Source organism: Neisseria sp. P0018.S001 (assembly GCF_051957355.1).
Classification (GTDB): Bacteria; Pseudomonadota; Gammaproteobacteria; order Burkholderiales; family Neisseriaceae; genus Neisseria; species Neisseria subflava_A.
This window is the reverse complement of sequence record NZ_JBQCWN010000008.1, coordinates 1-95507: the sequence shown is the minus strand read 5'-3', so window position 1 is coordinate 95507 and position 95507 is coordinate 1. Positions and strand designations below refer to the sequence as shown.

96 protein-coding genes, 3 tRNA genes and 2 pseudogenes are annotated in these 95507 nt (G+C 48.6%); 39 read left to right on the top strand and 62 right to left on the bottom strand.

The features are described 5' to 3' along the window. The coding region (locus tag ACTHTJ_RS07225; protein WP_440362661.1) for an anti-phage dCTP deaminase at positions 1-1237 on the top strand (1237 nt) is incomplete at its 5' end. 40 nt (positions 1238-1277) lie between these two features. On the opposite strand, the gene alaS is transcribed toward ACTHTJ_RS07225, so the two are convergent. After that, complete coding sequence (alaS, locus tag ACTHTJ_RS07220; RefSeq protein WP_440360866.1) at positions 1278-4172, bottom strand: alanine--tRNA ligase; 2895 nt, start codon at positions 4170-4172, stop codon at positions 1278-1280. 250 nt (positions 4173-4422) lie between these two features. On the opposite strand from alaS, the gene ACTHTJ_RS07215 reads away from it, so the two are divergent. After that, a complete protein-coding gene (locus ACTHTJ_RS07215) occupies positions 4423-5550 on the top strand; it encodes a polyamine ABC transporter substrate-binding protein (RefSeq protein WP_440360865.1) in 1128 nt (375 codons plus the stop codon). Between the two features lie 167 nt (positions 5551-5717). On the opposite strand, the gene ubiE is transcribed toward ACTHTJ_RS07215, so the two are convergent. The 7 genes from ubiE to ilvD form a co-directional block, all read right to left on the bottom strand. After that, a complete protein-coding gene (gene ubiE / locus ACTHTJ_RS07210) occupies positions 5718-6455 on the bottom strand; it encodes a bifunctional demethylmenaquinone methyltransferase/2-methoxy-6-polyprenyl-1,4-benzoquinol methylase UbiE (protein WP_004519946.1) in 738 nt (245 codons plus the stop codon). A gap of 29 nt (positions 6456-6484) precedes the next feature. Continuing rightward, positions 6485-6844 (bottom strand): MBL fold metallo-hydrolase, encoded by a 360-nt coding sequence (locus tag ACTHTJ_RS07205; RefSeq protein WP_070585673.1) that lies wholly within the window; start codon positions 6842-6844, stop codon positions 6485-6487. A gap of 22 nt (positions 6845-6866) precedes the next feature. Next, the gene (locus tag ACTHTJ_RS07200) at positions 6867-7298 is read right to left on the bottom strand and encodes a gamma-butyrobetaine hydroxylase-like domain-containing protein (protein ID WP_049344227.1); all 432 of its coding nucleotides are present in this window, start codon (positions 7296-7298) and stop codon (positions 6867-6869) included. A gap of 1 nt (position 7299) precedes the next feature. Further along, a complete protein-coding gene (locus ACTHTJ_RS07195; protein WP_070585675.1) occupies positions 7300-7533 on the bottom strand; it encodes a cytochrome b6 in 234 nt (77 codons plus the stop codon). Between the two features lie 76 nt (positions 7534-7609). Further along, complete coding sequence (locus tag ACTHTJ_RS07190) at positions 7610-8899, bottom strand: CAP domain-containing protein (RefSeq protein WP_070585676.1); 1290 nt, start codon at positions 8897-8899, stop codon at positions 7610-7612. 68 nt (positions 8900-8967) lie between these two features. After that, positions 8968-9099 carry a hypothetical protein gene (locus tag ACTHTJ_RS07185; RefSeq protein ID WP_256388404.1) on the bottom strand — a complete coding sequence of 44 codons (132 nt, stop codon included), beginning with the start codon at positions 9097-9099 and terminating at the stop codon, positions 8968-8970. Positions 9100-9168: 69 nt separating this feature from the next. Beyond that, positions 9169-11028, bottom strand: coding sequence for a dihydroxy-acid dehydratase (gene ilvD, locus ACTHTJ_RS07180; RefSeq protein ID WP_070585677.1), 1860 nt, complete (start codon positions 11026-11028; stop codon positions 9169-9171). A gap of 278 nt (positions 11029-11306) precedes the next feature. Here ilvD and ACTHTJ_RS07175 point away from each other — a divergent pair, with 278 nt between their 5' ends. Next, positions 11307-11870 (top strand): YceI family protein, encoded by a 564-nt coding sequence (locus ACTHTJ_RS07175; RefSeq protein WP_070585678.1) that lies wholly within the window; start codon positions 11307-11309, stop codon positions 11868-11870. Between the two features lie 97 nt (positions 11871-11967). Here ACTHTJ_RS07175 and ACTHTJ_RS07170 read toward each other — a convergent pair whose 3' ends face one another. Further along, the gene (locus ACTHTJ_RS07170) at positions 11968-12915 is read right to left on the bottom strand and encodes a bile acid:sodium symporter family protein (RefSeq protein ID WP_070585679.1); all 948 of its coding nucleotides are present in this window, start codon (positions 12913-12915) and stop codon (positions 11968-11970) included. 150 nt (positions 12916-13065) lie between these two features. Further along, complete coding sequence (locus tag ACTHTJ_RS07165; protein WP_070585680.1) at positions 13066-13947, bottom strand: NAD(P)H-hydrate dehydratase; 882 nt, start codon at positions 13945-13947, stop codon at positions 13066-13068. Positions 13948-14000: 53 nt separating this feature from the next. On the opposite strand from ACTHTJ_RS07165, the gene ACTHTJ_RS07160 reads away from it, so the two are divergent. Beyond that, on the top strand, positions 14001-14657 hold the full coding sequence (locus ACTHTJ_RS07160; protein WP_070645950.1) for a cytochrome b/b6 domain-containing protein: 657 nt from the start codon (positions 14001-14003) through the stop codon (positions 14655-14657). Positions 14658-14747: 90 nt separating this feature from the next. Here the strand turns inward: ACTHTJ_RS07160 and ACTHTJ_RS07155 are convergent, their stop codons facing one another. From ACTHTJ_RS07155 to ACTHTJ_RS07110, 10 genes are all read right to left on the bottom strand, one after another. Further along, complete coding sequence (locus ACTHTJ_RS07155) at positions 14748-15836, bottom strand: methyltransferase (protein ID WP_070585683.1); 1089 nt, start codon at positions 15834-15836, stop codon at positions 14748-14750. Positions 15837-15872: 36 nt separating this feature from the next. Beyond that, positions 15873-17576, bottom strand: coding sequence for an AMP-binding protein (locus tag ACTHTJ_RS07150; RefSeq protein ID WP_070585684.1), 1704 nt, complete (start codon positions 17574-17576; stop codon positions 15873-15875). A gap of 15 nt (positions 17577-17591) precedes the next feature. Further along, complete coding sequence (locus ACTHTJ_RS07145) at positions 17592-18347, bottom strand: hypothetical protein (RefSeq protein ID WP_070585685.1); 756 nt, start codon at positions 18345-18347, stop codon at positions 17592-17594. Positions 18348-18386: 39 nt separating this feature from the next. Continuing rightward, on the bottom strand, positions 18387-18926 hold the full coding sequence (locus tag ACTHTJ_RS07140; protein ID WP_070585686.1) for a hypothetical protein: 540 nt from the start codon (positions 18924-18926) through the stop codon (positions 18387-18389). A gap of 80 nt (positions 18927-19006) precedes the next feature. Then, positions 19007-19900 carry a lysine exporter LysO family protein gene (locus ACTHTJ_RS07135; protein ID WP_210389049.1) on the bottom strand — a complete coding sequence of 298 codons (894 nt, stop codon included), beginning with the start codon at positions 19898-19900 and terminating at the stop codon, positions 19007-19009. 161 nt (positions 19901-20061) lie between these two features. Continuing rightward, positions 20062-20502: a hypothetical protein gene (locus tag ACTHTJ_RS07130; protein ID WP_070585687.1), complete on the bottom strand. Its 441-nt coding sequence runs from the start codon at positions 20500-20502 to the stop codon at positions 20062-20064. Positions 20503-20614: 112 nt separating this feature from the next. After that, positions 20615-20863 (bottom strand): acyl carrier protein, encoded by a 249-nt coding sequence (locus tag ACTHTJ_RS07125; RefSeq protein WP_070585688.1) that lies wholly within the window; start codon positions 20861-20863, stop codon positions 20615-20617. 12 nt (positions 20864-20875) lie between these two features. Then, positions 20876-21136: a phosphopantetheine-binding protein gene (locus tag ACTHTJ_RS07120; protein ID WP_003680822.1), complete on the bottom strand. Its 261-nt coding sequence runs from the start codon at positions 21134-21136 to the stop codon at positions 20876-20878. After that, positions 21133-21891, bottom strand: a complete 759-nt coding sequence (locus ACTHTJ_RS07115; protein WP_003746415.1) for a lysophospholipid acyltransferase family protein — start codon at positions 21889-21891, stop codon at positions 21133-21135. Before ACTHTJ_RS07115 ends, ACTHTJ_RS07120 begins: the two co-directional genes overlap by 4 nt. Further along, positions 21888-22649: a beta-ketoacyl synthase chain length factor gene (locus ACTHTJ_RS07110; RefSeq protein ID WP_070585689.1), complete on the bottom strand. Its 762-nt coding sequence runs from the start codon at positions 22647-22649 to the stop codon at positions 21888-21890. Before ACTHTJ_RS07110 ends, ACTHTJ_RS07115 begins: the two co-directional genes overlap by 4 nt. A gap of 110 nt (positions 22650-22759) precedes the next feature. Between ACTHTJ_RS07110 and ACTHTJ_RS07105 the strand changes: the two genes are divergently transcribed. The 3 genes from ACTHTJ_RS07105 (at position 22760) to ACTHTJ_RS07095 (ending at position 25271) form a co-directional block, all read left to right on the top strand. After that, positions 22760-23248 carry an ApeP family dehydratase gene (locus ACTHTJ_RS07105; RefSeq protein ID WP_083297219.1) on the top strand — a complete coding sequence of 163 codons (489 nt, stop codon included), beginning with the start codon at positions 22760-22762 and terminating at the stop codon, positions 23246-23248. A gap of 65 nt (positions 23249-23313) precedes the next feature. Further along, positions 23314-24042 (top strand): 3-oxoacyl-ACP reductase FabG, encoded by a 729-nt coding sequence (gene fabG, locus ACTHTJ_RS07100; protein WP_070585690.1) that lies wholly within the window; start codon positions 23314-23316, stop codon positions 24040-24042. After that, a complete protein-coding gene (locus tag ACTHTJ_RS07095; RefSeq protein ID WP_070585691.1) occupies positions 24036-25271 on the top strand; it encodes a beta-ketoacyl-ACP synthase in 1236 nt (411 codons plus the stop codon). Before fabG ends, ACTHTJ_RS07095 begins: the two co-directional genes overlap by 7 nt. A 94-nt stretch (positions 25272-25365) precedes the next feature. On the opposite strand, the gene ACTHTJ_RS07090 is transcribed toward ACTHTJ_RS07095, so the two are convergent. From ACTHTJ_RS07090 to rluD, 6 genes are all read right to left on the bottom strand, one after another. Continuing rightward, entirely contained in the window at positions 25366-25890 is a 525-nt protein-coding gene (locus ACTHTJ_RS07090) for an RDD family protein (RefSeq protein ID WP_070585692.1), read from the bottom strand. A 91-nt stretch (positions 25891-25981) separates the two neighbouring features. Then, positions 25982-26401: a hypothetical protein gene (locus ACTHTJ_RS07085; RefSeq protein ID WP_070585693.1), complete on the bottom strand. Its 420-nt coding sequence runs from the start codon at positions 26399-26401 to the stop codon at positions 25982-25984. A gap of 146 nt (positions 26402-26547) precedes the next feature. After that, complete coding sequence (gene holA / locus ACTHTJ_RS07080) at positions 26548-27549, bottom strand: DNA polymerase III subunit delta (RefSeq protein ID WP_070585694.1); 1002 nt, start codon at positions 27547-27549, stop codon at positions 26548-26550. Beyond that, entirely contained in the window at positions 27549-28028 is a 480-nt protein-coding gene (locus ACTHTJ_RS07075) for an LPS-assembly lipoprotein LptE (RefSeq protein WP_003680809.1), read from the bottom strand. The genes holA and ACTHTJ_RS07075 overlap by 1 nt, the downstream gene beginning before the upstream one ends. Positions 28029-28148: 120 nt before the next feature. Beyond that, positions 28149-28919 carry a peptidoglycan editing factor PgeF gene (gene pgeF, locus ACTHTJ_RS07070; RefSeq protein WP_070585695.1) on the bottom strand — a complete coding sequence of 257 codons (771 nt, stop codon included), beginning with the start codon at positions 28917-28919 and terminating at the stop codon, positions 28149-28151. A gap of 81 nt (positions 28920-29000) precedes the next feature. Then, entirely contained in the window at positions 29001-30125 is a 1125-nt protein-coding gene (gene rluD, locus ACTHTJ_RS07065; RefSeq protein ID WP_070585696.1) for a 23S rRNA pseudouridine(1911/1915/1917) synthase RluD, read from the bottom strand. On the opposite strand from rluD, the gene ACTHTJ_RS07060 reads away from it, so the two are divergent. The 5 genes from ACTHTJ_RS07060 (at position 30124) to pflA (ending at position 37283) form a co-directional block, all read left to right on the top strand. After that, positions 30124-30927 (top strand): outer membrane protein assembly factor BamD, encoded by an 804-nt coding sequence (locus ACTHTJ_RS07060; RefSeq protein WP_070585697.1) that lies wholly within the window; start codon positions 30124-30126, stop codon positions 30925-30927. The two genes, rluD and ACTHTJ_RS07060, sit on opposite strands and share 2 nt — an antisense overlap. A gap of 322 nt (positions 30928-31249) precedes the next feature. Then, positions 31250-32407: an ATP phosphoribosyltransferase regulatory subunit gene (locus tag ACTHTJ_RS07055; RefSeq protein ID WP_070585698.1), complete on the top strand. Its 1158-nt coding sequence runs from the start codon at positions 31250-31252 to the stop codon at positions 32405-32407. 43 nt (positions 32408-32450) lie between these two features. Continuing rightward, positions 32451-33749, top strand: a complete 1299-nt coding sequence (locus ACTHTJ_RS07050; RefSeq protein WP_070585699.1) for an adenylosuccinate synthase — start codon at positions 32451-32453, stop codon at positions 33747-33749. 303 nt (positions 33750-34052) lie between these two features. Beyond that, positions 34053-36338, top strand: coding sequence for a formate C-acetyltransferase (gene pflB, locus ACTHTJ_RS07045; protein ID WP_049332561.1), 2286 nt, complete (start codon positions 34053-34055; stop codon positions 36336-36338). Between the two features lie 138 nt (positions 36339-36476). Beyond that, entirely contained in the window at positions 36477-37283 is an 807-nt protein-coding gene (gene pflA / locus ACTHTJ_RS07040) for a pyruvate formate lyase 1-activating protein (protein ID WP_039864035.1), read from the top strand. Between the two features lie 66 nt (positions 37284-37349). Here the strand turns inward: pflA and ACTHTJ_RS07035 are convergent, their stop codons facing one another. After that, positions 37350-39062: a proline--tRNA ligase gene (locus ACTHTJ_RS07035; protein WP_070585734.1), complete on the bottom strand. Its 1713-nt coding sequence runs from the start codon at positions 39060-39062 to the stop codon at positions 37350-37352. Between the two features lie 496 nt (positions 39063-39558). Between ACTHTJ_RS07035 and fghA the strand changes: the two genes are divergently transcribed. Beyond that, positions 39559-40407 carry an S-formylglutathione hydrolase gene (fghA, locus tag ACTHTJ_RS07030; RefSeq protein WP_070585700.1) on the top strand — a complete coding sequence of 283 codons (849 nt, stop codon included), beginning with the start codon at positions 39559-39561 and terminating at the stop codon, positions 40405-40407. A 96-nt stretch (positions 40408-40503) separates the two neighbouring features. On the opposite strand, the gene recA is transcribed toward fghA, so the two are convergent. Together recA and aroA are read right to left on the bottom strand one after the other, a co-directional pair. Further along, complete coding sequence (gene recA, locus ACTHTJ_RS07025) at positions 40504-41550, bottom strand: recombinase RecA (protein WP_070713923.1); 1047 nt, start codon at positions 41548-41550, stop codon at positions 40504-40506. Between the two features lie 147 nt (positions 41551-41697). Further along, positions 41698-42990, bottom strand: coding sequence for a 3-phosphoshikimate 1-carboxyvinyltransferase (gene aroA / locus ACTHTJ_RS07020; RefSeq protein ID WP_440360864.1), 1293 nt, complete (start codon positions 42988-42990; stop codon positions 41698-41700). 300 nt (positions 42991-43290) lie between these two features. Between aroA and cysG the strand changes: the two genes are divergently transcribed. Then, positions 43291-44688 (top strand): siroheme synthase CysG, encoded by a 1398-nt coding sequence (gene cysG, locus ACTHTJ_RS07015; protein ID WP_440360863.1) that lies wholly within the window; start codon positions 43291-43293, stop codon positions 44686-44688. Between the two features lie 52 nt (positions 44689-44740). Here the strand turns inward: cysG and ACTHTJ_RS07010 are convergent, their stop codons facing one another. After that, entirely contained in the window at positions 44741-45346 is a 606-nt protein-coding gene (locus tag ACTHTJ_RS07010; RefSeq protein ID WP_070585703.1) for a CoA pyrophosphatase, read from the bottom strand. Between the two features lie 175 nt (positions 45347-45521). Here ACTHTJ_RS07010 and ACTHTJ_RS07005 point away from each other — a divergent pair, with 175 nt between their 5' ends. The 8 genes from ACTHTJ_RS07005 to ACTHTJ_RS06970 all read left to right on the top strand — a co-directional run bounded on the left by ACTHTJ_RS07005 (position 45522) and on the right by ACTHTJ_RS06970 (position 50933). Beyond that, positions 45522-47384 (top strand): tetratricopeptide repeat protein, encoded by a 1863-nt coding sequence (locus ACTHTJ_RS07005; RefSeq protein WP_070585704.1) that lies wholly within the window; start codon positions 45522-45524, stop codon positions 47382-47384. 55 nt (positions 47385-47439) lie between these two features. Then, complete coding sequence (locus tag ACTHTJ_RS07000; protein ID WP_070585705.1) at positions 47440-48024, top strand: outer membrane lipoprotein LolB; 585 nt, start codon at positions 47440-47442, stop codon at positions 48022-48024. Positions 48025-48032: 8 nt separating this feature from the next. Further along, the gene (gene ispE, locus ACTHTJ_RS06995; RefSeq protein WP_070585735.1) at positions 48033-48881 is read left to right on the top strand and encodes a 4-(cytidine 5'-diphospho)-2-C-methyl-D-erythritol kinase; all 849 of its coding nucleotides are present in this window, start codon (positions 48033-48035) and stop codon (positions 48879-48881) included. A gap of 5 nt (positions 48882-48886) precedes the next feature. Further along, positions 48887-48962: transfer RNA gene (locus tag ACTHTJ_RS06990), tRNA-Gln, on the top strand. Between the two features lie 10 nt (positions 48963-48972). Beyond that, positions 48973-49048, top strand: a tRNA-Gln gene (locus tag ACTHTJ_RS06985). An 11-nt stretch (positions 49049-49059) separates the two neighbouring features. After that, positions 49060-49135, top strand: a tRNA-Gln gene (locus ACTHTJ_RS06980). Between the two features lie 176 nt (positions 49136-49311). Continuing rightward, complete coding sequence (locus ACTHTJ_RS06975; protein ID WP_141745186.1) at positions 49312-50295, top strand: ribose-phosphate pyrophosphokinase; 984 nt, start codon at positions 49312-49314, stop codon at positions 50293-50295. Between the two features lie 65 nt (positions 50296-50360). Continuing rightward, positions 50361-50933 (top strand): 50S ribosomal protein L25/general stress protein Ctc, encoded by a 573-nt coding sequence (locus ACTHTJ_RS06970; protein ID WP_070585707.1) that lies wholly within the window; start codon positions 50361-50363, stop codon positions 50931-50933. Positions 50934-51040: 107 nt separating this feature from the next. Here ACTHTJ_RS06970 and hscB read toward each other — a convergent pair whose 3' ends face one another. After that, on the bottom strand, positions 51041-51541 hold the full coding sequence (gene hscB, locus ACTHTJ_RS06965; protein WP_070585708.1) for a Fe-S protein assembly co-chaperone HscB: 501 nt from the start codon (positions 51539-51541) through the stop codon (positions 51041-51043). A gap of 79 nt (positions 51542-51620) precedes the next feature. Here hscB and ACTHTJ_RS06960 point away from each other — a divergent pair. Further along, positions 51621-51843, top strand: a pseudogene (locus ACTHTJ_RS06960) (alternative ribosome-rescue factor A). Here ACTHTJ_RS06960 and iscA read toward each other — a convergent pair. The 8 genes from iscA to iscR all read right to left on the bottom strand — a co-directional run bounded on the left by iscA (position 51803) and on the right by iscR (position 56319). After that, entirely contained in the window at positions 51803-52123 is a 321-nt protein-coding gene (gene iscA / locus ACTHTJ_RS06955) for an iron-sulfur cluster assembly protein IscA (protein WP_003685774.1), read from the bottom strand. The pseudogene ACTHTJ_RS06960 and the gene iscA overlap by 41 nt on opposite strands. Positions 52124-52192: 69 nt before the next feature. Then, positions 52193-52438, bottom strand: coding sequence for a recombinase RecA (locus ACTHTJ_RS06950; protein ID WP_070585709.1), 246 nt, complete (start codon positions 52436-52438; stop codon positions 52193-52195). 258 nt (positions 52439-52696) lie between these two features. Continuing rightward, on the bottom strand, positions 52697-53083 hold the full coding sequence (iscU, locus tag ACTHTJ_RS06945; RefSeq protein WP_003674559.1) for a Fe-S cluster assembly scaffold IscU: 387 nt from the start codon (positions 53081-53083) through the stop codon (positions 52697-52699). Positions 53084-53151: 68 nt separating this feature from the next. Next, positions 53152-53280 (bottom strand): hypothetical protein, encoded by a 129-nt coding sequence (locus ACTHTJ_RS06940; protein ID WP_256388723.1) that lies wholly within the window; start codon positions 53278-53280, stop codon positions 53152-53154. 190 nt (positions 53281-53470) lie between these two features. Next, positions 53471-54073 (bottom strand): Fic/DOC family protein, encoded by a 603-nt coding sequence (locus ACTHTJ_RS06935; protein ID WP_070585710.1) that lies wholly within the window; start codon positions 54071-54073, stop codon positions 53471-53473. Between the two features lie 4 nt (positions 54074-54077). Continuing rightward, positions 54078-54500: a hypothetical protein gene (locus ACTHTJ_RS06930; RefSeq protein ID WP_225905478.1), complete on the bottom strand. Its 423-nt coding sequence runs from the start codon at positions 54498-54500 to the stop codon at positions 54078-54080. A 106-nt stretch (positions 54501-54606) separates the two neighbouring features. Continuing rightward, positions 54607-55821: an IscS subfamily cysteine desulfurase gene (locus tag ACTHTJ_RS06925; RefSeq protein WP_440360862.1), complete on the bottom strand. Its 1215-nt coding sequence runs from the start codon at positions 55819-55821 to the stop codon at positions 54607-54609. A 51-nt stretch (positions 55822-55872) separates the two neighbouring features. Beyond that, positions 55873-56319: a Fe-S cluster assembly transcriptional regulator IscR gene (gene iscR, locus ACTHTJ_RS06920; RefSeq protein WP_003746476.1), complete on the bottom strand. Its 447-nt coding sequence runs from the start codon at positions 56317-56319 to the stop codon at positions 55873-55875. A 360-nt stretch (positions 56320-56679) separates the two neighbouring features. On the opposite strand from iscR, the gene ACTHTJ_RS06915 reads away from it, so the two are divergent. Continuing rightward, on the top strand, positions 56680-57852 hold the full coding sequence (locus ACTHTJ_RS06915; protein ID WP_070585712.1) for an alpha-hydroxy acid oxidase: 1173 nt from the start codon (positions 56680-56682) through the stop codon (positions 57850-57852). A gap of 61 nt (positions 57853-57913) precedes the next feature. Here ACTHTJ_RS06915 and dsbD read toward each other — a convergent pair whose 3' ends face one another. After that, a complete protein-coding gene (dsbD, locus tag ACTHTJ_RS06910) occupies positions 57914-59719 on the bottom strand; it encodes a protein-disulfide reductase DsbD (RefSeq protein WP_070585713.1) in 1806 nt (601 codons plus the stop codon). Between the two features lie 217 nt (positions 59720-59936). After that, positions 59937-60710: a GTP cyclohydrolase FolE2 gene (gene folE2, locus ACTHTJ_RS06905; RefSeq protein ID WP_049335273.1), complete on the bottom strand. Its 774-nt coding sequence runs from the start codon at positions 60708-60710 to the stop codon at positions 59937-59939. A gap of 178 nt (positions 60711-60888) precedes the next feature. Here folE2 and ACTHTJ_RS06900 point away from each other — a divergent pair, with 178 nt between their 5' ends. The 4 genes from ACTHTJ_RS06900 (at position 60889) to ACTHTJ_RS06885 (ending at position 64517) form a co-directional block, all read left to right on the top strand. Beyond that, the gene (locus tag ACTHTJ_RS06900; RefSeq protein WP_049344451.1) at positions 60889-62046 is read left to right on the top strand and encodes a trans-sulfuration enzyme family protein; all 1158 of its coding nucleotides are present in this window, start codon (positions 60889-60891) and stop codon (positions 62044-62046) included. Positions 62047-62116: 70 nt separating this feature from the next. Next, positions 62117-62560, top strand: a complete 444-nt coding sequence (locus ACTHTJ_RS06895; RefSeq protein WP_070585714.1) for an META domain-containing protein — start codon at positions 62117-62119, stop codon at positions 62558-62560. Positions 62561-62658: 98 nt separating this feature from the next. Continuing rightward, positions 62659-63438 (top strand): ferredoxin--NADP reductase, encoded by a 780-nt coding sequence (locus ACTHTJ_RS06890; RefSeq protein WP_107867289.1) that lies wholly within the window; start codon positions 62659-62661, stop codon positions 63436-63438. A 77-nt stretch (positions 63439-63515) separates the two neighbouring features. Then, complete coding sequence (locus ACTHTJ_RS06885) at positions 63516-64517, top strand: adenosine deaminase (protein ID WP_107867290.1); 1002 nt, start codon at positions 63516-63518, stop codon at positions 64515-64517. Between the two features lie 54 nt (positions 64518-64571). Here the strand turns inward: ACTHTJ_RS06885 and ACTHTJ_RS06880 are convergent, their stop codons facing one another. Together ACTHTJ_RS06880 and bioB are read right to left on the bottom strand one after the other, a co-directional pair. After that, positions 64572-65051, bottom strand: a complete 480-nt coding sequence (locus ACTHTJ_RS06880) for a DUF302 domain-containing protein (RefSeq protein ID WP_003680761.1) — start codon at positions 65049-65051, stop codon at positions 64572-64574. 128 nt (positions 65052-65179) lie between these two features. After that, positions 65180-66232 (bottom strand): biotin synthase BioB, encoded by a 1053-nt coding sequence (bioB, locus tag ACTHTJ_RS06875; RefSeq protein WP_107867291.1) that lies wholly within the window; start codon positions 66230-66232, stop codon positions 65180-65182. A 217-nt stretch (positions 66233-66449) separates the two neighbouring features. Here bioB and miaA point away from each other — a divergent pair, with 217 nt between their 5' ends. Genes miaA through hpnC form a run of 3 tightly spaced genes read left to right on the top strand, consistent with a single transcriptional unit; the run spans position 66450 to position 68987 of the window. Next, complete coding sequence (miaA, locus tag ACTHTJ_RS06870) at positions 66450-67391, top strand: tRNA (adenosine(37)-N6)-dimethylallyltransferase MiaA (protein WP_070461802.1); 942 nt, start codon at positions 66450-66452, stop codon at positions 67389-67391. Positions 67392-67394: 3 nt separating this feature from the next. Continuing rightward, positions 67395-68117 carry a tRNA adenosine(34) deaminase TadA gene (tadA, locus tag ACTHTJ_RS06865; protein ID WP_070461804.1) on the top strand — a complete coding sequence of 241 codons (723 nt, stop codon included), beginning with the start codon at positions 67395-67397 and terminating at the stop codon, positions 68115-68117. A 54-nt stretch (positions 68118-68171) separates the two neighbouring features. Then, a complete protein-coding gene (hpnC, locus tag ACTHTJ_RS06860; protein ID WP_070461806.1) occupies positions 68172-68987 on the top strand; it encodes a squalene synthase HpnC in 816 nt (271 codons plus the stop codon). Positions 68988-69035: 48 nt separating this feature from the next. Here the strand turns inward: hpnC and htpX are convergent, their stop codons facing one another. The 8 genes and pseudogenes from htpX to surE form a co-directional block, all read right to left on the bottom strand. After that, positions 69036-69875, bottom strand: a complete 840-nt coding sequence (gene htpX / locus ACTHTJ_RS06855) for a protease HtpX (protein ID WP_070585716.1) — start codon at positions 69873-69875, stop codon at positions 69036-69038. Between the two features lie 254 nt (positions 69876-70129). Continuing rightward, a complete protein-coding gene (gene hemF, locus ACTHTJ_RS06850; RefSeq protein ID WP_063075822.1) occupies positions 70130-71038 on the bottom strand; it encodes an oxygen-dependent coproporphyrinogen oxidase in 909 nt (302 codons plus the stop codon). 184 nt (positions 71039-71222) lie between these two features. Beyond that, the gene (locus ACTHTJ_RS06845) at positions 71223-71606 is read right to left on the bottom strand and encodes a hypothetical protein (protein ID WP_002219725.1); all 384 of its coding nucleotides are present in this window, start codon (positions 71604-71606) and stop codon (positions 71223-71225) included. A gap of 4 nt (positions 71607-71610) precedes the next feature. After that, positions 71611-71706, bottom strand: a pseudogene (locus ACTHTJ_RS06840) (deaminase domain-containing protein); the annotation flags it as partial. A gap of 29 nt (positions 71707-71735) precedes the next feature. Next, a complete protein-coding gene (locus ACTHTJ_RS06835; protein WP_070585736.1) occupies positions 71736-72269 on the bottom strand; it encodes a C40 family peptidase in 534 nt (177 codons plus the stop codon). 43 nt (positions 72270-72312) lie between these two features. Next, the gene (locus ACTHTJ_RS06830) at positions 72313-73836 is read right to left on the bottom strand and encodes a phospholipase D family protein (protein WP_070585717.1); all 1524 of its coding nucleotides are present in this window, start codon (positions 73834-73836) and stop codon (positions 72313-72315) included. A gap of 78 nt (positions 73837-73914) precedes the next feature. After that, positions 73915-74826 (bottom strand): peptidoglycan DD-metalloendopeptidase family protein, encoded by a 912-nt coding sequence (locus tag ACTHTJ_RS06825; RefSeq protein ID WP_070585718.1) that lies wholly within the window; start codon positions 74824-74826, stop codon positions 73915-73917. 93 nt (positions 74827-74919) lie between these two features. After that, on the bottom strand, positions 74920-75675 hold the full coding sequence (gene surE, locus ACTHTJ_RS06820; protein ID WP_003686460.1) for a 5'/3'-nucleotidase SurE: 756 nt from the start codon (positions 75673-75675) through the stop codon (positions 74920-74922). Between the two features lie 98 nt (positions 75676-75773). Here surE and ACTHTJ_RS06815 point away from each other — a divergent pair, with 98 nt between their 5' ends. Beyond that, positions 75774-76112: a hypothetical protein gene (locus ACTHTJ_RS06815; protein WP_070585719.1), complete on the top strand. Its 339-nt coding sequence runs from the start codon at positions 75774-75776 to the stop codon at positions 76110-76112. Between the two features lie 54 nt (positions 76113-76166). Here the strand turns inward: ACTHTJ_RS06815 and ACTHTJ_RS06810 are convergent, their stop codons facing one another. Together ACTHTJ_RS06810 and ACTHTJ_RS06805 are read right to left on the bottom strand one after the other, a co-directional pair. Beyond that, positions 76167-76535, bottom strand: coding sequence for a rhodanese-like domain-containing protein (locus ACTHTJ_RS06810; RefSeq protein ID WP_070585720.1), 369 nt, complete (start codon positions 76533-76535; stop codon positions 76167-76169). Positions 76536-76647: 112 nt separating this feature from the next. Continuing rightward, positions 76648-76983, bottom strand: coding sequence for a carboxymuconolactone decarboxylase family protein (locus ACTHTJ_RS06805; protein WP_003686488.1), 336 nt, complete (start codon positions 76981-76983; stop codon positions 76648-76650). Positions 76984-77112: 129 nt separating this feature from the next. Here ACTHTJ_RS06805 and ACTHTJ_RS06800 point away from each other — a divergent pair, with 129 nt between their 5' ends. Then, the gene (locus tag ACTHTJ_RS06800) at positions 77113-78069 is read left to right on the top strand and encodes a cupin domain-containing protein (protein ID WP_070585721.1); all 957 of its coding nucleotides are present in this window, start codon (positions 77113-77115) and stop codon (positions 78067-78069) included. A 101-nt stretch (positions 78070-78170) separates the two neighbouring features. On the opposite strand, the gene typA is transcribed toward ACTHTJ_RS06800, so the two are convergent. Continuing rightward, positions 78171-79982 (bottom strand): translational GTPase TypA, encoded by a 1812-nt coding sequence (gene typA, locus ACTHTJ_RS06795; RefSeq protein ID WP_070585722.1) that lies wholly within the window; start codon positions 79980-79982, stop codon positions 78171-78173. 419 nt (positions 79983-80401) lie between these two features. Here typA and bfr (ACTHTJ_RS06790) point away from each other — a divergent pair, with 419 nt between their 5' ends. Continuing rightward, positions 80402-80866, top strand: a complete 465-nt coding sequence (bfr, locus tag ACTHTJ_RS06790) for a bacterioferritin (RefSeq protein WP_070461824.1) — start codon at positions 80402-80404, stop codon at positions 80864-80866. A 29-nt stretch (positions 80867-80895) separates the two neighbouring features. Beyond that, positions 80896-81369 (top strand): bacterioferritin, encoded by a 474-nt coding sequence (gene bfr, locus ACTHTJ_RS06785; RefSeq protein ID WP_003680736.1) that lies wholly within the window; start codon positions 80896-80898, stop codon positions 81367-81369. 120 nt (positions 81370-81489) lie between these two features. Here the strand turns inward: bfr (ACTHTJ_RS06785) and ACTHTJ_RS06780 are convergent, their stop codons facing one another. Beyond that, positions 81490-82605, bottom strand: a complete 1116-nt coding sequence (locus ACTHTJ_RS06780; RefSeq protein WP_070461826.1) for a methyltransferase — start codon at positions 82603-82605, stop codon at positions 81490-81492. 226 nt (positions 82606-82831) lie between these two features. On the opposite strand from ACTHTJ_RS06780, the gene ACTHTJ_RS06775 reads away from it, so the two are divergent. Next, on the top strand, positions 82832-84625 hold the full coding sequence (locus tag ACTHTJ_RS06775) for a 2-isopropylmalate synthase (RefSeq protein WP_070461828.1): 1794 nt from the start codon (positions 82832-82834) through the stop codon (positions 84623-84625). Between the two features lie 82 nt (positions 84626-84707). On the opposite strand, the gene ACTHTJ_RS06770 is transcribed toward ACTHTJ_RS06775, so the two are convergent. The 5 genes from ACTHTJ_RS06770 to ACTHTJ_RS06750 form a co-directional block, all read right to left on the bottom strand. Beyond that, entirely contained in the window at positions 84708-85040 is a 333-nt protein-coding gene (locus tag ACTHTJ_RS06770) for a hypothetical protein (protein ID WP_070585723.1), read from the bottom strand. Between the two features lie 96 nt (positions 85041-85136). Next, on the bottom strand, positions 85137-85622 hold the full coding sequence (gene purE / locus ACTHTJ_RS06765; protein WP_003686478.1) for a 5-(carboxyamino)imidazole ribonucleotide mutase: 486 nt from the start codon (positions 85620-85622) through the stop codon (positions 85137-85139). Positions 85623-85702: 80 nt separating this feature from the next. Next, complete coding sequence (locus tag ACTHTJ_RS06760) at positions 85703-86458, bottom strand: tetratricopeptide repeat protein (protein WP_070585724.1); 756 nt, start codon at positions 86456-86458, stop codon at positions 85703-85705. A gap of 14 nt (positions 86459-86472) precedes the next feature. Continuing rightward, positions 86473-87141 carry a class I SAM-dependent methyltransferase gene (locus ACTHTJ_RS06755; RefSeq protein WP_070585725.1) on the bottom strand — a complete coding sequence of 223 codons (669 nt, stop codon included), beginning with the start codon at positions 87139-87141 and terminating at the stop codon, positions 86473-86475. Between the two features lie 12 nt (positions 87142-87153). After that, the gene (locus ACTHTJ_RS06750; protein ID WP_070585726.1) at positions 87154-87339 is read right to left on the bottom strand and encodes a DUF3460 family protein; all 186 of its coding nucleotides are present in this window, start codon (positions 87337-87339) and stop codon (positions 87154-87156) included. 216 nt (positions 87340-87555) lie between these two features. Here ACTHTJ_RS06750 and ACTHTJ_RS06745 point away from each other — a divergent pair, with 216 nt between their 5' ends. Beyond that, complete coding sequence (locus ACTHTJ_RS06745; protein WP_070585727.1) at positions 87556-88908, top strand: polynucleotide adenylyltransferase PcnB; 1353 nt, start codon at positions 87556-87558, stop codon at positions 88906-88908. Between the two features lie 117 nt (positions 88909-89025). On the opposite strand, the gene rpoD is transcribed toward ACTHTJ_RS06745, so the two are convergent. Further along, the gene (gene rpoD, locus ACTHTJ_RS06740; RefSeq protein WP_070585728.1) at positions 89026-90978 is read right to left on the bottom strand and encodes an RNA polymerase sigma factor RpoD; all 1953 of its coding nucleotides are present in this window, start codon (positions 90976-90978) and stop codon (positions 89026-89028) included. 194 nt (positions 90979-91172) lie between these two features. Further along, positions 91173-92945 carry a DNA primase gene (gene dnaG / locus ACTHTJ_RS06735; RefSeq protein WP_070585729.1) on the bottom strand — a complete coding sequence of 591 codons (1773 nt, stop codon included), beginning with the start codon at positions 92943-92945 and terminating at the stop codon, positions 91173-91175. A gap of 330 nt (positions 92946-93275) precedes the next feature. On the opposite strand from dnaG, the gene ACTHTJ_RS06730 reads away from it, so the two are divergent. Next, positions 93276-94712 (top strand): NAD-dependent succinate-semialdehyde dehydrogenase, encoded by a 1437-nt coding sequence (locus tag ACTHTJ_RS06730; protein WP_070585730.1) that lies wholly within the window; start codon positions 93276-93278, stop codon positions 94710-94712. Positions 94713-95111: 399 nt separating this feature from the next. Further along, positions 95112-95324 carry a hypothetical protein gene (locus ACTHTJ_RS06725; protein ID WP_159068520.1) on the top strand — a complete coding sequence of 71 codons (213 nt, stop codon included), beginning with the start codon at positions 95112-95114 and terminating at the stop codon, positions 95322-95324. The last annotated feature ends 183 nt before the right edge of the window (positions 95325-95507 follow it).

Genomic DNA, 95507 nt, shown 5'->3' with positions numbered 1-95507 from the left:
TTATTTAGCTCTTAAGGTAGTTAATTTAATTGCTCAAAAAAGAAAAGAAAGCTCAGGAATAAAAAGAATAGCTTTTATTATAAACTCACTAAAGCATGATGAAGAAATAAAATTCCTTAGAGAAATATACAATAAAAATTTCTATCAAATATCACTATATGAATCAAAAGAAATTCGTGAAGATGTTTTAATAAATGGAATAGGTATGACATCAGAACAGGCAATAAAACTCATGGAAAGAGATGAAGGGGAAAATAATGATTATGGTCAACACACGCGAGATGCCTTTCATTTAGCTGATTATTTTATAAAATTTGATAATAAAACAAATGAACATATAAAAAATTCATGCAAAAGGTTTTTAAATTTGATATTTGGACATCCTTATATTACTCCAACAGCTAATGAGTTCTCAATGTATATGGCATATATTTCAAGTTTGAGATCTGCTGACTTATCTCGACAAGTTGGTGCTGTAATTAGCAAGGATAGAAATATCATAGCTACAGGCGCAAACGATATTCCTAAATTTGGTGGTGGCCAGTACTGGCCTGAATACAATGAAAAAAATGGTGAAATATATGATATAGAATATGGTAGAGACTATCAAATTGGATTTGATTCCAATCAAATTGAAAAACAGAAAATTATAAACGAAATATCAGAAAAAATAATTCATGAATTTAATTCATTTTTTAATGAGGAAAATAAACAACACAAGGAAAATAAGATAAAACTTAGGGATATCGTATCTAAGAGTTCATTGAAAGATATTACTGAGTATGGAAGAGTAGTTCATGCTGAAATGGATGCAATTTTATCTTGTGGGAGAACAAATAACTCTACTGTAGGAACATCAATTTTTGTTACTACTTTTCCATGTCATAATTGTGCAAAACATATTGTAGCAGCAGGAATCAAGGAAGTATTTTTTATAGAACCTTATCCTAAGAGTAAAGCTCTAGAATTGTGGAAAGATTCAATGACATTAAAAAACCATAAAACGGAACCAAATAAATTAAACTTTACTCCATTTGTTGGAGTTGGACCTCGTAGTTTTCTTGATTTATTCTCTATATCACAAGGTTATGGTAGTGAAATCATTAGAAAAGACAAGGGAAAAGTTATTGAATGGAAGCCTAAAAATGCGGTATTAAGACTACAATCAAACATATATTCTTTATCGGAAATAGAGAAAGATATACAAAAAAAATTAAAAGAATTAGAAGAAAAATAAAAAGGCAGCCTGAAAACCTTTCAGGCTGCCTTCCTTATTATCAAGCCAGCTTCGCGCCGACCCAATCTTTCACACTCTCAATCATCGCGGGCAGTTTCTCCACATCGCTGCCGCCTGCCTGTGCCAAATCCGGTCTGCCGCCGCCTTTGCCGCCGACTTGTTCGGCTGCAAATTTAACCAGATCGCCTGCTTTGACTTTGCCAGTCAAGGCTTTGGATACACCTGCGCACAGGGAAACTTTGCCGTCGTTGACTGCGGCGAGCAATACGATGGCTTGTTCTGATTTGCCGGTCAAGTCGGTCACGATTTCGCGCAGGGCTGCGGCATCGGCTTCGATTTGGGCGGCAACGAGTTTGGCTGCGCCCAGGTCTTTTGCATCGTCCAAGAGTTTGGCGCCTGCGTGGACGGCGAGTTCGGCTTTGGCGCGTGCCAATTCTTTTTCCAATGCTTTGGCGTGTGCCGCGCCTGCTTGGATTTTCGCCAGTACGTCTTTTTCGGTTTGGGCTTTGGTTTCGGCAATAATGTCTTTCACCAAACGCTCTTGTTCTTGCGCCCATTTGAGTGCGTTCAGGCCGGTGATGGCTTCGATACGGCGTACGCCTGCGGCAATACCGCCTTCGCTGATGATTTTGAAGAGGCCGATGTCGCCGGTGCGTGAAACGTGTGTACCGCCGCACAATTCGGTAGAGAAACCGCCCATTTGCAGTACGCGTACTTCGTCGCCGTATTTTTCGCCGAAGAGCATCATGGCGCCGGTTTTTTGGGCATCTTCCATGCTCATAATGGCTGCATTGACGGCAACGTTGGCCAAAATGGCTTCGTTGACGCGGCGTTCTACTTCGGCGATTTCTTCGGCAGTTACCGCTTGAGGATGGGAAATGTCGAAACGGGTGGATTCGGCGGTAACCAAAGAGCCTTTTTGTTCAACGTGTTCGCCCAATACATCGCGCAGGGCTTTGTGCATCAAGTGGGTTGCGCTGTGGTTGCGCATATTGGCATTGCGGATTTCGTCATCCACTTTGGCGGTAACGCTGTCGCCGACTTTCAGACGGCCTGACGTTTGTACGCCGAATTGGCCGAATACGGCCGCTTTGATTTTTTGGGTATCGTGTACTTCAAAGCGGTTTTCGCCTGCGAAGATATAGCCGACGTCGCCGACTTGACCGCCGGATTCTGCATAGAACGGGGTAAAGTCGATTACGATGGCACCTTCGTCGCCTTCGTTCAATTCATTAACTTGCTCGCCGTCTTTGTAGAGGGCGAGGACTTTAGATTCGGTTTGGCGTTCGCTATAACCTTTAAACTCGGTATCCTGGCCTTCGTAAGGCAGTTGAGCGTTGGCTTTGAAGCTTTGTGCGGCGCGTGCGCGTGTGCGTTGGGCTTCCATCTCACGCTCGAAGCCTGCTTCGTCCAGTTCGATGCCCAGTTCGCGCGCCATGTCGGCGGTTAGGTCGTAGGGGAAACCGTAGGTGTCGTAGAGTTTGAAGATGTGTTCGCCGCCGATAACGAGTTTGCTGTTGGCGATGTTGTCCATCAAGTAGGTATTCAAGGCTTCGGCAAACGGTTTTTTCGCGTCGGGAATATGGGCGGTTTCCAAAGCAGCCTGCAAATCGATATACATGCCTTCGTTCAGGCTGCCTGAAACTCGAGGACGGATAACGATTTGCTTTTTGCTCGGAGCAACACGGGAAGCGGCGGTAAATTCCACACCATCTGCGGTTTTCAATGTCAGAGGTTTGCCTACACCGTCTTGCGGCAACAAGCTTTCCAGTTTCAGGAATTTCATGCCGTTGAGCACTTGGTTGAACAAGCCCATGCCTTTTTCCAGCGTTTCGCCGAAGCGGCTTTCTTCCGCGCGCAAGGCTTCCATAATCTGTGTCTGTTTCTCTTTCAACTCAGGATACGCGGCGCCCATTTCTTTCACCAAATCGGGCACGAGTTTGTAGAAAAACGCCTGTTTCTGGCCTAGTTTGTAACCGTGGCGCACGGCGCGGCGGATGATGCGGCGCAATACGTAGCCGCGGCCTTCGTTGGAAGGCAAGACACCGTCTGCAATCAGGAAGGAGCAGGATCGGATGTGGTCGGCGATGACTTTCAGGCTTGGTTCTTCCATGCTGAAAGGTGCGCCGGTTTCGCGGGCAACGGCTTTGAGCAGGTCTTGGAACAAGTCGATTTCGTAGTTGCTGTGAACATGCTGCATGACGGCGGCCATGCGCTCCAAGCCCATGCCGGTATCGACGGAAGGCTTAGGCAGTGGATTCATATTGCCTTGTTCGTCGCGGTTGAACTGCATAAATACGCAGTTCCAAATTTCAATCCAGCGGTCGCCGTCTTCTTCAGGGCTGCCCGGAATGCCGCCCCAGATTTCTTCGCCGTGGTCGTAGAAAATTTCGGAGCAAGGGCCGCAAGGGCCGGTGTCGCCCATTTGCCAGAAGTTGTCGGATGCGTATTTCGCACCTTTGTTGTCGCCGATGCGGACGATGCGTTCGGCAGGCATACCGATTTCGTTCAACCAGATGTTGTAGGCTTCGTCGTCTTCTGCGTAAACGGTCGCCAAGAGTTTGTCTTTAGGGATGTTCAACCATTCGGGGGAAGTCAGAAATTCCCAAGCGAAGTGGATCGCGTCGCGTTTGAAGTAGTCGCCGAAGGAGAAGTTGCCCATCATTTCAAAGAAGGTGTGGTGACGGGCGGTGTAGCCTACGTTTTCCAAGTCGTTGTGTTTGCCGCCTGCACGTACGCATTTTTGCGCGGTAGTGGCGCGGTTGTAGGGGCGTTTGTCAAAGCCGAGGAATACGTCTTTAAATTGGTTCATACCTGCGTTGGTAAACAGCAGGGTTGGGTCGTCGTGTGGCACGAGCGAGGAGGAGCGGACGATGGTGTGGCCTTTAGATTCGAAAAATTTCAGGAATTTTTGGCGTAGTTCGGTGGTTTTCATAATGTCTCGATAAATTTTTTACAAGGGTTTCAGACGGCCCGGACGGCGCGTTGCGATTAAAAACGAATGGGCGTTATCTTACCGCAAAACCATATTTCAAGCTATCGGCAGAAAGGTTTTAAGTTGGTTGCAATCCGTCTTTCAGACGGCCTCAAGCGGGACGATATCTTTTAACAATGAAGCCTATCCGCTCGGGCTTGCCTGCTTTATAATGCCTCTCTATTTTCAACCGGATACGCAAGGAATGATAATGACCAAACATCTGCCCCTCATCGTACTGACTGCGCTGGCACTTGCCGGCTGCGGCGGCTCGGACAAAACTTCTGCCGACAAGGCACAAACCGATAATCAAAAGGTATTGAGCATTTACAACTGGTCGGAATATGTTGATCCCGAGACGGTTGCCGCGTTTGAGAAAAAACACGGTATCACAGTAACTTACGATGTATATGACAGCGATGAAACGCTGGAGAGCAAGGTGTTGACCGGTAAGTCGGGTTACGACATCGTAGGTCCTTCCAATGCGTTTGTCGGTAGGCAGATTAAGGCAGGTGCGTATCAGAAAATCGACAAATCCCTGATTCCCAACTATAAAAACTTGAATCCTCAGTTGATGAAACTGATGGAAGGCGTTGATCCGAACCACGAATATGCCGTTCCGTTTTATTGGGGTACTAACACCTTCGCTATCAATACCGAGCGTGTGAAAAAGGCTTTGGGCACGGATCAGCTGCCGGACAATCAATGGGATTTGGTGTTTAACCCCGAATACACGTCCAAACTCAAGCAATGCGGCATCAGCTATTTGGACAGCGCAGCAGAGATTTATCCTATGGTATTGAACTATATGGGTAAAAATCCAAACAGTAGCGAAACGGCGGATATTAAGGCGGCTACGGAAGTCTTGAAGAAAAACCGTCCATATATCAAGCGTTTTACTTCGTCCGGTTTTATCGATGATTTGGCGCGCGGCGATACTTGCGTAACGATTGGTTTTGGAGGCGATTTGAACATTGCCAAACGCCGTGCCGAAGAAGCGGGTGGCAAGGAAAAAATCCGTGTGATGATGCCGAAAGAAGGCGTGGGGATTTGGGTGGATTCGTTTGTGATTCCGAAAGATGCCAAACATGTGGCCAATGCCCATGCGTATATCAATGATTTCTTAGATCCTGAAGTTGCGGCGAAAAACGGCAATTTTGTTACTTATGCGCCGTCCAGTAAACCGGCTCAAGAGCTGATGGATGAAGAGTTTAGAAACGACAATACGATTTTCCCGACCGATGAGGATTTGAAAAACAGCTTTATCATGGTGCCTATCCAGCCGGCGGCGTTGAAATTTATGGTCCGTCAATGGCAAAGCGTGAAAGCAGGGACATAAGCTGATTTGAACATATTAAGGCCGTCTGAATGGTGTAACCGAAATCCTTGATTTCGTTTTACGGCTGTTCAGACGGCCTTTGGTTTGTATCAGATTGGCTTGGGTAAGGTTTAAAAAACAAAGGGCGTGTTTATCAATCACGCCCTTTGTGTTTGCTTCAGACGGCCTTAGAATTTCACGCCTTTATGCAGGGCAACGATGCCTGCGCTCATGTTGTGGTAATCCACGCTGTCGAAGCCTGCATCCAGCATCATTTGCTTCAAGGTTTCTTGGTCGGGGTGCATACGGATGGACTCAGCGAGGTATTGGTAGCTGTCGGCATCTTTGGCAATCAGTTTGCCCATAATCGGCAACAGTTTGAAAGAGTAGAGGTCGTATACGCCTTCCAAAGGTTTGTACACTTTGGAGAATTCCAACACCAGCAGGGTGCCTCCCGGTTTCAATACGCGGTACATTTCTTTCAGCGCGGCATCTTTGTGCGTCATGTTGCGCAGGCCGAATGCGACGGAAACCAGATTGAAATAGTTGTCGGGGAACGGCAATTTTTCAGCGTCTGCCAACGATACGGGCAGAATCATGCCTTCGTTGAGCAAGCGGTCGCGGCCGACCGTCAGCATGGAGGAGTTGATGTCTGTCAGCCAAACTTCGCCTTCTTTGCCCACACGTTTCGCCCAGCCTCGGGACAAATCGCCTGTACCGCCGGCGATGTCCAATACTTTGTCGCCTTTTTTCAGGCGGGCAGTATTGATGGTGAAATGTTTCCAAACACGGTGCAGACCGCCGGACATTACGTCATTCATAATGTCGTAGTTTTTTGCCACGGAGTGGAAGACTTCGGCAACTTTGCCTGCTTTTTCGTCTTCGTCAACGGTAGAGAAGCCGAAATGGGTTTTGTGGTCGCTCATAGTGTCTGCCTTCTTAAAATAATACGGATTCAGATATCGAATACGTCGAAATCGCCAACCACTTTCGACGCGGGAAATATTGTTTGTGCCTGCTGCTCCAGCATCAGATGTTGCTCTTCTTCGGTATAACGTGCGCTGATGTGGGTCAGGTAAAGTTGTTTCACATTGGCTTGCAAAGCCAGCTTGGCGGCATCGGATACGGTCGAATGGAACACTCGTTCCGCTGTCTCTTCATCGCCTGCGGCAAAGGTTGCTTCATGCACCAAAACGTCTGCGTTTTGTGCGGCGCGCACTGCACGCGGACAGGCTTTGGTATCGCCGAAGATAGCCGCTACCCGTCCTTTTTTAGGCGGGGAGGAACGCTTTGCCGTCAATGATTCTGCCGTCATCCAATGTCGGCTTCGCCTTTTTTCAGACGGCCTTTCCGCCGCAACCGCCGCTACCGCAGGAATGTGTGCGTTTGGGTTTCAAATCTTCGGCACTTGGTGTTCTAGACGCGCCGGCCTTTTCGAGGCGGTCGAGATAGTCTTGCCAAAGTGCGTCTTGATTGTGCGCCAGTCGGTAGAGATAGTCCCAATCGTAAAGGCCGCTGTCGTGGCCGTCTGAAAAAGTAATTTTCAAGGCGTATTGGCCGACAGGGTCTAAATCGGTAATGCTGACTTCGGCTTTGCCTGTTTGCAAAACATCTTGACCGGCACCGTGTCCGCGCACTTCCGCGCTGGGCGAGTACACGCGCAGGTATTCGGCAGGAAGGCTCTTGGCACCGTCAACATAGACCAAAGTCAGTACGCGTCGCTCTTGCTGGAGGCGGATTTCTTGTGGAATTTTATCGGCTTGGGTCATGTCATGCTCCGTTCTTTTTACGCAAATAGGCAACGCGTACAGAAAAAATACCGCCAAGTACGGCAAACAGCACGATTGCGTAGAGTGAAAACCGTATCAGGCTCACTTGCGTGCCCGCCGTCAGTCCCAAAGGCAGCAACATCACGGCAACGAACAGTAAAAACGCGGCCAACATGGCGGCAATGCTGGCAAAGGCATAGCGGGTATTGGCTGCTGTTTGCGGATGTTTGGTCATGTTAGATAGCTTGCCGTAGGGTGGTGAGGCGGTATTTTATCAGCTTTTTGGTGCTTCATGCCGTCTGAAAACGGCTTTATTTCCATAAATAAAGTGTAATGGCGCGCCTGTCTTCGCCTTCGGGCATTAAGCGGATGCTGCTGCCTTTGCTTCCGTTGACACGGATAATGATGCCGCCGGCCTGTCGTTCGATAATGTCGATTTGGGTGTCGCGGTTCATGCGGTAGTTGTAGCGTTCGCATTGCTTCAAGCACCAAAAATCCTGCCAATGGATAAAATATTTTTGTCCGGATTCGATGGCCAGCGTTTCGCCGCCTTTGACGATGAAGTAAGGGTAATCGGGTTTTTGCGTGCTGAATGTCCATTCGGCTGTTTTGTCTTTTCCGTTTTGACGGTATTCGAACACGGCACGGTAGTCGGTGTCGTATTCCAATGGCTGTAAAGGAAACAGCGCAAATTGGCGTTCGGTCAGGAGGCGGTTTGGGTCATTATCTTTATCTAAGATTTTGACGTCTCTGATTTCTTTTGTGCCCTGATACAGTTTGAACGAACGCATTTTGACCGGAGGCGATTGTTCTGAGAAGGCGATGCTGACCGGATTGCCGGTCATTTCATAATGCGGCATAGGGTCGGGACGTTCGCCATGGAAAACCGGCGAGGCAAAATTGCCTTGCGGATAGGTGATGTAAGGCCGGAATTTGCGGTTGGAGATTTCATCAGCATAAACAATGGCATGGCCATGACAGGCATCTTGATAAAACGAACGGCTGAGGTTGGATAGGGGGCGGTTTTTTTGGCAGAGGCTGTTGAATCTGCTGTCGCCTTGATTGATGCTGAGCGCGATTTGTTTGCCTTGCGATTCAAATGCCGCTCCGGCCTCGTCGATATTTTGATCGAGCAAGGAGAGGCGGTGGTAAATCGCCGTCATCAGATTGTCCAGCTGATGTTGGGCAGGTAGATGGTCGTTGATTTTTTCGTTTGGCGGGTGCTGGCCGGTACTGACGTTTTCATGCACGCCTTTATAGGCATAACCGGCTTTGCGCGTGCGGTCTGATGGGCGTGGGCCTGTATAAAAGGGATTGCGCGTATTGTGTTCGTCATGTCCGTCGTCAGGGTTTTGCAGTAGATAGCGGGCATGATTGCGCGCGGCGCGTTCGAGTGTGGCTGAGTGCGCCAGTGCGGGCAGATTGGCTGAGGAGCGGAGGAAATTTAAATACGCCAAGGCGTCAAAATCGGCAACGGCAGTACGATTTTGCGGCGGTCGGGCGTAAATGAGCTGGTCTTCGGAATAGCGATGGGTTTCGTAGTATTGGAATATGCCGAGGGCGACGGCAAAACCACCCAGCCAGTAAAGAATGTGTTTCATTATATGTGCTGCGTTCAGACGGCCTTGAGCTGCGGCTCTTTCCCCTTGAAACTCATGCCGTTAAATGATTATTTTGATAGCGGCTTGACTTGGAATGCTTCAGGGTGGGATTTGAAATATTCGACAGCGATAAATCCGCCACCAATAATAATCAACAGGGCAATGGCCATGCCGATCATCGCTAAAATGAATTTGTCCATATGTGTCCGTTTGAATGAAGGCCGTCTGAAACACTTGAAAGCGTTCAGACGGCCTTAAAGTCAGGTTAATTAACGTTCGATTTGCGATACGTCGCGTACTGCGCCTTTGTCGGCAGAAGTCGCCATCGCGCCGTAGGCACGCAGGGCTGCGGAGACGTAGCGGTCGCGGTTTTCCGGTTTCCACGCTTTGCTGCCGCGTGCTTCCATTTCGGCACGGCGTGCGGCAAGCTCTTCATCGGAAATGACAAGGTGGATGCTGCGGTTTGGAATGTCGATTTCGATGGTGTCGCCTTCGTGTACCAAACCGATTGCGCCGCCTTCTGCCGCTTCAGGCGAAGCGTGGCCGATTGACAAGCCGGAAGTACCACCGGAGAAGCGGCCGTCAGTCAGGAGGGCGCAGGCTTTGCCCAAACCTTTGGATTTCAGGTAAGAAGTCGGGTACAGCATTTCTTGCATGCCCGGGCCGCCTTTAGGGCCTTCGTAGCGGATGATGACGATATCGCCAGCCACGATTTGGTTGCCCAAAATGCCTTCTACTGCATCTTCTTGGCTTTCAAATACGCGGGCGCGACCGGTAAATTTGAGGATGCTCTCGTCCACGCCTGCGGTTTTCACTACGCAACCGCGTTCTGCGATGTTGCCGAACAATACTGCCAAGCCACCATCTTGCGAGTAGGCATGTTCGACATCGCGGATACAGCCTTTTTCGCGGTCGAGATCGAGGGTTTTCCACATACGGTTTTGCGAGAACGCCTGAGTAGTGCGCACGCCGCCGGGAGCTGCTTTGAAACGCTCGATGGCATGGGTGTTTTCAGGGTTGGTCACGTCCCATTTTTCAATCGCGTCTTTCAGTGTCGGCGCGTGGATGGTGTACACGTCGGTGTGCAGTTTTCCTGCTTTGTCCAATTCTTTCAGGATGGCGAAGATGCCACCGGCGCGGTGCACGTCTTCCATATAGTAGTCGTGATTGTTTGGCGCGGTTTTGCAGATGCAAGGTACAACGCGGCTTAAGCGGTCGATGTCTGCCATTTTGAAATCGACACCGGCTTCGTTGGCGACGGCCAACAGGTGCAAAATGGTATTGGTAGAGCCACCCATGGCGATGTCCATGGTCATGGCGTTTTCAAATGCTTTTTTAGTGGCAATGCTGCGCGGCAATACGGTTTCGTCGTCTTGTTCGTAGTAGCGTTTGGTGATTTCGACAATCATGCGGCCTGCTTCGAGGAACAATTCTTTGCGGCCTGCGTGGGTCGCCAAGTATGAACCGTTGCCCGGCAGGGAAAGGCCGAGTGCTTCAGTCAGGCAGTTCATGGAGTTGGCGGTAAACATGCCGGAGCAGGAGCCGCAAGTCGGGCAGGCGTTTTGCTCGACTTCTTTGACTTGTTTGTCGCTGATATTGTCGTCAGCCGATTCGATCATAGCGTCGATCAAGTCCAAACGGCGTTCGGGTTGAATATTGGCCACGCCGATAACTTTACCGGCTTCCATCGGGCCGCCGGAAACGAAGATGGTCGGAATGTTCAGGCGCATGGCGGCAATCAGCATGCCCGGGGTAATTTTGTCGCAGTTGGAAATGCACACCAGCGCGTCGGCGCAGTGGGCGTTGACCATGTATTCGATGGAGTCGGCAATCAGGTCGCGGCTGGGCAGGGAGTAGAGCATACCGCTGTGACCCATGGCGATACCGTCGTCAATGGCGATGGTGTTGAATTCTTTGGCAATGCCGCCGGCTTTTTCGATTTCACGGGCAACCAGTTGGCCCATATTGTGCAGGTGCACATGGCCTGGGACGAATTGGGTGAAGGAGTTGGCAATGGCGATAATCGGTTTGCCGAAGTCGGTTTCCATTACGCCGGTCGCACGCCACAATGCGCGCGCGCCTGCCATATTGCGGCCGTGGGTAGAGGTTTTGGAGCGGTATTCAGGCATTTTTGTTCCTTTGTTTTATGCTGAGGCCGTCTGAAATAGGCTGGTTGGTTGGCGGCCCGTTGTAGAAATAACTGGCTATTTTATACCAATTACGAGCGATGAAGCACGCTATTTTGTAATAAAACTAAACTGTATTTGCTTCACCTGAATTTGCTGTCCTCTCGTTCAGACGGCCTGAAGTTTTCTTAGGATAAAACGCTGTCTTTCTCAGTTGCAAAAGATGTTAGCATCAAAAAGTGATATGATAGGGAACTTCTCACATTTCTAAGGATAAGACGATGAAAAAAATCATGTTTGCATTGTGTTCGGCCATGTTGGCTTCTGCTGCGTCTGCCGCTGTTTATAAAGTGGACGAATTTCATGCCAATGCCCGCTTTGCCATCGACCATTTCAACACCAGCACCAACGTCGGCGGTATTTATGGTTTGACCGGCAATTTGGAATTTGATCGTGCCAAACGCCAAGGCTCTATCGATATCGTATTGCCTTTGTCCAAACTGCAAACCGGTTCTGATCACTTTACCCAACATTTGAAATCTGCCGATATTTTCAATGCAGACAAATACCCTGAAATCCGTTTTGTATCCACCAAATTCAATTTCAACGGCAAAAAACTGCTTTCCGTTGACGGCAATCTGACCATGAACGGCAAAACTGCGCCGGTAAAACTCAAAGCCGATAAATTCAACTGCTACCAAAGCCCGATGTTAAAAGCAGAAGTATGCGGCGGCGACTTCAGTACCACCATCGACCGTACCAAATGGGGCTTGGATTATTTAGTGAGTGCCGGTATGAGCAAAAAAGTAAACATCAATATCCAAATCGAAGCAGCCAAACAATAATCCTGCTTGATTTCAAAATAAAGGCCGTCTGAACAGGTAAGGCAGAAATCGTTGATTTCGTTTATCCCTGTTCAGACGGCCTTATGATTAAAGACGTTTAGGATTCTTTATTTTTATCGGCTTTGGCTGCCCAATAAGTTGCCAGGAGCGAGCCGGAGATATTGTGCCACACGCTGAACAATGCGCTGGGAACGGCAACAACCGGAGCGGCGGCAAAGTGTGCGGCGGCAAGCGCGGCGCCTAAGCCTGAGTTTTGCATACCGACTTCGATGGCCAGCGTTTTTTGTGCATCATAAGGCAGGCCGGTCCATTTGGCGGCAAAGAAGCCGAGCAGATAGCCGATGCCGTTGTGAAGTACGACAACGGCAAAAATCAACAGGCCGCTTTCAATAATCTTGCCTTTGCTGGCACCGACAACCGCGCCGATAATCAGTACAATGGCGGCAACGGAAACCAGTGGCAGCGCGTCGGTCAGTTTTTCAGTTTTGTTGCCCAAGACTTTATGGACAATCAAGCCCAAAACGATGGGGAACAAAACCATTTTGACGATGGACATCAACATACTGCCCGCTTGTATTTCCAGCATTTCACCGGCAAGCATCAGGAAGATAGCGGGGGTAAGCAATGGAGAAATCAGAGTAGAAACCGATGTAACGGCAACCGACAAAGCCACATTGCCGCGCGCCAGATAAGTCATTACATTGGAAGCCGTACCGCCCGGGCAGCAGCCGACCAAAATCACACCGACCGCGATTTCGGCAGGCAGGTTCAACAGCTTGGCCAGCAGATAGGCGGTTGCAGGCATGATGGCGAATTGGGCAATCACACCGATGATGACGGCTTTGGGGCGTTTAAACAAAATATCGAAGTCGGAAGGTTTGAGCGTCAAGCCCATACCGAACATGATGATGCCCAGAAGCCAAGGAATGTAAGGGCCGACCCATTTGAAGGTATCGGGTGCGAAAAAAGCGATACCGGCAAAGAGCGCAGCCCAAAGGGAAAATGTTTTTCCAATAAAGTTGCTGATTTTATTGAAGATACTCATGATAATATGTTGTGAAGTTGTTTTTAAGGGAAGTCAAGGATACACGCCTTAACCTTAATTTGCAAAATGACTTAAAAATAAACCAGGCCGTCTGAAAATAAGGATTGATTTTCAGACGGCCTGCAATTTGTATTTATGATATAGACAGCATTATTCTTTTGATAAAATATTGCGCAGCCATCGGGCGGCAGGTGCGATTTCTCCGGCGAGCATCCCGGTTTCGATTTGGCCGCTGTGTTTGATGACATCGGCCGCTGCACCATGCAGCCATACGCCTGCGCAGGCGGCTTGGAATGTCGGAATGCCTTGTGCCAGCAGGCTGCCGATAATGCCGCTCAAGACATCGCCGCTGCCGGCGGTGGCCAAACCGGCATTGCCGCTGGTGTTGGTATAGACTATGCCGTCTGCCGTGGCCACCAATGTATGATGGCCTTTCAATACGACGGTTGCGCCATATTTACGGCTGATTTCGGTTACGGCTTTTTGCCTGTCGGCTTGAACTGATTGGGTATCGGTACCGAGTAGGCGTGCAGCTTCTGCCGGATGAGGTGTTAGGACGATATGTTTGTACGATTTGAGGCGTTCGGCCAATTCGGAAGAACGGGCAAGCAGTGTCAAAGCATCGGCATCGAGCAATAAAGGCTGGTCGTGGTGTGTCGACAGGATTTGGGGCAGCAGCTGCTCTGATAATCCGTCCAAACCAAAGCCGCAGCCGATTACGCGTGCGCCGACATCGTTGCGCTCCATCAGTTGGGTTACAGTGGCGAGCATGATTTCAGGGCGTTCGGGAATGATGGCAAAGGGCAGCGTGGCTTGGTTGAAACCCGCCCAAACCTTGCCGCACCCTTGATACATGGCGGCTGTGGCTGCCAAAACCACCGCACCGCTCATTCCTGTTGCGCCTCCGATAATGGCAAGTGTGCCGTATGTGCCTTTGTGCGATTCTTGGATGCGGGGGCGGAATACGTCAGGAAATGCTAAGGCCGTCTGAAAAGCTTGAAGCGATTCGGGAAGCGTGTAGATGGGCTGCATGGCGTAACCTTCCAAGATAAGAAATTTAATTTTAAATCAGAAAGTAAAAGGTAATGAAGCAAAAAATAAAAGTTTGGGACGCACCTACGCGCCTGTTCCATTGGCTCTTGGTGTTATTGATGGGATTCATGTGGTACAGCGCAACCCAAGGCGGCGATATGCTGGTATGGCACTTGCGCGGCGGTTTGTTTATGCTGGCTTTGGTGGTTTTCCGCTTGTGTTGGGGGATTTGGGGCAGCGATACGGCAAAATTCAGCCGATTTGTGCGCCCGTTTTCCGAAATCCGCCGCTATACGCAAGGCCAGATGTCTGAAGACGAATTGGTCGGCCACAATCCTTTGGGCGCGCTGATGGTCATTGCTTTATTGGCCGCCCTGGTTTTTCAGACGGCCACAGGCTTATTTGCCGCCGATGAAAATACGTTTACCAATTCCGGCTTTTTAAATTATTTGGTCAGCGAACACGCCGGTACGCTGGTGCGAAAAATCCATGTCAATTTCTTTAATGTCTTAGCTGTTTTGGTGGGCGTACATATTGCAGCTGTTTTGCTGTATCGCTTTGTGAAAAAACAGGATTTGATTACGCCGATGATTAACGGCTTTAAAACCATCGATGTCCAGCAGCCTAAATTGGCCGGAATGGGGCAACTGCTTGCCGCTTTGTCGGTGGCGATTGTTTTAGTGTGTGCAGTATGGATGTTGCGCGGTTGATGTTTTAAGGCTGATACCTAAAACAAACCGACCCCGATAGCTGAAATGGCTGTCAGGGTCGGTTTATTTTTAGGGTTTAAAAGATGATGTTCAGACGGCCTTAACGCAGCGCAAGATGCTGTGGCCGCGGCCGATGCCGTCTGAAACTTCCGCTACTTTCAATCCGGCTTTTTCAACGCAACGGATCAAGTCTTCAGAGTGGAAGATTTTGCTGTTGCCGTTGGCCATGGCAGTGAAATACAGGCTGGTCATGGTCAGGCAGTAGGCGGCGGTTTCGTAGCGTTGTCTGTCCCAGAAAGGCTCCATGATGTAGAGGCTGGTGTTTTCGCTCATGGATGCAGCGGCGCGTTGAAGAATGCTGGTGGCTTGTTCCTCGGTGAAACAGTCTAGGAATTGGCTCATCCAAATCGCGTCAAAACCGGTTGGGAACGGAATCTCAGGATCAAGCAGGTTGGCCGGATGGGCGTGGATACGGTCCGCGCCGTTTTTGCCTTTAGTCGCTTCGCGCATCAAGCCGATTTGTTGCGGCAGATCCATGATGGTTACTTCGACTTCGGCATTGTGGTTGACACATTGCTCCGCCCAGCGGCCGGTATTGCCGCCGACATCAAGCAGTTTTTTAACCGGCTTGGCGAACACGGTGTTCAGTGCTTCGGCGAAGGAGTTGTCGGAATAATAATGGTCGAATGCAAACCATTTTTCCTGCGCGATGCTTGGCAATGAAGACAGGCCTTCGTAAATGGTCGGCCAGTCGCCGAATACTTTCAGGCCTTCGGGTTTGCCCGTTTGCAGGGTTTTTTCCAAGTCAAACATGCCTTGGTAGCAGATTTCTTGCGTGAAATCCATATTGACGCGGGCCATTTTGTCTTTGAGGACAAACCAACCGGCCTTGCTGATGAAATAGCGGTTGTCGCGAGTCAAGACAGTGCCGATAGACAGTGAAGCTTCCAGCAGGACTTGTGCCGCGTAGTTGCTGATTTTCGCTTTTTCAGCAATTTCGGCTTGAGTGAGGCCGTCTGGATGGTCGTTCAGCAAGTCCAGAATGCCAAATTTCACCATCAGGCGGGAAACTTGGAACACAATCGGTGCAAAAGCGATTTCTTGAGCCAGACGTTGAGCCTCGCCTGCGGACTGGTGTTCGTGGGAATAGCGTTGTTCTAGGGCAGGGAAGAGTTGCATATTGTTGGTTTTCCACTAAAAAGTTAATAAGTATATTCAGACGGCCTCAAACACAATCCGTCCTGATGCACACGGATGCTCTCCGTTGTTGATTTTAAAGCTCAGTTTATTTTTACCTTCATCGTATTTCAGCTCCACCGACACTTCATCGTGAGGACGGATAAACTGCTGATATTTTAGATTTTCGATGCGGATGATACGCTGTTTACTCCATGGCTTGGGCGCGATCAGATTGCGCACCCATTGCAGCTCGACCACGCCTGGAACCAGCGGGAAGGTGGCAAAATGGCCGCCGAAATAAACCAAATCCAAAGGCACGCGCCCGATAAAAGTTTCGATATTGGTTTCATCGTCAGATGATGTTTTTGACCAAACGGGCGATGTCTGGGCGACGGTAAAGGCCGTCTGAAAATCCGCCGCGGCGATTTTGGCTTGGGCATTGCGCGGCAGGCTGTCGGTAAAACGCCAGTAGCGCGGCAGGGCGATGGTGTCCTGCGTGGCGGCCAGATGGCGTTTGAGCGTATCAGCAACCGCGGCACGGCCTTTCTCGCGTAAGGCGGCGATACCGTCTGCGTTCAATGCCGCCCATATGGCAATGCGTTGATGCTGCGGATGGCGGCCGCAGTGGGCGTCGGCAATCCAAGGGTGTTGTAAAAGTTCGTGTTCGATTTGGGTCAGCGACACGCGTTTGTCCTCAAATTTAATAATGCGGTCTTGGCGACCGAGTAACAGAAAACCGTCATCTTGCGGCTCGATCAAATCGGCGGTTTGGCGGGGTTCGGGCGACCAAGGCGAAGAAGCCCACAGTGCGCCTTCTTCGTTTTGCCCGATTTCCACGCCTTCGAAAGGCTGCCATTCTTGGCGTTCGCAACGTGAGGCAATCACGCCGGTTTCGGTACTACCATAAACTTCAAACGGGCGTACGGCAGCCTGTTGCAGCAAATCCGCCGTGGCTGCGGGCAACGCACCGCCGGCCGAGACAATGCCTGTAATTTTATGGCCGATACTCTGCCAGTTGCGGTTTTTGCCCAAGCGGTTGAGCACGGCCGGACTGGCAATCCAAACCACTTTATCGTGTGCGGCCGTGCTGGAAAGCAGGTTTTCCGGATAAACCGCCTGCTGTCGCTCCATAGTCCAACCCATTGTCAGTGCGAGTGCGAAGCGGAACGTGAAGCCGTAAAGATGTTGCGGAATTACGCTGCCGATCACGGTTTCACTGTGTTGTCCAAATGGCAGCGTATTTGCCAAAGTCAGAGCTTCTGCCTGCATTTGCGCGGCGGTTTTCACAATAATCTGCGCTTCACCGCTGGAACCTGATGTTTTCAGCCATGCTCCGGCATGGTCGGGAATCAGATGGTTTTCAGGATAAGTATTCAGCCCTTCCAATTCTGTTTGAGTTAATACATCAGGCAAGTGCCAGATATTCAGGCCGTCTGAAGACAGCTTTTTATCTGTTGAATCCGTTAAAAACGCTTCTGCCGTTTTTCCCCACTCCAAATTGTCTTGCGCCAAATTGGGTAGCAATAAAACTTTTCCGCCAGAATGCCACACTGCCAACACGGCACAGGCAAACAGCGCGGCATCGTCAAACCATAACGCGGCAGTTTGCACGCCTGCCTGTTTCAGACGGCCTGACAGATGAAAAACCGTACGGTTGAAATCAGCACGCGTCCAATTCGGATGCGTGGCGATAAGGTCGTGTTGGGGCAGGTCGGGGGATAGAATTTGGGTTAGGTGCATGATGGTTCTAAGGTTTTATAATTTTGATGTATTTGCCTTGGTATCTTCTTTGAATTGGGCCAAGCATTCATCGTATTGTTTGTTTGTCGTTTGGCATACTAATTCGTAATCATTTGCCTGCCACTCTTCCAATGAATGGCTTTCACTTCTTTTGAAGCAATGGAGTAGCCGATCGGTTTTGCCGCTTTGTCCGTCTAAAAAAAGGCTGACTTCATTGTTCAGAAAGAATCGGTCTCGTTTATTGAATTTTTCATAAACCAAATAGAAACGGCCCGGTTGGACAAATAGTTTTTTATTGGCACTATTGCCTTTAAATGACCGTTTTGCCGCCCAATCGCGAACTTTTGGGGAGAATTGTTCAAAAACAGGATTCGCAAAATTCGGTTTAATGGGCTTCCCGCTTAAACTGTTTTTGCCCAGCAGGTCAGGGCCTTCATATGCAATATGACCGCTACTACCGGCAAGAATGAATAATGCAAAAGTTGCTGTAAATACGGCTGTTTGTGCAGCTCTTGCTTTTACCGTATTGGATTTCCGAATAATCATCAAATTCATGCTGCTGGTTGTGGTATCGTCAGAATAACGATTGTGTATTCGGTCAATGACGGTCAGGTTTCCCGAGCGCGTTTTGATGGTGTGGCTGGCAACTTCCGTATAATTTTTCTTGTATTCGGCTTCTGCCTTTTCTTCAGGGGATAAAGGCGTTTTAGATGTCGAAGAACATGCGGTAAATGTGAAGGAAATCAGGGTGAGTAGGATAATTTTTTTCATTATGGTTATTCGTCTAATTGATGAAATATTTTTAATGGATTAAACCTTCAAAACCAATTTCCGATAAATCCACTCTCCGGCAAATAAGATTCCCATTAACACATAAGACACGATGCCTGTATAAGCCGCCCACCAGTCGTAATATTGCAAGCCAGCCAAAATGGCGGCGGTTGCGCCGTTGAAAATGAAGAAGGCGCACCAGATTTGCGTAACACGACGGGTATGCAGCACACCTTCGGGCGGCAGGTCGGGGTGTTGCAGTCGGGCGAGGCGTTCGGTAACCGTTTGTTTGGCAAACAGGCTGCCGCCGAAAACGGCAAGCATCAGCGCGTTGACGGCAACGGGATACCAATACATCGAGTCGGGCCGTCTGAAAACCAGTATCGCCGCAAAAAAAGCAGCAAGGATAATCGCCGTAATGCGTTGGGCTGTGGTTTGCGGCATGGCGGCGCGTATCAGCCACAGGATGCACATGGCGGCGGCAAGCCAGAAAAACGCGCCGTTTTCCCTGCCGTAATACCATAGGAGCGGATAGGCGAGGCTGGCGAGGGTCAGTAGGAGTTTTCCCAGTGTTTTCATAATGGTGTTCGGTTTCAGACGACTTTTGGGGTTTTTTGGGGGGGAAAGGTCGTCTGAAAGTTGTTTGTAAAATAGCAGGGTCAGTTCAACATGGCAATGGCGGCGGACAGAAAAAACGGTGCGACAAGGGTCAGGATAAAGCCGCTGACGATGGCGTATTTGATGTATTCGACACGGCAGTTTTCTTTGATAAAGGGTAGGGCGGAGTCCATTGCCGCTGCGCCAGAAATGCCGATTGCCGCCATAGGCTGCTTTCGTCCGTAGAAATACAGGAAGACGATGCTGATCATTTCGCGGAAAAAATCGGTCATAAACGCTGCCGCACCCATTTCGGGCGATACAGCTTTTCCAACCATAGGACCCGAAAGGGAGAACCAGCCGAAACCGCCAGACAATACCAGGCTTTGGGCAAACGAATAGGGCGAACATAGCGAAAAAACGAAACACGCGGCGGCGGTTGCAGCAACGGTCAGAAGCGGCAGCAGGAAAATCCTACGTCCGAATCCGCCAAGCTGGAAATGAACCAAGTCTATGCCAACCATGAAAATCAGCAGATAGAGGATATGGGTGCTGTCGATGGGCAGATTGCCGACCTGTCGCCCGAAAAAGGCAAATGTCGCGACACCCAAACCGAAAAAAGCAAAGGCTTTGAAACAGCCGTAAAAGGGTTTGATAAAGCTACCCGATGGAGTGGGAGCAGTCGAGGCTTCGGGTTTGCGATAAAGCGCAATCAAGGTAAACGCGCTGATAATCAGTGCGAGCAGCAGGGCATATTTGACGATGTCCGCGCCCAGATTCGGGTCGGTAAAGACGCCGCCGAACTCATAGCCCATGAAAAAGAGCAGCAGCAGGACAATAAAGGACAGGGGTTTGAGTAGGACTTGTCGAAGGGGTGGTGCAAGAAATTTACCAGATAGGAAACCGGTAGATAACAATGCAAGAACAATAAAGATCGATGATAAAGATGATTCCATATTTATAACTCTCCAGTTGAAAATTATTGATTTGATATTAAATATTTTGTTTCGTAAGAGAGAAATCAATTAATATCATTGTTCTTTGAGCAGGTTTGCCGGTTGCAGTTTGCGGTCGCTTTCGCGTTTGATGTGGTCAATAAGGTCGATGGCGTCTTGGGTTATTCGTTTTCTTCCTTATTTTTATTTTTTTCAAAGGCTTCATATTCTACGAGCAGCTTATAGTATTTTGGATAGAGCTTGGCAATGTGTTTGCGGTTTTTCGGGGTACAGAATTTTGCCACCTCTTTGGGTTCATGAGATTGTGGATAGCGGGAATAAAATTGAGTTTGCTCTTGTTTGGTCATTTTTTTGACCGTTGGGCAGATGGGCGACATTGCTGATTTACTGTTGATAAATCCAGCCATAGTCGATGCCAGCGAACCGTTGTCTTCAGCCTCATCGTTTGCCTCTTTTTCACAAAAAACTATATCGTTATACATATCCAATGAATCACGGATGACTTGCATACACTCGGTATGTGTCATTTTTTTGATGAGAGAAATTTCAGCGTGCGCAGACAAGGCGGGGAGTAAGAGCAGTAGGGAAATGAATTTTTTCATGGTGTCAGTTGTATATTATGGATAAGTGAGAAAGGTTGATGTTGTTTATTGATGTTCAGACGACCTTGCGGATTGACAAGGCCGTCTGAAAATATGCTGATTCAAAGCGGAATCAGGAATCTTGTTGTACTTTAAAAACCGCTTGAACCACGTCTTCTACGGTACGCACATTGCGGAAGTCTTCGGCTTGTAGTTTGCGGCCGGTTTCACGTTTGATGTGGTCGATGAGGTCGATGGCGTCGATACTGTCGATTTCCAAATCTTCGTAGAGGTTGGTTTCGGGTTTGATGCGTTCCGGTTCGATTTCAAACAGGTTAACCAGTGCATCGGTCAGCAGGGTGCGTACTTCTTGTTCGGTCATCTTCTCTCTCCCTTATGCTTGGCGGCTCTTGACGAACTCGGCCAGAGTTTTGACGTTGGCAAAGTTTTCGCGCAGGTTGTCGTTTTCACCGTCGAGCTGGAAGCCGAAGGTTTTTTGTACGGCCAAACCAAGTTCCAATGCATCAACCGAATCCAGGCCCAGGCCGTCGTCGCCGAAAAGAGGATCTTCGCTGCCGATGTCGGCAACGGTAATGTCTTCCAAGCCCAAGCTGTCGATGATTAATTGTTTGATTTGGTTTTCTAAATTGCTCATGTGGTTTTCCTTGTAAAATAGTCTTGCAGGTATTCGTTTAAACGGCGTGCGGCGATAGGTAGGGGTTTTTCTGCCAGCCATTCTTCCGGCAGGATGTCGTCGCCGACGGTAATTTCATAATGAATTTTTTGTGGCGGGATTTTGTACCACGGTTGCCCCTTTTTGAAATTGGGCGGCGTCATCTTGATGCACACGGGCGTGATGACTGATGCGCTGCGCAAACCGAGCGATACGGCGCCGCGGTGCATTTTAACCTGTCCGTCCCAACCTGTGCGCGTGCCTTCGGGGAAAATCAGCATACTTTGCCCGCTTTTGAATACGGCGTCGATTTCTTCCAACATTTCCATGCTTTCGTCGTTGGGGATGTAGCCTGAAGCGATAATCTGGCTTTTCATGCTGGGGTTGTGCAACAGGTCTTTTTTGACCAACACGTTCGGGTCGGGGAAGTGGCTGATCAGTAAAACAACATCCAAAAGCGAGGGATGGTTGGCAAGGATGAGCTGGCCGGGTCTGCCGAGTTTTTCCAAGCCGTTGAAGCGGACGCTCAATACGCCCGACCATTGCAGGTAGCCGACGAAGAAACGCCAAACTTTGCCTATCATGCGCCTTGCTTCAAGTTGGCGTTTGATGTCGCCCTTGGTCGATTTGAGCGTATAGGGCAAAAGTGCGATTTTGAACAATACGCCTGCAACGCCGAAGAGGATGAAGCCGAAGAGTGTGGCAAAAAAGCGACGGAAATAGTCTAAAGTCTTCATGCGTTTTTCTGCCAGTGCCAGTTTCTGCCGATATAGTGTTGCGTGTGTTGTCGGCCGTCTGAAAGCAGGAAGCGTACCCACTCCAGGCTGCTCCAATAGGGCTCGACTGTTGTATCGTTAAGGTTTTCAGACGGCCTTGCGGATGTGGTTTCCAAGCTTAAGGTATAGTCTTCGCCCTTTGTGATTACCAGTGCCAATGCATAGGCAAACGGCGCACGTGTAGCCAAGACGGGATAGTCTTCGGACAACGGATCATCGGCGACAATCACTAAAACAGATGGCGCGCCGTCTTGCAAAAGCGCAAATGCCTCGGTCAGCGCGGTTTCAAAGGAATCGGCGGCAACGGCCAACGCGGTATGCTCACTCATGTCTTTGCGCAACATCGACCATTGCCCAATCGTTGCGTTGTGGACGGACAGGCCGAATGAGGTCGGCGACACGGTATGCGTGTTTAAAAGTTCTTGCCACAATTCAAAGCTGCGGTTGCTTTCGCCGTCATGCGAAACGTACACCGGGACGCTTTCGGGATATTGGTCGGCCAGATTCCATGCGGCATCGCAAACCAAGCGTGCCGCTTTTCCCAAGCGGCGGCGTTGCATTGGCGGTAAAAAGGAGAGCGCGGGTTTGCACTCCGGCAGTGAGGCGGTATCGAGTTTTCCCTGCGCCCAGTCCTGCCATTGCTCCGGCGTACTGATTTTGCTGGAGGAGGCCTGCCATGCGGCGATATTGAAGCTGAAACGGCAAACGTTTTGAGGCATGATGTCTTTCAATGTTTTACATTTTCATACATTGTAATGAAATGGGTTAGTAAAAGCTAGGCTCTGTTATAATGCATATTGTAACGTAATTTATTCCCGGATGACATTTTATGCCTTCAATACCGAGTGCCCCGATTTATGATGTGGCTTCGCTGCTTCCGCACAGCGGACATATGGTGCTTATCGACTGTGTGAAAGAATTTGGCGATGACTATACGGTTTGCCGTGCGCCGGTTGGCGATAAGCATATTTTGCTGCAGGACGGCGTGTTGCCGTCTATGGCTTATATGGAATTGATGGCTCAGGGCATAGGCGCGTATGCAGGCATTGAGGCTTTAAAGGCCGGAGAGCCTGTACGCTTGGGTTTTTTATTGGGAACGCGCAAGCTGGATTTGTTTGCCGATTCCGTGCCTGTCGGTACTGAGCTGGAAGTCAGGGCGCATGTGTCCATTCAGGATTTGGGCGGCATGGGCGTATTTGATTGCGAGTTGCGCTGGACGGATGCGCCGGAAGATGTGAAGCCTCTGTTGCCGCCAGACGGTTTGCTGGCAAAAGCCTCTTTGAATGTGTACAGTCCGAAAGACGGTCAAATCATTTAAACCGTTTACAAGGCCGTCTGAAAAGACAAAGATTCAGACGGCCTGTCGATATAGTGAGAAAACGTATGAGTGAAACTATTTTAATTACAGGGTCTAATCGCGGTATCGGCAAAGCCGTCGCGCTTGGTTTGGCACAAGACGGCTTTGATATTGTCGTCCACTGCCGCAGCCGTCGTGACGAAGCGGAAGCTGTAGCGGAAGAAATCCGTGCATTGGGTAGAAATGCGCGCGTGTTGCAGTTTGACGTGTCCGACCGCGAAGACTGCCGAGAAATTTTGACTGCCGACATTGAGGCAAACGGCACATATTACGGCGTGGTACTGAATGCCGGGCTGACGCGCGACAATGCGTTTCCTGCGTTTACTGATGATGATTGGGACTTGGTGTTGCGTACCAATTTGGACGGTTTTTATAATGTGTTGCACCCTTTGACCATGCCGATGATCCGCCGCCGCAAAGCCGGACGGATTGTGTGCATGGCGTCGGTGTCCGGTTTGACGGGCAACCGCGGTCAGGTCAATTACAGCGCGTCCAAAGCGGGCTTAATCGGCGCGGCAAAAGCCTTGGCAGTTGAGTTGGCAAAACGCAAAATTACCGTCAACTGCGTGGCGCCGGGCCTTATCGATACCGATATTATCGATGAGAACGTGCCTGTCGAAGAAATCTTAAAGGCCGTCCCTGCTGCGCGTATGGGATTGCCCGAGGAAGTGGCGCATGCGGTGCGCTTCCTGATGGATGAAAAAGCGGCGTACATTACGCGTCAAGTGATTGCTGTGAACGGAGGTTTGTGTTGAATACTAGAAGAGTCGTTGTAACAGGTATCGGCGGTATTACCGCTTTCGGCCGTGATTGGCAAAGTATTCAGACGGCCTTTAAAGCCGAAAAAAACGCGGTCAAATACATGGACTGGAGTGGACGCTTTCCTGAATTGGAAGCGCAACTGGGTGCGCCGATTGAAGGCTATTCTCCTCCCGAACACTGGACGCGCAAGCAGCTTAGAAGCATGGGTCGCGTATCGCATTTGTGTGTCGATGCGGCGGAGCAAGCCTTGACGGATGCGGGTTTGCTGGGCGATGAAAGCATTACCGACGGCCGTATGGGCGTAGCGTGCGGTTCGTCTGTCGGCAGCACCAAAGACATCGGCGATATGGGCGAACTTTTGATAACAGGCACATCGCGCAATTTCAACGCCAATACTTATGTGCGCATGATGCCGCATACGACTGCCGCCAATATCGGCATTTTCTTCGGTTTGAAAGGCCGCATCATCCCGACATCAAGCGCGTGCTCTTCCGGCAGCCAAGGCATTGGTTATGCTTACGAAGCGATTAAATACGGCCTGATTGATATGATGCTGGCTGGCGGCGGCGAAGAATTTTGTCCGTCCGAAGTGTATGTTTTCGATTCACTCTATGCCGCCAGCCGCCGCAACGGCGAACCTGAGCTGACGCCGCGCCCTTACGACAACGCTCGAGACGGCTTGGTCATCGGCGAAGGTGCAGGCATTTTCGTATTGGAAGAGTTGGAGCACGCCCGTGCGCGCGGTGCGAAAATCTATGCTGAACTTGTCGGCTATGGTGCCAACAGTGACGGCAGTCACGTTACCCAACCGCAAAAAGAAACTATGCAAAAATGTATGGAGCTTGCGCTGAAAGACGCCGGTATTACGCCTGATAAAGTCGGCTATGTCAGCGGCCACGGTACGGCGACCGAAAAAGGCGATATTGCCGAAACGCTGGCGACTGAGGCAGTGTTTGGTTTTGTGCCGATGAGTTCACAAAAAAGCTATCTCGGCCATACACTCGGTGCATGCGGCGCATTGGAAGCCTGGTTTACCATCGAAATGATGAACAATGGTTGGTTTGCGCCGACTGTCAATTTGGAAAACATTGATCCGCGTTGCGGCAAGGTGGATTACATCCAAACAGGCGGACGTGAGATTCAAACAGATTATGTGGTCAGCAATAACTTTGCTTTTGGCGGCGTCAATACTTCGCTGGTGTTCAAACGTTGGCAAGAATAATCATCGCTTGATTTCATGATTAAAGGCCGTCTGAAACTTATCTTGAGTTTCAGACGGCCTTTATTTTATTTAGAGCTTGAGATGCTTGCGAATTTTATTCGTTTGTTTTCTTCTGATTTAAATCCACCAGCCTTGTTCCGGCCAAGAAGTCGTAGAGGAACTGGTGGTCGGGATGGAACAGGGCGAAGCCCCATGGCAGGATGAGCCAAATAAGCGCAGCACCGAATGCGCCTTTAGGAGGGATATTGAGCAGATGACGCAATCCGGCGTAGGCAAATAGGGGAATGAAGACAATAAAAATGCTTGCCCAAATAAAGCGCAGGCGCAGCTGCGGCAGGGGCGGCTGAGTATCGTTTTTATCGGCCAAGCCGATTTTCCATGTCTGCATGGCGAGGGTTTGGCCTTTTTTGTGCCAGTTGGTGCGGAAGTAGAGCCACCATGCGTAGAACAGAATCAGACAGGTTGCCAGCATGGACAGGCGCGTGGAAACAGGATTGAGAAAGATGGCGACAATACCGGCTGCAAGGGCGGCAATGCTGGTAACGGCGCCGGTCAGGAGAAGTTCGTAAACCAGTGCGGCGAGGCGGCGTTTGAGTGGGGCGGTAGGAAGACGGGTCATAATGCGATGGAAACGGAAATGGGTTTGATGGAAATAAAAACAGGCCGTCTGAAACGGGATAGGATGTTCAGACGGCCTGTTACTGTCGAGATTAGCGATGTGGACGTTTTTGACCGCGTGCCTGTTGGGCAGCCATTTGGTTCATTTCCTGACGGGTCGGACGTTTTTTGAAGATGGCGTGCGCTTCGTCAACGGAACATTTTTGCGACAGGCAAACCAAGGTAATCGCGTCTTTTTGATGTTGACCGCCGCTGTGGTACATGCGGCGCAGGTTGGCTTCGTTGATACGGCCTTTTTCCGGATCGATGTCGAATTTTTTCAGGCGCTCGAGGAATTGGCGTTGCTGACGGCGTGAAGTCCAAACGAAACCGCCTGCGGCAGCGGCCACGATGATGACGGCCAACAGGATGGCAAGCGGCCATGAATCGACGATCAGAACGATGATGAGGCTTAATACGGCAGTGGTCAGCAGGACCAGACCGCCGATGCGAAGTTTGGTTTTATTATCCATATGGTTGGTGTTTCCTTGTTTTTTGCTGGAAGAGGCCGTCTGAAATGCGAGGTTCAGACGGCCTGAATTTGAGTTTACGCTATTTTACAGTATTTTCTGTTTTTGGGGCGTATTACGTGCAAGTTTCTTGATACGTGGCAACGGTTTCAAGCGGCCAGCGAGGTAACGAGTTGTTTGAACTCAGTCCATGCATCGCCTTCTTCCGCGCCTTTGATGATGCGGTCGATTTTGGCGCAGGTTTTGAGTGCGTCGAGCAGGCGGTTGATGGAAATGCGTTTGGCCGCCATCGGTGCAAGGGTCTGCTTGTCGCCCCATAAGCGCAGGCTGTTGCGCAGGCTTTGGATGTTTTGGCCCTGCTTGAGTGCGGCAGTCAGGTGGATTAGGGTGCGGATGTCTTCGGCAACCGCCCACAACAGCAAAACCGGCTCTTCGCCTTCTTCTTCCAAACCGTCCAGCAAACGGGAAACGCGCAGGGCATCGCCTTTCATCCATGCGCCTGCCAGTTGGAATACGTCGAAGCGGGCGACGGTGGCAACTGCGGCTTCTGCGTCGGTAATATTGATTAAATGGCCTTGTGGATGGAGCAGGGCGAGTTTTTCGATTTCCTGACGGGCGGCCAAAAGATTGCCTTCGACGCGCTCGGCAAAAAGGGCGAGTGCTTCAGGTTCGATATCCAAACCCTGCTGTTTCAGACGGCCCTGTATCCATTGCGGCAAAGCATGTGGCGCAACGGCTTTTGCTTCTAAGACGATGCCTTTGCCCGCCAATGCGGAAAACCATTTGGACTGGATTTGCGTTTTTTCAAGCTTGGGCAGGAGGATGAGCGTAACCGTATCTTCGGGCAGGCGTTCGGCGAAGGCTTGCAGGGCATCGCCTCCGTTTTTACCGGGTTTGCCGTTGGGAATGTGGATTTCCAGTAGTTTCAAATCGGCAAACAAACCTGCGCTGCCGGCACTGTGCAACAGCTCGTTCCAGTCAAAATTGTTTTCGGCGGTATAAACTTCGCGGTTGAGATAACCTTGTTTTTTTGCGGCTGCGCGCAGCGTATCCAAAGCCTCGATGCGCAACAAATCCTCTTCGCCGTGGATGATGTACAACGGTTTGAGCGGCGTATCAGGGCGCAGGCTCTCAATGGGCGCGGCAGCCATTATTGTGCCTTCAGGAAAGTCAGGCGGCGGACGATTTGATCTGCAGCGTCGATGCGCATTTCAGACCAAATGGTTTCTTCCTCTTCCTGTTTACCCAAAACTTCGCTGTCGGCGTAGTCCATGGTGCGGTGAACCTTGACTTCCATCGGTTCGCCAACCGGCTCGCCGTTGCGGAAGGCTTGGGCTTTGACGGTCATGGCCAGCAGGTATTCGTTGATTGCGGCGGCGCGGGTAATGGTGTAGATGTCGCGGCGTTTTTGAAAGTCGACAACGCGCAGGGTGATTTGTGATTCGGCTTCGCTAACCGGATGACCGTCGGCACGGCGTAAGGCATTTTCCAGCGCTTTTTGCATGACGGCTCCGCCTTCTACATGCCAGTTTTGATAAGGCAGCGGCTGCGAAGTCACGCCTGTGCCTTTCAGGTGGAAACCGCAAGAGGCAAGCAATAGGGCGAGTGCAGGCAATAGGATTTTTTTCATTGGATATTCCTTCGTTGAAACCGGTTACGGTATCGTCGGATTATAACGAATAATGTTTAGGCCGTCTGAAACCGTAAACGGAAAGTATTTCAGACGGCCTTGTCTTTGATGGTGCAAATCTTATTTTTCCAACCAAATCAGGCTGACCATGCGGCCGGTTTGTCCGTCGCGGCGGTAGGAGAAGAAAGTATCGCGTTCCAAGACGGTGCAATGGGTGCCGCCATAAATCATGTTCACGCCCTCGCGGTGCAGAACCATGCGCGCCAAAGCGTAAATGTCGGCAAGGTATTTGCCGCTGCCGATGTCTTCAAACGCATCGACAGCTTCCGGCATAGGGGTGCAAAACGCATCAAATACATCTTGTCCCACCTCAAACGCATCAGGGCCGATGGCAGGGGCGAGATAGGCCATGATTTCCAACGGCTCGATATTCATTGCTGCAATAGTGTTTTGCAAAACACCACCGGCCAAACCGCGCCAGCCTGCATGAGCCGCCGCAACGACTGTACCTGCTTTGTCGCAAAACAAGACAGGCAGGCAATCGGCAGTCATCGAAGCGCAAGCGACTGTTCCCGTTGTATCCACCGAGGCATCGGCGTCGGGTGTATTTCCTAACGCTTCGGCGGCATTTACAACAATGGTGCTGTGGATTTGATTGAGGTAGGCAACGGGCAGGCCGACTTGTTCCTGTACGATTTCGCGGTTGCAGAGTACGGCTTCCAGATTGTCGCCGACGTGTGAGCCGACATTCAGGCTGCGGTATATGCCTTCGCTGACACCGCCGTTGCGTGTGGTAATAAGCGTTTTAACATTGGCAGGGGCAGGCCAGTCGGCAGTCAAAAAATTCTTGCCTTGCGGGGTGAGGTTTAGGGTATCTGTGATGGTTTTCATAATCTTTGAATCGCTGAATATTGGAACGGATTGATTTCAGAAGGCCTCAAATAATATTTTAGGCCGTCTGAAAATATGGGTTTAATCCCTTACATAAACGACTTCGACATCGTAGTCGTCTTCATTCCAATCATCGTCATCGTCCATGCCGAATTTCTCTTGCCATTCTTCCTCGTTGCTTAGGGATGAATCCAAACCGGCTTCCAGACGCAGGACGGAAAGCAGGTGGTACATATCGTCAGGCATAGGCGCTTCAAAGGAAACGGTTTCACCGGTTTTCGGATGGACAAAACTCAAGCGGTAGGCATGTAGGGCTTGGCGCGCGCCGAGGGCTTTGATGGCTTCTTTAACTGCGTCGCTACATGGATGGCGCAGGTTGCCGTAAACAGGATCGGCGGCCAGCGGATGGTTGGCTTCGCGCATATGAACGCGGATTTGGTGTGTGCGGCCGGTTTCGAGCGAGCATTCGATGTAGCTGTGCGCCAGATAACGTTCCAACACTTTGACGTGGGTAATGGCAGGTTTGCCGCCGAATTTGACGACTGCCATTTTCAGGCGGTTGTGTGGGTCGCGGCCGATTTGGGTTTCGATTTTGCCGTCAAAAGGAACAATGCCGTTGGCGACTGCGCGGTAAATGCGTTTGACTGTGCGCTCTTGAAGCTGTTGAACCAATGAGTTTTGCGCCGGCAGGGTTTTGGCGACTACCATCAGGCCGCTGGTTTCTTTGTCCAAACGGTGTACGATACCTGCACGCGGCACTTGGCTTAATTCGGGACAGTGCGCCAACAGGCCGTTGAGCAGGGTGCCGCTCCAGTTGCCTGCGGCAGGGTGGACGACCAATCCGGCCGGTTTGTTGATGACGATGACGGTATCGTCTTCATAAATAATGTCCAAATCCATGGGTTCGGGTGTGAACGCGAGGTTTTCTTCGCTCGGACGTACCGTAACGGCAATCAATTCACCGCCTATCATTTTATCTTTGGGTTGAGCGGGCTTATCGTTTACAATGACCGCACCCTCTTTAATCCACGAACTCAGACGGCTGCGCGAGTAGTCGGGCATGAGTTTGGCCAATACGGCATCCAGCCTTCCGCCCGCCATTTCGAGCGGAACGGTCAAATTAACACAACTTTCTGTTTCAGGGGATGACGGAAAGTCTAAATCATCGCTATAATCGGCTTCGTTATCAAAGGAAGTATTCTGCATGAAAAAAATTCTTTTAGTAGTTTCTTTAGGTTTGGCACTGAGTGCCTGCGCAAATAAAGGCACAATCGATAAAGACGCCCAAATTACTCAAGATTGGAGTGTGGAAAAGCTTTATGCCGAAGCGCAAGACGAATTGAACAGCAACAATTATACGCGAGCTGTCAAGTTATACGAAATTTTAGAGTCCCGTTTTCCAAACGGCCGCTATGCCCAGCAGTCCCAGTTGGATACGGCGTATGCCTATTATAAAGACGATGAGCCGGAAAAAGCCTTGGCTGCCATTGCGCGCTTCCAACGCCATCATCCGCAACATCCGAATATGGACTACGCGCTGTACTTGAAAGGTTTGGTCCTGTTTAACGAAGACCAGTCTTTCTTGAACAAGCTGGCTTCCCAAGACTGGTCCGACCGCGACCCGAAAGCCAACCGCGATGCTTATCAGGCATTTGCTGAGTTGGTTCAACGTTATCCAAACAGCAAATACGCTGCCGATGCAACCGAGCGTATGGCCAAGCTGGTGGACGCGTTGGGCGGTAACGAGATGTCTGTGGCGCGTTATTACATGAAACGCGGTGCTTATGTCGCAGCGGCCAACCGTGCTCAAAAAATCGTCGGCCGTTACCAAAATACCCGTTACGTTGAAGAAGCTTTGGCGATGATGGAATTGGCGTACAAAAAACTGGATAAGCCGCAACTGGCTGCCGATACACGCCGTGTATTGGAAACCAACTTCCCGCAAAGCCCGTTCTTGCAACACGAATGGCGATCTGACGATATGCCTTGGTGGCGTTACTGGCGTTAAGCGTCGGGTTGTTCAGGCATGAATAAGGCCGTCTGAAAATGATGCAGCTATGCATTTGGTTTTCAGACGGCCTTTGTTTTTAATGTTTTTTTACGATCTCTGTAAACAGGGTGCAAAATTCGTTTTAATATGGTAAAGTCTGATTTTAATAACTCGACGGTTTGAAGTCGTTACTCAGGGGCTGTTTAAATTTAAAATCAGTTTTGTTGAAGCCGCATCGGATTTGCCGTTGATGCATTCAGGAAAATTTCAGTCGTCAGGCTGATTTGGTTTTAAATTTAATCAGCCCTTTATGTTTACAAAAAAACAGAGGTAGATTCTCATGAAGTCTTGGCAGCTTCCTGAACACGTTGCCGACGTGTTACCGACCAATGCCCGACAACTGGAAAGCGCCCGTGAGCGGCTGTTGGCTTTGTTCCGCGTGCATGGTTATGAATTGGTGCAACCGCCGTTGATGGAATACAGCCATTCCTTATTGACACATATCGATGCCGGTTTGTCTTTGAAAACCATTTTGGTCGTCGATCAGCTCAGCGGCCGTCAGCTCGGTATCCGTGCGGATATTACGCCGCAGGTGGCGCGTATTGATGCCCACTTGCTTTCTGCCAATCAAGGCATCAACCGTTTATGCTATGCCGGTTCGGTGCTTCATGCGCGGCCTGACGGATTGCTCAATATGCGCGAACCTTTGCAGGCGGGTGCGGAAATGTACGGCTTGGAAGGCATTGAAGCGGATATCGAATTGATTGATTTGATGCTGAAAAGCATGAAGATTGCCGACATGGGCGAAGTTTTACTTTCATTAGGCCATATCGGCGTATTCCGTGCTTTGGCAAATGCCGCGCATTTAGATGAGCAGCAATCGGCAATCCTGCTGTCATCGATGCAGGACAAGGATGTCGAAGCCGTCAGCCAGTTGGTTAAAGAGTGGAAACTTGATGGCATGTGGGCAAAAGCGTTTTCATTGTTGCCCCGATTGTATGGCGGTCGTGAAGTGCTGACTGTGGCTAGAGAGAAATTACCGGAATTGTCCGCAGTCAGTGCGGCCTTGGATGAATTGCAGGCAGTATGTGATGCGTTCCCAAATCAAAAAGTGCATATCGATTTGTCGGAACTGCGCGTTGACAATTACCACACCGGTTTGCTTTACGCGGCTTATGGTTCAAACCGTCATGATGCCGTGGCACGTGGCGGCCGTTATGATGGATTGGGCGGATACTTCGGACGCGCGCGTCCGGCTGCCGGATTCAGTTTTGATTTGCGCAGCTTTATCGGCCGCCTTCCTGCTATCGGACGGGAATCCGTGGTGGCGGTCGATGTCAAAGACATGCCTGTGGCTCAAGAAGCGGTAGATGCTTTGCGTGAACAAGGACAATGTGTCGTTATCGATTACGGTATCGGCTATAACGGTTCGGAAGAGGTTACAGGCCGTCTGAAACAGGTAGACGGCGTTTGGAAAGTAATCGCTTTGAACGATTGAGTTTTATTTTGAAATTTTGTATCTGAAATAAGGTTAGATGGCTATGGCTAAAAATGTTGTCGTAATCGGTGCCCAATGGGGTGATGAAGGCAAAGGTAAGATTGTTGACTGGCTGGCGGAAGAAACCAGCGGTGTAGTACGTTTCCAAGGCGGCCACAATGCCGGCCATACTTTGGTTGTCGGTGGCAAAAAAACCATTTTGCGCCTGATTCCAAGCGGCATTTTGCATGAGACTTTGGACTGCTTCATCGGCTCAGGTGTTGTCGTTTCTCCTGAAGCATTGCTGGGTGAAATCGACGAATTGAACGCCGCCGGTGTGAAAAACGTTGAAGGCCGTCTGAAAATTGCGCCGACCTGCCCATTGATCCTGCCTTACCACATTGCGCTTGACCAAGCACGCGAAGCTTCCCGCGGTAAAAGCAAAATTGGTACAACCGGTCGCGGCATCGGCCCAGCCTATGAAGATAAAGTTGCCCGTCGCGCGATTCGCGTGGTGGACTTGTTGCACCCTGAAAAACTGGTTGAAAAATTGGAAGCTGTTTTGGCTTATTACAATGTTCAGTTGCAACACCTGCACAATGCCGAGCCGGTAAAAGTTGAAGACGTGATGGCGGTCATTGAAAAAGTTGCACCGCGCATTACGCCGATGATTACCGATGTTTCCCGTGTTTTGAACGAGAAAAACCGTAAAGGTGAAAGCCTGTTGTTTGAAGGCGCGCAAGGTACGTTGCTGGATATCGACTACGGTACTTATCCGTTTGTCACTTCTTCCAACTGCTTGGCAGGTGCCGCATCTGCCGGTGCAGGCGTAGGTCCGCAAATGCTGGATTACGTCTTGGGTATCGTTAAAGCCTATACCACCCGAGTGGGTTCCGGTCCATTCCCGACTGAATTGTTTGACGAAGTGGGCGCAGGTTTGGCTGAACGCGGCCATGAATTCGGTTCTGTAACCGGTCGTGCGCGTCGTTGTGGCTGGTTTGACGCGGCTGCTCTGAAACGCTCTATTCAAGTTAACGGCATTTCCGGCATGTGCATCACCAAGCTGGACGTGATGGACGGTATTGAAAACATCAATATCTGCGTAGGTTATGAATTGCCTGATGGCAGCAAAACCGACATTCTGCCTTGCGGCTCCGATGCGGTGGAAACCTGCAAACCGATTTACGAAACCATGCCGGGTTGGAGCGAGTCGACTTTTGGCGTGAAAGAGTACGACAAGCTGCCTGAAAACGCTAAAGCTTATCTGAAACGTATTGAAGAAGTTTGCGGTGCGCCTGTGGCTATTGTTTCAACCGGTCCTGATCGTGAAGAAACCATCGTTCTGCACCATCCGTTTGCTTAATTGATGAAGTGAATAAAGGCCGTCTGAATGTTTCAGACGGCCTTTATATATGCAATGCAATAAAAAATCAGCCCTGAAGAACACCTGTCTTCGGGGCTGAATTTTGTATTCTACGCCGTTTTTAAGTGCGAATGTTTAGAAACTGCGCTGTAGTACCAAGTAACAATTATTCTCATTGACGTAAATCAAGAAAAACCAAATCTGTAATTTTATTTCACAAAAACCCCTGTAAATAAATGGGTATTGATGTTATCCTTTTAGAAAATTTACAGTCTATATTTTCAATAAAATTAGGAGCTTGATATGTCAAATGATGTTCAGCAACGTCCAGCCGCTTGGGAAGGTTTTGTCGGTGGCAACTGGGAAACCAACGTAGATGTCCGCGATTTTATTCAAAAAAACTACACGCCATATGAAGGCGATGCCTCTTTCTTGGCACCAGCAACCGAAGCCACAACCAAGCTGTGGGCGGAAGTGATGGAAGGCATCAAGGTTGAAAACCGTACGCACGAGCCGTATAAAATCGACGCGCAAATCGTCTCCGGTATTACCAGCCATGCTCCAGGCTATATCGACAAAAATTTGGAAACCATCGTCGGCCTGCAAACAGACGAGCCTTTGAAACGCTCTATCATGCCGTTTGGCGGTTTGAAAATGGTACAAGATGCGTGCAAAGTGTACAACGTTGAATTGAATCCTGAAGTCAGCGAAATTTTCACCAAATATCGCAAAACCCACAACCAAGGCGTATTTGACGTTTATACGCCCGACATCCGCCGCTGCCGTAAATCAGGTGTGATTACCGGCCTGCCGGATGCTTATGGCCGCGGCCGTATTATCGGCGACTACCGCCGCGTGGCATTGTACGGTATCGACTTCTTGATGAAAGACAAACTCAACCAGTTCAACTCACTGCAAGCCGATTTGGAAAACGGTGTGGACTTGGAAGAAGTCATCCGCCGTCGCGAAGAAATCAACGAACAATACAAAGCCTTGGGTCAAATGAAAGAAATGGCGGCTTCTTACGGCTACGACATTTCCGGCCCTGCAAAAAATGCACAAGAAGCCATCCAATGGACTTACTTTGCCTACCTCGCTGCCGTTAAATCTCAAAACGGTGCGGCGATGTCTTTCGGCCGTGTATCTTCATTCTTGGACATCTACATCGAACGCGACCTGAAAAACGGTGTGATTACCGAAACCCAAGCGCAAGAATTCATTGACCACTTGGTGATGAAACTGCGTATGGTCCGTTTCCTGCGTACGCCCGAATACGACCAACTCTTCTCCGGCGACCCGATTTGGGCAACCGAATCCATCGGCGGTATGGGCTTGGATGGCCGTACCTTGGTAACCCGCACCAACTTCCGCGTGCTGCATACCCTGTACAACATGGGCCCGTCTCCTGAGCCAAACATCACTGTATTGTGGTCAGAACAACTGCCGCAAGGCTTTAAAGAATTCTGCGCCAAAGTATCCATCGATACTTCGTCCATCCAATACGAAAACGACGATTTGATGCGCCCTGACTTCAATAGCGACGACTACGCCATTGCCTGCTGCGTCAGCCCGATGGTGGTCGGCAAACAAATGCAGTTCTTCGGCGCACGTGCTAACTTAGCTAAAACTCTGCTGTACGCAATCAACGGCGGCGTGGATGAAAAATCTAAAGAGCAAGTTGGTCCGAAAACCGAGCCGATTATGGACGAAGTTTTGGACTACGACACTGTCTTTGAGCGCATGGACAAATTCATGGATTGGTTGGCAACCCAATACGTTACTGCGCTGAACATTATTCACTACATGCACGACAAATACAGCTACGAAGCCGCGTTGATGGCGCTGCATGATCGTGACGTGAAACGTACGATGGCATGCGGTATCGCCGGTTTGTCTGTAGCTGCCGACTCACTGTCCGCCATCAAATACGCCAAAGTGAAACCGATTCGCGATGAAAACGGTATTGCTGTTGACTTCGAAATCGAAGGCGAATACCCACAATTCGGTAACAACGACGACCGCGTGGACGACATCGCCTGCGACTTGGTAGAACGCTTCATGAAAAAAGTGGCAACCCACAAAACTTACCGCAACGCCACTCCGACTCAGTCCGTACTGACCATTACTTCCAACGTTGTTTACGGTAAGAAAACCGGTAATACTCCGGATGGCCGCCGCGCTGGCGCTCCGTTTGGTCCGGGTGCAAACCCGATGCACGGTCGTGATGTCAACGGTGCAGTTGCTTCATTGACTTCTGTAGCCAAACTGCCATTTGAGTTTGCTAAAGACGGTATTTCCTATACCTTCTCCATTATTCCTGGCGCGTTGGGTAAAGACGAGCATTCTCGCGAACGCAACCTTGCCGGTTTGATGGACGGTTATTTCCACCATGAAGACGGTATTTTGGAAGGCGGCCAACACTTGAACGTCAACGTATTGAATCGCGAGACTTTGGAAGATGCGATGCACAATCCGGAGAAATATCCGCAGTTGACCATTCGTGTTTCCGGTTATGCGGTTCGCTTCAACTCGCTGACCCGCGAACAACAGCTTGACGTGATTACCCGTACATTCACAGAAACCATGTAATCGGGTGGCGAAACAAACCAGAAGCTAAATTTGCATTTGGTTTGTTTTGAAACAAAGCTCCAAGGCCGTCTGAAATGTTCAGACGGCCTTTATTATCGTACAATCCATATAAGCAAAAACATTTTTGAGCCGAACACTATGTCCACGACTTTTGCCATTACCCCCGAGCCGGAACTGAAAGACCTTGGCCACCGTCACTATAACGGCAAAGGCATTATTCATTCTATTGAATCTTGCGGTGCTGTCGATGGTCCGGGTTTGCGCTACGTGCTTTTTTTGCAAGGTTGCCTGATGCGCTGCCTGTATTGCCACAATCGCGACACATGGGATCTCCATACCGAGCAGGCGCAGGAATTGGACGTGGCAACCGTGATGAAGCAGGTTATGACCTATCGTCATTATCTGCGTGCGACAGGCGGAGGCGTAACGGCAACCGGCGGCGAGCCGTTATTGCAATATGAGTTTGTGCGCGATTGGTTTACGGCCTGCCGGGAACATGATATCCATACCTGTCTCGACAGCAATGGCTATGCTTTGCACTATGATTCGATTTTGGATGATTTGCTCGATCATACCAATTTGGTCATGCTCGACTTAAAACAAATCGATCCTGAAATTCATAAAGTGCTTGTTGGTATCCCAAATACCAAAACGCTGAAATTCGCGCGCTATCTTGCCGAACGCAACCAGCCGACGCGTGTGCGCTATGTGGTTGTTCCCGGTTATACCGATGATGAGCGTTCGGCGCATTTATTGGGCGAGTTTATCGGTGATATGGATAATGTCGAAATGGTCGAGCTTTTGCCGTATCACGAATTGGGCGCACACAAATGGGCTTTGTGCGGCGACGAATACAAATTAAAAGGCGTACATCCGCCGCCTAAAGAAACCATTTTGAAAATCAAAGAAATATTAGAGAGCTACGGAAAAAACATTATTTATTAAAACAGAAAAAGGCCGTCTGAAACGAAATAATCAGTTTCAGACGGCCTTTTAACTATTGAAAAAAACTTAAACGTTCAATGCGGCCAAAACCTTGGCGACAACTTCTGATACTGCAACGGCTTGAGCCTGATTGTCACGGCGCTCGGCATATTCGACATTGCCTTCTTTTAAGGCGCGATCGCCGATGACGATGCGGTGAGGGATGCCCAATAGCTCGGAGTCATTCAGTAATACGCCTGCACGTTCGTCGCGGTCATCCAACAAAACATCCGCACCGGCAGCTAAAAGCTCGGCATAGATTTTGTTGGCTGCTTCGCGTACAGCTTCTGATTTTTTGTAGTTCATCGGCACGATAACGACTTCAAATGGCGCCATTGCTTTGGTCCAAACAATGCCTTTTTCGTCGTTGTTTTGCTCGATGGCGGCGGCCACAACGCGGGTAATACCGATACCGTAGCAGCCCATTTCCATGATTTGGGATTTGCCGTTATTGTCCAAGAAGCTGACATTCATGGCTTGGGTATATTTGTCGCGCAATTGGAAAACGTGGCCGACTTCAATACCGCGCGCCAGTTTCAGACGGCCTTGTTCGTCGGGGCTGATGTCGCCTTCGATGACATTGCGCAAATCGACAAATTCAGGTTCGGCAGCATCTCGGTCGAAGTTGAAGCCGGTATAGTGGTAGTCGTCTTCGTTTGCGCCGATAACCCAGTCTGCGCCTTTTTCGGTGGCGAAATCGGCATAGACTTTGCCTTTGAAGTTGACAGGGCCGAGAGAGCCGCAGTTTGCGCCGAACTGTTCAACAATCGCGGCAGGGCTTGCCATGGTCAGTGGCGATTTCACGCCGGCCAGTTTTTCTGCCTTGATGTCGTTAAACTCATGGTCGCCACGCAACAGCAGCAGGACGAGTTTGCCTTCGTTTTCGCCTTCGACCACGATGGACTTGAGGGTTTGTTCAATCGGAATATTGAGGAATTCAACCAAAGACCCAATGGTTTTGACATTCGGTGTATGTACTTTGGTCAATTCAGCCTGAGCGACAGCGCGTTCGCCTTTGAGCGGCAAGGTAGGCGCCAGCTCGATATTGGCGGCATAATCTGAAGTATCGCTGTATGCAATAACGTCTTCGCCGCTTTCAGCCAATACTTGGAATTCGTGAGAGCCGGTACCGCCGATGCTGCCGGTATCCGCGGCAACAGGACGGAATTCCAAACCCAAACGGGTGAAGATACGGCAATAAGCGTCGTACATATCTTGATAGGTCGTCTGAAGCGAGGCATAGTCGGCATGGAAGGAATAAGCATCTTTCATGACGAACTCGCGCGCACGCATCACACCGAAGCGCGGACGCACTTCATCGCGGAATTTGGTTTGGATGTGGTAAAAATTTTTCGGCAGTTGTTTGTAGCTGTTGACTTCTTTGCGCACGATGTCGGCAATCACTTCTTCACAAGTCGGACCCATGCAGAAATCGCGGTCATGACGGTCTTTCAGGCGCAGCAGTTCTTTACCGTAAAACTCCCAGCGGCCGGATTCCTGCCACAGCTCGGCAGGTTGCACCACCGGCATCAGCAGCTCCACGCTACCTGCGCGGGCCATTTCTTCACGCACAATATTTTCAACTTTGCGCAATACACGCAGGCCCATCGGCATCCAAGTATAAAGACCGGATGCGTTGGCTTTGATCAAGCCGGCACGAATCATCAGCTTGTGGCTGGCAAGTGCGGCTTCGGCAGGAGCTTCTTTAAGGGTAGAAATGAAGAACTGGGAGGCTTTCATGGCGTATTTTTCTTTCTTAAAAATAAGTGCGTATTGTAACGCAAAATGTATGGCCGCGCGTCTTTTGAATGGCATCTGATGAAATCGGCCGTTATTTTACGCAGCTTTTGATTCGGGGCGATTTTTAGGGATGTCAACCCTAATTTATGCACAAAGCCGCATAACCTTGTTTTACCTATAAATTTTCACTGTATGATTATAGTAAAATCTTATAAATATAACTATTTGATTTTATTATATTTTATTTGATTAAATTTTAGTCAATTTAAGACTTAGTTTGTTCCTAAAGAAAATTTTACGATTACCCAAAGCTTATCAACAGATTTATCCACAGAGATTGTGTATAGATTTTAAATGCTGTCGGCGTAATGATTTCGCATGATTGGCAAGCCTTGTTTAAAGCAGATTGGGGCACCTTAAAAAGATGGGGCAACAACACGATGGGCAGGTTTTGCGCTAACATTCTGCTTATTGTTGTTTCCTTACAAGGAATAAAATGAAAAATTCAGAATTGCATTTGCTGGAACGCAGAAAGATGTTTAACGGGCATCAGGAACGTTACCGCCATTTTTCTCAAACTTGCCGGACGGATATGGTATTTGATGTCTATCTACCGCCACAAGTCTTAAAAGGCTATCCCGCACCTGTTTTATATTTTCTTTCCGGCTTAAATAGTGATGGTTCTGAATTGGTTCGGCAAAGCGGAATCCAACGTTTTGCGGCACAATGGAATATTATTGTGGTTTTTCCGGATACCTCGCCACGCGGTCAGCATGTTGCCGACAGTGAAGAGCATTATCTTGGACAGGGCGCCGGATTTTATGTCAATGCAACTGAAGCACCTTGGGCGCAGCATTATCAAATGGAAAGCTATATCAGCCAAGAATTGCCTGATTTGATCGAGCATCATTTTCCGGTAACGAAAGAGCGCAGCATTGCAGGTTTCAGCATGGGCGGGCATGGCGCGCTGCATTTGGCTTTGAAGCATCCCGGCCGATATGCTGCGGTTTCTGCCTTTGCGCCTTTATGTCATCCAATCGATACGGAAGGCGGCAGGCAGGCATTTTCAGCTTATTTGGGTCAAAACATGGAAACATGGAAATACTATGACAGTACAGAGCTGCTTCAGATGGCCTCGCATAAATTGCCTGTTTTGATCGATGTCGGCAGTGAAGATACTTTATATCCTGAAGTCCTGCAACCAGAAGGGTTTGTCCGCTCAACGCGTGAAAAAGGTTTCAATATCCAATATAAAGTACGTCCGGGCTATGGGCATGACTATTTCTTTATTGCCAGTTTTATCGATTCGCATATTGAGTTTCACGCTCAGGCATTAGGGCTTTAAACTATATTAAATAAAAGGCCGTCTGAAATCCGATTAATGGTCGGATTTCAGACGGCCTTTATTTGGTCTTTTTGTAACCTTTAATTTCAAACAGGCTTATTCCTCAGGACGTTCGCCGTCGGTATCGTCTAATTTACCTTCGGTAATATCGACATTGATACCGACTGCTGCACGGATTTTGGCATCGATTTCGTTGGCGATATCAGGATTTTCTTTCAGCCAAACGCGTACATTGTCTTTACCTTGGCCGATTTTTGCACCGTTGTAGCTGTACCATGCACCGGATTTCTCAACGATGTTATGTTTGACCCCCAAGTCGATCAATTCACCTTCCCAGCTGATGCCTTCGCCGTAAAGAATATCGAATTCGGCTTGACGGAATGGAGGCGCAACTTTGTTTTTGATGACTTTGACTTTGGTTTCGTTACCAATGACGTCATCACCTTTTTTAATCTGACCGGTACGGCGGATGTCGAGGCGGACGGAGGCGTAGAATTTGAGCGCGTTACCGCCGGTTGTGGTTTCAGGGCTGCCAAACATCACGCCGATTTTCATACGGATTTGGTTGATGAAAACAACCAATGTATTGGTGCGTTTGATGTGGCCGGTCAGTTTGCGCAGGGCTTGGCTCATTAGGCGGGCTTGCAGGCCGACGTGGCTGTCGCCCATTTCGCCTTCGATCTCGGCTTTAGGCACAAGTGCTGCTACGGAGTCGACAACGACCATATCGATACCGCCTGAGCGCACCAAGGTATCGCAGATTTCCAATGCCTGTTCGCCGGTATCCGGTTGGGAGAGATAGAGTTCTTCGACTTTTACGCCGAGTTTGCGGGCATAAATCGGGTCAAAAGCATGCTCGGCATCGATGAATGCGCAGATGCCGCCATTTTTTTGGCATTGGGCAATGGCTTCGAGACAGAGTGTGGTTTTACCGGAGGATTCCGGGCCGAAAATTTCAACCACGCGGCCGCGGGGCAGACCGCCAACGCCGAGTGCCAAGTCCACGCCGAGGGAGCCGGTGGAAATAACATCAAGGTTTTCTTCCTGTTGGCTGCCGTCCATTTTCATGATGGAGCCTTTGCCGAAGTTTTTTTCGATTTGGGCAAGGGCGGCGGCTAAGGCTTTGCTTTTTTCGTCTGACATGTTTTCTCTCCGAAAGGAAATATGAATCGCTAAGAATTTATTTAGCTATTATCGCATAAATTAAGAAAAAGTATAGTTTTATTTTTATTTTTCAGACGGTCTGTGTTTTTTGTATGCAACAGGCCGTCTGAAATGTTGAATAATCAATCAGTTGGTTAATGATGCAAAAACTTGGAAATAGTCGGGGAAAGTTTTATGCGTACATTTTGGGTCGTTGATGATGATGGGGGCGCCCAAAAGCGAAGCCAGAGAGAAACACATGGCCATGCGGTGGTCGTCGTAAGTATCGATGACGGCATCAGGTGTAAGCGTTTCGGGCGGCATAATATGGATGGCTTCGGCTTCTTCGATGACTTCTGCACCCAGTTTGCGCAGTTCGGTTGCCATGGCGGCGATACGGTCGGTTTCTTTGACGCGCCATGAACCGATATTGCGTAGGGTGCATGGTTGCTTAGTGGCCAGTGCGACGATAGCCAGAGTCATGGCCGCGTCTGGAATATGGTTGGCATCCAAATCAAAAGCCTGAATCTTGCGCTCGGCGGGACGGGAAATCTCAACAAAATTTTCGCCCCAAATGACATCCGCACCGATTTTCTCCAGTTCGCGTGCAAAGGCAACGTCGCCTTGAATGCTGTGTGCGCCGATACCGGTTACGCGGATGGGTGTACCCGCAATCAGGCCTGCGCCCAAGAAATAAGACGCGCTGGAGGCATCGCCTTCTACATATAAATGTTCGGGCGCATGATATTTGGCACCGGCCGGGATTTTAAATACACGGTAGTCTTCATTGATGATGTCCACACCGAACTGCGCCATCAGCTTGAGCGTGATGTCGATATAAGGTTTGGAAATCAACTCGCCTACCATGTGGATTTCAAATGCTTGTCCGGTCAAGGGCAAAGCCATCAGCAGGGCGGTCAGGAATTGGCTGGAAACATTGCCTTTAATCGGAATAACGCGCTCGTCGTTGTCTTGGCGTTTGCCGATCTGAAGTGGCGGATAGTTTTCATTGCCCAGATATTGTACGTCCGCGCCTGCAATGCGCAATGCGTCGACCAAATCGCCGATAGGGCGTTCGTGCATACGCGGCACACCATGCAGATGATAGTCGCCACCCAAAACGGCAAGTGCGGCAGTCAAAGGGCGGAATGCCGTACCGGCATTGCCTAAAAACAAATCGGCGGTTGGATTGGGAAAGCGGCCGCCGGTGCCATGAACTTTCAGACGGCCTTCAGGTAAAGATTCAATTTGCACGCCGAGTTTGTCGAGTGCTTCAAGCATTCGGTCGGTATCGTCGGATTTGAGCAAAGAATGGATTTCGCAAACGTTGTCGGAGAGTGCTGCCAAGAGCAACGTGCGGTTGCTGATGCTTTTGGAGCCGGGCAGGGCAACGGTGGAAGGCTTGAGTGTAGAAGCGGGCAGGCGGATGGATTCGGTCATGGCTGGACTAAGCTCGTTTGAATTGTAAATTAGACCGATATTATACGCAGGCAGAGGCCGTCTGAAAAATGAAGAGGGTGCAATTTATTTGTGAAAAAATGAATTTTTATATCGTTACACTATTTCCCAATCGTTTATTTTGAAATTTTCTGCTTCTGTTTTGTGTTTGCCGCTATAACTTATTTTGTTGTGGCAAGTATATAACCAAACACCATAAGAAAATCAGAAACCATTCTTTCCTATTTTTTCAGACGGCCTTTAATATCGGCGGACAATCATTGATAAAGTAAGAGCACGACCATGAGCCATTATCCGTTGTTTGCCGATTTGAAAAACCGCCCTGTTTTACTGGCAGGTGCGGGTAAGGTTGCCGAGCGCAAGGCGGAAAGCCTGTTATCTGCTGGAGCGCGCGTGCGCGTTGTTGCGGAAACTTTGAATATGCAGTTTCAGCAATGGGCGGACGAAGGGAAAATAGTTTGGCTGGGCGGCTTGTTTGAAGAAGCCATGTTGGACGAGGTATATTTCGTTATTGCGGCGACGGATGATGATGGGTTTAACCACCGTGTTTTTGAAGCGGCGGAACAACGGGCGAAATTGTGCAATACGGTGGATACGGCGGATTTGTGTTCGTTTATCGTGCCTGCCGTGGTAGATAGGGGGCCGTTGAAGATAGCCATATCTAGCGGCGGTACTGCGCCTGTATTGGCGCGGAAATGGCGGCAGATTATTGAAACATTGATTCCGCTGCATACGGGCACGATGGCGCGTATTGCCGGAAAATGGCGAGAAAAGGTTAAACAGACGATTCATCATGTCGAACGCCGCCGTTATTTTTGGGAAAAGTTGTTCGACAGCCGTTTTAGTATTTTTGCGGCTCAAAACAATATCGAAGCGGCAGAGCGTGAATTGATCACGCAGTTGAATCGGGAAACGCCGTTTGGCGGCGAAGTGGTTTTGGTGGGCGCAGGGCCGGGCGATCCGGGCTTGCTGACCATACATGCTTTGCAGGCGATACAGGCTGCGGATACGGTGTTTTACGATGCTTTGGTGTCGGATGAGATTTTGGCGATGGTGCGTAAAGATGCGGTGAAAATCAGCGTGGGCAAGCGCGCCGGTGCGCACCATGTTCAGCAGGAAGAAACCAACCGTCTATTGGTTGAACACGCTCAAAAAGGCGAGCGCGTGGTAAGGTTGAAAGGCGGCGATCCTTTTGTGTTCGGTCGCGGAGGGGAGGAAGTGCAAACCCTGCATCAGGCCGGAATCGCCTACCGCATTGTGCCGGGCATTACTGCTGCACTTGGAGCTACTGCTTATGCCGGTATTCCGTTAACCCATCGCGATTGCGCCCAAAGTGCTTTATTTGTAACTGGCCACAGCAAACATGAAGGCAGTCAGCCCGATTGGCAGACTTTGGCTTTAAGCCGCCAAACGTTGGTGATCTATATGGGGACGCTTAAAGCGACCGAGATTGCGGAAAAGCTGATGGCTTATGGCAGGCAGCCTTCTACACCTGTTGCTGTGATTTCCAATGGGACTTTACACAATCAAACCGTACGAACAGGCCGTCTGAAAGATTTGGGCTTGCTGGCTGCCGAAGCAGAGCGTCCTGCTTTAATGGTAATTGGCGAAGTGGTTGCCCTGCGCGATGAGATGAAATGGTTTGGGGAATTTGTCGAATGCTATGAAGAAGCTGCGTAAAGAGGATTGATCAAACAAGGCCGTCTGAATATTGGTTTCAGACGGCCTTGCCTTATTTAAAAGCTTGGTAATATTGCTGATAACGTTCTGCCAGTCCATATAGGATGATTGCTGTCAGCCCCCAGATGTCGTAGTGCCGAAAAGGTAGGGCGGGGAGGGCGAGGGTTTGATTGTTGTGATGAAGCTGACGGAATATGTAGTTTTGCAGGTTTAAGGCGAAGTCCAACGGCAGATAAAAAATTTCTACTACTTCGTTGGGGTTGGCTTTGGGCTTGACGGGCTGGACGCAAACTGCCGGAACAGGCGTAACACGGTAGCCGGAAGGCGTGTCATAAAAGGGTAGCGGCGCAAAAGTCTGCCATGCGGCAATCGGAATGGCGGTTTCTTCATAAGCTTCTCTTAACGCCGTTGCCGTTAGGCTGTCGTCTTGGGCATCTTTGCGGCCGCCGGCAAAGGCGATTTGCCCTGTGTGCTGCCTTAAGGTTTCGGCCCTTTTGGTCAGTAAAATCTGCCACGCTCCTTCATGCAAGACAATACCGACCAAAACGGCTGCTTCTTTGACCGTTTGGGCGCTAACTAATTGATTGCGCTTTGCTTGCATACGGCTGCTGAAGTGTGAAGCTTGAGTTAGGAAATGGATAAGGTGGGCGGTATTCATTTTTGGCGCTGATCGTTTTATGCAGATGAGGATTACACAAGGTTTACGGTTACCGTGTCAACAAAATAGGGTGCGTGTGTTACAGTTATGCCTGAATGATAAATAAAGCTTTGCGTCTGATTTGCAAGTGCTTAGGCCGTCTGAAAATGCCGGCAGGTTCTCAAAAAGGATAGTTATGTTGTTTTCCCCATCCCGTATTCGAGTGGCAGCTGCGGCTGTAATGATGTTGTTTGCTACACAAACTTTTGCCGCGCCCAGCGATTCAAATGCAGTTTTTGAATCGGCTAAGATTATCAAAAAGAAAAGCCGTGCCGACCGTTTTTCTCCCGAAGAGCGCGAGCAGGAGCGGATACGTCTGTTGGGTATACAAAACCGCACCTCGCAGGTTTTCACTTTGTTAAATTCAGAACTGGCTCTGCAAAAGGGTGATGCCGCCTCTGCACTGTTTACTTATATTTTGACGTTGCATCGCACCAAATCTCCCGAAGTGGCCGAACGCGCTTTGGAGATGGCGGTTTCTTTAAATGCCTTTGAACAGGCTGAAGCCATTTACCAAAAATGGCGAGAAATCGAGCCGGAGCCTGGTGAAACACAAAAGCGTATGACTTGGTTGCGCAATTTGCTGCTGGGCAAAGCCGATAAGAATTTGAGCGGATTGGACAAGGTGATTGCCGGCGGTAGTGAAGACGAGCAAAAGCGCGTGTTCCTGCTTTTGGCGCAAACCGCTGCCCAACAGCCGAATCTGACCAGCGATGCGGTCAAGCAAGTACATAAAACAGCATTGAATTATAAAGACTTCCCTGAAGCGGCGATTGCAGATGCAATTTTTAGTGCAAAAGACGGTCAAAAGAAACAAGCCATTGCCGCATTGCAGCGATTGGCCAAGTTGGACAACGAAATTCTGCCGCCGACTTTTGTCACGTTGCGGCTGATGGCGCAACGGCATCCTGATATTTTGGACGGTTTCTTCAAAGATACAGATACTAAAACCTTATCTCCGATTTGGCAGGAGTTGGACATCGCCAATTTGATCGCTCATGGCCAAAATGATAAGGCTTTTAAGCGTTTGCAGACTTTGTTGGAAGAAAATCCCAACCCTGATTTGTATATTCAGGCCGCCTTATTGTCAGCCAGCAAAACGGAAAATATTTCTGCAGTCAACAGCTATCTGGAAAAGGCTTATAAAGCCGGTACGGAGGAGCAGCGCAGCCGTGCGGCGTTGATTGGTGCGGTTTCTTATAATGATGCCGAGGATTTTGCCAAAGCCAAACAATGGTTGGACAAGGTAACGGCTACGGCTTATACATTTGATAAGACCATTTTGGCTGCTTCCATCGAGGCCAAACAGGGCAACCATAAAGAGGCTTGGGCTTTGGTGCAACGTGCACAAAAAATGCCCGAGCAAAGAGGACGTTATTTTGAAGCCGGTGATTTGCTGAATACGGCTTTGTTTGTATTGTCTAAAAATACCAATCTTCAAGAATCGTTGAACGCTTTGAACAGCTTGGTAAATTCCACCGAAAAATCCTTGAAAACCCAAGCTTCTCCCGAGCTGCTTGCCAATGTGTTGTATCAGCGTTCGATGGTGTATGAAAAGCTGAATCAGCCAGGAAAGGCAATTGCCGATTTACGCCGTGTGGTAGAGCTGTATCCGGATAATCCGCATGGTTGGAATGCTTTGGGCTATACCTTGCTGTCCAACGGCAAGGATTTGGACGAGGCTTTCAAAATGGTTCAGACGGCCTATCAAATGGATCCGGAAAGCGCAGCAATTAATGACAGTATAGGCTGGGCGTATTATCTCAAAGGCGATGCGCAAATGGCGCTTCCATATATCCAATATGCCTACGAAAAAGAACCTGAAGCTGAAGTCGCCGCGCATTTGGGCGAAGTCCTATGGGCACTTGGCGACCAAGATAAGGCCAAAGAAATCTGGAATGACGGCTTGAAACGCGGAAGCAATCTCCGAGTATTAAAAGAGACAATGTCCAAATTCGGTATAACGTCCAGTAAACCGCATACTCAAAAACACAAATAAAACCCAAAGGCCGTCTGAAAGCGTTTGATTTCAGACGGCCTATGAAGGAATATCCATGAATTTAAAACAATTATCATCGGTTGCAGCCTTATTGCTTTTAGCTGCCTGTGCGCAGCCAAACTTACCTCAGCAAAACAGTTGGCAAGCAGCAGAGCAGGTGCAGGATTTTAGCGCAGACGGTCGCTTGGCTGTCAAAGTGGAAGGAAAAGGCTCGTATGCCAATTTCGATTGGACTTATCAGAACGCGGTTCAAACCATTGATGTGAATACACCGTTGGGCAATACCGTAGGCCAGTTGTGTCAAGACGGCGAAGGCGTATTGGCAGTAGACAGTAAGGGTAAGGTTTATCAGGTGGAAACGGCTGAGGAATTGAGCAGACAGCTTTTGGGCTTTGCTTTGCCGGTTCAATATCTGCATATTTGGGCAGATGGTAAACGCGTTGCCAATGCGCCATACAAAATCCTGCCTGATGGTCGTCTGGAGCAATTTGACTGGACAATATCGCGCACTTTAAATGGTTCAGGACAGCCCAAAACGCTTCAACTTGAAAATGCCAAGTTTAATATCCGCTTGGTGTTTGACACGGTAAACCACTCTTTGGATAAGAATGGACAAACCCGATGCGCAGCACGCAAATAGAGGATGCCATGTCTGTTTCAGAGGAAATCCAAGCCTTTCCTGCGCCGGCTAAATTAAATTTGGATTTGAGGATTACCGGCCGAAGGAGCGATGGTTATCATAATTTGGAAAGTATTTTCTGTTTGATCGGCTTATATGATACCGTTCATCTGAAAATGCGTACTGATGGGCAGATTATTCTGCATACGCCGGTAGAAGGGCTTGAGCCTGAGCAAGACTTGACTCATCGGGCGGCTAAATTATTACTGCCATATGCAAGCGTGGCGCATGGTGTCGAAATCTGGTTGGATAAGGTGATTCCGACCGGAGGCGGATTGGGCGGCGGCAGCTCTGATGCAGCCACGGTTTTAATGGTTTTAAACCAATGGTGGCAATGCGGCTTGAGCAGGCAGCAACTGATTGATTTAGGCGTAAGTCTTGGTGCAGATGTTCCTTTTTTTATTTTTGGAAGAAGTGCTTTTGCCAAAGGCGTAGGCGAGAAGCTGGCTGAAATAGATGTCCCTAAACAATGGTATGTTATCGTTAAGCCCCCCGTCCATGTGGCAACCGCTAAAATTTTTGCACATGAAGGCTTGACACGGGATTCCAAACCCAGCATAATGCCGACTTTCCAATCGTTACAGCCGTTTCAAAATGATATGCAGGCGGTTGTGTTTCAGGAATATCCTGAAGTTTGGAAGGCTTATGTTGAGTTATCCCAATATGGTTATACATTAATGACCGGTTCCGGGGCTTGTTTATTTATAGCAAGTGCATCTCATCAGGAAGCAAATACAATTTACCAACAGGTTTCTCAATCATATGAAGTTTATTGTGTGGAAGGATTAGATATTCATCCGCTGTTTCATATGATTTAGTAAGTTGGGGAGTCGTCAAGCGGTTAAGACACTGGATTTTGATTCCAGCATGCGAAGGTTCGAATCCTTCCTCCCCAGCCAAACCCTTTGTTGGGGAGTCGTCAAGCGGTTAAGACACTGGATTTTGATTCCAGCATGCGAAGGTTCGAATCCTTCCTCCCCAGCCAACACCCTTTATTGGGGAGTCGTCAAGCGGTTAAGACACTGGATTTTGATTCCAGCATGCGAAGGTTCGAATCCTTCCTCCCCAGCCAAATAAAAGCGTGTAAGTTTTCTTACACGCTTTTTTACGCTAAGAGCAAAATAACGCTGAAAAACTTTTTTTTACCCGTTTTTACGAGTATAATCGCATAATTAGTGTCTTAGACATGGGGCAGAGGGAAGCGTAATGTTTTCTGAGCGTAAATCAAATCTAGAATCAGGTGAAGATATGGCTGCTTATGACAGTTTAATGGTGTTTACCGGTAATGCAAATCCGGAATTGGCGCAACGTGTTGTCAAACATTTGGATATTTCACTCGGTGAAGCCACCGTTTCCAAATTCTCTGATGGCGAAGTAGCCATTGAATTGCTGGAAAATGTGCGTGGTCGCGATGTGTTTATTTTGCAACCTACCTGCGCCCCAACCAATGACAACCTGATGGAAATTTTGACTATGGCCGATGCACTCAAACGTGCTTCCGCAGGTCGTATTACTGCCGCAATTCCTTACTTTGGCTATGCTCGCCAGGATCGTCGTCCTCGCTCTGTTCGTGTACCGATTTCTGCTAAATTGGTAGCGAATATGTTGAACTCAGCAGGTATCGACCGCGTATTGACTGTTGACTTGCATGCCGACCAAATTCAAGGTTTCTTCGATATTCCGGTAGATAATATTTACGCCACCCCGATTTTATTGAACGATATTAAACAACAACGTATCGAAAATCTGACTGTTGTCAGCCCCGATATCGGTGGTGTTGTACGTGCACGTGCTGTTGCTAAATCTTTAAATGCTGATTTGGCTATTATCGACAAGCGTCGTCCTAAAGCCAATGTGGCTGAAGTGATGAACATTATTGGCGATATTCAAGGCCGTACGTGCTTGATTGTAGATGATATGATTGATACGGCAAACACCTTGTGTAAAGCAGCCGTTGCCCTGAAAGAGCGCGGTGCAGATCGTGTACTGGCATACGCCAGCCATGCAGTATTCTCCGGCGAAGCAGTGAATCGAATTGCTTCTTCCGAAATTGACCAAGTAGTTGTGACAGATACGATTCCATTGTCTGAAGCAGCTAAAAAATGTGAACGCATCCGTCAAGTTACCATTGCCGGTTTGCTGGCTGAAACGGTACGCCGTATCAGCAATGAAGAATCCGTCTCATATCTTTTCAATGAAGATGTGATGACTGGCGGCATGTTGCTGCCATAACCCGATGTCGTCTTAAGCTGGTCGCGGCCGATGACGACGATTTTATCTAAATTGGAGTATTAAACATGACTTACGAAATTCAAGCCTCTATTCGCGAAGCCCAAGGCACTGGTGCGAGCCGCCGCCTGCGTCGCGAAGGCCAAATCCCTGGCATCCTGTACGGTGAAGGTCAAGAGCCTGTTGCTATCGCTGTAGACCACAAAACTGTATTCTACGCATTGGAAAAAGAATCTTTCCATACTGCTTTGATTAAACTGTCTTTGAACGGTGAAACTAAAGACGTTATCGTGCGTGACTTCCAAATGCACCCATTCCGTCGCGAAGTTCAACACATCGACTTCCAAGCTGTAAAAGCTGATCAACCTGTACGTATCCGCGTTCCTCTGCACATTGTTAACGCTGAAAACTCTCAAGCTGTTAAATTGCAAGGTGGTCGCGTATCTCTGTTGAACACTTCTGTTGAAGTAGTTGCTTTGCCTGCAAACATTCCTGCTTTCTTGGAGTTGGATTGTGCATCAGTAGTTGCCGGTGACATCCTGCACTTGTCAGACGTCAAATTGCCAGAAGGTGTTGAAAGCGTTTCTCTGAAACGTAACGAAAACCTGGCTGTTGCTACTGTTACCGGTAAAAAACGCTAATCGGTAGTTAATATAATAAAACCGTATCAGATAAATCTGATACGGTTTTGTTTTGTATATAAAATCGTTTGCTATAAAACTTAGGCAAATGTAACAGCGTATGTACTTTATAAGATTGAAGCAATTTCATTGCGAAGTTTATTAAGAAAGCGTCCATGCCGTACCCATTGTGCGGCTGATTCATAATCTTGTTGTTCAAATGCTTGTTGCAAATCTTGATATAGGTTGTTTTGTACTTCTTGAATTTCTTGATCCAGTGCTTGGATGGCATCATGGTTTTGTTCCATTTGAGCATCCATCAATATTTCCCGCCATTCCATCTGCTGCATGAGGAATTCTGGTGAAAACGAAGTGTGTTCAGGTGCATCAGCATCGATATTTTGGCTTTTCAAGAGATAAGCAGCCCGATCAATAGGGCTTTTTAATGTGCGGTAGGCATCATTAATTGTAGAAGACATCATAACGGCTTGTTTCTGTTCAAAAGCTGAAGCAGAAGCAAATTTATCGGGATGAAAACGGGCAGCTAAAGCTCGATAGATCTGTTCGAGTGCTTCGGTATCAATATTGAAAGATGGCTCAAGCTGGAAGAGGTTGAAGTATTGAGACATGATATTAAAGGAAAAAATCTAAAGAAGAGGATTATTTTACGATATAATCTGGAAACTGTTTATACGAAAGGAAAACAATATGACCGGTAAGGTACAACACAATAAAGGCAAGATACGAGACAATGCCTTAAAAGCCTTAGTCAAATCTGATTTGTTCCGACACAAAGTAGAACGAAAAAGAAAAGGCAAGGGCAGCTATAATAGGCAAGAAGCCAAAAAATGGCGGGATGGTTTTGATACTTTCCCGCCATTTTTCATATTTTAAACGTGGAAGCTCTCACCGCAGCCACAGGAGTCTTTAACGTTTGGATTTTCAAATTTGAAACCTTCCTGCAAACCTTCTTTGGTGTAATCGACCTGCGTGCCGTCTAGATAAACCAAGCTTTTCGGATCGATATAAACGCGCGCGCCGTGTTCTTCAAAAATCAGATCATCCTCGTTCACTTCATCGACAAATTCCAGGTTGTATGCCATGCCCGAGCAGCCGCTGGTTTTCACACCCAAGCGCACGCCCAAGCCTTTGCCACGTTTGGTCAGGTAGCTATTGATGTGTTTGGCTGCATTTTCTGTGATGGTAATCATGCTTTTTTCCTCATTTCGCAATCATTTTCTGTTTTGCCTGCTTTTTTATTTCAGACGGCCTCTTGACTATCAGGCCGTCTGAAAACGCTGTTTTGCCCACTCTATTGCAGCGGCAATGGCAGCTTTTGCCTGCGGACTGTTTTTCCAACAGGTCGAGCCGGTCAATTGTGCGCCCTGTTCCAAAATATCGTCCAAATCTGCCGCCGCCAGCTTGGCAACATCATCCAACCCCATTTGCTGCAAACGCTGCAACACGGTTTTGCCTATGCCTTTGACGGCAAGCAGGGATTGGATTTCTTCATTGGTAAAAGGCATATCGTCTTCTTTGATTTTGCAGGTATAACGCTAAATATAAGCTGTAGCTTATTGCCCTCTCCCTAACCCTCTCCCGCGGGGAGAGGGGATAGATCGACAGGTAGTCCCAAACTTGGTAGTAACTTCAAAACGATTAAGTTTCTGCATACTTGGTTTTTCCCTACAAAAGAAGAGGGGAATGAACCACCAAATTTGCTTTTCTCGAAGACTCGCCAGAAATCTTGGGAACACTTGCCGACAAGGGTTCGCTGAATCCAGTTATTTGTTTTCCTGACGTTTGCGATAGTCGGCAACGGCTGCTTTTACTGCATCTTCAGCCAAGATGGAGCAGTGGATTTTCACGGGCGGCAATTCCAACTCTTCGGCGATTTCGCTGTTTTTGATTGCCAGTGCATCGTCAAGGCTTTTGCCTTTGACCCACTCGGTAATCAGGCTGGAAGAAGCGATGGCAGAACCGCAACCGTAAGTTTTGAATTTTGCATCTTCGATAATACCCTCATCGTTTACTTTGATTTGCAGACGCATTACGTCACCGCAGGCCGGTGCGCCGACCATGCCGGTACCGACAGACTCATCGTTTTTGTCGAAAGTACCAACGTTGCGGGGGTTTTCGTAATGGTCGATTACTTTATCGCTGTATGCCATGATGTGGTTTCCTTTGTGTTTTTAGTGGTGTAAATGGTTTGTTTACGAATATTCAGACGGCCTGAAGTTTAGATTTTGCACGCGCCGCCTTCGCAGCCGTCATCATTCTCTGAATCAACGCCGCCTTCTACGGTAACGTCGTCAAAATCTTCGAGCAGATTGTCGAGATTGTCGAGGTCGATTTCTTGTTCGTTCATGGGTTGTATCCTTGATTTTAATGTGGTGGCTTTTAGGTCGTCTGAAAAGGTCTTTGGGGATTTTCAGACGACCTTTTTTATTTATAGGTAGATTGGGTTATTAAACTCAACATTTCAGGCGCTTTAATAGACTCGTTGGGTTTCCAACCCCAACCTACGCTTGCTTAAAATATCGTGGTTTGTTGATGTTTTAGTCGTCTGAAAAAGACGATTGTTCTAAATTTTCTAAAATTAGGCGTGCCAATAAGCTGCTATCGACATGGTATGCCTGAATACAGGCTTGAATCATTTGTTCTGCAGAGATATTTTGCCAATGTATCTGCAAACCGTTTTTTATTGCCAATTGCGTCATAAACAGGCGCAATGTTCTGCCGTTTCCTTCACGAAAAGGATGTAGGACGTTCAACTCGCCCAAATAATAGGCCACACGCTCGGCGAATTTATCTTTATCCAACCCCCGCAAATAGTTTTCGCTTTGCAGCTTCTCCAAAAGTGTACGGCTTTCGTTTTCGATAAAAGCAAAATTGGCAAATCGGGTATTACCTTTGGAAATATCAATTCGCCGGATTTCTCCTGCCCAATCATAAACATTACCAAACAGTTCGCGATGAATGGTCTGTAAATGCGCCAAATCGAAATTGCCTGTAATGGGTTGCAAAAGCAGATTTTGGGCGGAAATAGCAGAAATGTCTCTTTCGACCTTTTCTAATTTAAGTGGATCTTGAATGGCTAATTTATTTCTAAATACACCATCATTCATATAGATTATGTCTTCACCACCGTATTTACTCATTTTTTTAGAACCTTTGTTTAATTTTTCTTATTTCTTTCTCAATATTTGTTTTACCAATCTTTAGAAGTTGCATTGCATATTGAGTTTGTCGACTAATTTCTAAATTCTCCATTTTCCATGAACCAGTGATATCATCAACATCTTTTGTCCAATGATCTTCAATAGTTAACCATTCCAAACTTCCTTTATCACGATCAATAATATCAAGATGATGTCCTCCTTGATAAACAAAAATATTTTTACTCTTAAATAAGGAAGAGAATTTATTGAATATAGATCGATTGTATTCAATAACAGATAAAGCAAATTCAATATCTTTTTTTAATACGTCTAAATCTTGTTCATAATCTAAGTCAAATTGTTCGAAATATTTTCCATAAATAATACGTTTATAACCATTTGGCAAATTAATAATTTTAACTTTCATGGTATTCTTTCTATGAAAATAGCTTACAAGACTGTCTATAAAAAGTGTTTTACTGTATTCAAAAATCAGACTCACTTTCTCAGACAGCCTTTGTTTGACATCAATCTTAATGCGCCGCCCATTCAATTGAGTTTAAATCAATCCCGTCTTTGAACATTTCCCATAGCGGTGACAGTTCGCGCAGTTTGCCGATTTTGGATTTAATCAGTTCTGCTGCGAATTGGACTTCTTCTTCGGTGGTCATGCGGCCGAAGGTGATGCGCAGGGAGGAATGTGCCAACTCGTCGTTGCGGCCGAGTGCGCGTAAAACGTAGCTTGGTTCGAGGCTGGCAGAAGTACAGGCGGAGCCGCTGGATACGGCGAGTTCTTTGACTGCCATAATCAGGCTTTCACCTTCGACGAAGTTGAAGCTGACGTTCAGGTTGTTTGGAGCGCGGTGTTCGAGGTCGCCGTTGATGTAGACTTCTTCGATGCCTTCGATACCTTTGAGGAAGATATCGCGCAGTTTCAAGTAGTGCGCAGTATCTTGGGCCAATTCTTCTTTGGCAATGCGGAAGGCTTCGCCCATACCGACAATTTGGTGGGTCGGCAATGTGCCGGAACGGAAACCGCGCTCGTGGCCGCCACCGTGCATTTGAGCTTCGAGGCGGACGCGTGGTTTACGGCGTACATACAGGGCGCCGATGCCTTTAGGGCCGTATACTTTGTGGCCGGACATAGACAGCAAATCAACTTTGGCGGCTTCAACGTCGACAGGTACTTTGCCGCATGCTTGTGCTGCGTCAACGTGGAAAATGATTTTGCGTTCGCGGCAGATTTCGCCGATGGCAGGAATATCTTGAACCACGCCGATTTCGTTGTTTACCCACATTACGGAAATGAGGATGGTGTCTTCGCGGATAGCAGCTTTCAGTACCTCTAAATCAACCAAACCGTTTTCTTGTACGTCCAGATAAGTCACTTCATAACCTTGGCGTTCGAGTTCGCGCATGGTGTCGAGCACGGCTTTGTGCTCCGTTTTTACGGTGATGAGGTGGTTGCCTTTAGATTTGTAGAAGTGCGCCGCGCCTTTGATGGCGAGGTTGTTGGACTCGGATGCGCCGCTGGTGAAAACGATTTCTTTGGAGTCGGCGTTAATCAGGGCTGCAATGTCTGCACGTGCTTTTTCTACGGCTTCTTCTGCTTCCCAACCGAAACTGTGGCTGTTGGAGGCTGGGTTGCCGAAAATATCGGACAGGTAGGGAATCATTTTTTCGGCAACGCGGCGGTCAACGGGAGTGGTGGCGGCGTAGTCGAGATAAACGGGGGTTTTGACGGTCATGGTTTGCTCTTTCGTTTGGTCATCTGCCTGCGGTCTTTGCCGCAAGTCGGTTTAATGAATGTGTGTAAAGGTAACGACATGACTGCTGTCGCTGCAGTTTTTTTGTTCAATGATGCTTTGCAGCGTAACGCCGCTGAGGTAATCATTGATGGTTTTGTTTAAGTTTTCCCAAAGGTCGTGGGTCAGGCAGGGGGCGCCGTGGTGGCAGTTTGCTTTGCTGCCGCATTGCGTGGCATCCAGTCGGTCTTCGGCTGCGGAGATGATTTGTGCAATATTGATTTGCTCGGCGGGAGCGGCAAGGATGTAGCCTCCGCCGGGGCCGCGTAGGCTTTCAACCAATCCGGCACGGCGCAGTTTGCTGAATAATTGTTCGAGGTAGGAAAGCGATATGCTTTGTCGTTCGCTGATGGCGCTGAGTTTGACAGCGCCGGTTTGCGCGTTCATCGCCAAATCTATCATGGCGGTTACTGCAAATCGCCCTTTGGTAGTCAGTCTCATGGTGTGGTTGCCTGTGTGGGGCGTTTTTATTAGTGGGGGGAATTGTCTAATATCTGAGTGTTTCAGTCAAGTATGTGGCGGCTCGGTTTGATTGTTTGTTTAAATGGTGGCATTGGCTGATTTTTAAATCGGAAAATATTTTCTTTATTTTTCTGCAGTTTGGATTTAAGGCCGTCTGAAAAAAGGCTATCAACCCTACAAATGGCAGGGTTAAAATGTTTTGATTTAATATTGATACTAATATAGATTATCAAAATTATTCTTAAAATTTAGTTGTTTTGATGGAGTAAAATAATGAGGTGTTTGAAATGTTCAGACGGCCTTGACCATCCATCTTTACTTGAACAGAGGCAATCGACCATGAAATGTGATTTAAGCAAAATAACCTGTATCGAAGACTTGCGCCTTGTTGCCAAACGTAAAATGCCGCGTATGTTTTATGACTATATTGACTCAGGCTCTTGGACGGAAACTACTTATCGTGAAAATACTTCGGATTTCAAAGACATCCGTTTCCGCCAAAAGGTATTGGTTAATATGGAGGGGCGCAGTCTCGAAACCAAAATGATTGGGCAGGATGTGAAAATGCCGGTAGCGATTGCACCGACAGGTTTCACGGGCATGGCGCACGCCGACGGCGAAATTTTGGCGGCGCGTGCGGCGGAGAAGTTCGGCATTCCGTTTACGCTATCGACCATGTCCATCTGCTCGATTGAAGATGTGGCTGAAAACACCAGCTCGCCTTTTTGGTTTCAGCTTTATGTGATGCGCGACCGCGAGTTTATGGAAAACCTGATTAAGCGTGCGAAGGATGCCAATTGTTCGGCTTTGGTATTGACTGCCGATTTGCAGGTTTTGGGTCAGCGCCACAAAGACATTAAAAACGGTCTGTCTGCGCCACCGAAACCGACCATCGCCAATTTAATCAATTTGGCGACCAAACCGGAATGGTGCATGAAAATGTTGAACACGGAACGCCGCACCTTCCGCAATATCGTCGGTCATGCGAAAAACGTGGGCGATTTGTCTTCGCTGTCTTCATGGACTTCCGAACAATTCGACCCGCGCCTGAGCTGGGACGATGTAGCACGCATTAAAGATTTGTGGGGCGGCAAGCTGATTATCAAAGGCATTATGGAACCTGAAGACGCGGAAAAGGCAGCGAAAAGCGGTGCGGATGCATTGGTCGTTTCCAATCATGGCGGCCGTCAGCTTGACGATACCGTGTCTGCCATTAAGGCTTTGCCTGATGTGGTCAGCGCGGTGGGTAGCGACATCGAGGTTTGGATGGACAGCGGTATCCGCAGCGGTCAGGATATTTTGAAGGCTTGGGCTTTGGGTGCGAAAGGTACGATGATTGGCCGGGCGTTCCTGTATGGTTTGGGTGCGTATGGTGAAGAAGGCGTAACCCGTGCGCTGGAAATCCTGTATAAAGAAATGGATATTTCCATGGCGTTTACCGGTCATCGCAATATTCAAGATGTGGATTCCAGCATTTTGCGTTCTACACATTGGGCTCAAGATGAATTTTAATTTTCGAACATAAAAAAAGGCCGTCTGAAAATCTGTTTTCAGACGGCCTTTTTATAGACGGCTATTTCTCGTTTTTACGATACCATTCGATGAAGGCATCGGGTTTGACAAAGCCTAATAAGGCTTCACTATGACTGCCGTCGGCGCGGACAACAAACACGCCCGGAGGGCCGAAGAGGCCGTATTCTTTCAGCAAGGCCTGATGGTCGGGAGTATTGGCGGTCACGTCGATTTGGAAGAAGCGCTGCATATCGACCGCTTCGTGTACCTGCGGTTGGTTGAGCGTGTAGGCGGCCATTTCTTTGCAGGATACGCACCAGTCGGCGTAGAAATCAATCAGCACGGGCTTGTTTGGGTCGGCTTTCAAAGCGGCATCCATAGCGGCTTTGAGTTCGCCGACATCGGTAAACATCTTGCCGTGGTCGGTTTCTTGTCCGGCTTCGGATGGCGGAACCAGCGTTAAGAAGTGGTGCAGGGCGGTGGTTTGTTTATTGAAGCTTTGCCAGCCAAACCATGAGCCGCCAATCAGCAGTAAAAAGCCCAATACGGCGGCAACTGTTTTCAGACGGCCTTTTTGTTTGCCGGATTTCGCCAAAAGCATAAGGGCGGGAACAATCATCAGCAAGGTGTAGAGGCCGACTACTGCGAAATAAGGCAGATGTGGTGTGGCAAGATATACGGCAACGGCCAGCAAAATGAAGCCGAATGCGTATTTGATGCCGTTCATCCAGTCGCCTGCTTTAGGCAGGATATGGCCGCCGAATGTGCCGATGATGATGAGCGGCACGCCGGTGCCGAGCGCTAATGTATAGAGTGCAAGGCCACCCAATACGGCATCGCCGGTCTGGCCGATATAGCCCAGAGCAAATGCCAGTGGAGGCGCAACGCAAGGGCCGACTATCAGGGCGGACAAAATACCCATGATGAAAACGGAAATGATTTTGCCGCCGGAGAGTTTGTTGCTTTGGTTTTGGAAATAGGATTGGACGGAGTTTGGCAGTTGGATATTGAAGAGGCCGAACATAGACAGGGCCAGTACCACCATCAATGCGGCAGCGGCAAGCACAACCCAAGGCTGTTGCAGCCATACGGTCAAGAGCGCGCCTGTCAAACCGGCAATCACGCCAACCAAGGTATAGGTCAATGCCAAACCTTGTACATACACCATCGACAAGGTGAACGCGCGGCCTTTGCCGGCTTTTTTATCGCCTACGACAATGCTGGAAACAATCGGCAGGAGCGGATACATACAGGCGGTAAAGCTTAAGCCCAAACCTGCGACAAAAAACGCCAATAGGTTGGCGTTTAAAGTATCCCAAGAGAGCTTGAAGCGGCTGCTGTCGGGATTGTTTGTACTGGGTTGGGCGGGCATTTGGCCGTCTGAAGAGGCGGATGGTTGCAAAAAGCGGTCTTTGGCAGAAACCGGCTCGTCGCTTTGAGGCTGGTAAACCCCGTTGCCTTTTACGTCAAACTCGGTGTCCACAGGCGGATAACACACACCCACTTCGGCGCAGCCTTGATAAGTCAGCGTCAGTTTGTATTGTGGCGCAGCTTGTTTGTAAGGCAGGTCAACCTGTGCGGTATGGTGGTAAACCGTTTGTTTGCCGAAGAATTCGTCTTCTTTTTCTTCGCCTTTGCTGAATTTGGGTTCGGCCAAGACTTTGTCAGGATTGGTCGCTGCAACGATTTTGGACTGGTACATATAGTAGCCGTCAGCAATTTTGAACTGTACGCTGATGCCTTGATCGGTTACATTGACTTGAGGCACAAAGGCTTGCTCTGGAGGCAGCAAATCATTGGCATCTACTGCAAATGCGAAGCTGCTCAAGCCTAAAAATGCAATGAGGAAATAAAGGAATTTTTTCATAGTATCTACGGAGATGCCGTTGAGGAACCGTCATTATAAATGATGGAAAAACAATCGGCTTAATTTATGTCAAATATTGCGAGAGAAATCTAATACTTTTGAATTATATCGAAATAGGGTTGCCCGTATATGACCGATAGTCTCATGTTATCGTTCAATCTATGCCAAAGGCCGTCTGAAATTTTCAGACGGCCTTTGTTTCTATTCGGCTCGGCTTTTAAGGATAAGCGATATAAGCGTAAGCGGAATGGTTGTGTATCGATTCGAAGTTTTCGCTTTCGACAACAAACGACTCGATGCGTTTGTCGGCAATCAGCGCAGTGGCTACATCGCGAACCATGTCTTCGACAAACTTCGGATTTTCGTACGCTTTTTCCGTTACATACTTCTCGTCAGGGCGTTTGAGCAAACCGTAGAGCTGGCAGCTTGCTTGCGCTTCGACGTAATTGATGATTTCTTCAATGCCTACATCCGAGTTTGCAATCAGGCTGACGGTCACATGCGAACGTTGGTTGTGCGCGCCGTATTGGGAAATTTCTTTGGAACACGGACACAATGAAGTAACCGGAACCATTACTTTCAGATTGTGGCTGTATGTGCCGTTTTTGATTTCGCCGGTCAGGGTGACATCATAGTCCAGCAGCGATTGGATACCGGAGACGGGCGCACTTTTCTTGCGGAAAAACGGGAAGGAAACGCTGATTTTGCCGGAATGCGAATCCAACAGGGCAACCATATCGGCGGTCAGCTTGTGCAGCGTATCGAAATCCAAAGCATCGGTTTGTTTTTCCATCAGGGCGACAAAGCGCGACATATGCGTGCCTTTTTGGTCGGCAGGCAGGAAAACCGTCATGGTCAGGCGGGCGACGGTGGATTGTTCGCCTTCTTTGCTTTTGAGCGAGATTGGAAAGCGCAGGTCTTTGATGCCGACCTGATTAATCGGCAGGTTGCGTAAATCGCGGCTGGATTGCACGTCTGCAATGGCGTTCATGCGTGGTATGTCCTTCATGATAGGATTGTTGAGATGCGTGTGGAGGGAATCGGCTCGTGTCGGCCGATTTGCAAATGCGAGATTATATCACTTGCTTTATCCGCCTGCATTGATTGTTTCTATTTTTCAGATAGTGATAAAATCTTCGATTATTCACATCTATATAGGCAGAGACCCAATGAAATTCGCCACGAAAGCCATTCATTCCAGCTACGATTGCGACGAACACAACCGCGCGCTGATGCCGCCGATTTATCAAAACAGTATGTTTGCGTTGCACGAGATTGGCGAAAATGTGCCTTACCGCTACTCGCGCTTGAGCAACCCGACTCGTCAGGTATTGGAAGATACTGTTGCCGATCTGGAGCATGGTGCGGCCGGCTTTGCATTTTCCAGCGGTATGGCGGGGATTGATGCCGTATGGCGCACTTTTCTGCGCCCGGGCGATACCATTGTCGCCGTCGCCGACATTTACGGCGGTGCTTATGATTTATTGGTCGATGTTTATCAAAAATGGGGTGTGAACGTTGTTTTTGCCGATTTGGGCAATCCGGATAATTTGGACGAGCTGCTTAAAGCGCACAATGTCAAATTGGTTTGGCTGGAAACGCCGTCCAACCCGCTTTTGCGCTTGGTAGACATCAAAGCCCTCGCAGCGAAAGCCAAAGCAGCCGGTGCGCTGGTCGGCATCGATAACACCTTTGCCACGCCGTATCTGCAACAGCCGTTGGATATGGGTTGTGATTTTGTGTTCCATTCCGCTACCAAATATTTGTGCGGTCATTCCGACGTACTGATGGGCGTAGTCGTTGCCAAAACCAAAGAGCTGGCTCAGCCTTTGCACGACATGATGGTGCATACCGGCGCGATAGCAGGCCCGATGGACTGCTGGCTGGTGTTGCGCGGTATCAAAACACTGGCTCTGCGCATGAATGCCCATTGCCAAAACGCGCTCGAAATCGCACGCCGTTTGGAAGCTCATCCTGCCATTGAAAAAGTGTTCTATCCCGGCCTGCCGTCGCACGAACATTACGAACTCGCCCAAGCACAAATGCCCAAAGGCATCGGCGGCGTGGTGACGGTTTATCTCAAAAACGACACGCGTGAAGCGGCCAATAGCGTGATTAAAAACATGAAACTGGTCAAAATGGCTTCCAGCCTCGGCGGCGTGGAAAGTCTGGTCAACCATTGCTATTCCCAATCCCACAGCGGCGTGCCGCATGATGTGAAAATGGAAATGGGCATCAAAGTCGGCCTGCTGCGTTTCTCTGTCGGTATTGAAGACGTTGACGATATTTGGAACGATATTTCCAAAGCATTGGATACGACTTTGTAAATAAGGCTTAAAGGCCGTCTGAAGGTGAATAGTTTTTCAGACGGCCTTTAGCAATGATTAAGGAATGGATATGAAAACATTATTCGGCGCATTAATGAGTATGGTAGTTTTGGCAGCTTGTACATCTCCTTCAGCATCTCAGCCTGAACAAGCCTCTAAAGTGCAGGTACAAACTCAACAAACGACGCAACCTACTCTAGCCGCCAAATGGCGTGTTGTCGCTTTCAATAAATTCACTGAAAAAGAATTGGCAGATAAAAACGCCTATTTGGATTTCAGCAAAATGCCTAAGGCTTATGGCAATATGGGTTGCAACGGTATTATGTTTCAAGCGAATGTAATCGGAGCGGGCAAAATTGATTTTGGCCATATTGCGGTAAGCATGATGCTGTGTGAAGACATGAAGCTGGAAGATGCGTTTTTGCGCAAACAAAGCGTGTGGGACTATCGTTTTGACGGTAACGATTTGATTTTGGAACAAAAAGGCATCAGTATCCGTTTGCGCCGTGAATAATCTTAAAGGCCGTCTGAAAATAAATATTTCAGACGGCCTTTTGAATCTTTATAATAAGCCCTATTTGAAACTGATACCGAATATCAAGGAAACCTATTATGGCAGCTTCTCCAGAAGCCAAGTTTACTGAAGAAAAAGTCTTGTGGATCAAACACCATACGCCTAAGCTGATGACTTTTGCCATCAGCCGCCCCGAGTCCTACCGTTTTTCGGCAGGGCAGTTTTCGCGCCTTGGTTTCCGTGACGGCGAGGGCTTTATTTGGCGCGCGTATTCCGTCGTGTCTGCCGAATACGCCGATACGCTTGAGTATTTCGCGGTATTAATCGAAGGCGGCCCGATGTCGGCGCGTTTTACTGCGATGAAAGAGGGTGATACTATTTTGCTGGATAAAACGGCTACCGGTTTCCTCTTGCCCGAGCGTTTCCCCGACGGCAAAGATTTGGTTATGCTCTGCACGGGTTCCGGCATTGCGCCTTTCCTCTCCATTATCGAGCAGCCTGAAATTTGGCAGCGTTTCGACCGTTTGGTTTTGGCGCATTCCGTCTCTTACGCCGACGAGTTGATTTTCAACCAGCGCCTTACCGATTTGAAAGAGCATCCGCTGATTGAAGAATATTTCCATAAATTCACTTTTGTTCCGGTCACTACGCGTGAGGAAACGGAAGGCGCATTGAGCGGCAAACGGATTCCCGAATTGCTGAAGAATGGCGGCTTGGAAGAAAAAGTCGGTTTCAAGTTTACCAAAGCCAATACGCGCTTTATGGTTTGCGGCAATCCGGCAATGGTCAAAGACACTTTCCAAGCCCTAATGGATTTGGGCTACGCCATGCACCGCAACCGCATTCCCGGCGAAATCATGATGGAAAATGGTTTCTAACAGGTAAATGGTCAAAGGCCGTCTGAAAGTTTCAGACGGCCTTCAATATTAAATATAAATCGAAAATCAGAGAAAATATGAATATCAAACAAATTATCCAAGCCCTGCCCAAAGCAGAGTTGCACGTCCACATCGAAGGGACGTTCGAGCCGGAATTGATGTTTGAAATCGCCAAGCGCAACCACATAGCGATTCCTTATGAAAATGTCGATGCGGTACGGCAGGCTTATGATTTTCACAATTTACAGTCGTTTTTGGATATTTATTATGCCGGTGCCGGCGTATTGCTGCACGAGGCGGATTTTTACGATTTGACCCGTTCGTATCTTGAGCGTTGCCGCGAAGACAATGTCGTGCATACGGAAATATTTTTCGATCCGCAAACCCATACTGCGCGTGGCGTGGCGTTTGAAACCGTGATTAACGGCATTGTCCGCGCCTGTCGTGAAGCCGGGCAGCAATGGGGCATAAGCACGCGTTTGATTATGTGTTTCCTGCGGCATTTGTCGGAAGAAAGCGCATTTGAAACCTTAAATCAGGCTTTGCCATATAAAGAACACATCATCGGCGTAGGCTTGGATTCGAGCGAATTGGGGCATCCGCCGTCTAAGTTTGAGCGCGTGTTTGCGCAGGCGCAGGGTTTGTTGACGGTGTGTCATGCTGGAGAAGAAGGCCCGCCCGAATATGTTTATGAGGCTTTGGACTTGCTGCATGTCCGCCGTATCGATCATGGCGTACGGGCGGAAGAAGATGAGGCCTTGATGGCGCGTTTGATTGCAGAGCAAATGCCGTTGACCGTTTGCCCGTTGAGCAATTTGAAATTAAAAGTGTTCCCTGAAATGGCGAAACACAATTTGCGCCGTATGTTGCAACGCGGCGTGTTGGTAACCGTCAATTCCGATGATCCGGCATATTTTGGTGGCTATATGAACCGCAATTTTGAAGCGCTTGCCGAGGCTTTGGATTTGAGTGCGGAAGAAATCAAAAACTTGTGCGCCAATTCGTTCCGCGCTTCGTTTTTGAGCGAGGCGGAAAAGGAAGAGTGGATACGGAAGATTGAAGGTTTTGATGCTGAATAACGATAAAAGGCCGTCTGAAAAAGTTTTAGACGGCCTTTTATGTCGGCGACGGGCTTATTCGCCTACGGTTTTTTGTATCAGTTTTTCGGCGTTTGCCAAAGTGTTTGCCACTTCGTCAAAACCGATGCGGCTGCCGGCGATGAGGGCGCGCGTATCGGTATAGGCGGCGCGTACTTTGCCGTCCGTTTCGGTAACGAGGACGCGCAGGGGCAGTTGCAGGGCGAAGGCGGGGTCTTTGACCATCAGCGGCGTGCCGGCTTTGGGCGTGCCGAAGACGATGACTTTTGCCGGCTGCATCGTTAAGCCGTTTCGGCGGGCGGCTTCCTGATGGTCAATGACGGCAAAAATGTCCATTCCTTTGCTTTTTATGGCGGTTTCAAGGCGGCTGACGGTTTCGTCAAAGCTGTATTTTGAGGTGAGGGTATGCGTGGTCATAGCGGTTTCGTTTTGGGTGGACGGTTCGCCGGTAGGATGTGCCGAAGCGGTTGAAATGCAGAGTGCGGATGCGGCAATCAGGGGGAGTATGTGTTTCATCGTATTTCCTTATCGGTTTGTTTATCAGGCTTCGGACGGGGCGGCACGCGCCGCGCCTGATGTTGCGCCGCGTGCCGGAGTGCCGTATGCCGTCTGAAAAAGTTTCAGACGGCCTTTTATGATGATAGTTAATAGTCGACTTTGATTTTAGGCGTTTCCTGCGCGGCTTTGTATTCTTCTTCCAATTCAAAGCGCAGCGGATACAAATTCAATTTTTCCATCAGCAGGCGGTCGCCGTCCTCGTCCGGATTGCCCGTAGTCAGCAGCTTGTCGCCGTAGAAAATCGAGTTTGCGCCAGCCATGAAACACATGGCCTGCATGGATTCCGGCATATTGCTGCGGCCTGCGGAGAGGCGGACGTAGCTATGCGGCATGGTAATGCGCGCGACGGCGATGGTGCGGACAAATTCCGTCCAGTCCAAATCTTCGGCATCGGCCAGCGGCGTGCCTTCTACTTTGACCAACTGGTTGATCGGCACGCTTTCGGGTTGCGGATCGAGGTTGGCAAGGCTGGCAATCAGGCCTGCGCGTTCGGTGCGGGTTTCGTTCATGCCGACGATGCCGCCGCAGCAGACTTTCAAACCGGCATTGCGGACTTTGCCCAAAGTATCCATACGGTCTTCGTGTTTGCGGGTGTGGATGATGTCGTTGTAGCGTTCGGGGTCGGTGTCGAGGTTGTGGTTGTAGTAGTCCAAACCGGCTTTTTTGAAGTCTTCAGCCATGCCGTCTTCAAGCATGCCGAAGGTGCCGCACACTTCCATGCCCAAGCCTTTCACCGCGCTGATGATTTCGGAAACGACAGCTACGTCTTTGGGTTTGGGGCCGCGCCATGCCGCGCCCATGCAGAAACGGCTGGCACCGCGCGATTGGGCAATTTTGGCTTTTTCAACGATTTCGTCCACATCCATCATCTGCTCTTTGCCCAGATTGGTGTTGTGGTGTGCCGATTGCGGACAGTAGGCGCAGTCTTCGGGGCAGCCGCCGGTTTTGATGGAGAGCAGGGTGGAAAGTTGGATTTCACGCGGGTTGAAGTTTTGGCGGTGGATTTCGGCGGCTTGGAAAACGAGGTCGAGGAAAGGCAGTCCAAACAAAGCCTCGACATCGCATTTTTTCCAATAACGCGCAGTCGGATGCGGCTTGCGCTCGGTTTGACGGCGCAAGGCTACAGGAGATACGGTCATAGTGTGTTCTTTCGTGTTTACAGCGACGCAGTGTCGCTGACGGCTTGACTGTCGGCGCAATGACGGCAGCAGCAGGTTTGAAATCAATATAAAAGGCCGTCTGTAACGGCGCAGCAAGTGTAACGCTTTTGATAATGTAGAGCAAATGTTTCAGACGGCCTGAAATATGGTCTGCCCGGGTTTGCTATAATCGCATTTTTAATTTTTCCGTTTTCTTATGAACGCGCCCAAAGCCTTCGCCGTACTCGGCCCGACCGCCGGCGGTAAAACCGCACTGGCCTTAAATATTGCCCAATCGCTGCCGGTGGAAATCATCAGTTTGGATTCCGCACTGGTGTATCGCGGCATGGACATCGGTACGGCCAAGCCGACTGCCGAAGAGCTTGCCGCCGTACCGCATCATTTGATTGATATTATTTCGCCGCTGGAAAGTTACAGTGCGGCAGATTTTGTCGGCGACTGCGTGCGCTTGGTGAACGAAATACATGCGCGCGGTCGCTATCCGCTGATTGTCGGCGGTACGATGATGTATTTCCACGCGCTGACGGAAGGTTTGAACGACTTACCTAGCGCGGATGCGGCAGTGCGCGCACAGCTTCAGGCAGAAAAAAACGAACACGGTCTGGCAGGCCTATATCGCCGTTTGCAGGAAGTTGACCCGATTACAGCAGGCCGTCTGAAAGCCAATGACAGTCAGCGTATTGAGCGCGCTTTGGAAGTCTATCTTCTGACCAGCAAGCCTTTGAGCGAACATTTCACAGAGCAGAAGCAGGCTGCGCCCTTATTGGATTTATGCACGGTTGCCCTGATTCCCGAAGACCGCCATTTGTTACACCAGCAAATCGAAAAACGCTTTTTAAATATGCTGGAACACGGTTTCCTCGATGAAATGCACGCCTTACGCCGCGATTATCCGCAGCTGCATGCCGATATGCCGTCTATGCGCTGCGTGGGCTACCGTCAGGCTTGGGATTATCTCGAAGGCGAAACCGATTATGTTACCTTTGTCGAAAAAGGCATTGTCGCCACGCGCCAGCTTGCCAAACGCCAGTTGACCTGGTTGCGGAAAATTCCTTTGGCGCACACGTTAGATCCTTACTCAGACAGCGATTATGTTCAGACGGCCTTAGCCTTGGCGCGTCAGCATTTTCAGGAATAATCCATGCTGACCACGCCACCACTTGCCCCTAAAACATTGACCGCGCTAAAAGAATTGGGTGTTTGTACGCTGGAAGATTTACAGGAAATCGGCGCAGTCCGCACATTTCTATTGCTGAAAGCGTCGGGTTTGACCGTAACCAAAAGCACCTTGTGGCAACTGGCTGCGCTGGTTTCAGGAGTGGATGTCCGGCATATTTCCGAGGAGAGAAAGACGGAGCTGGGCGAGGCCTTGAAAAACCATCCGCCTGTTGCCGTTTTCCCTTCGCAAAACGATATGGAAACCTTTATGCGGCTGGCGATAGAACAGGCCAGACAATCGGCGGCCTTGGGCGAGATACCAGTTGGCGCGCTCATCGTATATCAAGGTAAGGCAATCGCAGCGGCACACAATACCTGCATTGGCGACCACAATGTCAGCCACCACGCCGAAATTAATGCGCTTGCCGCCGCAGGTAAGGCCTTGCAAAACTATCGCTTGGCAGACTGCGACGTGTATATCACATTAGAGCCTTGCTCCATGTGCGCATCTGCCTTGATACAGGCGCGGGTCGGGCGCGTGATTTATGGTGCGGCCGAAGCCAAAACCGGTGCGGCAGGCAGCGTGGTCGATTTGTTTGCCGACAAACGTCTGAACAAGCATACCGCAATTTTGGGCGGCATATTGGCAGAAGAATGCCAAAGCGTATTGCAGGATTTCTTTGCGGCCAAACGTAAGGCCGTCTGAATTTCAGACGGCCTGTCAGCAAAAACACTTTATTTTAAATTTTCGGATTTCCCCATGTCAGTCAATCATTACGAAAACTTCCCAGTCGGCTCTATTGTGCTGCCGCGCCGTTTGCGCAAGCCGGTTCACGCCGTTTACGCTTTTGCGCGGACGGCGGACGATATTGCCGACGAAGGCAATGCCGAAGCAGTCGAACGCCTGCGCCAACTGGACAAACTGAAGGCAGAGTTAGACCGCATTGCAAAAGGAGGGGAACCGCAAACGGCATTGATGCAGCGTTTATATAACGAAGCGATTGTGCCGTTTCAATTACCGTTGCAGCCGTTTTATGATTTGCTGGCGGCGTTCAGTCAGGATGTAGTCAAAACCCGTTATGAAAACTTTGGCGAATTGATTGCCTATTGCCGCTTGTCCGCCAATCCGGTGGGGCGCATTATGCTGCATTTGTACGGGCAAACCGATGAAGTGAGCATGGCGCAAAGCGACGGCATTTGCATTGCCTTGCAGCTGATTAATTTCTGGCAGGACGTGGCGGTAGATTGGCAGAAAGGGCGCGTGTACATCCCTCAGGAAGATTTGCGGAAGTTCAAAGTCAGTGAAGGGCAGATTGCGGCCGGCAAAGCCGACTTCGCCTTTCAACGATTGATGGCGCACGAGTGCCAACGTGCTTTTCAAATGCTGAAGGCAGGCTCGCCGTTGGGCAAAACCCTCAAAGGGCGAATCGGTTTTGAGCTGCGCATGATTATTGTCGGCGGCCAGTTGATTTTGCAGAAGCTGGACGGTTGCAAATATGACGTGTTTAACCAGCGGCCGCTGTTGGATAAGAAAGACTGGATGATTATCATCAAACGGGCTTTGATGAAGAAATAAAAAAAGGCCGTCTGAAATGGATGTTTCAGACGGCCTTGATGTTTTCGATTAGCGGTTTTTCAAACGGTTGATGCGGTTGTCCAAAGAAGGATGGGTACTGAACCAAGAGTCTTTGGATTCGCTGGCAATGCCCATTGCGGTCATGGTTTGCGGCAGATCGCTGGTGCTGCCTTTTAAGCGTTGCAGGGCGGCAATCATTTTCGGCGCGCCCACCAGTTTTGCAGCGCCCGCATCGGCGCGGTATTCGCGTTGGCGGCTGAACCACATCACAATGATGCTGGCGAGGAAGCCGAATACGATCTGCAATACCATGCTGACCATAAAATATGTACCTTGCGAAGTGCTGCCGTCATTGTTGCGCGCCACCATGCTGGAAACGATACGCGCCAAGAAGACGACGAAAGTATTCACAATACCTTGAATCAGCGTCAGCGTTACCATATCGCCGTTGCCGACGTGCGCCATTTCATGCGCCAAAACGGCTTCGACTTCATCGCGGGTCATGTGGTCGAGCAGGCCGGTGCTGACGGCGACGAGCGAGCTGTTTTTAGTCGCGCCGGTTGCAAAGGCGTTAGGCTCTGGAGAGTCGTAAATGGCTACTTCCGGTGTTTTCAGATTCCATTGGCGGGCTTGCGCTTCAACAGTTGCCAACAGCCAAGCTTCTTCTTCGCTTTGGGGCTGGTCGATGACGACGGCGCCGACCGAATGTTTGGCGATGGTTTTCGACATCAGCAGGGAGACAATCGAGCCGCTGAAGCCGACGACTGCGGAATAAGCCAACAGGCTGCCGACTTGGTCGGTACTGTTGATGCCCAAGATAGCCAAAATAACACGGATGACAACCAGAACTGCGATATTGGTTGCGATAAATAAGAAAATGCGTTTCACCGATTATTCCTTTTTAGTGTGGTTTGTGAGGTGATTTTTATATGGGCGCATTGTCTCAAAAACTCTATAGAGATGAAACAGCGCAATAGGCAAAGGTATGCAAATTCAAAGCAATGTCTCAAAAACTCTATAGAGATGAAACAGCGCAATAGGCAAAGGTATGCAAATTCAAAGCAATTGAAGCAAAGGCCGTCTGAAAAAGCAGGATTTATGATTAAAAACAGCTTTTCAGACGGCCTGATTGCAAACAGATATTATTTTCCGAATTCCTGCAGCCAGTCTCGCGCTACCAAAAATTGATTTAATGCGGCTTCTGGAGAACCTTCTTCCGGCGCATATTGATACTCGAAGCGTACTAAAGGCGGCATGGACATCAAAATGCTTTCCGTACGGCCGCCGCTTTGCAGGCCGAACAGCGTGCCTCTGTCCCAAACCAAGTTAAATTCCACATAGCGTCCGCGACGGTAGAGTTGGAAATCTCGTTCACGTTCTCCATAAGGCGTATTTTTGCGTTTGGCCACAATCGGTAGATACGCTGCGATATAGCCTTCCCCGACTGCCTTGATAAAATTCAAGCAGGTATCGAAATCCCAGCGGTTTAAATCGTCAAAAAACAGGCCGCCCACGCCGCGTGTTTCGTTACGGTGTTTCAAATAGAAATATTCGTCACACCATTGTTTGAATTCAGGATAAACCGATTCTCCAAATGGCGCGCATACGTCCCGAGTCACTGTGTGCCAATGCACGATATCTTCTTCAAAAGGATAAAACGGCGTCAAATCAAAGCCGCCGCCAAACCACCAAACCGGCTCGGCATTTTCAGGGTAGGCAATAAAAAAGCGCACATTGGCATGGCTGGTCGGAACATAAGGATTTTTCGGATGAATGACCAGCGACACGCCCATGGCTTCAAACGCCGCGCCTGCCAATTCCGGACGATGGGCCGTAGCAGAAGCCGGCATTTTTGTTCCCTTTACATGCGAAAAATTCACACCGGCCTGCTCGAATACTGCGCCGTTTTTCAATACACGGGTTTCGCCGATACCCAGCTTCCCAGTCCATACTTCATGCACAAATTTGGCTTCGCCATCTTCTTGCTCCAGCGCGGCGCAGATTTGGTTTTGCAGTGTTTTGAGGAGGGTTAGAACGGATTCTGTGTGCATGATATATCCTTGATGGTTTCGTATTTGTAAAATGACAGGGCGGAAGATGATTTAAGTTGTTGAAACTAATTGTTATTTTTCTGTTTCTTTATTATGGGTAAATTTTTGCATGGGCGTATCTTGCAATCAAGCGTTACTCATCGGCAATAGATTGAAAGGTATTACGGGGTTAAAAATACAGTTGCTACTCTTGCTGCATGATATTGGCAAGATTTAATTTAAATGTTTGTTGAATCTTGTTTACATCCTTAGCAAAAATATGATAGTCACTCGAAGAATAGATAGATTTTATTCTATCCAAATTAGTTTGTTGATAACATTTTTTCATTTCCGCGATGAAAAAATTATCTTTTCCTCTTTCATTGAGACAGTTATTTTCTAACAGATAGATTGCCCATGCTGTAAAAATAAATGTACTATCTTCCGGATATTCAGATAAATAAATTTCGAATTCAATTATAGAATATTCAGCTGCTTCAATTAATGTTATATCTAAATCTCTGACAAATTTTTCCGTTATATTTTTAAATAATTTCTTGAATTCTATATAATTTTTTATTTTTTCCATGATTCTATTTTCCTGTAAAAATATTTAATTGAATATTTGGATAGCGATTTCTAAACTCTAAAATAACATTGCTGCAAGATTGACAGGCCTTTAATGATGATATTGCGATACCTTTCAGACGGCCTTGATTTATTCAGTAAAAAAAGTATGTGCGCCCAAATAGTTTTTTGCGTAGAACGGAGTGGAAAGTTTTTCGGTTTTGATGGTTTTACCGCTGCTGGGGGCGTGAATAAATTCGCCGTTGCCGATGTAGAGGCCGACATGGGAATATTTGTGTGCGCCGCCGGTATTGAAGAAGACAAGATCGCCGGCTTTCAATTTGCTGTCGGGAATTTTTCGGCTGGCTGCGGCCATATCGCGTGCGGTGCGTGGCAGATTGACGTTGAGGGCGTTTTTATAGACGAATTGGATCATGCCGCTACAGTCAAAGCCTGTGGCTGTGGTGCTGCCTCCCCATTTGTAGGGCGTACCGATCAGGCCTAGGCTGTGAAGCATCAATTCCTGCGAACCTTGGGTGTGGTCGATATGGGAAATGCGGACAGGTTGGACTTTTCTGACGGTTGTTTGCGGCTTGTGGGATTTGTGTTTACCGGTAGTGCCGCAGGAGGCCAACAATAGGCTGGTGGTACAAACAAATAGGGTTTTGCAGATGAGTCGAGACATGGTGAATTCCTCCGGCTGCATGATTTCTGTTTTCAGACGACCTCTATAATAATCCTTCTATGGGTAGGATGGACAGGATTTTTGAAGTAACTCGTTTCCAGAACTTGGCTTCGGGCTCGTGTGCGTAAGTTCGTTTTTCGCTTGGGTCATACCAGTATAGTTTGTTGTAATTGCCAAGCGTTACCTGATAGGCGTAGCTTGGGGTGGTCGTTACGAGGGTGCGCTGCATTTGGCCTGCGATTTCGGGACTTTCGATGACGACACCCATTTCGGTATTGAGGCGTGCGGAGCGTGGGTCGAGGTTGAATGAGCCGATGAAAATGCGTTTCTCGTCCACGATGAATGTTTTGGCGTGCAAGCTGGTAGCTGAGCTACCGGTTAAGCCGCGGTCTTTGGAGGTCGGAACGGCGTGGTTGGGCTGGAGCTCATAGAGTTTGACCCCAGCTTTAAGCAAGGGCTTGCGGTATTTGACGTAGCCGGAATGGACGGCGGCAACGTCGGTTGCTTGGAGCGAATTGGTCAAAACGGTAACGTCCACGCCGTTGTGAATCAGCTTTTCTATGGCCTTAACGCCCGATTTTGTGGGCACAAAATAGGGGGAGACAAGGTAAACGCTTTTTTCGGGTTGCTTGAGGGCGTCTTGCAGGCGTTCGGAAATAGGCGGTTTGTGCCGGTCGCGGTCTAAGCCTTTGGCCGGATCGTCGCTGATTAAACGTGTGCTGACGCTTTGCCACTCCATAAGGTTGCTCTGCATTTTTTGATAGAGGTTGGAGTGTTCGATACTTTGACGGTAGCGGATGAGCGTTTGATTTTTATCTTGGTCGGTGTAATCAAGCTCTGCCAATCCTTTTTGCAGGTTTCCCCGTTTGATGATGCTGGTCGCGTTATAGGCGGAGTGGCTTGCCCAATAGCGGTCGAAGTCTTGGGATACTTCGGTTACGACGCGGCCTGTGGCGAGGATATCGAGGTCGGCAAAGATGGTATCGTCGTTAACCTTAAAATATTCGTCGCCGATATTGCGTCCGCCCAAAATGGTGGCACGGTTGTCGGCGGTAAACGATTTGTTGTGCATCCGGCGATTAAGTCGCGGAAAGTCGGCAACGTAGCCGAGTGCACGCCATTTTCTGAAAATAAAGGGATTAAACAGACGGACTTCAATATTGGGATGATTGTCGAGTGCCAGCAGGAGATCATCCATGCCGTTGGTGTTGTTGTCGTCCAGAAGCAAACGCACACGGACGCCGCGTTCGGCCGCGCGATGAATCAGGTTGAAGAGAAGCTTGCCGGAGATGTCGTTGTGCCAGATATAGTACTGCAAATCGAGGGTATGGTCGGCAGATTCAATCAGGGTGGCACGGGCAACAAAGGCTTCATGGGCATCGTTCAGCAGATAGATATGGGAAACATCGGTCTTGGAGGATGTAGAAGGAATGCCTAATGCGCTGTCCAGCCGCGGCGTTGCAGGTATGTCAAGATAACTGCTTTGGGTGCGTTCATCCAATGAAGGCAAAAACGCGGCGCACCCACCCAATAGCAGGATATAAAGAAAGGGAAGATGAAATTTCATGGGGAACCGGTACAAACAATCCCTACCTAAATGACATTTAGGCAGGGATTGAAGTGAAATTAGGTTGCTTGAATCAGCTTAGAAGGCAACATAACTTGCCGGATTGACCGGTTTGCCGTTTTGACGGATTTCAAAGTGCAATTGGGTACGAGATGCATCGGTATTACCCATGTGCGCAATAGTTTGACCGCGTTTAACGGTTTGGTTTTCATTAACCAGCAGGCGTTGGTTGTGGCCGTATGCGCTCAAGAATGAGGAGTTGTGTTGGATGATGACCAAGTTGCCGTAACCGCGCAAGCCTGAGCCTGCGTAAACGACTTTACCGTCTGCCGCTGCAACAACAGGCTGGCCTTGCGTACCGGCGATATCTACACCTTTGTTGCTGCCGCCGAAGTTGGCGATAACGTTACCGGTAGTCGGACGTTGCCATGTGATGCCGCTGACGTTGCGGCTGCTGCCGGTAGACACGGTTGGTGTATTGGCAGGAATACTTGGAGCCGGAGCAGTGGTTGTAGTTGTTGGCGTAGAAGGTTTGCTTGCAGAAGCTGCAGGTGCAACGTAGCCTTCAGGTTTCACACGGAGGGTTTGACCAATGCTGATGGTGTTGTCGGCCAAGTTATTCCATGCGCGCAGATTGTCTTGGGTAATGTTGTAGCGTTTGGAGATGTTGTAAACGGTATCACCACGAACAACAGTATGTGTCGCTGCATTAATATCAACAGGCGCATAAGAAGGCGTGTAAGTGCCGGTGCTGCCGCTGTTGTACGTTGGAGCAGGTGTACTTGCCGGCGGAGTGTATGGAGCATCTGCCGCTAGGCTGGTGTTGGTATTGTAAGGCGCTGCACCGTAAGGATTGTCAGCGGTAGAGTTTGTTGTTGAACCACCGCTTTGTGTGCCGACGACTACAGGAGCCGGTTGTTGGCTGGCACAGGCTGCAAGTAATAAAACCAAAGCTGCCGATCCGGCATAAGATACACTTTTTTTCAACATGTTAATGACTTTCGTATTCGGGTAATTGTTCTCGTCGGGGCATATCATAATAAAAATATGCTTGTTTCTCAAGTGTTCGGCTGTTAGGGACTGTTAAGGCGCAGGGATTTCTGACCAAAAGGAAGCGGTTTGCTCCATTTGTCCGTAGGCAGTCAAATCGACTTGCAGGGGGGTAATTGTGATGAAGCCGGACGCGCATTCGCCAAAGTCGGTACCTTCTTCGCTGTCGGAAACATCGCCGACCGGCCCAATCCAATAAATTTGTTCGCCACGTGGATTATACATGGGAACAATGCTTTGCTCATGATGACGGCGGCCGAGCCGTGTAATTTTGATGCCTTGGATATCCTCAGGTGCGACGGCAGGGATATTGATGTTCCATAAAATGGGTTCGGAAATAGGGCGTTTGAGAAAGTAGGAAAGCAGTATCCAAGCGGCTTTTTCCGCAGTTTCCCAATAACGGCCGCTGGAATCGGCAAGCGAGAAAGCAATGGCGGGTATGCCCATCAGGTAGGCTTCCGTCGCGGCGGCAACTGTACCGGAATAAAGCGTATCGTCGCCCATGTTCGCGCCGTTGTTAATGCCGGACAAGACTAAGTCGGGTTTGAAATCGGCGAGGGCGTGTTGGCCGACATGAATGCAGTCGGTAGGGGTGCCATTCACATAGTAAAACCCGTTTTCCGCCTGTTTCAGTTGTAAAGGACGGTCTAAAGTCAGGGAATTGCTGACGCCGCTGCGATCGCGTTCGGGCGCAACCACCCTGACATTGGCAAATTCTGCACATACTCTTGCCAAAACTGCCAAACCGGGCGCAAGATAACCATCGTCGTTTGAGATTAATATGTTCATGTGACAATACTGTGTCTATCGGTAAGATGGGCGGTATTGTACTGGTTTGCTTGAGCGATTGTCCACGAATCGGCAACGTTTGGGCGGAAAGGATAATAATGAAACATTATGAGTTAGATCCCAAAGCTTTATTGGGCGGCGTGATTGCTTCAGACGGCAATCAGGAGATTGTTCAGCTTTCACTGCAAAAGGATAATGAAATTCCGGCATATGAGGCGGATGCGATTATTTTGCTTTTGGTTTTAAACGGCAAAGCCGAAATCAAAACGGTAGACGAAATTTTGCAAACCGAAGGCTTGCAAGTTATCCGTCTTGAACCGATAGAAGCACACAGCATTCGTGCGTTGGCCGATAACACCAATATTTTGGTTATCAAACAATTGATTCATGAAACCGGTCTCAGCAAACGTTTGAGATTTGGAAGTTGCTGCCTGTAATGCAATAAAGGCCGTCTGAAAAGTTTCAGACGGCCTTTTTAAAATCAACCAGATTTATTTCAAACCTTTTTTCACCAAGTCTTCATAACCGCCATGGTTGGTTACGTTGGTGTAGCCGGCTTTTTTCAGCTCAGTCAGCGCGGCTTCTGCACGGCGGCCGCTGCGGCAGTAGAGGTTTACCGGTGCGTTTTTATCCAGGCTGACGGATTTGATGCGGTCAACGATTTGGTCATGAGGGATATTGAGCGCACCTTGCAAGTGGCCTTCTTTAAATTCTTCGGCAGAGCGGACATCAATCCAAACGCCTTTTGCTTTTGCAGGCTGTGCCGCGCTTTTTTCAACCTTAGGCATAGAGGCTGCGGAAGCGGCCAAAGGAGTGGCAATAGCGGCGGCAAAAAGTACGGCGGTCAGCAGTTTCTTCATGGTTCAATCTCCTATTAGACAGAAAACAATATGATAACTTTATCAGTTTAGCATTTCATAAGGCCGTCTGAAAGGGGAGTCGGCTTTCAGACGGCCTGATTTTACAAACCGATTAGCGTTGGGTTTCTACTGCTTCCAAAGCGCGCAAAGCGTATGTATAAGCGGCACCTGCATTCAGTGCGATAGCGGTGGCCAATGCGCCGGCGATTTCGCTTTCGGTTGCACCTGCTTTGGCTGCGGCGGCTGCATGCACGCTGATGCAGCTTTCGCAACGTGTGGTAATGGCAACGGCAATGGCAATCAGTTCGCGTGTTTTGGCATCCAGTGCTTCGGCAGCGGCTGCTTGATCCAGTGCGCCGTAGGCTTGCAGCATTTTAGGATGGTTTTTACCCAGTTCGCCGAATGCTTTTTTTACCAAGGCGGTATGTTCAGGCCAGTCTTTAAACATGATATGTCCTTTCTTAATGTGAGTGGATAAGATAAAAAATCCTATCCGTTTGTGTTTGGTGTGTGTATTATTGCAATAACTGGAAGATTTAAATCGTCAAAACATCTCATTTATTGGTAAAAAAACACTATGGATATTTTGGATAGGCTGGTCGAATTGGCGCAGGTAAAAGGCAGCGTGGATGTTCAATGTCTGTTTCGGGGGGAGTGGTATGTGCGGCATGAACCAAAGCGTGCGCATGGTTTGGTGCATATCGTCACTGCCGGTTCGGGTTATATCCGAATTGATGGGGAGCAAGAGACAAGGCTGCTGAGTGCGGGGGATATCATTTTTTTTCCGCGCAGCGTAGGGCATACTTTGAGCAGCGACAGCAGTTGTGAAAATCTTGGCGTCAACGTGCTGACGAGTGAAAAAGGCGCATTTAAAGTCAAGCAAAGTCATGCAGGAGGCGATGCGGCTTTGCATCTTTTCTGCGCGCGGTTTGAATATGAAGCGCAGGCAGATATTATGGCGGGGCTGCCTGACACGGTTTTGCTGAATATCAACCATCCTTCTTTGCAATATTTGGTGGCGTTATTGCAATATGAGAGCGGCCAGGCTTTGTCCGGCTCGGTAGCGGTTGTGAACGCATTGGCTTCGGTGTTGCTGGTATTTCTACTTCGAGCCAGCTTGGAAAAAAATGGGGAAGCGCAATTAAGCGGTTTGCTGAATGGTTGGCAGGACAAACGCCTGCGGAATCTGCTTCAGGCAGTAGTGGATAAGCCGGAAGAAGAGTGGAATATCGAGAAAATGACCGAGATGGCCAACTTATCTCGCGCCCAGTTGATGCGGGTATTTAAGCAGCAGACGGGAACAAGCCCGCACGCCTTTGTAAACAGTATCCGCTTGCAGCAGGGGGCATTATTGTTGAAACAGACGGCGGATTCGGTTTTATCGGTTGCGCTCTCGGTGGGTTTTCAATCGGAAACGCATTTTGGCAAGGCATTTAAAAAGCAATATGGGATATCGCCGGGGCAATATCGTAAGAATGATCGCGCTGATGAAGCGGCAGTACAAGCGGAAGAAATGCCGATTTACTTTATTTAAACAGATGATAAAAGGCCGTCTGAAAGTGTAAAAATGAAATCTAAGATTTCCAAAACACTTTTCAGACGGCCTTAGTTTTAAAACTTATCAATCAAACAGAATTAGTCCAGTTTTTTGAAATGACGGCGACGTTCCAATTCGCTCAGATAGCGTTTACGCAAGCGGATAGATTGTGGCGTAATTTCAACCAGTTCGTCATCGTCGATGAACTCAACCGCGCCTTCTAAAGTTAATTTGATAGGCGTAGTCAGGCGCACGGCTTCATCTGTACCACTGGCACGAACATTGGTCAGTTTTTTACCTTTCAGAGGGTTTACCACCAAGTCGTTGTCGCGACTGTGAATACCGATAATCATGCCTTCGTAGACTTTGTCGTTTGGAGAAATGAACATACGGCCGCGGTCTTCCAAGTTCCACAGGGCGTAAGCAACAGCTTCACCTTGCTCTTGAGAAACCAGTACGCCGTTGTGACGGCCGGGCATATCGGGTTTAACCGGTGCGTAGTCGTCAAAAACGTGGCTCATCAAGCCGGTACCGCGGGTCAAAGTCAGGAACTCGCCTTGGAAACCGATCAGGCCGCGGGCAGGAATGTGGTACTCCAGACGGGTACGGCCATTGCCGTCGCTTTCCATATTGGTCAATTCGCCACGGCGACGGCCAAGCTCTTCCATAACGGCACCTTGGTTGTCATCCGGTACGTCCACGGTCAGGTTTTCGTAAGGCTCGCATTTTTGACCGTTGATTTCACGGAATACCACGCGCGGTTTACCGACTGCCAATTCAAAGCCTTCACGGCGCATGTTTTCCAACAAAATGGTCAGGTGCAATTCGCCACGGCCGGAAACGCGGAATACATCAGCGTCGGCAGTATCTTCAACACGCAGGGCAACGTTGGTCAGCAATTCTTTTTGCAGGCGGTCGCGGATTTGGCGGGAAGTCACGAATTTGCCTTCAGTACCGGCCAAAGGAGAAGTATTGACCATAAAGTCCATGGTCAGGGTAGGCTCGTCCACGCTCAACATAGGCAAGCCTTTAGGATTGTCTTTGTCGGTAATGGTTACGCCGATACCGATGTCTTCGATACCGGAAATAATCACGATATCGCCGGCTTCAGCTTCTTCCAAAGGTACGCGTTCCAAGCCTTGGAAGCCCAACAGCTGGTTGATGCGGCCTTGGGCGACTTGTTCTTCATGATTCATAACGGCAACGACTTGGCCGGGTTTGATGCGGCCGTTCAGGATGCGGCCGATACCGAGGCGGCCGGTATAGTTGTCGTAGTCCAGTTGGGAAATTTGCAGTTGCAGCGTTTCGTCCGCGCTGCCGCTTGGTGCAGGCGTGTGTTTCAAAATGGTCTCGAACAGAGGACGCATATCGCTGCTCTCGTCGTTTTCATCCAGTTTGGCAAAGCCGGACAGGCCGGAAGCATAGACGATAGGGAAGTCCAATTGTTCGTCGGTTGCGCCCAAGTTGTCGAAGAGTTCGAAAGTTTGGTCGATAACCCAGCTTGGACGGGCAGACGGTTTGTCGATTTTGTTGATAACAACGATAGGTTTCAGACCCAAAGCCAAGGCTTTTTTGGTCACGAAACGGGTTTGCGGCATAGGGCCTTCTTGTGCGTCAACCAACAGTACGACGCAGTCAACCATGCCCAATACACGTTCCACTTCGCCACCAAAATCGGCGTGTCCCGGGGTATCTACGATGTTGATATGGTAGCCTTCGTATTCGATGGCGGTATTTTTAGCGAGAATGGTAATGCCGCGCTCTTTTTCAAGATCGTTGCTGTCCATGACGCGTTCTTCGACTTGTTGGTTGGAACGGAATGTACCGGACTGGCGCAGCAATTGGTCAACTAATGTGGTTTTGCCATGGTCGACGTGGGCGATGATGGCAATATTGCGGATTTGTTTCATGATAATTTATGTGTTTCAACTAGGTGCTTAAAAAAAAGATAACTGGTAATTATAGCATGATTCCTAAGTGTTGGCCGAATAGAAGAGTCAAAAAAATGAGGCAACAGTAGTTGAGAATAATCCATAATTAAATTTGATTGATTTTGTTGGATTATTTGCTTTTATTTATGGTTAATAAATGTAAATGTTTTTGAATAATGCAATGGATTCTTAATACTAATGTCAAAAAATTATTATTAAAAACAGGGGATTAATTTTTCAGACGGCCTTTTAAGCGGGTTAAATTTTTTGATAATTGTTTGTATTTTAAATAGAAAATTTGTCAAAAGTGCTACTTATGCATACAATTACCTCATTCCATAACAACACACGAATCTTCATTTCGTGATTATCAACTTTTAAAAGAAAGAGAAAGAATTATGCAAGGCAACCAAGCAGTTATTGATTACATGAACGAATTATTGTCTGGTGAGTTGGCTGCTCGCGACCAATATTTTATCCACTCTCGCCTGTACTCTGAATGGGGTTACACCAAACTGTTCGAACGTTTGAACCACGAGATGGAAGAAGAAACCACTCACGCCGAAGACTTCATCCGTCGTATCCTGATGTTGGGCGGTACGCCTAAAATGACCCGTGCCGAACTGAACATCGGTACTGACGTAGTCTCTTGTCTGAAAGCAGACTTGAATACTGAATACGAAGTACGCGATGCGTTGAAAAAAGGCATCAAATTGTGCGAAGAAGCTCAAGACTACGTTACCCGCGATTTGATGGTTGCCCAACTGAAAGACACTGAAGAAGATCACGCTCACTGGTTGGAACAACAACTGCGTCTGATCGAATTGGTCGGCGAAGGCAACTACTACCAAAGCCAACTGTAATCTAGCCTATAACATATAAGGAGCTGAATATGAAAGGCGATCGCTTAGTTATTCGCGAGCTGAACAAAAACTTAGGTTTGTTGCTGATTACCATTAACCAATACTTCCTGCATGCCCGCATTTTGAAAAACTGGGGTTTTGAAGAATTGGGCGAACACTTCTTCAAACAATCCATCCGCGAAATGAAATCCGCAGACGATTTGATCGAGCGTATTTTGTTCTTGGAAGGCCTGCCTAATCTGCAAGAATTGGGTAAACTGTTGATCGGTGAATCTACCGAAGAAATCATTGCCTGCGATCTGAAAAAAGAGTATGAAAAACATGATGCTCTGGTTGCAGCCATCGCTCTTGCAGAAGAGCAACAAGACTACGTCAGCCGTGATTTGTTGGAAAAACAAAAAGACATCAACGAAGAACACATCGACTGGCTTGAAACTCAGCAGGAATTAATTGGTAAAGTTGGTTTGCCAAACTACCTGCAAACAGCGGCGCAAGAGGACTAAAACACAAACCACTGCCAAATATAGCAGTCCCTGCTCCCATCAACGGCATATCTTTACGATATGCCGTTTTCTTTTGTGGAAATGCTTAAAGGCCGTCTGAATGTTCAGACGGCCTTGATTTTATATCGCTTTCAGACAGTATAGATAAGTAGTTTCCTTGTTTCTGGCAAACGCCAAAGGATCGGATTCATCTATTGCTTTTTTGTGTTGCGGTTTGGTTTTCAAAATATCGACTACATTGAGTGAGGCCGTCTGAAAGCATTGGTTTAGAAAGTCTTTATCACGCAAATGCAAGTGTTCTGCCAAATCTGAAATAATCAGCCAAGCTTCGCCGTTTGGATTTAAGTGATGACGTACGCCGTTAATGAAGGCTGTCAACATGGCATTGTTTGGGTCGTAAAGTGCAGTCTCAATAGCGGAGGTCGGTTTTGCCGGCAGCCAAGGCGGATTGCAGACGATAAGGTCGGCGCAACTTTTGGGAAATAAATCAATCAATTGGATATTGACGGCTTTATCCAAGCCTAGGCGTTCGAGGTTTGCTATGGCGCAGGCAATTGCTTTGGGGTTGGTGTCTGTGGCAATGATGTCGGGTATGCCTCGTTTGGCCAAAATTGCGGCAATAACGCCTGAACCGGTGCCGATGTCAAAGGCCGTCTGAATATTGGGAGCGAGTGGGGCTTGTGTGATTAAATCCAAATACTCGCCGCGCAGTGGAGAGAATACGCCGAAAGGAACATGGATTTTTCCGTCTAGTTGAGGGATATCTATGCCTTTTTTGTGCCATTCGTGTGCACCGATAAAGCCCAGTAATTGATTCAGCGGCAAAAGAAACGGCTTGTCGTTTGGTGTGTCGTAAACATCGCACAGGGCAGAGTAGATGTTGGGTGCGCGTGCATTGCCCAGTTGAAAATTCGGTTGAATTTCAACGGCAAGCATATTGAGCAAACGACTTTGCTGAGCTTGTTTCATACGGTGGGCGTGGAAGGCCGTCTGAATATCGGCAGGTGCGCCTTTCTTTTTTTCAGACGGCCTGCGGATACGCTTTTTCATTGCGGCTAAGACTTGCTTGGCATTATGAAAATCGCCAGTCCAAACAGTTGCAGTTTGCGCGTGGGCATTTTTTAAAATTTCTGCTGTGGCTGCTTCTTGGATGTAAACCGCCTGCTTAGGCGGCTTTTGTGTGCTTTCGTTGCGCCATTCGATGTCGGAACGGTCGGTAGGGATGGTGTGGGGCATAATGTGTTTCAAATCGGAGAAATAGGGGATTAGTTTACTATATTTAGGATGTGTTCGGTTTGAGAGGAGCTTTTAATAGTCTGAATTAGACAAAATGTATAAAATTTTCTCAGATTTTAAAATTTATACTAATATTTTGATAAAAATAGATTGTCGTTTTGTCTAAAATGAGTATAATGCAAAACTAGAACACAATAATCTTAATCAGATTTGGACAAGGAACATCATGCAATTAGACATTGACCGTTTGGTTGCCTATTTTGGTGGCGTAAACGCGCTGGCCGAAGCCCTGAAACAGCACGACCCGGAAAATGCTGCAACGACGGCGGCTATCTATAAATGGCGTACACGCGGTTCCCTGCCTTTGGCTCAGTTGCAAAAACTGACCGCTTTGGCGGAAGTGCAAGGCAGACCGCTTGATTTGAATGCTTTTTTACAAAAAAACGAATCTCTGGAGAGAACAGAAATGACACAAACCAACCGCGTTATCATTTTCGATACCACCATGCGCGACGGCGAGCAGTCGCCCGGTGCATCCATGACCAAAGAGGAGAAAATCCGTATTGCCCGCCAGTTGGAAAAGATGGGTGTTGATGTGATTGAGGCAGGTTTTGCAGCAGCCAGTCCGGGCGATTTTGAATCGGTTAATGCGATTGCCAAAATCATTACTAAATCTACAGTTTGCTCATTGGCGCGTGCCGTTGAAAACGATGTGCGCAAAGCAGGCGAAGCTGTTTCCCCTGCTCCGAATAAACGTATTCACACTTTTATCGCCACCAGCCCGATCCACATGGAGCACAAACTGAAAATGAAGCCGCAGCAGGTCATCGATGCGGCGGTCAAAGCGGTAAAAATTGCTAAAGAATACACTGACGATGTGGAATTTTCTGCTGAAGACGCAGTACGTTCGGATTTGGACTTCCTTGCCAAAATCTTTACGGCGGTTATTGAAGCGGGGGCGACTACTATCAATATTCCTGATACTGTCGGCTACTCCATCCCTTCCGTATGGTACGAGCGTATCAGCAACATCATCAAAAGCGTTCCCAATGGCGACAAAGTAGTTTGGTCGACCCACTGCCATAATGACTTGGGTATGGCGGTTGCTAACTCATTGGCTGCTGTTCAGGCAGGTGTGCGTCAGGTGGAATGTACCATCAACGGCTTGGGCGAACGCGCGGGCAATGCCAGCCTTGAAGAAATCGTGATGGCGTTGAAAGTGCGTCATGATTTGTTCGGCTTGGAAACCGGCATCGATACCACGCAAATCGTGCCGGTATCCAAACTGGTATCTACTATCACCGGCTATCCGATTCAGCCAAACAAAGCAGTAGTCGGCGCAAACGCCTTTGCGCACGAATCAGGCATCCACCAAGACGGCGTGTTGAAACACCCTGAAACCTATGAAATCATGACTGCCGAATCAGTCGGCTGGTCAACCAACCGCTTGACTTTGGGCAAACTCTCTGGCCGCAGCGCATTCCGCAGCAAGCTGGCAGATTTGGGTATTGAGTTGGAAAGCGAAGAGGCGTTGAATGCGGCATTTGCACGCTTCAAAGAGCTGGCGGATAAGAAACGCGAAATCTTTGATGAAGACCTGCACGCTTTGGTGTCTGACGAAATGGGCAATATGAATACCGAAAGCTATAAATTCATTTCCCAAAAAATCAGCACCGAAACCGGCGAAGAACCTCGTGCCAATATCGTGTTCAGTATTCGCGGAGAAGAAAAACACGCTACCGCTAGCGGCTCAGGCCCTGTTGATGCCATCTTCAAAGCCATTGAAAGCGTGGCTCAAAGTGGCGCAACCTTGCAGATTTACTCTGTCAACGCAGTAACGCAAGGCACAGAAAGCCAAGGCGAAACTTCTGTCCGCCTGCAACGTGGCGACCGTGTGGTCAACGGTCAAGGCGCAGATACCGACGTGTTGGTGGCGACTGCTAAGGCTTATCTGTCTGCACTGAGCAAATTGGAATTCGGTCAAGCCAAGCCTAAAGCGCAAGGCAGCGGCATGATTTGATTTATTGAAAAAGTAAAGGCCGTCTGAAATCGTAGTGATGCGTTTCAGACGGCTTTTTTATTTGGTTAAAGAACGAATCTGTTTATTGAAGTTTAAGCAGTCGGTCTTGTTCGACCGACAATACGCCATTTATTTTTTTGAAATAGGCAATGGCATCTTGAATATTGGTTTTGGCTGATGGACGAATGGCAATGCCGTGCAGGTTTTTGTATTCGTAAATCAAACTTGCACCGGAGGTTTTCACTGCTTTTAGCAATGGCGCGGAACCGGTTTGGGTATCATAGAAGATAATCAGGTTTCCGGTTGTATCTTGGGCTTGCTGTTGAGATGGAATGGCGGTTGATTGAGTAGGAATACTTGGGCTTTGGCAGGCGCAAAGCAGGGTGGAGAGTAGGACGAATGCTAGGGTTTTCATGGTATTAGTTCAATTTGATAAAAGACTAAGGCCGTCTAAACAATCGTAAAACGAAATCAAAGTTTCCCTTTACAACGTTCAGACGGCCTTTGTCAGTTATGCTTCAGGCAATTCCATGGCTAGAACGGTTTGTTCTTGTTTGGCACGGAAAGCCGCCAGTTTTTCAGCCAATTCAGGATTTTCATTGGCCAAAAGTGAAATGGCAAACAGCGCTGCATTGGCTGCGCCTGCTTCGCCAATGGCAAATGTGGCAACTGGAACGCCTTTGGGCATTTGTACAATCGAAAGCAGGGAGTCTTCGCCGCGCAGATATTTGCTGGGAACGGGAACGCCCAAGACGGGAACCGTGGTTTTGGCAGCGACCATGCCCGGTAAATGCGCTGCGCCGCCCGCGCCGGCAATGATGGCTTTGATGCCGCGTTCGCGTGCGGTTTCGGCGTATTCAAACATCAAATCAGGCGTACGGTGTGCAGAGACGACACGCGCTTCGTATTCAACGCCGAATTCTTTGAGAAATTGTGCTGCCTGCTGCATCACCGGCCAATCGCTGTTGCTGCCCATAATAATGCCGACTTGGATCATGAGGAGTTCCTTTTGCTTGAATGGATTAAGGGTAAAAAAATATTCAGACGGCCTTGGAGATGACAAGGCCGTCTGAACGTTTATCTTTGTTTGAGACTGATGGAAGCGCGTTTTGCCGCTTCGCTGTTGGGGAAGCTTTGTATCAGTTTGCGCCATGTGCTGCGGGCGATGTCTTTTTGTTGCAGCTTGTATTGGCACTGGCCGATGCTGTACATGGCATCAGGAGCTTGCGGGCTGTTGCGGAATCGGTTGGCGTAGCGGTTGCCGATTTCTATAACGGATTCGCAGTTGCCCAGACGTTGTTGGCTTTGCAGGAGCAGGTACATATTGCGGCGGGCAATTTCGTTGCCGTTTCCGCCGTCAGCCTCTTTTAAGATGGCTACTGCGGCGGAGAAGTTGTTACGCTGATAGTATTTTTGCGCTTGGTTATAAAGGCGCAGTTCATTTTGTGCGGCTGAATCTGTTTCAGACGGCACGCCGCCGCCATTGGCCAAATAGTTCATTTTCAGCTTGCGGTCATCCAATCGCTGGGCTTTGGGTTTGGAAGCCGAAGTAGTCGGACGTTTGCTGTTTCGTTGTTGTTCTAGTGTTTGCAAGCGTTGATTTAATTCTTCGACCGTGCGTTCCAGTCGGGCAATTTGTATGCCCAAGTGGTCAATCTGGGTTTGTGCGTCTAAACGCGGATAGGGGATACTTTTTTCATGTAAAGGCTCACGCGGAATATCCGGTAGGACAAAGTTGGGATTGTCGGTAGATTGGGGAGGATGGGAAACGGTGCATGATGCGGCCAATAGAGTAAGCGGCAAAAGAAACAGAGAATGTGATAATGTTTTCATCGGATTGTGTCGTTTTATTTTTTTAGTAGCAATGTCAAACCATCGCCGACAGGCAGGGTAATGGGAGTAATGCGTGTATCGTGCGGCAGATTTTGGTTGAAATGGCGCAGGATATCCAAGCTGGGCGGATCATTTTCGGTAGCTTCATTCATGACGCGTCCTCCCAATAAAATATTGTCGATGGCAATCACGCCGCCACTCCGTACCAGTTGCAAACAGCGTTCAAAATATTTCGGCGTAGGCGGTTTGTCGGCATCGATAAGCGCCAAGTCATAGCTTTCCGATTCGCCTTGCACAATCAAATCGTCCAAAGTCAGCAAAGCCGGTTGCAGATGAAGCGAGATTTTATGCGCTATGCCTGCTGCCTGCCATGTTTCGCGGGCAATATCGGTAAAGGTTACATTGATGTCGCAAGCCGTGATTTTGCCGTCTTCGGGGAGGGCAAGCGCCATGGCGGTGCTGCTGTAACCGGTAAAGACGCCAACTTCCAAATATTTTTTGGCATTCAATAATTTAGCCAACCACACCAACATGGCCGCCTGCTCTTGGGCGATGGCCATCTTTCCCAGGCGATGTGATTGGGTACGCTCGCGCAATGCGGTCAAAACGGGATGTTCGGATTGACCGATGCTGTTGAGGTAATGTTGTAATGCCGGATCGGTATTGTGTGTGTTGGTCGTCATGCCGATACGGGATTAGTCTTGATAGTAGGTATAGGGTTTTTTGTTGACTTTGGCTGCTTCAAATTCGGCCTGCTCGGTCGGATTGAGGGTAACATCCCACAGTAAATGGCGGTTTTCGAGGCGTTGCGCTTCCATTTCGGGATTGTCTTCCATGAGTTTGTCGAGGAATTGGGTAGCTTCGGATTTGTAGTAGTACATGATGTTCTGCCTGAATCGTTGTCAGACCGTCATTATAGCCGATATTTTTTGCCAATACGCTAATTAATCGAACTTCCATAAGGTATAATGGCACGTCTTTTTTAGGCCGTCTGAAGCCTTTGCTCAATGTTTTGCTCCTTCTACGGCAGAATATTGTGCAAAGGCTTAAGCCAGACAAGTTTCAGACGGCCTTTTTTATTGTGAAAAGAGCTGCTTATGTTAAAGAAATGGCTGCATAAAGTGTTGCCTAAAAAACACGTCAAATCGTTGCCTGAAAAGGAAATTATCCCGCTTGAGCAACACGGTATCCGCGCGGATATGTTGAGCTTTGCTGCAGAGAAAATTGCCAAACGCCTGCATGAAGCCGGTTTTCAGGCTTATGTTGTGGGTGGTGCCGTTCGAGATTTGTTGCTCGGGGTCGAGCCCAAAGACTTTGATATCGCAACCGATGCCACGCCGGAGCAAATCCGCAAAGTATTCCGCCGCAGCCGCATTATCGGCCGCCGTTTCCAAATTGTTCATGTGATGATCGGACCTGAAACCATTGAAGTCACGACGTTCCGCGGTGGCGATAAGGTTCAGCAAAATGCGCAAGGCCGTATTATGAAGGACAATACTTACGGCAGCATTGAAGAAGATGCCATGCGTCGCGACTTTACTTGTAATGCGCTGTATTACGACCCGATTAAAGAGGAGATTTGGGATTTCCATCAGGGTGTGGCTGATGTTGCCGATAAAAAATTGGTGATGATAGGCGATCCTGCCGAACGCTATCAGGAAGATCCTGTCCGTATTCTTCGTGCCGTCCGTTTGTCGGGCAAGTTGGGCTTTGAAGTGGAAGAGCAAACGGCTTTGCCAATTGCAGAATATGCAGGCCGTCTGAAAAATGAGCCTGTTGCTCGTCTTTTTGACGAAATTCTGAAAATTCTGTTTTCCGGTTATTCTCGTGCCTGTTTGAAAAGGCTAAACGAGTTGGGTATTCCCGAAGGCATCCATCCGCTTTTAGATGCCTTGAAAACTGCCGAAGCGGCTGAAAACCGTATGATTATGTTGGCCTTGAAAAATACCGACGAGCGTATCCGTGCGGATAAGTCCGTTTCCGTCGGTTTCGTATTGGCGGCAGTATTGTGGCCGACACTGAACGCTATTTGGCAACGCAATCTAAGCCATGGACAAAAAACTGTCCCTGCATTGATGGATGCGATGAACACCATGCGTGACACAGTAGAGAAGGGTTGGGGTGTACCGCAACGATTTTCTGCAACCATGCGTGAAGTCTGGCAATTTCAGCCGCAATTTGACAATATGCGCGGCGCACGCCCATATCGCCTGCTATCGCAAACACGTTTCCGAGCCGCTTATGATTTCCTGATTTTGCGTAGCGAGGTTGGCGAGGTTGATAAAGAGATGGCTTCTTGGTGGACAACTTTCCAACATGCCGATGAGGAAACACGCCAGCAAATGACTGTTGCCAATGATCACAAACGTCAGAAACAAAGTGGATCAACCGATGGCAAACCCAAACGTCGCCGCCGCCATCCGAAAAAGAAAACCACTGAAACTGAATAAATTATCAAAATAAGTTTAAGGCCGTCTGAAACGATTAAATCTTTTGAGATTTGTTTTTCAGACGGCCTTATTATATTTCAATAAAAAACCGCAGGTCTTTTAACCTGCGGTTTGCTTTTATGATTTGTTTTCTTCGCTGTCGAGGAAGCTGCGGAGGCGGTCGCTGCGGGTCGGGTGGCGCAGCTTGCGCAGGGCTTTGGCTTCGATTTGACGGATACGTTCACGGGTTACGTCAAATTGTTTGCCGACTTCTTCCAAAGTGTGGTCGGTATTCATATCGATACCGAAACGCATACGCAAAACTTTGGCTTCACGCGGCGTCAGGCTTTCGAGGATTTCTTTAGTTACTTCGTGCAGGCTGGTGTACATCGCAGCTTCTGCCGGAGCAACGTTGTTGGCATCTTCGATGAAGTCGCCCAAGTGCGAATCATCGTCATCGCCAATCGGTGTTTCCATGGAAATCGGCTCTTTGGCGATTTTCATGATTTTGCGGATTTTATCTTCCGGCATTTCCATCAGCTCGGCCAGTTTGGCAGAATCCGGCTCTTCACCGGTTTCTTGCAGGTATTGGCGCGAGATACGGTTCATTTTGTTGATGGTTTCAATCATGTGAACCGGAATACGGATGGTACGCGCTTGGTCGGCGATGGAACGGGTAATCGCTTGACGGATCCACCATGTGGCATAAGTAGAGAACTTGTAGCCGCGGCGGTATTCGAATTTGTCTACCGCTTTCATCAGACCGATATTGCCTTCTTGAATCAAATCAAGGAACTGCAAGCCGCGGTTGGTGTATTTTTTAGCAATGGAAATAACCAAACGCAAGTTGGCCTGAATCATTTCCTGTTTGGCGGCTGAGGTTTCTTTTTCGCTCAACACCATGTTTTTGTTGATTTCTTTCAACTCTTCGATGGAAATGCGGGTTTCAGCTTCCATATTTGCCAGCTCGGTTTGTTTTTCGAGGATGGCGTGGCGGAAACGATCTAACGCGTTTGCCCATACACGGCCTTTGGCTACTTCTTCTTCTACCCATTCCAAATCGGTAATAGCTGGCAGGAAGTTTTTGATGAAGTAGTCGCGATCCATACGGACGCGGTCGATACAGATGTCGCGGATTTCACGCTCGAGTTTACGGATGTTTTCAACGCGGCTGCGCAGGTTGCTGCTCAAATTTTCGATTTGACGTGTGGCAAAACGGACTTCTAACAGTTTGTTGGCAATGGCATCACGGTGTTTCAGGTAGTTGGCGTGCAGGCTGCCGTATTTTTCCAACTGCTTGATCATTTTGCCGTATTCGCTCTCGATAAAGGCGAAGTGTTCCAAAACTTTTTGTTTCAGTTCGGCCAAATGGGCAGCGGATATGGCTTCAGAGTCGCTACCTGAATCGTCTTCATCTTCATCGTCGCTATCTTCATCATCGCTAACGGTTTCGCCTTCTTCGTCATCTGGTTTGGCATTTTCTAAGTGACCTAAGCCCAATTCGTTCAACAAGACTTCATTAGGGTCGATAATGGCTTCAACGACTTCATCCACACGGATTTCGTCGTTGCGGACTTGTTCGATCAAAGCCAGAATTTCGGCAATCGAGCCTGGGCAGGCGGAGATTGCCTGCACCATGTTTTTCAGTGCATTTTCGATTTTTTTGGCGATAATGATTTCGTCTTCACGCGTCAACAGATCGACTTGACCCATTTCACGCATATACATACGCACAGGGTCGGTTGTGCGGCCGAATTCTGAATCTGCACTGGAGAGTGCTGCTTCGGCTTCTTCAACGGCATCGTCGTCGGTCATGGCGGCGGCGTTGTCGCTCAAGAGGATGTCTTCAGCATCGGGAGCTTGCTCGGTTACTTGGATACCCAAGCCGGAAATCATGCTGACGATGTTGTCGATTTGCTCGGCGTCGGACATATCGTCGGGCAGCGCGTCGTTAATTTCGGAATAAGTGATGTAGCCGCGTTCTTTACCCATAATAATGAGTTGACGCAGGCGGGCGCGCTGCTCTTCGATACTCAAGGGACGGTTGTCGTCTTGGTCTTGGTATTCTTCGTAGTTTTGGTTTTTAGACATGGATTGCTCTCTAGGTTGATAGGATGCCGACGGTTTACGGTGATGTAGCCGTACCTGAAGGCGGAGCAGAGCTTTTTGTTGTGAAATCAGATTTCACTTTAATACTCTGAGGCCGTCTGAAAATATTACAGATGGAGTGTTCTGCGTGTCATGTTTCGCAGCGTGTGTTTAGATTGTTCAGACGGCCTGAGGGGTTAGTTTTGCTTTGCCGTCAAAAGCGACAGCAAAAGTCTTTTTTCATTTTCGGTCAAACCAGTTTGAATACTTTTTTGCTTTAAAGTTTCGATTTGACTGTATTTTAATTCATTTAACAACTTTTTCATGCCGATTTGGAAACTTTCGCAATCTTCCTCGTTATCCCCTTCCATTTCTTCAGAGTGAAGGGTCGATAAAAAGATTTGATTGACGGTTTCCTCATAGGGCGAACCGCGCATATATTCAAGCACTTGTGCGGTTGCAGGAGTCGTATCGTGATGTTTGATGGTTTCGGCCAAATTGGCAAGGCAGGCAAAGTCGCCGCTTAAAGCCAGATAATCGGGCAGGTCTATATATGAAGCCCAAGCCGGATTTATCAAGAGGCTGCGTATCTGTCTTTGAACCAGCGTCAGCATGGTTGGCTGTTTGACAGAAATAGGCGGCAGTTTGTAACTTTTTTGTTTGACGTGCCGTTTTGGCGCTTCTTGTCCGAGTAACTGGGCGAGGTTGTCAGGGTCAATGCCCACTAGCTCGCTGAGTTTTTGTTTCAGAAGATAGCCCAATGCCGGTGCGGTAATCTGAGCCAAAAGCGGAGAACTGGTTTTGACCAATTCTGCTTTACCTTCTTGCGTATTGAGGTTGAGGCCGTCTGAAAGATGTTCCCAAAAGTATTCCGATAGGGGCTTGCTTTGGTTTAACAAGGCATCTTCAAATTGAGTCTTGCCGTAGGCGCGGATGTAGCTGTCTGGGTCGTGTTCTTCAGGTAGGAATAGAAAATGCAGCGATTTATCGTCTTTTAATTGCGGTAACGCATTTTCCAGCGCGCGCCAAGCCGCTTTACGTCCTGCACTGTCGCCATCAAAACAAAAATAAATACTGTCGGCCTGACGCATCAGGATTTTGACGTGTTCTGCAGTGGTTGCCGTACCTAAAGCCGCTACGCCGTAGCCAATGCCGAACTGCGCCAATGCGACCACGTCCATGTAGCCTTCGACCACCAAAATCCGTCCTGCCTCTTTTACGGCAGCACGCCCTTCATGTAGCCCGTAAAGGTTTTTCCCTTTGTCAAACAAAGGCGTATCGGGCGAGTTCAGGTATTTGGGTTTGGAGTCGTCCAATACGCGGCCGCCAAAGCCGATGACTTGTCCGCGCGGATTACGGATAGGGAACATAATCCGATGACGAAAGCGGTCGTAATGTTTGCCTTCGTTATCGATGACCATGCCCGTATCCACCAACGCAGTATTAGGATAGGGTTGGAATACTTGCGCCAAAGGCTGCCAACCGTCAGGCGCATAGCCCAAACCATAATGTGCGATGACTTCCGCACTCAAGCCGCGTTTGTCTAAATAAGCCTTCGCCTCCGGATTCAATTTCAACTGTTGCGCGTAAAAATCCGCTGCCGCTGCCGTTGTTTCTTCCAAAGTTTGTTGCTTTTTTTTACGTTCGGCACGGATTTCGGGGTTGTCTTCCTGCCCACGAACTTTAGGTACCGTCATGCCGACGCGATCAGCCAAAAACTGCACCGCCTCCGGAAACGACAGCCCCTGATGTTCCATCACAAAACCAATCGCCGAACCATGAGCCCCGCAACTGAAGCAATGGTAAAACTGCTTGGTCGGGCTGACCGAAAACGACGGCGTCTTTTCCTTGTGAAACGGACAGCAGGCCATATAGTTCGCCCCGCCTTTCTTCAGCGGAACCTGCTCGTCGATAATATCGACAATATCGACTTTGGACAAAAGCTCGTCAATGAAATCAGATGGAATCATGGTTCGGCAGAAGAGGATGGACGGAAAACATTTCAGACGGCCTTATAAACAGACAAAGGCCGTCTGAAAATGGAATTTTGGATGAGGGTTGAACTGATTTTTATATTATAGCAAATTGTTGTAATACATGTGTCTTATCCTTTTGAGGTAGGGTATTAATCATCGTATTTCATTCGTTATTTAAGATAGATATGATGTCGTTAAAGCAAAGGCCGTCTGTAAGATATTCAGACGGCCTTTGATGTTGGTTTATTTTTCTATTTAGTTGCACTTTGATGGTATGAATATGATAATGAACGTATATCCTCGGTTTTAGAAAGGTCGTTTCTCATGAAAGATTTTGCCCGTTTGCTCAATCATCCCGATATTTCCTTTTCTCCGATTCCAAATGCCATTAAAGTTGATAACCCTGCAACAGGTGAGGCTTTGGCGTTTGTCCGTAAGACTGATTCAGACGGCCTGAAACTTTTGATTCAAAAAGCAGAGACGGCACAAAAATTATGGGCGGCAAAAACTGCGTTGGAACGCGCCGATGTATTGTGGCGTTGGTATTTTTTGATTAAAGAAAACAAAGAAGAACTGGCGCGTATCATGACGATGGAGCAAGGTAAAAGTCTGACTGAGGCGCGTGGTGAAATTGATTATGCGGCTTCGTTTGTGCGCTGGTTTGCGGAAGAGGCGAGGCGGATTGACGGCGATGTGTTGACGAGTGTGAAAGAGTCGCAAAAACTGGTTGTATTGAAACAGCCTGTCGGCGTTACCGCTGCGATTACGCCATGGAATTTTCCATCCGCGATGATTGCGCGCAAGGCTGCGCCTGCTTTGGCGGTGGGCTGTGCGATGATTGTCAAACCTGCATCGCTCACGCCTTTGAGTGCGTATGCGTTGGCCGTGCTGGCTTATGAATCAGGTATGCCGCAGGATTTGTTGCCTGTTGTCAGTGGTAGCGCTTCGGAAATCAGCCATGAATTTGCTACGAACCCGACTGTACGCAAAATCAGCTTTACCGGCTCAACCGAAGTAGGTGCGAAAATTTTTGCCGACAGCGCGGCAGACATTAAAAAACTCAGTTTGGAGCTGGGCGGTAATGCGCCGTTTATCGTGTTTGACGATGCCGATTTGGACAAAGCCGTCGAAGGCGCGCTGGCCAGCAAGTTCCGTAACAGCGGTCAGACCTGCGTCTGCACCAACCGCGTTTACGCTCAATCCGGCATTTACGACGAATTTTGCCGCAAATTGAGTGAAAAAGTGGCGGCGCTTAAATTGGGCAACGGCTTGGAAGATGGCGTAAACCAAGGGCCGTTGATTGAGGAAAAAGCGGTAGAAAAAGTTGAGCAGCACATCGCCGACGCATTGGCTAAAGGAGCAAGTTGCCTGACCGGCGGCAAACGCAGCGCATTGGGCAGAACGTTTTTTGAGCCTACCGTTTTAAGCGGCGTTACGGCGCAAATGGCGGTAGCTCGCGAAGAAACCTTCGGGCCTTTGTGTCCCGTGTTCCGTTTTGAAACCGAAGCCGAAGTCATCGAGGCTGCGAACAATACGGAATACGGTTTGGCAGCTTACCTTTTCACCTCCGACGTCGCCCGTCAATGGCGCGTCGGCGAAGCCTTGGAATACGGCATGGTCGGTATCAATACGGGCTTAATCAGTAATGAAGTGGCACCATTTGGCGGCGTAAAACGCAGCGGTTTGGGACGTGAAGGCAGCAAATATGGTGCGGATGAATATTTGGAATTGAAATATTTGTGCATTGATGTAGCGGAATAAAGCTGCAAAGTAAAGACCGTCTGAAATTTGGTTTTCAGACGGCCTTTTTTAAACGCAGAAAAGGTATTGGGTAATTTTCATATTATGAGAACGAGTTTTATAAAGAAGCAAAACCATAAGAAACAAAGTTGCAAAAAATTTGTCACATGTTTATAAAATTAGTTTGATAACTATTTTATATGTTTTTAATTGCATTAGATGTGTATTCCAAATTTCTGGCAGTAGTTTTTCTTTGAGTGATGGCAACGGAAATTTTGGTACATATATCGGCGGCAATACAACAGTGAGCAAGGTAAGATTAGTTCTTTTTGCTTGCACAGTGTAGCTCATATCGATAGCGTAGAAACTTTATTCAGGGTACAATTTTTGGGTGTGACTTTTATAAAAAAGGTGATGTGAATGTTGAAGAAATTTTTAATCCTGTTTTGCGTAGCTTTCACCGGCGCATGCAGTTCATTTGATGGAGATGGTTTGACAAATGGCTCATATTCTCAAGGAAAACGTCTTGATCCGAATTGTGATCATTATGCTGTCGGCGGTAGTGGCGGCGGTTGTACACCGGCAGGTCAATGGCATCTTAAAGATAAACAAGGACAAAGAGTGCCATTCTAGCTTTTAAAAATGATTGTAGAACGGGCATTTAATTATTTAGGCCGTCTGATAGTTGGTTTTCAGACGGCCTGAGACCTTTGCAAAATCCCCTAAAATCCCCTAAATTCCTACTAAGACATTTAGGGGATTTTCCATGAGCACCTTCTTTCAGCAAACCGCCCAAGCCATGATCGCCAAACACAT

What these genes read in the sequence shown, in the direction of transcription:
- ACTHTJ_RS07215 (WP_440360865.1), top strand. Translation starts at nt 4,423, where the DNA reads ATGACCAAACATCTGCCCCTCATCGTACTGACTGCGCTGGCACTTGCC.
- tadA (WP_070461804.1), top strand. Translation starts at nt 67,395, where the DNA reads ATGCTGACCACGCCACCACTTGCCCCTAAAACATTGACCGCGCTAAAA.
- pflA (WP_039864035.1), top strand. Translation starts at nt 36,477, where the DNA reads ATGTCCACGACTTTTGCCATTACCCCCGAGCCGGAACTGAAAGACCTT.
- ACTHTJ_RS07115 (WP_003746415.1), bottom strand. Translation starts at nt 21,891, where the DNA reads ATGAAGACTTTAGACTATTTCCGTCGCTTTTTTGCCACACTCTTCGGC.
- ispE (WP_070585735.1), top strand. Translation starts at nt 48,033, where the DNA reads ATGTCTGTTTCAGAGGAAATCCAAGCCTTTCCTGCGCCGGCTAAATTA.
- iscR (WP_003746476.1), bottom strand. Translation starts at nt 56,319, where the DNA reads ATGAGACTGACTACCAAAGGGCGATTTGCAGTAACCGCCATGATAGAT.
- ACTHTJ_RS07175 (WP_070585678.1), top strand. Translation starts at nt 11,307, where the DNA reads ATGAAAAAAATCATGTTTGCATTGTGTTCGGCCATGTTGGCTTCTGCT.
- ACTHTJ_RS06825 (WP_070585718.1), bottom strand. Translation starts at nt 74,826, where the DNA reads ATGTTGAAAAAAAGTGTATCTTATGCCGGATCGGCAGCTTTGGTTTTA.
- ACTHTJ_RS07150 (WP_070585684.1), bottom strand. Translation starts at nt 17,576, where the DNA reads ATGCACCTAACCCAAATTCTATCCCCCGACCTGCCCCAACACGACCTT.
- ACTHTJ_RS06760 (WP_070585724.1), bottom strand. Translation starts at nt 86,458, where the DNA reads ATGAAAACATTATCACATTCTCTGTTTCTTTTGCCGCTTACTCTATTG.
- ACTHTJ_RS07035 (WP_070585734.1), bottom strand. Translation starts at nt 39,062, where the DNA reads ATGAAAGCCTCCCAGTTCTTCATTTCTACCCTTAAAGAAGCTCCTGCC.
- holA (WP_070585694.1), bottom strand. Translation starts at nt 27,549, where the DNA reads ATGGCTGCCGCGCCCATTGAGAGCCTGCGCCCTGATACGCCGCTCAAA.
- ACTHTJ_RS06835 (WP_070585736.1), bottom strand. Translation starts at nt 72,269, where the DNA reads ATGTCTCGACTCATCTGCAAAACCCTATTTGTTTGTACCACCAGCCTA.
- ACTHTJ_RS07205 (WP_070585673.1), bottom strand. Translation starts at nt 6,844, where the DNA reads ATGACGGCAGAATCATTGACGGCAAAGCGTTCCTCCCCGCCTAAAAAA.
- ACTHTJ_RS07060 (WP_070585697.1), top strand. Translation starts at nt 30,124, where the DNA reads ATGAAAAAAATTCTTTTAGTAGTTTCTTTAGGTTTGGCACTGAGTGCC.
- ACTHTJ_RS07110 (WP_070585689.1), bottom strand. Translation starts at nt 22,649, where the DNA reads ATGCCTCAAAACGTTTGCCGTTTCAGCTTCAATATCGCCGCATGGCAG.
- ACTHTJ_RS07160 (WP_070645950.1), top strand. Translation starts at nt 14,001, where the DNA reads ATGAAGCAAAAAATAAAAGTTTGGGACGCACCTACGCGCCTGTTCCAT.
- ACTHTJ_RS06935 (WP_070585710.1), bottom strand. Translation starts at nt 54,073, where the DNA reads ATGAGTAAATACGGTGGTGAAGACATAATCTATATGAATGATGGTGTA.
- ACTHTJ_RS06890 (WP_107867289.1), top strand. Translation starts at nt 62,659, where the DNA reads ATGGCAGCTTCTCCAGAAGCCAAGTTTACTGAAGAAAAAGTCTTGTGG.
- pgeF (WP_070585695.1), bottom strand. Translation starts at nt 28,919, where the DNA reads ATGAAAACCATCACAGATACCCTAAACCTCACCCCGCAAGGCAAGAAT.
- pflB (WP_049332561.1), top strand. Translation starts at nt 34,053, where the DNA reads ATGTCAAATGATGTTCAGCAACGTCCAGCCGCTTGGGAAGGTTTTGTC.
- cysG (WP_440360863.1), top strand. Translation starts at nt 43,291, where the DNA reads ATGAGCCATTATCCGTTGTTTGCCGATTTGAAAAACCGCCCTGTTTTA.
- ACTHTJ_RS07135 (WP_210389049.1), bottom strand. Translation starts at nt 19,900, where the DNA reads ATGGAATCATCTTTATCATCGATCTTTATTGTTCTTGCATTGTTATCT.
- dsbD (WP_070585713.1), bottom strand. Translation starts at nt 59,719, where the DNA reads ATGAAAAAATTCCTTTATTTCCTCATTGCATTTTTAGGCTTGAGCAGC.
- ACTHTJ_RS07105 (WP_083297219.1), top strand. Translation starts at nt 22,760, where the DNA reads ATGCCTTCAATACCGAGTGCCCCGATTTATGATGTGGCTTCGCTGCTT.
- iscA (WP_003685774.1), bottom strand. Translation starts at nt 52,123, where the DNA reads ATGATTACCATCACAGAAAATGCAGCCAAACACATCAATAGCTACCTG.
- ACTHTJ_RS07185 (WP_256388404.1), bottom strand. Translation starts at nt 9,099, where the DNA reads ATGGACAAATTCATTTTAGCGATGATCGGCATGGCCATTGCCCTGTTG.
- ACTHTJ_RS06975 (WP_141745186.1), top strand. Translation starts at nt 49,312, where the DNA reads ATGGCTGCTTATGACAGTTTAATGGTGTTTACCGGTAATGCAAATCCG.
- ACTHTJ_RS06925 (WP_440360862.1), bottom strand. Translation starts at nt 55,821, where the DNA reads ATGACCGTCAAAACCCCCGTTTATCTCGACTACGCCGCCACCACTCCC.
- ACTHTJ_RS06895 (WP_070585714.1), top strand. Translation starts at nt 62,117, where the DNA reads ATGAAAACATTATTCGGCGCATTAATGAGTATGGTAGTTTTGGCAGCT.
- ACTHTJ_RS06915 (WP_070585712.1), top strand. Translation starts at nt 56,680, where the DNA reads ATGAAATGTGATTTAAGCAAAATAACCTGTATCGAAGACTTGCGCCTT.
- rpoD (WP_070585728.1), bottom strand. Translation starts at nt 90,978, where the DNA reads ATGTCTAAAAACCAAAACTACGAAGAATACCAAGACCAAGACGACAAC.
- ACTHTJ_RS07155 (WP_070585683.1), bottom strand. Translation starts at nt 15,836, where the DNA reads ATGCAACTCTTCCCTGCCCTAGAACAACGCTATTCCCACGAACACCAG.
- ACTHTJ_RS06880 (WP_003680761.1), bottom strand. Translation starts at nt 65,051, where the DNA reads ATGAAACACATACTCCCCCTGATTGCCGCATCCGCACTCTGCATTTCA.
- ACTHTJ_RS06745 (WP_070585727.1), top strand. Translation starts at nt 87,556, where the DNA reads ATGTTAAAGAAATGGCTGCATAAAGTGTTGCCTAAAAAACACGTCAAA.
- ACTHTJ_RS06885 (WP_107867290.1), top strand. Translation starts at nt 63,516, where the DNA reads ATGAATATCAAACAAATTATCCAAGCCCTGCCCAAAGCAGAGTTGCAC.
- ACTHTJ_RS06815 (WP_070585719.1), top strand. Translation starts at nt 75,774, where the DNA reads ATGAAACATTATGAGTTAGATCCCAAAGCTTTATTGGGCGGCGTGATT.
- ACTHTJ_RS07190 (WP_070585676.1), bottom strand. Translation starts at nt 8,899, where the DNA reads ATGAAACACATTCTTTACTGGCTGGGTGGTTTTGCCGTCGCCCTCGGC.
- ACTHTJ_RS06845 (WP_002219725.1), bottom strand. Translation starts at nt 71,606, where the DNA reads ATGGAAAAAATAAAAAATTATATAGAATTCAAGAAATTATTTAAAAAT.
- bfr (WP_003680736.1), top strand. Translation starts at nt 80,896, where the DNA reads ATGAAAGGCGATCGCTTAGTTATTCGCGAGCTGAACAAAAACTTAGGT.
- ACTHTJ_RS06800 (WP_070585721.1), top strand. Translation starts at nt 77,113, where the DNA reads ATGGATATTTTGGATAGGCTGGTCGAATTGGCGCAGGTAAAAGGCAGC.
- purE (WP_003686478.1), bottom strand. Translation starts at nt 85,622, where the DNA reads ATGATCCAAGTCGGCATTATTATGGGCAGCAACAGCGATTGGCCGGTG.
- fghA (WP_070585700.1), top strand. Translation starts at nt 39,559, where the DNA reads ATGAAAAATTCAGAATTGCATTTGCTGGAACGCAGAAAGATGTTTAAC.
- bfr (WP_070461824.1), top strand. Translation starts at nt 80,402, where the DNA reads ATGCAAGGCAACCAAGCAGTTATTGATTACATGAACGAATTATTGTCT.
- ACTHTJ_RS07130 (WP_070585687.1), bottom strand. Translation starts at nt 20,502, where the DNA reads ATGAAAAAATTCATTTCCCTACTGCTCTTACTCCCCGCCTTGTCTGCG.
- typA (WP_070585722.1), bottom strand. Translation starts at nt 79,982, where the DNA reads ATGAAACAAATCCGCAATATTGCCATCATCGCCCACGTCGACCATGGC.
- ACTHTJ_RS07075 (WP_003680809.1), bottom strand. Translation starts at nt 28,028, where the DNA reads ATGAAAAAAATCCTATTGCCTGCACTCGCCCTATTGCTTGCCTCTTGC.
- ACTHTJ_RS06810 (WP_070585720.1), bottom strand. Translation starts at nt 76,535, where the DNA reads ATGAAGAAACTGCTGACCGCCGTACTTTTTGCCGCCGCTATTGCCACT.
- hemF (WP_063075822.1), bottom strand. Translation starts at nt 71,038, where the DNA reads ATGCACACAGAATCCGTTCTAACCCTCCTCAAAACACTGCAAAACCAA.
- ACTHTJ_RS07055 (WP_070585698.1), top strand. Translation starts at nt 31,250, where the DNA reads ATGAAGTCTTGGCAGCTTCCTGAACACGTTGCCGACGTGTTACCGACC.
- ACTHTJ_RS06770 (WP_070585723.1), bottom strand. Translation starts at nt 85,040, where the DNA reads ATGAAAACCCTAGCATTCGTCCTACTCTCCACCCTGCTTTGCGCCTGC.
- ACTHTJ_RS06930 (WP_225905478.1), bottom strand. Translation starts at nt 54,500, where the DNA reads ATGAAAGTTAAAATTATTAATTTGCCAAATGGTTATAAACGTATTATT.
- folE2 (WP_049335273.1), bottom strand. Translation starts at nt 60,710, where the DNA reads ATGAACGCCATTGCAGACGTGCAATCCAGCCGCGATTTACGCAACCTG.
- bioB (WP_107867291.1), bottom strand. Translation starts at nt 66,232, where the DNA reads ATGACCGTATCTCCTGTAGCCTTGCGCCGTCAAACCGAGCGCAAGCCG.
- miaA (WP_070461802.1), top strand. Translation starts at nt 66,450, where the DNA reads ATGAACGCGCCCAAAGCCTTCGCCGTACTCGGCCCGACCGCCGGCGGT.
- ACTHTJ_RS07165 (WP_070585680.1), bottom strand. Translation starts at nt 13,947, where the DNA reads ATGCAGCCCATCTACACGCTTCCCGAATCGCTTCAAGCTTTTCAGACG.
- ubiE (WP_004519946.1), bottom strand. Translation starts at nt 6,455, where the DNA reads ATGAGCGACCACAAAACCCATTTCGGCTTCTCTACCGTTGACGAAGAC.
- ACTHTJ_RS07195 (WP_070585675.1), bottom strand. Translation starts at nt 7,533, where the DNA reads ATGACCAAACATCCGCAAACAGCAGCCAATACCCGCTATGCCTTTGCC.
- ACTHTJ_RS07120 (WP_003680822.1), bottom strand. Translation starts at nt 21,136, where the DNA reads ATGAGCAATTTAGAAAACCAAATCAAACAATTAATCATCGACAGCTTG.
- surE (WP_003686460.1), bottom strand. Translation starts at nt 75,675, where the DNA reads ATGAACATATTAATCTCAAACGACGATGGTTATCTTGCGCCCGGTTTG.
- ACTHTJ_RS06950 (WP_070585709.1), bottom strand. Translation starts at nt 52,438, where the DNA reads ATGCCTTTTACCAATGAAGAAATCCAATCCCTGCTTGCCGTCAAAGGC.
- ACTHTJ_RS07090 (WP_070585692.1), bottom strand. Translation starts at nt 25,890, where the DNA reads ATGACCCGTCTTCCTACCGCCCCACTCAAACGCCGCCTCGCCGCACTG.
- ACTHTJ_RS06725 (WP_159068520.1), top strand. Translation starts at nt 95,112, where the DNA reads ATGTTGAAGAAATTTTTAATCCTGTTTTGCGTAGCTTTCACCGGCGCA.
- ilvD (WP_070585677.1), bottom strand. Translation starts at nt 11,028, where the DNA reads ATGCCTGAATACCGCTCCAAAACCTCTACCCACGGCCGCAATATGGCA.
- rluD (WP_070585696.1), bottom strand. Translation starts at nt 30,125, where the DNA reads ATGCAGAATACTTCCTTTGATAACGAAGCCGATTATAGCGATGATTTA.
- ACTHTJ_RS06750 (WP_070585726.1), bottom strand. Translation starts at nt 87,339, where the DNA reads ATGTACTACTACAAATCCGAAGCTACCCAATTCCTCGACAAACTCATG.
- ACTHTJ_RS06970 (WP_070585707.1), top strand. Translation starts at nt 50,361, where the DNA reads ATGACTTACGAAATTCAAGCCTCTATTCGCGAAGCCCAAGGCACTGGT.
- ACTHTJ_RS06780 (WP_070461826.1), bottom strand. Translation starts at nt 82,605, where the DNA reads ATGCCCCACACCATCCCTACCGACCGTTCCGACATCGAATGGCGCAAC.
- ACTHTJ_RS07010 (WP_070585703.1), bottom strand. Translation starts at nt 45,346, where the DNA reads ATGAATACCGCCCACCTTATCCATTTCCTAACTCAAGCTTCACACTTC.
- ACTHTJ_RS06755 (WP_070585725.1), bottom strand. Translation starts at nt 87,141, where the DNA reads ATGACGACCAACACACACAATACCGATCCGGCATTACAACATTACCTC.
- dnaG (WP_070585729.1), bottom strand. Translation starts at nt 92,945, where the DNA reads ATGATTCCATCTGATTTCATTGACGAGCTTTTGTCCAAAGTCGATATT.
- ACTHTJ_RS06830 (WP_070585717.1), bottom strand. Translation starts at nt 73,836, where the DNA reads ATGAAATTTCATCTTCCCTTTCTTTATATCCTGCTATTGGGTGGGTGC.
- alaS (WP_440360866.1), bottom strand. Translation starts at nt 4,172, where the DNA reads ATGAAAACCACCGAACTACGCCAAAAATTCCTGAAATTTTTCGAATCT.
- hpnC (WP_070461806.1), top strand. Translation starts at nt 68,172, where the DNA reads ATGTCAGTCAATCATTACGAAAACTTCCCAGTCGGCTCTATTGTGCTG.
- ACTHTJ_RS07170 (WP_070585679.1), bottom strand. Translation starts at nt 12,915, where the DNA reads ATGAGTATCTTCAATAAAATCAGCAACTTTATTGGAAAAACATTTTCC.
- hscB (WP_070585708.1), bottom strand. Translation starts at nt 51,541, where the DNA reads ATGTCTCAATACTTCAACCTCTTCCAGCTTGAGCCATCTTTCAATATT.
- ACTHTJ_RS07140 (WP_070585686.1), bottom strand. Translation starts at nt 18,926, where the DNA reads ATGAAAACACTGGGAAAACTCCTACTGACCCTCGCCAGCCTCGCCTAT.
- ACTHTJ_RS07000 (WP_070585705.1), top strand. Translation starts at nt 47,440, where the DNA reads ATGAATTTAAAACAATTATCATCGGTTGCAGCCTTATTGCTTTTAGCT.
- ACTHTJ_RS07050 (WP_070585699.1), top strand. Translation starts at nt 32,451, where the DNA reads ATGGCTAAAAATGTTGTCGTAATCGGTGCCCAATGGGGTGATGAAGGC.
- ACTHTJ_RS07085 (WP_070585693.1), bottom strand. Translation starts at nt 26,401, where the DNA reads ATGGATAATAAAACCAAACTTCGCATCGGCGGTCTGGTCCTGCTGACC.
- ACTHTJ_RS07005 (WP_070585704.1), top strand. Translation starts at nt 45,522, where the DNA reads ATGTTGTTTTCCCCATCCCGTATTCGAGTGGCAGCTGCGGCTGTAATG.
- ACTHTJ_RS06900 (WP_049344451.1), top strand. Translation starts at nt 60,889, where the DNA reads ATGAAATTCGCCACGAAAGCCATTCATTCCAGCTACGATTGCGACGAA.
- ACTHTJ_RS07200 (WP_049344227.1), bottom strand. Translation starts at nt 7,298, where the DNA reads ATGACCCAAGCCGATAAAATTCCACAAGAAATCCGCCTCCAGCAAGAG.
- ACTHTJ_RS06805 (WP_003686488.1), bottom strand. Translation starts at nt 76,983, where the DNA reads ATGTTTAAAGACTGGCCTGAACATACCGCCTTGGTAAAAAAAGCATTC.
- fabG (WP_070585690.1), top strand. Translation starts at nt 23,314, where the DNA reads ATGAGTGAAACTATTTTAATTACAGGGTCTAATCGCGGTATCGGCAAA.
- ACTHTJ_RS06730 (WP_070585730.1), top strand. Translation starts at nt 93,276, where the DNA reads ATGAAAGATTTTGCCCGTTTGCTCAATCATCCCGATATTTCCTTTTCT.
- ACTHTJ_RS06775 (WP_070461828.1), top strand. Translation starts at nt 82,832, where the DNA reads ATGCAATTAGACATTGACCGTTTGGTTGCCTATTTTGGTGGCGTAAAC.
- ACTHTJ_RS06940 (WP_256388723.1), bottom strand. Translation starts at nt 53,280, where the DNA reads ATGAACGAACAAGAAATCGACCTCGACAATCTCGACAATCTGCTCGAA.
- aroA (WP_440360864.1), bottom strand. Translation starts at nt 42,990, where the DNA reads ATGACCGAATCCATCCGCCTGCCCGCTTCTACACTCAAGCCTTCCACC.
- iscU (WP_003674559.1), bottom strand. Translation starts at nt 53,083, where the DNA reads ATGGCATACAGCGATAAAGTAATCGACCATTACGAAAACCCCCGCAAC.
- recA (WP_070713923.1), bottom strand. Translation starts at nt 41,550, where the DNA reads ATGTCAGACGAAAAAAGCAAAGCCTTAGCCGCCGCCCTTGCCCAAATC.
- ACTHTJ_RS07125 (WP_070585688.1), bottom strand. Translation starts at nt 20,863, where the DNA reads ATGACCGAACAAGAAGTACGCACCCTGCTGACCGATGCACTGGTTAAC.
- ACTHTJ_RS07145 (WP_070585685.1), bottom strand. Translation starts at nt 18,347, where the DNA reads ATGAAAAAAATTATCCTACTCACCCTGATTTCCTTCACATTTACCGCA.